We start from the raw sequence: 115,343 nt of genomic DNA on the forward strand, positions 1-115,343 counted from the left end.
AGGCCAGGCTCTGGCAGAATGATGGGCGGCGTAGCCGCGAACTGCTGTTGACACCGGTTAGAGTCGGGCGCGCCCGACTCGCGCAAAACAGTGGGCGGCCAAGCCGATGCCGATGGTCACCAAAATGATCTCGAGCTAGAGCGCGCAGCGGCGCACTGACCACAACATTGCGGGCAACTCCGGATGCCGATGCAGCGTTCACAGGGCCAATTTCGTCCCGGGCTGACGCTCGCGGGTGAAACAACCGAGTTCGATCGGGCCGAACTAGTCGTGCGGGAAGAGCAGGGGAAGTTGCAGGGTCAGCCAGGGGCTGAACGCCCAGGGGGTGGTGCGCACCGCCATCACAAGGTCGTCGCGAGGCACCCACCGCCATTCCATGACCTCGTCGGCACGGGGCTCAACCGTCGAGTACGTGACTGCCGTGAAAACCGGGCATATTTCGTTTTCCACGATTCCCGACGCGTCGACTGCACGGTACCGAAAATCGGGCAAGACCAGGGTGAGTTCGGTCAGCCCGATGCCGAGTTCATGGCTCGCCCGGCGCAGGGCAGCATCCGCCAGGGTTTCACCGGGTGCCGGGTGACCGCAGAAGGAGTTTGTCCACACGCCGGGCCAGGCCTTTTTTATCAGCGCCCGTCTGGTGACCAAAATGCGCCCGTGCTCATCGAAGACATGGCAGGAAAAAGCAAGGTGCAGGGGAGTATCGAGGTCATGCACGAGCGCTTTGTCGGCCGTACCGATGGGCGTTCCGTCCTCGGCGACCAACACCACGGTCTCGACCTCTAGAGTGTCGCGGTCGTCGGTCAAGCTATCCTTCGCCACGTCGGTCCATCCTCTGAAAGTCTCCTAGTCCAAATCTACGCCAGCGGCGCGCTCACATTTTTGTTCGATCGTTCTATCGACCCACTTCGACACCTTCATTCTCTACCTTGCGTGGAGCGAATCCGGCATCCGCCGGGCAAGCCGAAAGCAAAGACAGACCCTTCGCGGGGCCGACAGCCAAGTTGAGGGTCATGCCCCGAACGGCTGTTTCCGGTATCAACGTCAAGCTGTTTTGAGTCACTTGGTTTGATTTCTGGCGATTTTCTCGGGCAAATTGATCCCGATGACGCGAGCTCGCGCGGGTGTTTTCGGTTGTGTGCGGAATCATTCCGGGTTCTTCTGGTGGTGGGCGTGTGGGGTGAGCTCACGCTTGAGGTCGGCCTTTCGCCACGCGGTCTCGAACATGTCCACCGCTAGATGGTCGCTCTCGCTCGACCCGGAAGCCGACGATCTTGCGAGACCAGATGTCGAAGATCGAGTGGGCCTTGAATGCTTCCCTCGCCACGGAGTGCGCAGATCGGTAATGTCCCACGATTTATGCCGACGTCGGCACACCACGACCGCACGTGCATGGGTCCCGTCGCGATCAGCACCGGCTTCACTCGGGGCGTCTTGTACCCGCGACGTGTGGGCACGAAGGCAACGGTTAAACCTTTCCAGAACGACAAAACCCCCACGCCGAAGCGTGAGGGTTTTGTCGTGTGGTGTGTCGGTTAGACGAACAGGTTGGCGCGCTCAAGGTCTTCGGCGAAGTCCACCTCGACGGCGTAGAAATCGGAGATGTTCACCGGCTCCACCAGCATGCGGTTCTGCTCGATGGCCAGCTCGATGCCGCGTTCGAAGTAATCCTGGTCGGCCACCTTGCTTAGCTGGCGGATGAGGGTGGCCTTGTCGGCGCTCGACACGTAGTTGATGCCGACGGCTTCGCCGAGGCCGCCCTTGACGGTCTTGGAGAGTTCCTTGATGTAGCCTTCGGCACTCGTGGTGTACTTGACCTCTTCATCGGACACTTTGTCGGTGTTGACGGTGACGAAAGACTGGTCGCGGGCCATCATGGCGGCAGCGCGGTCGAGGATGGCCGGGTCGAAGACCACATCGCCGTTCATCCAGAGCACGCCGCCGGACTTTGAAGCCTGCAGCGCTCGCAGCAGACTCTTTGAGGTGTTGGTCTGGTCGTACTCCTCGTTGTAGACGAAAGATGCCTGCGGGAACGCTTCGATGATGTGCTCGAGCTTGTATCCAACGACGATCGTGACCTGGGCAGCGTTGCCGAAGGCATGGTCGATGTTGTCGAACTGCTGCTGCATGATCGTGCGGCCGTCGCTCAGTTCGGTGAGGGGCTTAGGCAATGAGCGCCCGAGACGGCTGCCCATGCCGGCCGCCAGAATAACCACCTGCGTCTTTATTCCGTGCGTCTTCTCCGACTGCGTCGTCACGATTATCTCCTCAAGAATGGTTGGGGTGACGCCGCAAAACCCGCTCTCGTTGCGAAGAGTTTGCTTAGGATTCACCCACATGTTCACGTAAAGACACACCGTTATGTCAGTCTCACCCTAACCTGTCGTCTCAGGATGAGGAAAGAATTGGCTCAGCACGTGTCCATTTCGTGATCCGGCACGGAGCCTACTCACAGGTAGAAACGGCCGCTGCCATCCTTGCCGCGCCCTCATGTCGGTGCTCCTTGGTAGATTGGCGGAGTGACTTTTGTGCCGCCCCACCCTGAACGAGACGACGAGCCTGTCGTGGACCATTCCGCCGACTCGACGGAACCGCTCGCCGCGGAGTCGACAGGCAGCAAGTCGACAGGCAGCAAGGCGGCGGCCAGCAAGCCGGCAGAGCCGGCAGTGCGTAAGCCAGCAGTGCGTAAGCCAGCAGTGCGTAAGCCAGCAGTGCGTAAGCCAGCAGTGCGTAAGCCAGCGGCGGTCAAGTCGGCTGACACTCCGGCAGTTGCGGACGAAGGCGCAGGTAAGCCAACTGTGGTAGAGCCGGCAGTGCGTAAGCCAGCAGTGCGCAAGCCAGCAGTGCGTAAGCCAGCGGCAGTCGAGTCGGCTGACACTCCGGCAGCTGCGGACGAGGGCGTAGGAAAGCCAGCCGTGCGTAAACCAGCTGTGCGTAAGCCAGCCACGGGTATACCAGCAGTGAGTAAACCAGCAGTGCGTAAACCAGGAGTGCGTAAGCCAGCAGTGCGCACGTCGACGACGCCGAGAAAGCTGACGGCGCCAAAATTACCGGACGTTGCCAGGTCGACCCGGGCGACTGAACAGACACTCGCCGAGAACGCAACCGACGAAACCACGCGCCCGTACGCGACCCGCGATGCGCTCGTCGCGATCGAAACGGAACAGCCACTGGGAACGCCCGTCGCGCCGCTGCCAGAACCGAGCATGGATACACGTCCCGAGGAAATGCAGGGAACTGCCACACCCCGCATCTCAGAGCCCGCCGCGAAGGCCGTCATTTCTCCGGCGGTGAAGTCGGCAAAGAAGCCCGCTGTCGTTGAAGCTCCAATAGTCATTGCAGCCCGGGGACTCGTGAAGCGATTCGGTCACAATGTTGCGGTCTCCGATCTCGACCTGACCGTACGAGCCGGTTCGTTCTATGGCATTGTCGGGCCGAACGGGGCCGGCAAGACCACGACCCTGTCGATGATCACCGGCCTGTTGCGGCCGAGCGCCGGGAACGTCACGGTGCACGGTATCGACGTCTGGGCTCGGCCGAACGAGGCCAAGCGTGTGATGGGCGTTCTGCCCGACCGGCTTCGGCTCTTCGACCGCCTCACCGGCGCACAACTCCTGTACTACGCTGGCACCCTGCGCGGCCTCGACAACGACACCGTGCGCAGCAGGTCGGCGGACCTCGCTGTGGCTTTCGGCCTCGAGGATGCCCTCAACCGTCTCGTTGCGGACTACTCCGCTGGCATGACGAAGAAGATCGCCCTGGCCTGTGCAATGATTCATTCCCCGCGGGTGCTCGTGCTCGATGAGCCGTTCGAGTCCGTCGACCCGGTTTCGGCGGTCAACGTGACCGAGATTTTGCAGAAGTATGTGGCCGCCGGTGGCACTGTCGTGCTGTCCAGCCACGGTATGGACCTGATTCAGCGCGTCTGCGATCATGTTGCCATCATCGTGCAGGGCCGGGTCCTGGCAGCGGGAACCATTGACGAGGTCCGTGGCCCGAAGTCGCTGGAAGATCGGTTCGTCGAGCTCGCCGGTGGGCGCAAGGTGGCGGAGGGCATGGAATGGTTGCACAATTTTTCGGACTGAAACTCCGGTTGCTCGCCAACCTGTTTCGTCGTAGCCCGTGGCAGGTTGTCGGCCTGGTCGTAGGACTGCTCTATGGTCTGAGCGTCTCCATCACACTTCTCGTTGCACTGATCACCCTGCGGTTCGTCGGTGACCCCACACTGATACGCGATTCGCTCACTGTGGCCGGATCGGCCGTAGCGTTGGGCTTTCTGATCATCCCGATCGTGGTCGGCATCGATGACAGCATGGACCCCCGTAAGTTTGCCTTCCTCGGAATTCCGAACCGTTCGTTGTCGCTTGGTCTGGCCGGTTCGGCGCTCATCGGCGTACCGGCGGTCACCCTGACGATCGTGCTTCTCGGCACCGTGGTCACGTGGTCGCGTGGCATCGGGCAGACTCTGCTCGCTCTCATCTCCGCCGCGCTGATCCTGGCGACCTGCATTCTGCTTTCGCGAGTGAGCGCATCCCTCGCGGCTTTTCTCCTGTCGACCAGACGCTCCCGCGAGTTCACCGGGCTGATCGGTGTCGTTGTGCTGGTGTTGATTTCTCCACTCGTTGTGGTGCTGTTCAGCACGGACTGGGACCGACATGGCCGCACCCTGCTGGCCACTCTCGCCACGATTCTGGGCTGGACGCCGTTCGGGGCAGCGTGGGCCGTTCCCGGCGACGCCTCCACCGGTGCCTGGGGTGAGGCCATCCTCAAACTGCTTATAGCCGTGGGATCCACCTACGCGCTCTGGTTGATCTGGCAGTTCGTCGTGGCTCGCATGCTGGTATCGCCCGGCCGTGAAGCAGCGGCGAAACAGTATTCCGGCCTGGGGTGGTTCGACCGGCTGCCGCACAGTTCCGTTGGCGCTATCGCTGCGCGTACCTTCACTTACTGGGCGCGCGACTCACGGTATTGGGTGTCGCTGATCATGATTCCGATTGTGCCCATCGTCGCCATCCTGCCATTGAGTGTCGTCGGCGTGCCGCTGCATTACCTCGCGCTCGTGCCGGTACCCCTCATGTGCATTTTTCTCGGGTGGACCATGCACAATGACGTTGCCTACGACAGCACCGCAATCTGGCTGCACGTGGCTTCGGGAACGCACGGCCTGGCCGACCGTATCGGCCGGATCCTTCCCGCGCTCGTCATGGGTATACCGCTCATCGGCATTGGCTCGGTCATCAGCATTTCGTTCTACGGTGACTGGTCAGTGCTGTTGTCGATGCTGGGCGTGAGCACGTGCATCCTTTTGGCCGGTTTGGGCTTCTCGAGCTACACCTCCACTCGTTTTCCCTACCCGGTCACCAAACCCGGTGACAGCCCGTTCGCCCAGCCGCAGGCTACAGAGACCGCCGCGGGACTGGTGCAGTCACTCACCTTCACGGGCTCAATCATCGTGGCGCTACCCGCGCTCATCTTCGCCTATCTCGGAATCGTTGAGGATCCGGCCTGGCATCTGCTCGCGCTTGGCACCGGCGTCGGCCTCGGACTCGTGGCTGTGGTCGTGGGAATCTGGGCCGGTTCGCGTGCCTTCGACCGGCGCGGTCCTGAGATGCTGGCTTCTGCTCAACGGGCCTGACCCGTCGCGGGCAGAGTGTTTAGACTGAGGCTATGACTGAATTTCGTGTGAGCATTGCAGAACCCGGCCAGCCCGGCGGCGGAACGTCCACGCTTGATCGTGAGCTCGAGGAACTTCTGAACCAGGAGCAGATCGAGCCCGGCGATCACGAACGTTTTTCGCACTATGTTCCCAAAGACAAGATTCTCGAGTCGGCCATTTCGGGCAAACCGGTCAAGGCCCTGTGCGGCAAGAAGTGGCTGCCGGGACGCGACCCGGAAAAATTTCCGGTGTGCCCAACGTGCAAGGCCATCTACGAGAAGATGAAGGCCAAGTAGCGCCTATTTCGCCCGGGCTTATCGATACGAGGTCGGAATAACGGGCTCGCCGCGCCCTAAACGAAAAGCCTCGATTGGTAGTTCCTGCATGACGGATGCGTTGTGCGCGCGGGCGCGCAGCGTTCCAGCCGGTCCCACGTATCGTTCGTCGACGGTGCCGTCGCTGATCAGCGGGACCAGAAGTGCGCGTTCGAGGCCGCTGCGGGAATCGAAACTGCCGCCGGGTCCGTCACCGAGCAGAATGATCTCTTCCTGAGCGGTACCGGCGGCATCCACTCGACGAAGCGCTCTCTTGCGACCACCGATAGACAGCTTAGCGGTCGACGTTTTGGCGACGGACATCCAGTCGTTGCCGTGGCCCTTATGCGCGACGAGCTTGTAGACCAGGCCGGCGGCCGGCTCTCCCGAACCGGTGACCACCGAGGTGCCGATGCCGAAAGCGTCGACCGGGCTGGCCGACAGAGCCGCGATGGCGAACTCGTCGAGGTCGCTCGTGACGGTGATTTTCGTGTTGACGGCGCCGAGAGAATCGAGTTGCGCTCGGGCCGCCGCGACGACAATGGGGAGATCGCCGGAGTCGATGCGAATCGAGCCGAGCTCGGGCCCGGCGATCTTGACCGCCAGGGCGATGCCGGCCGGCACATCGTAAGTGTCCACGAGAAGCGTTGTGGCGGTACCGAAGGCATCCACTTGCGCCTGGAACGCTTCTTCCTCGCTGTCGTGCAGCAAAATGAACGAGTGGGCCGCTGTTCCCATGGTGGGCAGGCCCCATTGGCGGCCGGCTTCGAGGTTGCTCGTCGATGCAAAGCCGGCGATATATGCAGCGCGGGCGGCAGCGACCGCCGAGTGCTCGTTGGTGCGGCGTGATCCCATCTCGGCGATCGGGCGGCCGAGGCTCACTGAGACCATGCGGGCGGCGGCGCTGGCGACCGAGATGTCGTAGTTGAGCACGCTGAGGATGAGGGTCTCCAGAATGACACCCTCGGCGAAGGTGCTCTCGACCAGCAGCAGGGGGGATCCGGGAAAGTACGCTTCGCCCTCCTGGTAACCCCAGACGTTGCCGGTGAAGGAATAGTCGGCCAGGTAGTCGAGGGTGGGAGTGCGCACGACGGCGTTGTCGGCAAGCCAGGTCAGTTCCTCAGTGGTGAAGCGGAATTGTCGAATCAGTTCGAGCAGACGGCCGGTACCGGCGACGATTCCGTAGCGCCGGCCGGTGGGCAGCCGTCGGGCGAACGCTTCGAACATGCACTCACGGTCGGCGGTCCCGCTCTGGATAGCGGCGTCGACCATCGTGAGCTCGTACCGATCGGTGCGTAAAGCCGGGGTGCGGGCGGCTGGGCCGCCGTGCGCTGGCACGGGGTACGTGGGGGACAGGGTCACCAGGCACAGCTTATCCGCTTGTCGGGCTAGGCTTGGTCTCCGTGACGGATGCACCGATTGGTATTTTTGATTCCGGAGTCGGCGGCCTGACCGTCGCCCGGGCGATCAAGGACCAGTTACCCAACGAGTCCATTCTCTACATCGGCGATACGGCCCACTCGCCGTACGGGCCCAAGAAAATAGCGGACGTACGGGGGTTCGCCCTGGACGTGCTCGATGATCTCGTGGCGCAAGACGTGAAACTGCTTGTGATCGCGTGTAACACGGCGTCGGCGGCGATGCTGCGCGACGCCCGTGAACGCTACAGCGTGCCCGTGATCGAGGTCATTCAGCCGGCCGTGCGCCGCGCCGTCGCAACCACGCGCAACCAGCGAGTGGGAGTCATCGGTACCCTCGGGACTGTCAACTCGCGTGCCTACAACGACGCCTTCGCCGCCGCACCCCAGATCACGCTGTTCAGCAAAGCCTGCCCGCGGTTCGTGGAGTTCGTCGAAGCCGGCGTCACGACCGGCGCCGAGGTGCTCGCCGTCGCCGAGGAGTACCTTGCGCCGCTGCGCGCTGCAGGCGTCGACACCCTCGTGCTCGGCTGCACCCACTATCCCTTTTTGCGCGGTGCCATCTCGTATGTGATGGGAGAGAACGTCACCCTGGTCTCGAGTGATACCGAAACAGCCAATGACGTCTACCGGGTGCTGGTGAGTCAGGGCCTGGAACGCGCACGCACGAGCCCGCCCAGCTACCGTTACGAGGCGACCGGCGACAGCGCCGAGGATTTCCTGGCCTTGGCCCATCGTCTGATCGGACCGGAGGTCAGCCGCGTCGACCTGATCGAGACCGGCACACTCAACCTTGCCGAACTGGCAGCATCCAGTCGAAGCGGACCCCCTAATTCCCCCTCCACCCGAATCACTAGGAGCACACCGTGACCGAGACCCTGCGCGCCGATGGGCGCACCAACGACGAACTTCGCCCGATCACGATCGAGCGCGGCTGGAGCGACCAGGCCGAAGGCTCGGCCCTGATCTCATACGGCCGCACCAGGGTACTCTGCACGGCGTCGTTCACTAACGGCGTTCCGCGTTGGATGAGCGGCAAGGGTAAGGGCTGGGTCACCGCCGAATATTCGATGCTGCCGCGCTCGACCAACAGCCGCATGGACCGTGAATCGGTCAAGGGCAAGATCGGCGGTCGCACCCACGAGATCAGCCGCTTGATCGGTCGCAGCCTGCGCGCGGTGGTCGATATGAAGGCGCTTGGCGAGAACACACTCGTGCTCGACTGCGACGTGCTGCAGGCCGACGGAGGAACCCGCACCGCGGCCATCACCGGCGCGTACGTCGCCCTCGCCGATGCGCTCGAGTGGGGGCGCACCAAGAAGTTCATCTCGCAGAAGGCGCAGCCACTCATCGACAGCGTCTCGGCCGTGTCTGTCGGCATTATCGGCGGAGTGCCCATGCTCGACCTCGCCTATACCGAAGACGTGCGCGCTGACACCGACATGAACGTCGTCGTGACCGGGCGCGGCAAGTTCGTCGAGGTGCAGGGCACCGCCGAAGCTGCACCGTTCGACCGCAGCGAGCTCGACGTTCTGCTCGACCTCGCCGTGAAAGGCGCTATCACCTTGACCGAATTTCAGACCAGCGCACTGGAGCGTTGAGCGGTGCAGATCGTTCTCGCAACGCACAACGCCCACAAGGTCGAGGAGTTGCGGCGCATCCTGGCCGCGCAGCTGCCTGGCATCGAGGTGCTCGCCTATGACGGCCCCGAACCGGTCGAAGACGGTGTCACTTTTACCGAGAATGCACTGATCAAAGCGCGCGCCGCTGCCGCGCACACCGGGCTCCCGGCAATCGCAGACGACTCGGGAATCTGCGTCGACATTCTTGGCGGGGCACCGGGAATCTTCTCGGCGCGTTGGTCGGGACCGGCCAAGGATGCCGGTGAGAACCTGCGTCTGCTGCTTTGGCAGCTCAGCGACGTTCCCGAGGAGCACCGCGACGCCCACTTCACGTGTGTGGCCGCTCTCGCCCTGCCCGACGGCACCGAGCGGGCCGTGACCGGCGAATGGCCGGGGCAGCTTCTGTTCCAACCGGCTGGCGTCAACGGTTTTGGATATGACCCGATATTTCTGCCCGAAGGCTATGCCATTTCGGCGGCCGAGCTTTCGGCCCATGTAAAAAACCAGGTCAGCCATCGGGCGATCGCGTTCGAGGGTCTCGTTCCGGTGCTGCGCGAGGTGCTCGGTGCCCCATGACGCCGCGTCAGATCGAGCAGCACCCGGATGCTGAGAACGGCATTCATTCCCAACTAGCCTGCGGGCTGGCGAGCGGGTGTGCGCGGCTCTAACGTTGAGCCATGGGCCACGATCACGCGCACGGCACCGACTCGAACCGGAGGCGACTGACCCTCGTCATTGGCATTGTGTCTGTCGTGCTGCTGCTCGAAGTGATCGGTGCCTGGCTGACCGGATCGCTCGCTCTCCTGGCCGACGCGGGGCACATGCTGTCCGACCTGCTTGGGCTCATCGTTGCCCTGACGGCCACCGTCATGGCGTCACGCCCGGCGACGGACCGGGCCACGTTCGGTTTTCAGCGCACCGAGGTGTTCGGCGCGCTGATCAACGGGTTGATCCTGCTTGGCGTGGCCGGCGTCGTTTCGGTCGCCGCGATCGCTCGCCTGATAACCCCGGGCGAAAGCGCTGTGCTGCCAGCTCCCATGCTCATCGTGGCCATCATCGGTCTGGCAGCGAACATCGCCGGAATACTGCTGCTTCGTCCGGCCGCTGCCGGGTCGATCAACATGCGCGGCGCCTACCTCGAGGTGCTCGGCGACGCCCTGGGATCTGTTGCCGTGATCGTGGCCGCCATCAGTATTCTGATAACCGGTTTTACCCAAGCGGATGCCGTCGCCTCGCTCGTCATTGCCGCCTTGATCGTTCCGCGCGCTTTCGTGCTGTTACGTGACGTCGTGCGTGTGTTCAGCCAGTCCACGCCGGCCGACACCGATATTTCCGAGATTCGGCGCCATCTGCTCGGCACGGATGGCGTGGTCGACGTGCACGATGTGCACGTCTGGGCCATTACCAGCGGCGCGCACGTGTTCACCGCGCATATCGTCGTGGAGGCGACCGTGCTCGCACACGGCACCGACGCTTTGCTCGATGAGCTGTCGGGATGCCTCAGCAAGCATTTCGACGTCGCTCATTCAACCTTTCAGCTGGAACCGACCGAGCACGCCGAGCATGAAGGCCACCAGCACCGCTGAACGAATCAGATGGTGACGGCCTCAGCTCTCGTGGCGGCCGGCGTGGTTGGTCTTGAACGTTTGGGGGTCGAGCAGGTGACTGCCCGTGGCTGTGGTGGGCTGGCCGCGCAGTCGGCGGGCTTTTACGATTGACTGCACGTAGTGGAACACCGTGGGAATGAGGGTGATGACCACCGCGCTGAGCAAGATCAGGTCGATGTACGTCGTGACGAATTCGGCCACCGGCGGAATATAGCCGAGAAAGTACCCGCCGAAGGTCAGGCCGGCCCCCCAGAGCAGCGCGCCGATCAGGTTGTACAGCGTGTACTTGCGGTAGTCCATATGGCCGACGCCCGCCGCGACCGGTGCGAAGGTACGCACGATCGGCACGAACCGGGCGACGATGACGGCGACACCGCCGAATCGCACGAAGAACGCATTTGTGCGGTCGACGTTCTTAATGCTGAATAGGCCGGACTCCTTGCGTTCAAAGACGCGCGGACCGAACTTATGTCCGATGAGGTAGCCGATTTCACCGCCCAGGAACGCGGCAAATCCAATGGCCAGGGCGACCCACCAGATGTCAATCCGGATGACGCCGGCGGCGGGGAACGCGAGCAGGCCGGTGATGATCAGCAGGGTATCGCCCGGAAGGAGAAACCCGACCAGCAGCCCGGTCTCGGCAAAGACGATCGCGCAGACGACGAGCAAAGCCCAGGGACCGGCCGACTCAATGATGTGCGTCGGGTCGAGCCAGGGAATCAGTGCGGTGTGAATCACGCGGGGAACTCCAGTCGGCGGAGGGCAGACGTTCGGGTAGCGACGGCGGGTGCCGAGACACAGGGTATCGCCCAATAGTGAGAGAACGCCGGGCCGCCGACCCCTGAAACAGGGGGCTCGTCAACCAGTCGTGGGGCTGGTCGAGGTCGCGGGCTGTGGCATCCGCGCAGGATACCCGTGCTGAACGCATCTGGAAAAAGCGCCGTTACGGTGAAAATCAAGCCCTCACCTGACCCGAAAGAAGTCAACGGTACCCCCGTGGGGGAGCGTGTTATTCGATGTGCTGTCGAGGGCTGAAGAATGAACCATGTGCGGGAGAGGGGACTTGAACCCCCACGCTCGAAAGCACAGGATCCTAAATCCTGCGTGTCTGCCAATTCCACCACTCCCGCTGGTGCCTTCCCAGTGTAGTTGTCCAGCTGCGCGACTGGGTCTAGTTGGCTATGTCCTTTCCTGTGATGACGTTACGGCCGAGCAGTGCCGGCGCATAGGACTCCATTTGCGCGCGGAGCGCCGCGACGAGCGCCGCGACGGCCGGCAGCCGCAATGACTCGGTGCGCAAAACCATCCAGTACGGCAGTCGTTCTTGAAAATCTTCTGGAAGAAGGCGCACCAGGTCTGCATGCTGATCGGCCATGAAGCAGGGCAGAAATCCGATTCCAGCGCCGGCCCGGGTTCCCTCGACATGCACGAACACGTTGGTGGAGCTGAGCGACTCCCGCATCTGCGGCACGAGCCGCCGGGGGGCATCGAGATCGTCGACCTGAAGCATGGAATCCACGAAATACACGAGGGGATGCTCGGTCAGCTCGGCAATGGTGGTCGGTGTGCCGTGGGCCTTGAGGTAGCGCCGTGAGGCGTACATTCCGAGGCTGTAATAACCAAGCAGAATCGACTCCGCCCGGTGCACCTGCGGCTCACCCACGACGACTTCGATGTCCAGTCCCGAACGGTGCTGCAGGGCCCGCCGGGTGACGGTGACGATTTCGACGCGCAAGAGCGGATGCCTGCGCTGCAGTACGGCCACGGCCGGGGCAGCGATGTAGGCGCTGAAGCCGTCCGTCGCCGACATGCGCACCACCCCGGAGATCTGTTGGGCTTCGGCGTCGGAACCACGCAGCAGGCTGACCGCAGATTCCACCCCCTCAGCCGCGGTGCGGGCGCGTTCTCCGAGCTCGGTCAACTCCCAGCCGCCCACGGCGCGGGCCAGGAGACGGCCGTCGAGGGCCTTTTCGAGGGCGGTGATACGCCGGGACACCGTGGTGTGGTTCAGGCCCAGGCTCTCAGCCGCGGTGGTGAATCGGCCGGTGCGTGCGACCGCGAGAAAGATGAGGAGATCAGTGGGAGTGGGAGTGGGAGTGGGAGTGGGAGTGGGAGTGGGAGCGGTGCCAGCCGGCGGAAAGGTCATACGCAATTATGCATAGGCTCCCGGCTACCGGCAGATCTCGGCGCGCAGCACCGCGGCGAGGGCGGCCCATCGGGGTCGGAAGGCGTAGAGGCAGCCCAGACGAAACCGAGCCGCAGCTTCGTATGCGTTCACGCGTTCGGGGGCGACGTGAAGCTCGTCGGCGACCGAATCGATCAAGTCCGCGGCGTGCGTGCGACGTGCGGAGCTGAGAAGCCCCTGGCGCTCGCGAAGCGCCAGGTGCGCGCGCAAATTGCCGAGGTCGAGAGCGGGCTCCGCATTCGCCGCGGTGTCGAAGTCGATCAGACCGCTACCGTGCGAGGAATCCCACAGAATCTGCTTGTCGTGCAGGTCTCGATGGGCTGGGCGCACTGCGTCGGCTGTTCCAGCGACCAGCCCGGCGGCAACTCGATCTGCGACCTGCACGAGGCGAGACGACGCGGCTGACGGGTTGAAACTGGTCAGTTTCGCCGCCCACGACCGTACGATGGCCGCTTCGGCGAACGCATCGTGCACGGGAAGTGACGGATCTGCTGGCGCGGAGCCGATCGAATCGACCCACGCGCTGCGCCAGGCAAACCAGGCGCGAATCCACTCGAGGCCAGCGGCCGGATCCGCTCCGAGATCATGCAGTGAGCGCCCGGGAACAGTGGTGCAGGTGACGACATCTCTCGTCACCGCCACGATGCGCGGCCGTAGGAAAGCGGATGCCAGCCCCTCGACGTTTTGCATTGCCGCCACTGCGGCGACCGCGCGACCCGGCCGAAAGACCTTCGCGTAATTCGAGCCATCTGCAGAACGCACGACGGCGCGACGGCCGGGACGGTGCACCACAATCCAACCCGATCGGGCGGTAGCGGCGAGGTCGGGGAGCTGGTCGTCGTGCCCGAAGCGGCCGAGGACGGCGCCGCTTGACGGTGTCCAACGGCCACCGCGTACCTGACCGTCGTGTCCGGCCCGCGCCTCGAAGGTCGCTCCGCTACGACGATCAGGCCAGGCACGTTCAATCTGCCAAGTGGTTCCGTCGTCGTCGGCGCTGGGGGGCAGCGAAAGCATCATGATTCCAGCACCTGTTCGGCGGCGGTGAGAATGCGTTCGACGTCACCGACCCAGTCTGGGGCCCGGTACCGGAACGGATCGATGGCGCGGCTGAGCAGCGAGTGAGCCAGCCAGTCGTTGATCGCATCCGGGCGCAGTTCGCCGCCCGCCCCGACATAGCCGTCAAACAGGGCCACGGCGAGGTCCGGGCTCCTGAGGATGATGGCGGCCGCGGCGAACGAACCGAGGTCGCGTTCCGGATCCGACCAGCCGACCCGATCGAAATCGATCAGGCGGATCTCGCCGGGTCTGACGAGCACCTGATCGGGCGAGAAGTCGCCGTGGGTGAGAACTGGATCGCTGGGCCGGTCCGATGCGGCACGGCGATCGTTGATGGCCTGGGCCAGTCGGTGCGCGCGTTGGGCGAATTCGGGCAGGACGACCGCAATGGCTCCCGCCGCACGCGCGGATTCGGATTCGGCCAACGTCGGGTCGGCGTTGCGGGCACCGATCGCAAACTGGCCGCGTGCCAGGCGGAGGGAATGCAGCGCTGCCAGCGCCTGCCCGGCCGCGCCCGCCGCATCCGTGCTTTGGACGGCGGCGAGGTCACCGGTACCCCACCACTGACCGGCGACGACATCACGCAGGCCTCCGGGGTGCCATAACCGAACGACCGGGATCCCCTCGGAAGTCAGGTGATCGAGAAATTCGACCTGACGGAATTGTTGGTCGACACTTGCGCGGTGGGTGCGCGGCGTGACTTTGACGACGAGATCGGTCGCCCCCAACGTGCGCAGGAGCAACCGCCGGTGCGGGTTGTGTCGGAGCAGGGTCGATGTTTCGGTCAGTTGAGGGCATGCCTGGTCGAGCCGGGCGAGAGTGCCGGTGAGCCTGCGGTCAGCTGATGCCGTGCCGTGCACGGTTCCCCGGATGCCCTCCACTCGCGCGGCAGTGGCGTTGCCGCGTCGCGCGTTCAGCAGACTCTTACTCACCTTGCTGTCGTCGACATAGCTGGCGAGCCAGCCGTGGTCACCCCACCGGTCGTGCGGTTCGGCGAAACGGTCGCTGGAGTAGGTGATCACCACGCTTGATGCCGGCTTGTAGCGGATGCGGGTGACGTGTGCTGGGCGGTTGAGTGCAGTGGACAGCTCCTCGTCGTCGTTGAAAACCAGTCGGAGCGCCGCCACGCGGGGATCCCGAGAGATCAGATCCTGCTCAGCGGCGTGAGACCTCGCCGTGACGCGGCCGTTCGGCGGCGGGCTGGTGCCGGCCGCGATCGTCATGACCGGATCCGAACGGTCGTCTCCTGCTCGGCCAGCCAGTTTGACAGCCGACTGCCGGGTGACTTGAGAAGTTCTGCCGGGGACCCATCTTCAACGATCCGACCGTCTTCAAGCCACAGCACCCGGTCCGCGCGATGCACGGCGTGGGAAGCGTGGGTGATCGTAATGACCGTTCGACCCCGAGTAAGGGTTTCCATCGAGGCTTCGACGACGCTGCGACCGCTGGGGTCGAGACCGGTCGTTGCCTCGTCGAGGATGACGATGGGGGCATCGCGCAGGACTGCACGAGCGATGGCGATGCGTTGGCGTTGGCCGCCTGACAAGGTGTTGCCCCGACCGCCGAGTATCGTCTCAAAGCCACTCGGCAGGGCGGTAATGAATTCTTCGGCATTCGCAATCCGGGCCGCATCCTCGACGTCGGCGTCGGTCGCATCCAGGCGACCGTAGCGGATGTTCTCCCGCACGGTCGTGGCGAACAGCACGGAGTCCTGCAGCAGGATCGACACCTGCCCGCGTAGGCTGCGCAGCGTCACGTCCCGTACGTCGGTGCCGTCAATGCGCACGCTGCCGGAAGACGGGTCGACCATGCGCAGGATCAGACCGACCAGGGTGGATTTGCCCGAGCCGGACGGACCGAGCAGGCACACGTTCTGCCCTGCCGGAATCTCGAGCGACAGCCCGGCGAACAACGGCCGGCCGTAGCCGTCCGGGGCGTGCACATCATGGAACGTCAACCGCCCCATGCTGCGGTCGAGTGGCCGAGCGGTCGGCGAATCGAATACCTCGATGGGTTCGTCGAGGAGTTCGGCGATGCGTTCGCCCGAGGCGGTGGCCCGCGCGATGCGCCCGGTGTACTTGGCCAGGTCGCGCAGCGGTTTCATGGCGATCTTGAGATACATCATGAACATGACCAGTTCGCCGAGAGTCATCTGCCCGTCGATGACGCGCCATCCGCCTCCGGCGAGCACGAGCGCGGTCGCGACTCCGACGATGATGTCGGTTCGGCGTTCGAGCCCGGCAGCCAGACGGCGACTTTTGATCCCCTCGCGCAGCGCGGTCTCATTGCCGCTGCGGAAGGCTCCGGAGACGGTGTGCTCTAGACCGTATGCCTGCACCACCCGGATAGCATCGAGCGTTTCGGCCGCGGTATTAGCGAGTGATCCTTCGCCCTTCCTGGTGGTGCGGGAAGCGGAGGTGATGGCACGTGAACTGCGTCGCGACGACAACAGGTACGCTACGGCCGCGCCCACAACGACGAGGGCGAGGAGCGGATCCAACACAAGCATGACGATCGCGAGGACGAAGAATGTCAGCACGTTGCCGAAAAGCGGAAGCCCGGCCGTGACGGCGACTTCCTGCAACCGGCCGATGTCTCCGACCAGGCGTTGCACCGTATCACCGGACCTGGCGGCGGCGTGGTAGCGCAGGGAGAGTACCTGAACGTGGGTGAACACCCGCGTCCGCAGGTCGGTCGCAACACGAGACCCGACGAGGGCGAACGCCACCGTGCTCAGATAGCTGCACGCGGCGCGCCCTGCCGTCAGTGCGACCAGAAGTGCTCCGCAGGCGAGCAGCAGCCCAATGGTCGCCTGCGGCGTATTTGAGCCGGGCGGAAGGGTGGCGCCGAGACTGGCCGTGACCGAATCGATCACGAATTTCACCGGCCACGGTTCGAGAACGCACAGCGCGACCTCGAGCAGCAGCGCGATGAGGCCGCCGGTGACCAGTTTCCAGTGCCGTCCGATATGGGGGCGGACGATGTGCAGGCTTTGGCGCAGGGCACTGGGCTCGCGTGAGCGCGTCATCGTCGGCCGCCGATCAGCAGCGCGGGTTGCGGCGCGAACGAGTCGGCGGCCCCGGCCTTCAGCTGCGCCTGGTCGGCCGCGCTGAGCTGGTCGAGGATCCGGCCCACTACAGTCCGCCAGTCATGCCGCTCGACGGCGAGTGCGCGTGCGGCGCGGCCTAGTCGCACTCGCAGGGCACGATCTTCGTTCACCCGGCCGAGTGCATCCGCGAGGGCTACCTCATCGCCGGGCGGTACGAGCAGCCCGGTGCAGTCGTCGACGATGACGGTGGGAATCTGGCCCACCGCCGAAGCGACCACGGGGAGTCCCGCGGAGAGGTACTCGTAGAGTTTGAGGGGGGAGAAGTACTGATCCTGGCCGGCCGGATACGGTGCGGCGGCCACGTCGAAGCCGGCCAGCAGCTCGGGCACCCGTTCCGGCGCCACGGCCCCGGTGAACTCCACGTCGAGTGGGTAATTCGAAGCCAACTGGCGCAGCGCCGCCCGTTCTGGCCCATCGCCCACGATGCGCAGGCGCCAGGGCGGTTCGGCGGCGAGCCGACCGGAATTCGCGCGTGCGGCAGATTCAGCCCGGGCGGTGGCGCGGATCAGTACATCGACGCCGTGCCACGGTTTCAAGGTGCCGATGAAGCCGACGGTGAACCCGGTCGTCACCGACGAGTGCGCGGGGGGCACGATACGCCGGGTGTTCACGCCATTCGCAACGACCGTGATACGACGAGGTGATGTCGTGAAGGGCCGGACCCAGGCGGCGACAGGCTCGGAGACGCACACGACCACGGTTGCGGCCGTCACCACCCGCGTGGTGTCGGCACGGGCGCCGGCCTCGTCGACGAGGGTACGATGCGTGCGCTGTTCATCGATGAGCGGGGCGTTGACCTCGAGGATCACGGGAGACCCCGTGGCGCGGGCGATGACGGCCGAGGCTGTGCTGAACAAGGAGTAGCGCTCGTAGACGAGGTCGCATCCGTCTTCGATCGCGGCGTCGGCAAGGCTCTGTGCGGCGCTGGCGATGGCGCGTTCCCGTTCGGCTGGTGACTCGGTGGCCGCTACCGTACGCTCGACGACGGGGAGGTCGTGCAGGTCAGCCGGTACGTCGCTGCCACGCCGGGTGCAGTACACGGTCACGGGCATATCGCGTTCCCGGAAGGCGCGCACCACTTCCTGCACGTGCACCGAGGAGCCCTTCGTGCCGAAGACGGGAACACCGGGGTCGACACACAGATAGGCGACGCGCATCAGGCCACCGCCATCGGTTCGAGTGACGCCGGTTGATTCGCCGGGTGGCTCGCATCGGAGTCGGTGTGGGCACACAACTCGCCCAGTACTCGGGCCTGACGGGCAGAATCGAACGATTCCTCGACCACCCGGCGGGCGTTTCGGGCGAGCCGACCGAGGTTCGCGGCGGGATCAGCGGCTCCGCGCATGGCAGCCACCAGGTCGTCAAGGCTGCCGGAGCGGCACAGGATTCCGGTCTCTCCCGCGCGGACGATCTCGGGGATACCCGTCACATCCGTTGAAATGCAGGGAACGCCGAGGGCCATCGCCTCGAGGATGGAGGTGGGGAGCCCGTCGGCGTTGCCATCGCTACCGACGATGCAGGGCGCTACGAACAGGTCAGCGGCGGCCAGCCGCAGGGCCACCTCGGTCTGCGACACCGGGCCGAGCAGCCGCACGGTACCGAACAGTCCGAGACGATGGATCTGTTCGCTCAAAGCCCCGGTCAGTTCGCCCCCGCCCACGATGTCCACGGTCAGCGCGACACCGCTATGGTGCAGTGCGTGCGCCGCATCGACCAGCAGGCTGAAGCCCTTTTTCTCGACCAGGCGACCAACAGCGACCACCGCGAGGGGCCCACTGGGTGGTCGGTGCTCGGTGAATGGAAAACGGGCGAGTTCCAGTCCGTTGTAGACCCGGTGCAGTCTCAAGGTCTCGGCCGGGAACCGGCGACGCAGATAATCGAAGTTGTACTCGCTCACCGTTACGGCATGATGGGCCCCGGCCAGTTTCACAGCCAGGTCCGCCGGGTCCACTGACTCGTGGAAGAGGTCTTTGGCGTGAGCCGTGAATGAGTACGGCACCCCCGTGAGCAGCGACGCCAGGCGGGCCACCGTTGTGGCGACCGAAGCGAAGTGGGCGTGCAGATGGGTGATGCCGTATTCCCTGACGGCGCGGGCCAGGCTGACCGCCTGCACCGCGTCGTCGACATCGGCCAGCAGCAGCTCGTCGAGACAGGCGGACATTGCCGATCCGACGCCGGTCTTGGCCGTGGACTGGAATTCCGCCCAGAGCAGCGAGGTTTTCCACGGCCGGTCGATGTAGACGACCGGCGCGGCCACGCGGGCCAGTTCCGCATGAAAGCGAGAATCGACCGGCGGCCGCAGGGAGAAGATGACCAGATTTTCACCGGCGGCTTCGCGGGCGAGGATTTCGGACACGACGAACGTCTCCGAGAGCCGGGGATACATTTTGAGCACGTAGCCGATTCGAGGGGATCCGGAATGGTCAGACAGCATGTTGCACCTCCGCGGGTTCGCGAACCCGCTGTTTGGAATTGAGTAGTGCCGCCGCGAGTACGGCGACTGTCTCCAGGCCGTCGAGGTTCACTGTGCTGCGCGGAACGACCCGGCCGACGTTCGCTGCGAACCAGGCCGATAGGAAGGCCGGAGTCGCGGTGTCTGCCGTCACGGTCTCGACGAGTCCGCGGCGGGCCAGTGCTGCGGCGCGAATCGACTGCTCCTGCCGTCGGGCCTCGCGCGGTACGACCAGGGTGGGCGCAGCGGTCGTCATCGCTTCGCTGATCGAGTTGTACCCGCCCATGCACACGACGGCAGCTGCCCGGCGGAGCAAGGCGAGGGCATCTGGAACCGAGCGCAGGATGCTCGTGCCCTCGCGTGCCACGGACATGATCTCGGCATGATGGGCGTCGGGCATCTGAGGGCCCGTCACGACCAAATGTCGGTACCCGGGTGGCGCGATCGCACGGGCCGCAGCCGAGGCGAGACGATGACCGTCGGAACCGCCGCCAACGGTGGTGAGTATGAAGGGTTCGCTGTCGCTCGTTGCGTGCCCGATCGGCCGTCCGTTGGCGAGGTAGCCGGTATGCACCGCGAGGTTGAGTAGCGAGGACGGGATTTCCCCAGTCTCGAATGCATTGTGCACGCGCGGGTCGCCGTACACCCAGAGCGCGTCGAACAACCGCCGGATGGCGGTGGCGCCGCCGATAGCCCGCCACTCGGCGAGGGCCACAGAGGGACGGTCGAGCACCTCACGAAGACCAAGCACGATGGCGCACTCGGGCCGGGTTGCGCGCAGGCTCACCAGGGCACTTTCGAGTTCTCGGCGAGCGCCGAGTGCGTGCCGATCAACGATCAACAGGTCAGGGGCGAACTCGCGCAGGGCGACGCGCAGAATGCCTGCGCGAATCGACGTCATCGTGTCGATTCCCAGTGTGAGATGACGCGGGCGGTAGCCGTCGACACCGGTGGTGATGCCGGGCAGCACCAACCAGTCCCAACCGGCGGGAGTGGGGAAGGACGTTGCGGCACTCTGTCCGGTGACCAGAAGTCCGCTCACCGGTTCGTGGATGATGGACGGAAGGTACAACGACAGTGCGTGCGCGATGGCGAGGTTCCGCCGTACGTGTCCCAGTCCGATCGAATCGTGCGAGTACAAAACAATCCTGGTGACCATGGCGTTCCTCCCGGGTGTCGACCCTCGTGGTCGTGAGATCAGAGTCCGGCCTGCGCGTGAGGTACGGATGAGTAAACAGTGAGTGAATTCTTAGGAAACGCATATGAACTGGCCGTGCAGCGCCTGAGCAAATTCGGGACGGGCACCCCGCCGAGCCATGATCTGCGATTATGCACATCGGCTCTGTCTTTTTGGTTCTTGTCACCCGCCCGTTGTGCGTGAATACTCAAACACGTCGTACTTTTGTGAAGGCGACCGATTCCTTACCGCACGCCGCTGCGGCCAAGTACGTGTCATCGACGACACAAAGGAGACAGACAATGAGTGTCAATCAACGCGTGGGGGCTGCCGGTTCCGGTCGGGCCGCTCGCCCAGCTGGCAGCGAAACCGAAAAATCCGGCCTCAAGAAGATCGTCGCCGCCTCTATGGTCGGAACGGTCGTGGAGTGGTACGAGTTCTTTTTATACGCCACCGCCGCGAGCCTGGTCTTTGGTACGGTCTTCTTTCCGAACGCCGGCAGCGAACTCGACGGCATCATCGCCGCCTTCCTCACCTATGCCGTGGGATTCATCGCCCGGCCGCTCGGTGGCATCGTGTTCGGCCAGATCGGCGACAAACTCGGGCGCAAGCACACCCTGCAGGTGACGATCATCATGGTGGGTGCCGCCACCTTCCTCATGGGTTGTCTGCCCGGCTTCGACACCATCGGCTACTGGGCACCCGCCCTGCTCGTGGCCCTCCGCTTCATTCAGGGGTTCGCTGTCGGTGGCGAATGGGGCGGCGCCGTTCTGCTCGTCGCCGAGCACAGCCCGAACCAGTCCCGTGGCTTCTGGTCGAGCTGGCCGCAGGCCGCCGTACCGATGGGCAACCTGCTCGCCACTGTGGTGTTGCTCACCATGACGTGGCTCCTTTCGCCCGAGCAGTTCCTCAGCTGGGGCTGGCGTGTGGCCTTCTGGCTCTCCGCGATCATCGTCGTGATCGGCTACTACATTCGCACCCACGTCAGTGAAGCTCCGATCTTTCTCGAGGCCCGCGCGCAGGTCGAAGCCGAGAAGGCCGTCAACTACGGTGTGCTCGAGGTCGTACGCAAGTACCCCAAGGGAATCCTCGGAGCCATGGGCCTGCGGTTCGCCGAAAACATCTTGTACTACATCATCGTGAGCTTCACGATCGTCTACCTGAAGACCGTGCACGAATACGACACCGGCCAGTTGCTGATCGCCCTGCTCATCGCGCACGTCGTACACTTCATCGTCATTCCCCAGGTTGGTCGTCTCTCCGACCGAGTGGGCCGCAAGCCCGTCTATCTGGCCGGCGCCGTGCTCGGTGCTTCCTGGGCGTTCTTCGCTTTCCCCCTGTTCGACACCCTCAACCCGGTGCTGATCATTCTGGCCGTCACTGTCGGGCTCTGCTTCCACGCCCTCATGTATGCGGGCCAGCCCGCCATCATGAGCGAAATGTTCCCGACCCGGATGCGCTACTCCGGGGTGTCCCTCGGTTACCAGGTCACCTCGATTCTGGCCGGCTCGATGGCGCCGATCATTGCCTCCGCGCTTTTGCAGCAATACAACAGCTGGGTTCCGGTCGCGATCTACATCATGATCGCCTGCGCCATCACGGTGGTCGCCGTGGTCACGCTCAAGGAAACCGCGGGAGCGTCGTTGCGCGAGGTCGACGCTGTCGACGCCCGCAAACACGGGCTCGAGCCGGTCACCATCGGCAACTGACCCGGCCCGAGCAATTGGGTTGGCAAACGACTGGGTCAGGAAGTAACTGGGTCAGGAAGTAACTGGGTCAGGAAGTAACTGGGTCAGGGAGGCGACGCACCGGTGGTGCCTCACCTCCCGAAGACCTGCCCATGCCGTGATCGTGCAGTGATCGCGCAACCAAAGGAACATCATGACTGATCTCACCGACGCTGACATCGACGCCGATGCCGACCGCGTCAGCGCCGCTCCCGATCGCACCAGTGCGCAGCCCCTCGCCGGGCGTCGCGCTCTCGTCACGGGTGGTGCGAGCGGCATCGGCGCCGCCGTCGTTCGGGCGCTCGCTGCCCGCGGCGCGCACGTCGTCGTCGCCGACATCGACACCGCCGGTGCCACCGCCCTGGCCGAGGAGGTCGGCGGGTCAATCTGGATCGTCAACCTCATGGATACCGCAGCCCTCACCGATGCTGCGCTCGCGTCCGCGCTCGCGGGGGTCGACATCCTGGTCAACAATGCTGGCATTCAACGCATCAACCCGATCCAGGACTTCAAGCCGGCCGACTTCCATAACATCCTCACCCTCATGCTGGAGGCGCCGTTCCTGCTGATACGAGCTGTGCTGCCTCAGATGTATGCGGCGAACTTCGGGCGCATCATCAATGTGTCGTCGGTGCACGGTATTCGCGCTTCGCCGTACAAGAGCGCCTATGTGGCGGCCAAGCACGGGCTCGAAGGCCTGTCCAAGGTGACCGCGCTCGAGGGCGGAGCGCACGGAGTCACGAGCAATTGCGTTGCTCCCGGCTATGTGCGCACGCCGCTGGTCGAGAAACAGATCACCGATCAGGCACTCGTGCACGGCATTCCGGCGTCCGAGGTGCTCAGCACGATCATGCTCACCGAGAGCGCGATCAAGCGGCTGGTGGAACCGGCCGAGGTCGGCTCGCTCGTGGCCTGGCTCGCCTCCGATGACGCCGCCATGGTCACCGGGGCGAGCTACACGATGGACGGCGGCTGGTCGGCCCGCTAAAGCGGGGTCGATCATTTTTTTGCTGTTCAGAGGAGAAAAAAACAAGCCCTGTGGAGAATCTGCACGAAGAAGTGCAAAAGAGGCCATCATGCGGGGATGACCGAAGCCGTTCGTATCATCACAGACCAGGTGCGCCAGCGAGTGCGCCGCGAGGGCGTTGACCTCGCGGCCAACAACGCGTTGGTGGAGCAGTACGTGCGCGATGAACTGCGCCGCTACAGCGAGCGGGCGCTCGGCGGGCTCGCACCGATGATCGCCGATGAGCACCAAGCCACTCGCGAGGTCGTGGCCGCGCTCACCGGGTTCGGTGTGCTGCAGCCGTTTCTCGACGATCCGGAGATCGAGGAAATCTGGATCAACGGCCCGGCCCGAGTGTTCGTAGCCCGAGACGGCGTACCCGAACTGACCTCACTGTTGCTCGGCGAGCAAGACGTGCGTGACCTGGTCGAGCGGATGCTGCAGGCGTCCGGTCGCCGCGTCGACCTCTCGTCGCCGTTCGTCGATGCCTCGCTGCCCGACGGTTCACGGCTGCACGTGGTGATTCCAGACATTACGCGCAAGCACTGGGCGGTGAACATTCGCAAGTTCACCCGCCGCATCCGCGATCTCAACCAGTTGGTCGGCCTCGGCGCGCTCACCCAGCAGGCAGCCGATTTTCTTCGGATCTGCGTGCTGGGCGGGCAGAATATTCTGGTCTCCGGCGCCACCCAGACCGGCAAAACCACAATGCTCAACGCCCTGCTCTCCTCGACCCGGCCGGGCGAACGCATCGTGACCGTGGAGGAGACCTTTGAACTCGACCTGTCGGCCCGTGATGTCGTCGCGATGCAGTGCCGGCAACCGAGTCTGGAGGGAACCGGGGAGATCACCCTGCGCCGGCTGATCAAGGAGTCGCTGCGGATGCGGCCCGACCGGCTCGTGGTGGGCGAGGTACGCGAGGCGGAAAGTCTCGACCTGCTCATCGCCCTGAACAGCGGGCTGCCCGGAATGTGCTCGATTCACGCCAACAGCGCCAGGGACGCGCTGGCGAAACTCTCAACCCTGCCGCTGCTGGCCGGCCGTAACATCGACTCCTCGTTCGTGCTGCCCACCGTTGCGGGCTGCATCGACATCGTGGTGCACTGCGAGATCGATCGCCACGGCCGCAGGCGGGTCACCGAGATCATCGCCCCGAGCGGCCAGTTAGCCGGCGCAACCATCGAGGCGAGCCCTCTCTTCCTTTCTCTGCATGGCCACCTGGAGCCGACCGGTTCGCATCCCACCAAGCTCGCCAAATTTCGCGCAGCGGGCGTCGACCCGGCGCAGGTATTGCGGCAGGGGGCCGCATGATTCTCGTACTGGGGTGCCTGCTCGGGAGCGGTCTCGTATTGGTTTTCGCACCGTTACTGTGGCCGGCTGGGTCCACGCCCCAGCGGGCCCAAGTGGGCGAGCGGATGCGGGTGCGCCTGGTTCAAAGCGGGCTGCGGTCCGTTCCGGTGCCGGTATTCCTGACGCTGTCGGTGATCGTGGGTGTGGCATCCGCTGCCCTGGTGCACGGAATCTTCGGGGTGCTCGCGCTCAGTGCTGTCGCCGGTCTGGCCGGGCTGCTGCTGCCCTGGTCGATCGTGTCGTGGCGGGCGGCGGCCAGGCGCCGGGCCAATCGCACGGTGTGGCCTGACGTCGTCGACCATCTGGTGTCGGCACTCCGTTCCGGGCTGGCGTTGCCAGACAGCGTGAGCAGCCTCGCTCAGGCCGGTCCGGTTGCGACCCGCATCGCCTTCGTCCAATTCGAGCGTGAATATCGCGCCACCGGCAATTTCAGCTACTGCGTTGACGAGCTCAAACGTTCCCTCGCCGACCCGGTTGCCGACCGCATTCTCGAGACGCTGCGGATGGCTCGCGAAGTCGGTGGCAGCGACCTCACGGTCGTACTGCGCAGCCTCTCCGCGTGGCTGCGCCAGGATGCCGCGGTGCGGCTCGAGGTGGAAGCCCGCCAGTCGTGGGTCGTGAACGCCGCCCGACTGGGCGTTGCGGCACCGTGGATCATTCTTATTCTGCTCGCCTCCCGGCCCGAAGCGGCCATTGCCTACAATTCACCCGCGGGAATCGTCGTGATCGCGAGCGGCCTCGCCCTATCGGTCATCGCGTATCGAGTGATGATCGCTCTCGGTCGACTTCCGGAGGAACGCCGATGGTTCTCGTAGTCAGCGGGTGCCGATGAGCGCCGTACTCGGCTGGGCCGTGTTGTGCGGAACGGGCCTCGGTGTGGGGTTGTGGTCGCTCGTGAGCTTGACGCCGCGGCTGACCAGGCCCCGCCTGATCGACCGTGTGGTGCCCTACATTCTTGATATTTCTCCGGAAGCGCGCCGCATCGTCGCCCGGCGAACAGTGAACCCGATTCCCGTGCTGGGAAGCCTGTTCGCACCGCTGTTCGGCGCGCTGTCACGGGGGTTGTCGAGTCTTCTCGGCGGCAGCGAGACCGTTGCGCGCCGACTGCACCAATCCGGGTCGGTGAAGACGGTCGAGGAGTTTCGTTCCGTGCAACTCGTCTGGGCCTTGCTGACGTTCGCCGTCGCAACCGTGATCACCATCGTTGTGCTGCCCGAGCTGCTATTGGCCGCCCGTCTTTCGCTGCCGTTCGTGGCAGCAATCGGCGGAGTCGTGTTGCGGGACTGGCTGCTCCACCGGGCCGCCACCGCACGACTGGCTCGTATGCGCAGCGAACTGCCGACCATTCTTGAATTTCTCACCCTGTCGCTCTCGGCTGGCGAAGGCATTCTGGATTCGATTCGACGGGTGTCGCTCACGAGCACTGGGGAGCTGTCTCGCGAATTCGCGGGCGTGGTCGCCGATGTTCATACCGGGATCCCCATCGGTTCGGCATTACAGTCGCTCTCGCGCAGCATCCAGCTGCCGGAGGTGACCCGGTTTGTCGACCAGGTCACCGGCGCGCTGGACCGTGGGTCACCGCTGGCCGAGGTGTTGCGGGCGCAGGCGCAGGATTCCCGCGACCAGACCAAGCGCACGCTGCTCGAGCTGGCAGGCAAGAAAGAAGTTGCGATGCTCGTGCCGCTGGTTTTTCTGATTCTTCCGATGACCGTTCTGTTCGCTGTTTTTCCCGGACTCGTCGTGCTGCAGACCGGGTTCTGACGCTCCACTGCACCATCCATCCCATGAGAAAAGAGAATGCCATGACCCGAATCATGCTCCGCTTCAACAGCCTGCTCCGCGATGAAACAGGAGACGTGCCCGGCTGGGTGCTGATCACCCTGATGACGGCCGGTCTGGTTTTGATCATTTGGGGGCTGGCCGGGCCCGCCCTTAGCGGTGTGTTCCAGCAGGCCATGGATCGCGTGAGCAGTTTCTGACCGGTCGACATGCCCAAATTCGGTGAGCGGATACGACGCCTCGCCTCGCTGCGCCGCACCACGTTGCGAGATGAGGCGGGTTCCGCCGTGGCCGAATTCGTCATGGTGGTGTCATTGCTGACCTTTCTGACGCTCATGGTCATGCAGCTGGCCCTCGCGCTGCACATTCGCAACACAGTGCTCGACGCCGCGGCTGAAGGCGCCCGCTACGCCGCGCTCGCCGACAGCAGTTTGCCTGCGGGCGCCCAACGCACCCGCGATCTGATCACGACAGCTATTGGAGCGACCTATGCCACCGATGTCGTGGTGCAGTACAAAGTGAGTGCCGGATATCCCACTGTCGAAGTTCGGGTGGTCGCACCGCTGCCCCTCATGGGACTGCTCGGTGTCCCGCATGGATTGGAAGTGGTTGCTCATGCTGCGGTCGAATCGTTGCGGTAGGGGGTCGGAGGCGGGTTCGGCTTCGCTCGAATTCATCACGGCGGGCATGATCCTGCTGGTGCCCCTGGTCTATCTGGTGCTTGCGCTGTCCGCCTTGCAGGGGGGTGCGCTCGCCGTCGAGGGAGCAGCCCGGCAGGCGGCCCGGGTCTATGTGCAGGCCCCCGACGAGGTCACCGCGACCGAACGGGCCCGCCGAGCCGTTGCCTTCGCGCTCGAGGATCACGGGCTCGACCCGGGCGACGCCGAAGTGCAGATCGAGTGCGCTGGCGGAACAAGCCGCTGTTTGACCAGCCAAGGGCTCGTGACGGTCACCGTGCGAATCGGCATTGCGCTGCCGTTGGTGCCCGACATGCTCGCACTGAACCAGAGCGCGAGTGTGCCGATGACCGCGGCGTCGACGCAGATGGTGTCCCGATTTGGCGGCCTCGGATGACCAGGCACCGGTCGCCCGCGTCGAACGAAGATGGTTCGACCTTGTTGCTCACTATTTTCTATGGCTTTCTGGCCCTGAGCCTCGTGCTCGTGGCCCTGTCGGCGACGTCGCTTTACCTCGAACGCAAGCGGCTGCTCAGCCTCGCTGACGGTGCAGCGCTGGCCGGGTCTGAGGCGTTCACCCTCGACACGGTGCAGGTGGGTGTGGTCGGGCCGCGGCCGCAGCTGAGGTCGGACGACGTGTCGGCTGCAGTCGGTGAGTATCTGCGCCTCGTTCCGCACGACTCATTCGAGGCGCTCACCGTGATGAGCGCGGCATCCGCTGATGGGCAGAGCGCGTCGGTGACGCTGCGCTCCTGGTGGCGTCCACCCGTGCTGACCCTCGTGGTGCCAGACGGGGTGCCACTCATGGTGACGGTGGTGTCCCGGGCGGTGTTTCATTAACGGGGGCGCACAAAGTGGCACTGGTAATTTCAGGATAGAAGCGTACGCTGCACAGATTCGTTGTCGACGTGGCAGCCTCCTATCTTGTTGGGGGCTTCAGGGTGTGTACCGCAGTCGACACCGTGCCAGCCCCGGTCCCCGGTTGGTAGTGCCGGCGATTTTGAGTCGTCGTTCAACCGGGTTGGTCGCCGCCGGTTGACGTGGCCCAACCCGGCGGCTGTGAAACACCGAGATCGGCTGTGAAATCATGGATGCATTACTGGACGAACACGTCGTGGACGAGCTCGACTTCGATGCACTCCTCCCCTGCGAGGGCGTGCACCACGATCGCGGACTCAGTGGTCACGAACCGGCCGAATCGGGGGGCTACATGGTGATTTCACCGTGCTGTGGCCCCAAGGTGATCCAGTGTGCGTCGCGGGTCGACGCCATGCGCGTATCCGGCGTGCTTTATTGCGGGTCGTGCCGACACGAGCACCTCACCAGCGAATACCAGTTCATTCCGTTGCAGGTATAGCCGGCGGCTCGCGCCCTCATTTTCAGAGCGGATGCCGCGAGCGGTACTGTCGGTAGGTGCCCTGAAGGCGCCGACAGGAGCAGCGTGCGTACCAGGCGGGACAAACTGAGCGGTGCGGGAGCTCAGCTCGCCACCGAGGTCAGTATCAACTTTGGCTCAGCACTGGCCGGACTCCTCATTCCCGTCGTCGGTTCGCCCATCGTGGTCGCGGCCCGCCAGATCGTCATGGTCGTCGTGGTACTGCCGCTCGCCCGGCCCAAGTTGAAAAACCTGACCTGGGCCCGAATCTGGCCGGCGCTGGCCCTCGGCGTCGTGCTCGCCGTCATGAACCTCACCTTCTACCAGGCCGTGAGTATTCTCGGACTCGGCATCGCAGCGACGATTGAATTCCTGGGCCCCTTCGCCTTGGCTTTGATCACGAGCCGGCGCATCCTGGACTTCGTGTGCGCTGCGGCCGCAGCCGGGGGAGTCTTCCTGCTGACCTGGTCGGATGGCACTCTCGACCTGCTTGGAATTGCGCTGGCGCTCACCGCAGCGGCCTCGTGGTTCTTCTACATCCTGCTCACCCGCCGGGTGGCGACCGAATTCGCGGGACTGGAAGGCATCTCAGTTGCGAGCATGGTCAGCCTGGTGATCGTGGTACCGATCGCACTGTTCACCCTCGATCTGTCGGCCTTCACCTGGGGCGTCGTCGGACTGCTCCTGCTCGTGGGCGTGGTCTCCTCGGCCTTTCCGTATACGCTCGACACCTACATTTTGCGGCGGATCAGCCCGCGCCTGTACGCGATCATCACAAGCTTCGGGCCGGTGATCGCTGCAGGTTTTGGCGCGCTCGTGCTGGGCGAGACCTTCACACTGCTGCAGCAGATCGCCATCGTCGTCGTCTGCGTGGCGGCCGGCGCGGCAATTGCGACCCAGCGCGATCGGCCAATGTACGACCTGGAGCTGACGGCGACCGCCATTCCCTAGGGCTGATAAATCTGCGGGGCCAGACCGTGGCATCCACTCATCGAACGGCGCTACTCGACGCGCAGGCCGAGGTACGCGGCCAACAGCGGTGCCAGCAGGCTCAGTTGAGCATCGTCGATCGTCGCTCCGCGCAGTCCCTCAAGGCCGTGCACGGCCGAGAAATCACTCGAGCGCAGGTCGACATCTTTGAGCTGCGCGCCACCGACCTCGAGGGTGCCGATGCGACAGTTCTGCAGCTCGAGTCGCTGCCCGGTGGCGCTGCCCGGTGGCGCTGCCCGGTGGCGCTGCCCGGTGGCGCTGCACGGTGGCGCTGCACGGTGGCGCTGCCGAGGTCGAGTTCCTCGATGATGCAGTTACTGAGGAGCACGTCGGTCAGGGTGGCGTTACTCAGGTCCACGAAATCGAGCTTTGAGCCGTCGATGTGCACGGGTCAGCACGATGACGGGCATGCCGCGCAGGGTTGTGCCCTCGGTACCGCCGGACTTCTCATACAGGTCGACCTGATCGCGCACCCACTGGGCGGTGCTTGGCTCGTATTCTCCGATGAGTGGCATGCGTGGGCCAACGCCCGAGCTTCCCAGACATTCCAAGGAGAATCGGCGCATAACTCCTGCAATTTGAGACCCGCCAGAAGCGGATGCCCGCAAACTCGCGGCAAAATTTTCGGCCGCGAAGAAATTGCAGGAGTTATGCGCGGGGGAAGAGGGGGAAGAGGGGGAAGAGGGGGAAGAGGGGGAAGAGGGGGAAGAGGGGGAAGAGGGGGAAGAGGGGGAAGAGGGGGAAGACGGGAAAGACGGGAAGAGGGGAGAGACGGGAGCGTACCCGGGATGACTAGAGCAGGCTGCGGGGGCGGTGGGGAGCGAAGCGGGGAATGTAGCGGCTGAGCAGTACGGCGCCGAACAGACCGAAGACCCCGACGATGCCGCTCGCGATCGACAGCGAAGCGAGCGCGGTGATGCCGGCCAGGGCGAGTGGCGCGGCGGCGCTGCCAAAGTCGGCGGTGAATCGCCAGGCTCCGAGAAACGGCGCCGGATACCGCTGCGGCGCGAGGTCAGCACCGAGCGTCATGAGCAGGCCGCTGCCGATGCCGTTGGCCAGGGAGAGAAACAGCGCGATGCCGATGAACCAGCCGACGTTGCTCGGCAGATCGTGCGTGAACGCGAGCGCGACATGGCCGACGCCGAGGCCTATCATCGAGGGTACCGCGCTCCAGATGCGACCGAAGCGATCCATGATCTGGCCGCTGGCGTAGAACAAGACGAAGTCAATGCCGCCGGCGATACCGATGATGAGCGCCGTGTCGGGCGCACTGATGCCGATGCTGACCGCCCAGAGGGGCAGCATGACGGTTCGGCTGGCGCGCATAGCGCCCACGAGGGCGGCGCCGGTGCCGAGCCGCACGAGCACGCCCCGGTGGGTTCGGATGGTCTGAAAGAGGCCCCGTGCGGCGAGTGCTGCGGCATCCGTTTCGGCGGCCCCGGGCGGTGTGACGTCGGCCGGTGTCGCCGAGGCTGGCCCTTCCGGTACAGCCTGTTCCGGTGCAGCGCGCTCCGATGCAGCGCGCTCCGGAACTGCCTGTTCCGGCACAGGGGGTTCTGGTGCAGCGCGGTCCGGCACCGCGCGGTCCGGTGCAGCGCGCTCCGGAACTGCCTGCTCCGGCACCGCGCGTTCCGACGCGTCGAGGTTACGGGTGGGGTCCGGCAGAATCACCAGCATCGCGACGGCGAGCACGCAGCAGACGATGAAGACCCAGAACGCGGCCTGGGTGCTGCCGGTGAGGTGGATCAGCGCGGCAGACAGGAACGGCCCCACGAACCAGCCGGCCCGAAACACGCCGCCGAGCGTCGACAGCGCACGGGCCCGGTAGACGAGGGGCACATAACTGGTCATGAAAGCGTGCCGGGCCAGGGCGAACACGGCCGTCGCGATGCCGATCAAAAAGATTCCCAGGCCGAGTACGAGCGGGTTGGGTGCTGTGAGGCAGATGATCACCGCGCCGATCGTGATGACGGAAGCCCAGATCATCGAGTTGCGCTCGCCGATGCGGGAGACGACCCAGCCGCTGGGAATGTCGCCGACCAGCTCGCCGAGCATGACCATGGCGGCGATCACCCCGGCGATGGCGAGCGTGGCGCCCAGGTCACTGGCGACCAGCGGAATGAGCGGAATGATCGCGCCCTCACCCACCGAGAACAGCAGGGTGGGTAGGAACGCCGTCAGGGCGATGGATCGCAGGTTGAGGGCCCGTTGCGCTTTACTCATCAGAACCGATGCTACGCCAGCCCGGTAGGCTGAGCGGAACATGATTGACTTGGATTTCTCAGTACAAATCGCCGCGCTGCGGACCACGTTTGGCGACATCCGTTCGGTGATCGACATTGATCGACTGCGCGCGGACATCGACGACCTCAGCGGTGAGGCCGGAATGCCCGATTTATGGGACGACACCGAGCACGCGCAGAAGGTGACGAGCGACCTCAGCCACCGGCAGGCGCAGCTGGCGCGCATCGAGAGCATCACGACGCGACTCGATGATCTCGAGACTCTCGTGGAGATGGCCAACGACGGCCAGGGCGACCAGGAACTGGCCGATGAAGCCACCGTCGAACTCGCCAGCCTGCAGAAACTGCTCGGTGAGCTCGAGGTGCAGACCCTGCTCAACGGCGAATTCGATGAACGTAACGCCGTCATCACCATTCGCGCCGGTGCTGGAGGAGTGGACGCCGCCGACTTCGCCGAGATGCTGCTGCGCATGTACCTGCGCTACGCCGAACAGCACGACTTTCGCACCACCGTGCTCGACATCAGCTACGCCGAAGAGGCCGGCATCAAGAGTGCCACCTTCGAGGTCGACGCCGCCTACGCCTTTGGCACGCTCAGCGTCGAGGCCGGCACCCACCGCCTGGTGCGCATGAGCCCGTTCAACTCGGCCGGCAAACGCCAGACCTCCTTCGCCGCGGTCGAGGTCGTGCCGCTGATCGAACAGACCGAGTCGATCGACGTGCCCGACGGCGACATCCGCGTCGACGTCTTTCGTTCCAGTGGCCCCGGCGGCCAGTCCGTCAACACCACCGACTCCGCCGTGCGCATCACCCACCTGCCCACTGGCACGGTGGTGAGCTGCCAGAACGAGAAAAGCCAGATTCAGAACCGTGCGGCCGCCATGCGCGTCTTGCAGTCGCGACTGTTGGTGCTCGAGCGCGAGAAAGAAGCGGCCACCAAGAAAGAACTGGCCGGCAACATCACGGCAAGCTGGGGTGACCAGATGCGCAGCTACGTGCTCGCGCCCTATCAAATGGTCAAGGACCTGCGCACCGAGTATGAGGTGAACAACCCGAGCAACGTCTTCGACGGTGACCTGGACGGATTCATTTCGGCCGGCATCCGCTGGCGCAAGAAGGCTCCTGAAGACTAAACGGATGCTGAGGCTTCGGCTTCGACGGGTATGTCGCTGTTGGGAAAACGCCCGCGGATGCCTAGGCTCTAAGAGCTATGATCCGTTTTGATCACATAACCAAGAAGTACCCCGGCACCACTCGGCCGGCACTGAACTCGATCGACGTCGAGATTTTGCGAGGCGAATTCGTCTTTCTGGTCGGCGCCTCCGGATCGGGCAAATCGAGCTGCCTGCGGCTCGTGCTCAAGGAGGAAAAGCCGACCAGCGGCAGCATCCACGTGCTCGGCCAGGACTTGCGGTCGATCTCGAACCGCAAGGTGCCTTACTTTCGCCGCAATATGGGTGTGGTTTTTCAGGACTTTCGTTTGCTGCCGAACAAGACCGTCTTCGACAACGTCGCCTTCAGCCTGCAGGTCATCGGCAAGAGCCGCGGTTTCATCCAGGAAGCCGTGCCGGACACCCTCAAGATGGTCGGCCTGGCCGAAAAATCCCAGCGCCTCCCGCACGAACTCTCCGGTGGTGAGCAGCAGCGGGTGGCCATTGCCCGCGCCATCGTGAACAAACCACAGATTCTGCTGGCCGATGAGCCCACCGGAAACCTCGACCCCACCACGAGCGCCGAGATCATGTCGTTGCTCGCGAGCATCAATGCCAGTGGCACCACCGTCATCATGGCCACCCACGAAGCCGGCATCGTCGACCAGATGCAGCGCCGGGTGATCGAGCTCGTGCACGGTGAGATCGTGCGTGACGAGCGCCAGGGCGGCTACGCCACCGCGTCCATTCCCACCATCGGGCCGGCGCCGACAACGGATACCCCCGCCAGCGAGCCGGTGCCCGTCGCCTACGCCCGGCCCGCCGCTGCGCCGGAACCATCGTTGACGCACCCTTCTGCGCCTGTTCCCGAAACCTCCGTATCGTTGCACCAAGCTGCGGCGGCGGCTGTTGCCGCAGCGTCGGCCGCGACGCCAGCGCCGATCGCTGCAGCTCCCGTTGCCGCCCGCGCTACCGACGATCCTGCTGTCGATGACCCCGCTATCGATGCCCCCGCTGTCGAGGGCGTCCTCACTACACCGGTGCCGCCGATGACACGCCCGGTGCTGCCGGCCGCCCAAAACGATGACCCGGAGCAACTCACTCTCGCCGAGAAACTCGGGCTGCGGGCGCCGGGGGAGAAACCCGATCAAACGGGCGAACAGAACGTGGGGCCGACCCGATGAGGCTCGGTCTGGTGCTGTCCGAGGCCGCGAATGGTCTTCGGCGCAATGCGTCCATGGTCGTCTCCGTCGTGCTCGTGACCTTCATCTCGCTCACCTTCGTCGGCGCGGCCATTCTCATGCAGATGCAGATCGGCCAGATGAAGAACTTCTGGTACGACAAGGCGCAGGTCGGCATCTACATGTGCTCCGATATCTCCCCGGGCGAAACCTGCACCGGCGGCGACGCGTCACCCGAGCAGATCGCCGCCGTCGAAGCCCAGCTGACCTCACCGACCCTGACGTCGTTCATCGACAACTATTACTTCGAGACGCACGAGCAGGCCTTCGAGAACTTCAAGAAGCAGTTCGCCGGCAACCCGGTCGCCGACTATGTCACGGCCGACCAGCTCAACCAGACGTTCTGGGTGAACCTGAAAGACCCGTCCCAGTCCGCGGTGCTGGTGGAGAGCCTGTCGGGGGTCGCCGGCGTTGAGAATGTCGCTGACCAGCGCAAATACCTCGACCAGATCTTCTCCGTGCTCAATGTGGCGAGCTACACGGCCATCGGCATCGCCGGGTTGATGCTGATTGCGGCGGCGCTTCTGATCGCCACCACCATCCGTTTGTCGGCGTTCTCCCGGCGACGGGAACTGGGCATCATGCGATTGGTGGGCGCGAGCAACCGGTTCATCCAGACGCCGTTCATCCTGGAAGGCGTCTTCGCGGCGCTGCTCGGCTCGCTGCTGGCCGGCGGCGCGATCGTTGCGCTCGTGTACTTCTTCGTGCAGGGCTACCTCGGCGCGAGGCTCACCGGATTCGCCCTGATCGGCATGGACGATGCCCTCGTTGTGGTGCCCATTTTGCTCGTGGTCGGTGCGGTGCTCGCCGCGTTCTCGGCCAACTTCGCCATCACTCGCTACCTCAAGGTCTAACCCATAAGCGGATGCCGGGCACGGCAGGGTTCCGCTAGACTGGTGGGCTGTCTGCCGAACGGCCGACGGCATCCGCTTGAAGAAAAGAATCGAGGTGAACACATGCCCAGGGAACGTGGAGAGAAGGTCGTGGCGACCAACCGCAAGGCCCGACATGACTACCTCATCAGTGACACCTACGAGGCCGGGATGGTCTTGAGCGGCACCGAGGTCAAGTCGCTCCGCGCCGGTCGGGCGACACTGGTCGACGGCTATGCCTTCATCGAGGGCGGCGAGGCCTGGCTTGATGCGGTGCATATTCCGGAATACTCCGGTGGATCGTGGACCAACCACCCCCCGCGTCGCAAGCGCAAACTCCTGCTGCATAAGAAGGAGATCGTGAAGATCAGCCACAAGACCAAAGAGGGCGGCTACACGCTCATTCCGCTGCGCATCTATTTTGCGGACGGTCGGGCGAAGGTCGAAATCGCGGTAGCCAAGGGCAAGAAAGAGTACGACAAGCGCCAGACCTTGCGGGAACGCACCGACAAGCGCGAATCGGATCGCGCGATGTCGGCGCAGCGCCACCTCGGCGATTAGCCAGCTTCTGTAGTAGTATGGGAGGCTGCACCGAAGCGTGCAGTTTGGTAATTCAACAGCGTGTGACACGAACCCATCGCCGGCCACGGTGTTGATTAAGACACCGGGCGCGATGCGTATGGGGATGATCGGTTTCGACATTGTTTGCGCAATTGTGAGAAGCGGGTCGAGGATGCAGGGTTATCTCGTAAACGATCTCTGCAAAAACAATAAGTGCCAAATCAAACCGCACTGACTTCGCTCTCGCTGCCTAAGCGAAAGCACTAAAGAAGTCCGCCAGACCGGGAATGCTCTCTACCCGGATCCTGACGCCATTTAGAGAGCTTGCTTCTACATTGAGCCACGGGGCGTAGAGGGACTTAAACGAAGGCTGGGCCTGTCGGAGTAGATGCCAGTGGCAAATTCCGGGGCCGAGAAAGCGATTTCACTGGATACACCCGTAGAAGGCATATGACCACAGCAATGGACCGGGGTTCAATTCCCCGCATCTCCACCATCGGTTCTGTCACACGTTGTTGAGTTTTTTCTCACAACTGGCCGCCCGACTGGGCGGCCAGTTGTGGTTAACCGGATGCGGCTGTCAGCGCAGGCGCAGGCCGATCGCGGTGCGGATGGCGTCGCGCTGGCCGCCGGAGTGCACGATGTCGTCTCCGTGAACTGTGAGCTGGCTGGCATGACAGCGCAGGGCCGCCACGACAGTGTCGCGCGAGGCGTCGAGGTCGAGCCATTCGGCATCCGCTGCGGGAGTATCGAGAATCTCGGCGTAGGGGACCGCGAGTCTGCGGCTGGCGGCGAGGGTGGCGTCGTGGACGCGCACGTGGTCGGGATGACCGTAGCCGCCGGTTGCGTCGTAGCTGATGACGAGGTCTGGTCGCAGGTGCTGCAGTACCGCGACGAGATCCTCGGTGACCTCGGCGAGCGGGGCGCGAGCGAGGGCATCCGTTTCAGAATCAGGTGCCGGTCCGGCCAGGCCCGGGCGAATCCACTGCATCCCGGAGTCGCGGTAGCGGCGAGGGGGGAGCCCGGGCGCACGCGCCGGTGCTTCGCCGAGCCAGAAGCTCTGGTCGACGCCGAGCGTGACGGCGGCGCGCGCAAGTTCGCGCTCGCGCTCCTGGGCCAGGGCTATGGTTCCGGCGAGCGGGGAAAGCGGTCCAGTGACGACCTCTCCGCGCTCACCGCGCGTTGCAGTGACCAGGCTGACTCGGATGTTGCGGCTCGTGAGATAAGCGATGAGGCCGCCGGTGCTGATGGTCTCGTCGTCGGGGTGCGCGTGCACGAACAGCACTGAGGTGACGGAGTGGAGAATGTTCATGCCTCGATCAATTTCTGGCTGGGGGAGTCCGATAGATCGGCAGGCGGGTCGGGGTCGACAAGGTCGTCGTGGTGGATGGAATCGACGAGAGTATGCAGCGGCTTTCCGCTGCCGCCCCACTGCAGCGAGATGATCTCGGCGGCGATCGAGACCGCGGTCTCTTCGGGAGTGCGCGAGCCGAGGTCGAGGCCGATCGGGCTGCGCAGCCGGGCCAGCTCGGCATCGGTCACCCCTACCGCGCGCAGGCGCTCCAGGCGGTCAGCGTGGGTACGCCGCGACCCCATCGCGCCGATGTAGGCCACTGGTGGGCCGTGCAGGGCCGCTTCGAGCAAGGGAACGTCGAATTTGGGGTCGTGGGTCAGGACGCAGATCACCGTGCGGGGATCGATGAATCCGCCGGCGATCTGTTCGCGCAGGTAGCGGTCGGGCCAGCTCACCACGACCTCGTCGACGCCGGGAAACCGGGCGGCCGTCGCGAAGACGCCGCGAGCATCGCAGACCGTGACTCGGTAGCCGAGAAAAGTGCCGAGCCGGGCGAGGGCGGTGGCGAAGTCGATCGCCCCGAAGACCAGCAGGCGCGGCCGGGGCGCGTAGCTTGCGAAGAACACCCGCAGGCCCTCGCCCCGCCGTTCGCCGTCTGGGCCGTAGGTGAGAGTGGTGTTGCGACCGGCAGCGAGCAGACCCTGGGTGTCGTCACCGACGGCGTGGTTGGCGCGGTCAGAGCCCAGGTCGCCCGCAAATCCGTGCGGCCGCACCACGAGGTGTCGGCCGATCCAGCCGGCATCCGGATGCTCGATCACGGTGGCCACGCCTACCGGGCGCCCGGCAGCCATGTCGTCGTGCACGCCATCGAGCAGGGCGAAGGTGGCGCGGGAGACGGGTTCGATGAAGACGTCGAGGATGCCGCCGCACGTGAGCCCCACGGCGAAGGCGTCGTCGTCGCTGATGCCATAGCGCACGAGCACCGGCACGCCGTCCTTGGCTACCTGGGTGGCCAGTTCATAGACGGCTCCCTCGACGCAGCCGCCCGAGACCGATCCGGCCACGGTGCCGTCGGCGCTGACCAGCATGGAGGCGCCGGGCGGGCGCGGCGCGGACTGGAAGGTTCGAACGACCGTGGCGAGGCCAGCGGTGGCACCGCTCTGCCAGCCGGTGAGGAGGGTATCCAAAACCTCGCGCATATCGGTGTTCCTTCTATTAGCGTGGCGCTCGTGGCCACACGCGCACCGACCAATTCGGTATGCGATGAACGATACCGTGGCCAGCAGGCCGAAAGTTTCAGGTGCCGTCGCAAGTCATCTCGCATGCTGCCTGAGCCAGTCATGCACCATGATGGTTTCGGGAGAGGAAAGGCATGGCTGCGAAGTGGCTGCGGAGGTGGGTGCCGGGGATCGACACGGCGCTTGGCTACCGGCGTTCCTGGCTACTGCCCGACCTGCGTGCTGGCGTCGTTCTGACCGCTCTGCTCATACCGGTCGGCATCGGCTACGCCGAGGTAGCGGGGCTACCTCCGGCATCGGGCCTGTACGCCACGATCATTCCCCTGGCCGCTTATGCCGTCTTCGGGCCGTCGCGCATTCTCGTGCTCGGCCCCGACTCGGCACTGGCGCCGATCATCGCAGCCGCGATCGTGCCTCTGGCTCTCGGCGATGATGCTCGCGCAGTCGGCCTCGCCGGGCTTTTGGCCATCATGGTCGGAGTGATTCTCGCACTTGGTGGAATTCTGCGCCTCGGTTTCGTGACCGACCTGCTCTCCAAACCCATCCGCGTTGGCTACCTCAACGCTCTCGCCCTGCTGGTCATCGTGTCGCAGCTGCCCACCCTTTTCGGCTTCTCCATCGAAGCGGACTCGGCGCTGCGCGACGCGATCGGGATCTTCGCCGGAATCACCGGCGGGCAGGTGAACCTGACTGCGACGCTCTTCGGCCTCGGTTCGCTGGCCGTCATTGTCGTCCTGTCGTGGCGCAGAACCCGGATTCCGGGTGTGCTCGCGGCTGTCGTACTCGCGACAGCAGTGACCGCGGTCTTCGGGCTGAGGGATGCCCTGCCTGTCGTCGGTGCGCTTCCCCAGGGGCTCCCCGCACCCGCGCTCGGCGGGTTGCAGTGGGCGGATGCGGCGGCTTTAGTGGCTCCGGCACTGGGTATCGCGCTCATCGCCTTCGCCGACACCGCCGTGCTTTCGCGATCGTTTGCTGCCCGCCGCGGAGAGAATGTCAACGGTAGCCAGGAAATGAGGGCGATCGGCGCATCGAACATCGCGAGCGGACTGCTCGGTGGATTTCCCGTCTCAGCGTCGTCCTCGCGCACCCCCGTCGCCGAGAAGGCGGGGGCTCGCTCCCAGCTCACCGGAGTCGTTGGTGCTGCCCTCGTTCTGGCCTTCATGCTATTCGCGCCCGGTCTCACGGATTTTCTGCCCTCGGCGGCGATCGCTGCGGTCGTCATGGTCGCCGCGGCCGGGCTCGTTGATGTGAAAGGGTTCATCGCGCTCGTGCGCATGAACAAGGTCGACGCGACGCTCTCACTCGCGGCCTTTCTCGGGGTGCTGGTGGTCGGCGTTATCGAGGGTATCGTCGTGGCAATCGTTCTCTCGCTCGGCGCATTCGTCAGCCAGGCCTGGCGGCCCTACCGGGCCGAGCTCGGTCGGATCCGCGGTCTGCGCGGCTACCACGACCTGTCGCGGCATCCGGAGGGCGAACGGCTGCCCGGCCTCGTCATCGTTCGCTTCGATGCGCCACTCTTCTTCGCCAACGGGGGGATCTTCGACGACTTTGTGCGGGCCACGGTCGCGGCTGCCGGCAGCGGGATACACACGGTCATCCTCGCGGCGGAGCCCATCACCGATATCGACACGACCGCTGTGGAGGAACTGCTCGAACTCGACAATTTTCTGGCTTCTCGCGGCATCACGCTGGTCTTTGCCGAGATGAAAGGCCCGGTGAAAGACCACCTGCGTGATTACGGATTGAGCGGGCGGTTTCCTCCGGAGCGGTTCGCGGTCACTGTCGGAGAGGCGGTCGATGCGGCTACCGGAACACTGCGCGGCGATCTCGACAGCACCCAGTGGGACACGGACGTCTGACGAGGACGTCCCGACCGCCTTAGCCACCAAAGCAGTGTCGCCCCCGGTGCATCACGCAGCGTCGCCCGGCGCGGCCCCCAGCTGTACGCGGCGCTCTGGAACTGAACGGTCAGGGGCGGTTTGTCCAGGCCTTCCAGAAGAGGGCCTCGGCATCGGCTGCTTTCTGCTGTTCCTGGGCGTGCAGGCGGCCATAACTGAAGGTGTTCTCGCCGCGAAGGTAGGCGTCGACCCCGCCGCGGCGCAGCAGGCGCTCACGGGCGATGACGCTGTCGTGCTGGTCGCCGAGCATGGTCTGCAGTTTCTGGGCGAATCCGCTCACCCGCGCGGCACGCTTCGGGTTGAGCGGATGCGCCGTCTCGGCCGCGTAGCGCAGCCTCTTGGCGCGCTTGCGCACCTCGTGCAGGGCGAGGTCACGTTCTGGCCCCGGCACGGTCTCGGCTGCGCGGTGCACGGCGCGGCGCAGCCTCTTCCACTCCTTCGCGACCAGGGCGGGCGCGACCACGCGGGCATCCTGGTCGGCCGTAGCCGTGAACGGCGGCGTGGCGACGAGGGCATCGAGGGCGTCGAGCAACCGAAAGTAGCGGTGGGTGTTGAGGGCGGTGACGAGCGTGTGCCCGGCGGTATCGGCATCCGTTTCAGAGCGCGTCTCGAGGCGCGCCCGAATCGGGCCGAGGAGCAGAACCGGGGGCTCGCGGTCGAGTAGGCCGGTGAGGCGGCGTTGCAACACCTCTTCGTCGCGGGATCCGCCGAGCACGGCAGCGAGCCAGCCGAGTTCGGAGCGGAGGTGTTGCACGACGGTCGGGTCGACGAGGGATCGATAGGTGGCCAGCACTGAACGCAGCCGGCGCACGGCGACGCGCATCGCGTGCACAGAGCCGGTCGCGTGCTGGCGAACCTGCGGGTCCTGCGCGCGAATGACGTCGATCTGCTCGCCCAGGCTGGCCACTAAGACGTTCCCGGCCGGTCCGGTGGGCGTCGGGCGCCGCTCATCCTGGGGCGGTTCCGCCGGCAATCGGTCGCCGAGGGTACGCGCTAGTTTCGACGCGTGCCGTGACACGAGGATGCCGGCGGCCGCGAGCACAGCCTGCCCCGCGTCGAGCATGTCTTCCGGCCCGTCGACAAGTTCGATCTCCCATTCGCGCCACGCCGCGCTGGCCGGTTGGTCGATCAGTCGATCGGCGCGCACCCGATCGTCGCACAGCACGGCGAGGGTTTCGCCGCCCGCACCGATCAGGGCATGCACGTCGCGGGTGGTGCGAAGGCGTGCAACGGGAACGAGCGGTGCGTCCCGCACGTAGACCCGCACGAGTTGCGCGAGCGACTCGGGTACGGCGTCCGCTTCGCCCTGCCCGTCCCCGCCGAGGGGCGCGTGAATCTCGCGGCGACGGCCAGCGGCCTCTGGCAGTTTCAGGTGCCATCCGGCGTCGTCGCCGCCGGTACGCCGGCGCAGCGTGATGTGCGCGGCGCTGAGGACTAGATCGATCGTGTCGAAATAGACGGCCTCGAGATCGAAGGTCACCGGTTGCGCGATGGCCTGCACGCCGGGCAGGTCGTTCAGCCGCGGCAACGGGGTCAGCTCGTCGACGTCGAATTTGCGTTCTATCTCGATACCACCGTTAGCGTCCACGCCTCACCCTAGCGCGGGAGTGCCGGGTCTGGCCGAATCGTGCTGCGCCCGGCAGGCCGGGTCAGGCCGAATCGTGCTGCGCCCGGCAAGCCGGGTGAGGCCGGATCAGGCGTTGGCAAGCCACAGGTCAGGGCCGAAGATCTCGTAGTGGATGCGTTCGGCCGGCACGCCGGACTGCAGCGCCTGCGCGCGCAGGCTGCGCATGAACGGGAGCGGACCGCAGAGGTAGACCGAGGCATCCTCCGGGATCGTCACGTTCTCCAGTGACATGAAGCCCTCGTGGTGGCCCGCGCTCGGGATCTCCAGCCAGAGCTCGAGTTCGGCCGCCTCCAGTAGGGCGACGTCTTCGTTCATCTGGTCGCGCAGCGCCCAGCGTTCGAGGTTGCTCTCGGCGTGGAGTACGAGCACCTCACGCTTTGAGCCCGTGTCCACCAGGGAACGCAGGATGGAAGCGCTGGGCGTGCAGCCGATGCCAGCTGAGGCCAGGATCAGCGGGCCGGTGCCCGTATCGAGGGTGATATCGCCACACGGCACAGAGAGGATGAGCGTGTCGCCGACCTGCACGTCGCGGTGCAGCACGGGGGAGACCTCGCCGTCGGCGTCGAGCTTGGTGGTGAAGACTCGCGTTGTGGCCGTGCCGGCCGAGAGGGAGTACTGGCGCACTTGGCGGATGCCGTCAGGCATGGTGGCGGTGACACTGACGTACTGGCCGGGCAGGGCGGGCGTCACGGGGGTATCGTCAGCCGGTTCGAGGGTGAACGTGACGGCGTCCGTTCCAGCCGCTTGCTTCTTCACGACGGTCCAGGGGGCGAGTGGCTTGTCGCTGGCAAGTCCGGCGTAGAGCCCCTTCTCCATCTTGATCAGCGCGTGGGCCATCAGCCAGTAGACCTCGGTCCAGGCGGCGGCGATTTCGGCCGTGATGACGTCGCTGAGTTCGTCGGCGATGCCCTCGAACAGGTACTTGTAGACGATGTCATACTGCTCGGGCTGAATATCGAGGGAGACGTGCTTGTGGGCGATGCGGGAGAGCATGGCCTCCGGAGTGATGTCGGGGTTTTGCACCATGTGGGTTGCGAAGACAGCGATGCTGCCGGCAAGGGCCTGCTGCTGCGTGCCGTTCTTCTGGTTCGAGCGGCTGAACAACCCGTCGAACAATTCGGGGTGAGCGGTGAGCATGCGCTTGTAGAAGTTTCTCGCGATCTGGGGCATCCGCTCGCCGACCAGCGGCAGGGTGGCTTCGATGAGGGGGAGGGACTGGGCCGAAAGCATGAATACTCCTTCTATATGACCGACTCCCGTTTGTGGGCGTCTCCTACAAAAGTAGCATTTGATATGCCAATTAAACGGATGGTTTCTACAAGTCGTAGAAAGAAGGGACTTTAGTCCTACCGCAGCAATCCGAGTTCGACCAAAACCGGCCCGGCAGGTTTTCCGTGCGGGAGGCTGGCGATGACGAGGTCATCCAGCTCGCGGTAGAAGGCATCCCGAGCCCGGCGGAGGGCGGCGCGCAGGCCGCATCCGCTCAATAAGGGGCAGGGTCCGTCGGGCGAGTCGCAGGCGGCGAGGTCGGTGCGCGTGTCGAGCTGCCGCAGGAGTGCCCCCACGGTGACCTCGCGGCCGAGTGGGCTGATGCGCACGCCGCCGCTCCGCCCTCGAATGGCCTCGACCAGGCCGAGCTCGCGCAGGCGCAACAGCGCCTTGGCCACGTGGTTATAGGGGGTGTCGACCTCGGCGGCGACCACTCGCGAGGTGAAGGTCACAGTCTCCGGCGCCGCGCAGAGCAGCATGACGACGCGCAGGCACACGTCCGAAAAAGCGTTGATCCTCATGCCTTAACTGTAGATGCGCCCGTCCCTTTCGCCGAGATGAGAGAGAATGGGGCAAGTGAACACTGAGTCGGAGACACTGTTTGAGGTAATCCGCTTCGTGGACCTGGCCGGTGTGCTCGCCAACGCCATTCTCGGCGGGGTCGCCGCGCGCACGGCCCGCCTCGACATCGTCGGTTTCGTGGTGCTGGCGATCATGAGCGGGCTCGGCGGCGGCATGATCCGCGACACCCTGCTGCAGCAGGGCAGCCCGGCGGCACTGCTCGACCCGGCCTATCTGATCTTTGCCATCCTCGGCGGGGTCATCGCCTTCTTCGTCACGTTCAACGGCCGGTGGACCCGACGGGTGCTGTTGCTGCTTGACGCGCTCGCCGTGGGGTGCTGGGCGGCGGTGGGTGTGCAGAAAGCGCTTGATGCCGGTCTCGGCTGGCTTCCGGCTATCCTGCTCGGTATGATCACCGCGGTCGGCGGCGGTATGGTGCGCGACATCATGCTGCTCAAGGTGCCGACGATCTTCGGCGGCAATACGCTCTATGCCACGAGTGCCCTGCTGGCGAGCGTCGAGATGGTGATTCTGAGCAAGCTCGGGTTCGTGGCGGTTGGTACCGGCGTGGCCATTCTCAGCGGCGCCGCGCTGTCGCTGCTGGCCAAACGCTACGGCTGGATTCTGCCGACCGGCTACGCGCTGCGTATTCCGGGGCCGATTCTGCTTTTGAACCCCCGCGTCTGGCGCCAGCGTCGGCTCGACGCGCGCACAGCCCGCAACGGCATCTTCCCCGACGATCCGGGTGCGTCGGCCTGACCGTCACGGTGTCTGTGAGGGTGCCCGCTCCGGGTTCAGCACCGCGAGCGTCGCCGCGTGCAGCAGTGCATTGGTGGCCAGGGCGCTGCCGTGCCAGGGGCCGGGCTGGCCATCGACCGAGGTGAACGTGCCGCCGGCCTCCTGCACGATCGGCGCGAGCGCGGCCATATCGTAGGGCTGCAGGTCGAATTCCCCGGCCACGTCGAGGTGGCCCTCGGCGAGCAGCATGTACGACCACATGTCGCCGTAGGCGCGGGTGCGCCAGACTTGGCGGGACAGCGTGACGAGCTCGTCAAGGTGCCCGGCTTGATCCCACTGCTGCAGGCTGCCGTAGCTGATGGATGCCTCGGCGAGGGTCTCGATGCCGGAGACGCGCAGGCGGGTGGGTGCGGCATCCGCCTGCGTCGTGTCGATAGACCAGGCGCCGCTGCCCACTGCCGCCCACCAGCGTTTGCCGAGTGCAGGGGCGCTGACCACGCCGAGCACGGGAACGCCGTCGATGGCGAGGGCGATGAGGGTGGCCCAGATCGGGATACCACGGAGGAACCCGGCGGTGCCGTCGATGGGGTCGATGATCCACTGGCGCGTGGTGGACCCGGCGGTACCGAACTCTTCGCCGAGGATGCCGTCGTCGGGGCGGTGTTCGGCGAGCAGGTCGCGGATGGCGCGTTCGACCGCCTGGTCGGCATCCGTTACCGGTGTGCGGTCGGGTTTGGTCGTCACGACCAGGTCGAGCGCGGTGAAGCGGGCGCTGGAGATGGCGTCGGCGGCTTCGGCGAGGTCCAGCCCGAGCTGGAGGTCGTCGGAGAGGGCGTAGATTCGCGGTTCGGTCACCCTCCCAAGGATAGTAATTTCGTGAGCGGATGCCGGTCACCGCCCCTGTGCGACCTCGATTGGCATCGAGGCCTCTTGGAGTGTTAGGGTTACACGTTGCCGCGGGTCATTCCGCTGCCTCACACGCACCTCTAGCTCAATTGGCAGAGCAACTGACTCTTAATCAGTGGGTTCCCGGTTCAAGTCCGGGGGGGTGCACACGTTTCACGTAACGCCCGGTCAGATGTCAAATCTGACCGGGCGTTTTCTTCAACCCAGCTTGTTCGCCAGCGCTTCACCAGCGGTTTCGTTTACACGTTCGGCGTGCCGGGGTTGTAGTAGCCGACAGCGACCAGAACCCCGATGCTCGACTATTCGCGCGCTGCGCGCTGCACCGACGCGTCATGTTCGGTGTGTGCCGCATGGAGAAGTTCCATCAGTCCAGCCTTGTCTTTGGCCAACTTCTGATACTTCGGCCGGAGTGCGCGCAGGGATTCTTCCTCCTGAACCAGGGCCGAGTACACGCGGATGCGCTCGGTGTGGTCCTCGGTGTAGTCGAGGTCCAAATAGTTGATTGCGTGGCGTCGGGCGTTGGCGATAATGGTCTGCGCCCGGCCGGCCGGGCTGAGCAGCGACGCGAGCACCGTGACCACGAGCACACCGATGATGACGGTCAATGAGAGAGCTGTACTGATTTCGAACACCGGTACCGGTTCACCGCCGTTGATGAAGGGCAGGTTGTTCTCGTGCAGGGCATGGAGGATGAGCTTCACGCCAATAAAGGCGAGGATTGACGCAAGACCGAAGGAGAGGTAGATCAGTCGGTCCAGCAGCCCATCGAGCAGGAAGTACAGCTGTCGAAGGCCGAGAAGTGAGAACGCGGTCGCCGTGAACACGATGTAGACGTTCTGAGTCAGGCCGAAGATGGCGGGGATCGAATCGAGAGCGAACAATAGGTCGGTACCAGCGATCGCGACCATGACGAGGAGCATCGGGGTCAGCGCTCGTTTGCCCTCATACACGGTGAAGAGCTTGTCTCCGTCGTAGTCCGGACTGGTGTGAAAGATTTTGCGAGCGATTCGCACCATGAAGTTTTCAGACGATCGGGACTCTGAACTCTCCGGTTTGAGCATGTTGCCCGCGGTCATCAACAGGATGATGCCAAAGAAATAGAACACCCAGGCGAATGAATTGATCAGCGCTGCGCCCAGGAAGATGAATCCGGTACGGGCGATAAGCGAAAAAGTGATGCCGAACAGCAACACCTTTTGTTGGTCTTCGCGCGGGACTCGAAAACTCGTCATGATGATGAGAAAGACAAAGAGATTGTCGACCGACAGCGCTTTTTCGGTGATGTAGCCAGCGAAATACTCCGCACCCGGCGTGGCACCGCCCACGATGAGAACGCCCAGCCCGAAGATGATGGCAATCCCCACGTAAAGCGAGGACCAGATCGCAGCTTCCTTCAGAGTCGGAGCATGCGCCTTCCGTACGTGAAAGACGTAGTCGAAAGCAAGGAGCGCGACGATAGCCGCGATGGTCAAGATCCAAGCGAGGGGCGAAACATCCATTTTTGCTGCTTTCAGTCAATAACGGGCCGCATTCGGACGTTCAGGGAAGACGTTCTCTTCTCTAACGGTGGTAGAGAGACTACGTGAGCCGGTCGCTCAGGGCGACAGTTCGGGGAGGTCGTGTCGGGATTCATGCCGGGCATCATCGACCGTTTCTTGAAGGGGCCGTCTAACGGGCGATTCGCTTCCTGATTGTTCATAAGCGAAAGGACGGAGCCCGGCATCAGTTTCTCGAATGCTCGCAGACCAGAAAATTCACGTCGCTAGACTGGCTCACGTTCACCCCTACTCAACCGCATCGACGCGGAAAGGTCTTCTATGCCCCGCACGGATTCGATCAACAGCATCTCGGGCGAGAGCACGAGAGTAGAGCCGGGTGTCGGCGCGGTCGCACCCCCTGATGGCGACGGCGAAGTGCTGCTGCAGCGCGATGGATCGCTCGCCCGCATCATCCTGAACCGGCCACAGGCGCTCAACGCGCTGACGCACGGCATGATCCGCGCTATCGCCAAAGCCCTCACGGAGTGGGCCGACGATCCCGCTGTGCACACCGTTTTGCTTACCGGAAGCGGAGATCGTGCTCTCTGCGCCGGCGGCGACATCGTCTCGATCTACCGTGACGCCCGCACCGCTTTCGGCGGTGACCCCCACGAGAACGATCGATTCTGGGCAGATGAGTACACGCTCAACGCGCAGATCAAGCGGTACCCCAAACCATTCGTCGCCCTGATGGACCGCATCGTGCTCGGCGGGGGAGTCGGGCTCTCCGGTCACGCCTCCTACCGCGTCGTGACCGAACGCACCCGACTCGGTATGCCCGAGACCACCATCGGCTTCGTGCCCGACGTCGGCGGAAGCTACCTCTACTCGCGCATACCCGGTGAGCTCGGCACTCACCTCGCCCTCACCGCCGCGACCATGACCGGCGCCGATGCGATCACGCTTGGCCTCGCCGACAGCTTCGTCGACTCGGCTCGGCTCGATTGTCTAGTCGACGCCCTCAAACGGATGTCCGCTGCCGACGCCATCGCCGAGCACGCCGCGACGGTCGTGCCCCCCGGGCCGCTCCTGGGCGAGAGGCCTTGGATCGACGAGTGCTACGCCGGTGACGACCTGCCCGTGATTATCGACCGGCTGCAGAAATCATCCGTGGCGGCTGCCCGCGCAGCAGCCACCGCGATTCTGGCCAAGTCGCCGACCGCCGTCACGGTCACTCTGGAGTCGCTCCGCCGCGCGCGGAACCTCGGCACCCTTGAAGAGGTGCTCGAACAGGAATACCGGGTGTCCCTGCGCATGGTGGCCGGGCACGACGTGATCGAGGGCATTCGTGCGCAGGTCATCGACAAGGACCGCACTCCCCGGTGGCAGCCGAGCACCCTGGACGCTGTCAGTGACACTGACGTGCACGCCCACTTTGCGCCGCTAGGCGACCGCGAGCTGCGCTTGCCGCGCCCGCGCGACTTCGAACCGACACCGACCACCGAATGAAAGGCCACCACGTGAGCGATAGCACCCCAACCACTGCACAATCGGATACCTACGACAACATTCTGCTCGAGCGCCACGGCCGCGTCGGCGTCATCACCCTGAACCGTCCGAAGGCGCTCAACGCCCTGGACTTCGCCACCATGCAGGACGTCGTCGGTGCCGCCACCCGGCTCGATGCCGACCCCGAGATCGGTGCGATCATCATCACCGGTTCGGAACGCGCCTTCGCAGCCGGCGCCGACATCAAGGAGATGTCGACGATGACCTATATGGATATGTATCTCGCGGACTGGTTTGCCGGCTGGGACCGACTCGCGGCCGTGCGCACGCCGGTTATCGCCGCCGTCTCCGGCCACGCCCTCGGCGGCGGCTGCGAACTGGCCCTGATCTGCGACTTCATCATCGCCTCCGACACGGCCACCTTCGGCCAGCCCGAGATCAAGCTCGGCGTCATCCCGGGCATGGGCGGGTCCCAGCGTCTCACCCGCGCAGTCGGCAAGGCCAAGGCGATGGAGATGATCCTCACCGGCCGCACCATCGGCGCGGTCGAAGCCGAACGGGCCGGCCTCGTCGCCCGCATCGTGCCGGTTGCCGACCTCATGACCGACGCACTCGCCACCGCCACCGACATCGCCGCGAAATCGGCGCCGATCGCCATGCTCGCCAAGGAGGTCGTCAACGCGGCATACGAGTCGCTGCTCAGCAACGGCGTCCACTTGGAACGTCGCCTGTTTCACTCGGTGTTCGCCACCGATGACCAGAGCGAGGGCATGGCCGCCTTCGTCGAGAAGCGGCCTGCGGTCTTCACGAACCGCTGAACGCCCGCTAACGACCCGGCTTCCAGCTGTACTCGTTCTCGGGCCGTCCCGGCGTGCCGTAACGGGGAGCGCGCAGCACCAGGCCGGAGTCAGCGAGATACTCCAGGTAGCGCCGTGCCGTCACGCGCGAGAGTCCGAGCGGCTCCATCAGCTCACTCGCCGACACGGGCCTGGCCTGCGCCTGCAGGTACCTGACCACCGGGTTCAGGGTCGATTCTGCCAGCCCCTTGGGCCGGGGAATGTCGGTCGGCGCGCGCAGGCTCGCAAAGGCGTGATCGACTGCCGACTGCGTCACGACGGATGCCTGCCCGTGCAGTTCCGCACGAAAGTCCCGGTAACTCGACAATTTCGTAGCGAAGGTCGAATAGGTGAACGGCTTGATCAGATACTGCACGACTCCGGCCGCGATGGCTCCGCGCACGTTGTCAAGGTCGCGCACCGCGGTGATGGCGATAATGTCTGTGGCGAGGCCGGCTGAACGGATGCGCCGACTCACGTCGAGCCCATGGCCGTCGGGCAGGTTCATGTCCATCAGCACAAGGTCGATCGGCGTTCCGGCCGAGGAAGCCGCTGCGACGCGACGAAACGCGTCCTGCCCGGTGCTTGCCGTGCCGGCCAGCTCGAAGCCGGCCAGTCGCCCCACATAGACGGCATGAGCCTCGGCGGCGAGCGGCTCGTCTTCGACGACGAGCACGCGAATGACCGGGAGCGCGGCCTCAGCCATGATGGATCTCCACCCGGGTCAGGTCCGAATGCGTTTCGGCCGGAATCGTCACGGTGAAGACGGCGCCCTCGCGCCGCCCGATGGTGAGCGTGCCGCCGAGGCGGGTCACCGCCTGCCGCACTAAAGCCAGGCCGAGACCACGGCCGCCGCTCGATCGGCTCGGCAGCGTGATGCCTGTTTCGTGACCGCCCGCAGCCGGCAGGTCCGCTTGCGTGAGGCCGGAATTTTTGGTGCTGAAACCGAGTCGAAGCACATCGTCGATAATGTCGGGACTCACGCCATCGCCGCTGTCGGCGACCTCGATCACGACGGCCTGCTCGGTAGATGACACCGTGACAGAGACACGACGAGGGTCCGGGCCGGCGGCCGCCGCGTCGAGGGCATTGTCGACCAGATTGCCGAGCACGGTCACCAGGTCCTGAATCGACAGCCCGGACCGGGTGAGGGTGCCGGATGCCGTGACGGTCAGGGCGATTCCCAACTCATTGGCCTGCGCCGATTTGCCCATGATCAGGGCGCTGATCACCGGTTCGTCCACCGAACCGACCATCTCATCGGCGAGCTGCTGGCTCAACTCGAGATCTTTCGTGGCGAATTCGAGAGCCTGATCGGTACGGCCGAGCTCCATCAGGGAGACGATCGTATGCAATCGATTGGAATGCTCGTGGGTCTGCGCCCGCAGCGCGTCCGAGAGTGTGCGCATTGACTGCAACTCGCTGCCGAGGTTTTGCAGGTCGGTGTGATCACGAATCGTCGCCACGAATCCCATCGGGGTTGCCCGGGGCCCAGTCGCCGAGGTTGATGAGGCTATGGCGGGTTCCTGGCTGACCACGAGCACCCGCGTGCCGGTGACATGAATCTCATCGAGCGCGGTGCGGCCGCTCCGCAGCAACTCGCCGAGGCTCGGCGGCAGACTCAATTCGGTGAGGGTGGGCGGCCGCTCGTCGCTGCCCGCAGCCGGCCGCGGCGGAATGCCGAGCAGGCGCGCGGCCTGATCGTTGTACAGAACGAGATCGCCGCGCAGGTCGACCAGCACAAGCCCCTCACGCACCGAGTGCAGTACCGAATCGTAATAGACGAAGAGTTGCGCGAGACGCTCCGGTCCCCAGCCCAGGGTCACCCGGCGCAGATAGCGCCCGATCAGCCAGGTCACCACCGAACCCGAGGCGAGCAGCCCGAGAGCCAGACCGAGCACAGAGGGCAACCGGGCGTTCACGGCGATCGTGATGTTGCTCGTCGTGGTGCCCACCGCGACGAGCGAGCGCACGGTGCCGTCGGCATCCGTTACCGGCACCACGGCACGAACGGATGGCCCGAGCGTTCCCGTACTGATTTCGGTGAAGGAGGTTCCGGACAGAGCCGGCTCGATGGCGCCGATGTATTTCTTGCCGATCTCGGTGTCGGTGGGGTGCGTCCAGCGGGTGCGGTTTGGAGCCATGATCGTGATGAAATCGAGCCCCGCGTCGGCGCTCAGCTCGAGCGCGTATGGCTGAAGCGATTCGCTCGGATCGGCCGACTCGCTGGCCGCGAGCACGAGCGGACTGTCGGCGATGGCGGTGGCGACCGCGAGCATCCGGTTGCCCGTCTCGATATAGCCGCGGTCACGCGCGTCGACGAAGAAGGCCGTTCCGACGAAGACCGTGAGCACAACGATGAACAGTGCGTGCGCGAAAAAGAGCCGCCGGGCGATGCTCCATTCCTTACGCACTGCCTGCCTCTTTCGTGAGCTCGTGAACAATATGACCGTAACCGTGCGCGAGTGCGCTGTATCGGCCAGTGTGGAACGAATTGCACCGACCGGAGCCCGTGCTGGGCCAGGTTAAGCCTAGACATAGGAGTCTGACATGGCATCGACGCCATCAACCCGAACCAAACTTAACAAATCCGGTAAGCCTAAGAAGAGAATCGACTCATCCCACTACCTCTACATGGCCGTCATCATCGCGGTTATTCTGGGTATCGTCGTCGGCTTGGTCTGGGGCGGACCGGAGGGTTTCGCGGTCTCGCTCAAGCCGCTCGGAGATCTGTTCATCGCCCTGATCAAGATGATGATCGCTCCGATCATCTTCTGCACGATCATTCTCGGCATCGGCTCGATCGCCAAGGCTGCCACCGTCGGCAAGATCGGTGGCCTGGCCCTCGGCTACTTTCTGATCATGTCCACCTTTGCACTCGGAATCGGCCTGGTCGTTGGCAACATGATTCACCCGGGCGAGGGCATCGACTTGACGGATGCCACCTACGAGGCGACCGAATCGGCCGACACCAAGTCGTTCCTGCTCGGGATCGTGCCCGCCACCCTGTTCTCGTCGCTGACCAGCGGCAACATTCTGCAGACGCTGCTCGTGGCACTTATCGCCGGCTTCGCGCTGCAGCGCATGGGCCCGGCCGGTAAACCGATTCTCGAGGGAATCGCACACGTGCAGGCCCTGGTCTTCCGCATTCTGATCATGGTCATGTGGCTTGCCCCGATCGGTGCGTTCGGTGCGATCGCCGCGGTCGTCGGTGCCACCGGTATCCAGGCCGTGATCAGCTTGTTCACGCTCATGGTCGCTTTCTACATCACCTGCATCATCTTCATCGTGGTCATCCTGGGCGGCCTGCTCAAACTGGTCACGGGTGTGAACCTGTTCAAGCTCATGCGCTACCTCGGCCGGGAATACCTGCTGATCGTGTCGACCTCGTCGTCCGAAGCCGCGCTGCCGCGACTGATCGCCAAGATGGAACACCTTGGCGTCTCCAAGCCCGTCGTCGGTGTCACCGTGCCCACCGGTTACTCGTTCAACCTCGACGGCACCGCGATCTACCTCACCATGGCGTCGCTGTTCATCGCCAACGCACTCGGCCAGCCCCTCGCCCTCGGCGAGCAGATCGGGCTGCTCGCCTTCATGATCATCGCGAGCAAGGGCGCCGCCGGAGTCTCCGGCGCCGGCCTCGCCACCCTCGCCGCTGGCCTGCAGGCCCACGCCCCGCAACTCGTCGGCGGTGTCGGCTTCATCGTTGGCATCGACCGCTTCATGTCTGAAGCTCGCGCGCTGACCAACTTCACCGGCAATGCCGTGGCAACGGTCATGATCGGTTCCTGGACCAAGGAACTCGACCGGGTGCAGCTTGACCGAGTGCTCGACAAGCTCGAACCGTTCGACGAGCGCACCATGCTCACGCACGGTCACGTGAGCGCGGCGGAGAGCCAGCGCACCACCGAGCAGGCCGCGCAGTCCAAGGTTTTGGAACGCGCTTAAGCATAAATCGCGAGTGTTCGACTCGCGCTAGGGGTGTCGTCCGGAGAAGTCCTCCCGGGCGACACCTCTCTTTTATGCAATCTTTCGGCCCACCGAAAAGTCGGTCTGTTAGGCTCATGCACGGTCTTACAACCCTTCACCAGGACGCGCACGCGTAGCCACCATTTGAGATGGAACGGTCGCATGCGTATGGTGAGGCGCCGACGGACGTGATCCCATGATCGCTCCAGCCCACGCTGATTTTCGCGTCCGGGCCGCTCAGTGCCTACCCGTCCGACACGAAAGCACAGCGCTGCGTAGACCGTGAGATCGGCTACGGGGGCGTGCACCGGAGAACGCGTGACCGACAGTATTCCTCGTCCAGAATCCATAGCCGTCAAAGCAGATCGCCTTTACAAAGCCTTCGGGCGCCGCCCGCACGAAATCGTCAAGAAGCTCAAAGCCGGAAAGAGCCGCGCAGAAATCTCGTCTCTCGGCGTGGCCGCCGTCATCGACGCCTCCTTCGAGGTTAGAACAGGCGAAATCTTCGTCGTCATGGGCCTGTCCGGGTCGGGTAAGTCGACCCTCATTCGCATGCTCAACGGCCTGTGGGAGACCACCTCTGGCGCCGTCACCGTCGGTGGCACCGACATCACGCGCGTGTCCGCCAAGGAACTGCGCGACGTGCGCCGCAAGAACATCTCCATGGTGTTCCAACATTTCGCCCTGCTGCCGCACCGTACCGTCATCGACAACGTCGCCTACGGCCTTGAAATCCAGGGTATGGGTCGCACGGAACGCCTCGCCAAGGCCCAAACGATCATCGACCTGGTCGGCCTCGCCGGCTGGGCCGACAACCTGCCCTCCGAGTTGTCCGGTGGAATGCAGCAGCGGGTGGGCCTCGGTCGTGCCCTTGCGGCAGACACCGACGTGCTGCTCATGGACGAGGCCTTCTCGGCCCTCGACCCGCTCATTCGCCGCGAAATGCAGGAGCAGCTCATCGAGCTGCAGGCCGCCCTCGGCAAGACGATCATTTTCATCACCCACGACCTGAACGAGGCCATGTTTCTCGGCGATCGTATCGCCGTCATGCGCGATGGTCGCATCGTGCAGATCGGCACGCCCGAGGAGATCCTCACCGACCCGGCCAACGACTACGTCGCCCAGTTCGTGCAGGATGTCGACCGAGCGCGAGTTCTCACCGCCGCGAGCGTGATGGAACCGGTGCGTGCCGTCGTCACCAAGACGGCCGGCCCCCGGGCGGCGCTGCGTACGATGCGTGACCTGCAGACATCCGTCACCTTCGTGCTCAACCGGGACCGCAGCTTCGCCGGAATCGTGCGCGACCGCGACGTCCTCAAAATGGTCAAGGCCGGGGAAGCCGACCTGCGAACAATCATTCGCGACGATGCAACCACCGTTGCGCCCGACACTGCTCTGGTCGATCTCGTCGAGCCTTCCGTCGGCAGCGACCTGCCCATTGCGGTCATCGACTCGAAGAATCGCCTGCTCGGCGTCATTCCGCGCGTGACCCTGCTCGCGGCAATTGGCAACGTCACCACGAGCACCGGCGAACTGCCGGTGATCCACCCACCGGCGACTATTCCGGTCAATGTTATTACCGATATTTTGCGCGACACCGCGCTGGACGGAGCCGAAGCGTGAACGACTTCCGTATTCCCCTTGGCGCCGTGATCGAATCCTTTATCGACTGGATCACGGTTACTTTCGGGTTTGTTTTTGATTTCATTCGCCTGATTGTTGACGGTGCCTTCGAAGGCGTCGTGTTCGTGCTCGTCGCGCCGCCATTTTATGTGATCATCGCGATTGCGGCGGCCATCGGCTTTGCCGTTCGCGGCTGGAAGTTTGCCGTGGGAACCGTGATCGGCCTCGGGCTCATTCTCGGCGTCAATCAGTGGGAGAACGCGATGGCCACCCTCGCGCTCGTTCTCGTGGCCAGCATCATCGCCATCGGGCTGAGTGTTCCGCTCGGTGTTCTCGCCGCCAAGTCTTCTGTCGCCTCGAGTGCCATCCGGCCGATGCTGGACTTTCTGCAGACTATGCCGGCGTTCGTCTACCTGGTTCCGGCCCTCATCCTGTTTCGGGTCGGCGAGGTTCCCGGCATCGTGGCTACGATCATCTTTGCCATGGCGCCCGGTGTGCGGCTTACCGAACTCGGAATCCGCGGCGTCGACAAAGAGGTAGTCGAGGCCGGCCAGGCCTTCGGCGCGAGCCCGTGGCGTATCCTCAGGCAGATTCAGTTGCCGTTGGCAACGCCGACGATCATGGCCGGCATCAACCAGGTCATCATGCTGGCGCTCTCTATGGTCGTCATAGCCGGCATGGTCGGCGCCGGTGCTCTCGGTGGTGAGATTGTGGCCGCCCTGTCGCGCCTCGACGTCGCCCTCGGTTTTGAAGCCGGTTTCGCCGTGGTCATCCTGGCGATCTTCCTGGACCGTGTCACCGCCGCGCTCGGCAATGGCAGCACCCCGCTCGGACGCATGCTCGCTGCCCGCAAGGCCAGTCGCGCGGCTGCGAACTCTGCAGCACAGCCGGCAAAAGTACCAGCATCGGCTCTCGTCTGACCTGGTCATTCCGAGCCCCTCCTCCCAACGGATGCCCGGCATTCGTTCCATGTGTGCCGGCTCCACGTGAGCTGGCGCACGCACCACGAGTCAATCCCCAGTCACCCGCAGCGGGTGGCACGAAAGGAAGACGCATGAAAATTCGTTCAACACCCCTTATTGCCCTTGGAGCGGTTTCGCTCCTCGCCCTAGCGGGCTGTGCCGCCGAAACCGAGGTCGACACGGTCGGCAACGGCAACGACGACCAGAAGAACGTCACCCTCGCCGTGTTCAACGGCTGGGATGAAGGCGTCGCGGTCTCCGAGCTGTGGAAAGCCATTCTCGACGAGAAGGGTTACAACGTCGAACTCGAGTACGCCGGCGTCGCTCCCGTCTACGAGGGCCTCTCCACTGGTGACTACGACCTCACCATGGATATCTGGCTGCCCGACACGCACGGCGAGTACCTGGAGACCTATGGCGACGAGATCACTGACCTGGGCGCCTGGAACAACGAATCCAAGCTCACCATCGCGGTGAACGCGGACGCCCCGATCGACTCGCTCGCCGAGCTGGCCGAGAACGCTGACCTGTTCGGCAACCAGATCGTGGGCATCGAAGCCGGCGCCGGCCTGACCGCCGCGACCGAAGACCGCGTTATTCCCAGCTACGGCCTTGAGGGCATGGAATTCACCACGTCGTCGACGGCGGCCATGCTGACCGAACTCAAGGCAGCAACGGATGCCGGCGAGAACGTCGTCGTGACCCTCTGGGAGCCGCACTGGGCTTACGGTTCGTTCCCGATCAAGAACCTCGAAGACCCCGAGGGCACCCTCGAGTCCGTCGAGAGCCTGCACTCCTTCGGCAGCGCCGACTTCTCGGAGAAGTTCCCCCAAGCCAGCGGCTGGATCGAAGGCTTCGAGATGGACCTCGAAACTCTGTACACCCTCGAAGAAGCCATGTTCGTCGACTACGAGGGCTCGGACTATGCCCCGATCGTCGCCCAGTGGATCGAAGACAACCAGGAGTACGTGGACGGCCTCACCAGCTAGTCACGGGTTCTATACGCAGAACGGCCCGCGTCCTGGGACGCGGGCCGTTCTGCGTATTGTCGTGGAGTAGAACTGTCGATAGGTACATGATTTTGATGTAACGTCGCCGTGGTCAGCCATCAGGTTTTCATGGAGTTCACCGGAGCGACTATCGGTACAGCGGAGGTGGTGTCAGCCACGCCGGGTGCGGAATCCCCAACGTTTGTCGCCTAAGCGGAGTCGCGCCAGACAATAGGTGTCTCGAGAAGGATGCCGTCGGCCGGTTGCTCTTCACCGCGCAGCTGGCCGAGCACGCACTCGGCTGCTCGCTCGCCCAGGCCGAAGGCTGGCTGGTGCACGGTCGAAAGGTGTGGCTGGGTGCGCAGCGCCCAGGAACTGTCGTCAAATCCGACGATGCCGACGTCACCGGGCACGCTGCGCCCGGCCTGGCGGAGCGCTTCGAGGGCTCCGGCAGCCACGGCGTCAGAAGCCGCGAACACCCCGTCAATCAGTGGGTCGCGTTCGAGCAGTGCGCGCATGCCCTGCACCCCATCGGTAAAGGTGTAAAGCGGTACGCGGGCAACGAGAGCCGGGTCGAAACGGTCGCCCAGGGCATCCGTAAAGCCGGCCAGGCGGTCCGCGCCGGAATCGCGATCGAGTGCGGCGGCAACCATGCCGATGTGCTGGCGTCCGGTCTGCATGAGGCGTTCGGTGATCGCGCGCGCCGATGCCCGGTTGTCGATTCCGACGAACGGCAGAGGGCTCTGCTCTGGCGGATGTCCCACGAAAGCGGCCGGAAGGCGCAGCTTCTCGATGACTCGGGTGATGGGGTCTTCTTGGCGGGCGGATACGATGATGACCCCGTCGACGAAACCACCGCTGAGGTAGCGGGCGACGCGGTCGGTGTCGCGCTGGGAGTCGATGACGAGGCTGACCATCTGGTAGTCCGAGCGGGAGAGCACGGTGTTGGCCCCGAGCAGGATGCCGCCGATGTTGGGGTCATCCAGAAATAGCGAGTGTGGCTCGTGCACGATGAAGCCGACCGCTTCCGAGCGCTGCATGACCAGGCTGCGCGCGGCGTTGTTCGGTACATAGCCGACCTTCTCGATGGCGGCTTCGATGGCGGTCCGGGATGAAGCCGAGACGTAGGGCTCGTTGTTCACGACCCGGCTGACCGTGCCGCGGGACACGCCGGCCTCCACAGCGACATCGTGGATCGTCGCGCGTTTGCGTCGAGATGGGATTGTCACCATCTGATAACCATAACGCTCCCGAACGAACGCCGCGCTTGACAGGACCGGCGGAAGATACTTAGTCTGTGTACGTTCACAGAGCAGTCAACAGTGTGTCGCCAATACGGCTTGCACGCCACAGTCAGGGAGCGCATGAACTCGCGAGTAGCCACTTCGAACGAGACGGCCACGGTCACCCCGTTCGTGCACGAGGGCATCGCCTACGGCTGCGACTACAATCCCGAGCAGTGGGGTCCCGAGACGTGGACCGACGACGTGCGCCTGATGCGCGAGGCCGGCGTTGACCTCGTCGCCATCAACATCTTTGGCTGGTCCCACCTCGAACCGCGGGCGGGCGAATACGACTTTGCCACCCTCGACACGATCCTCGACCTCTTGCACGCCAATGGCATCCGGGTCAATCTCGGCACCGGCACCTCTTCGCCGCCGCCGTGGCTGACCACGCTCCACCCCGAGATGCTCCCGGTCACCGCAGACGGCACCACCCGCTTCCCGGGCGGCCGCCAGGCCTGGTGTCCGAGTTCGGCCGTGTTTCGTGAGCACGCGCTTGCCCTGGTGGAGAAGGTCGCCGAGCGGTACGGCCACCACCCGGCCGTCGCCCTCTGGCACGTGTCCAACGAACTGGGCTGCCACAACGCGCTGTGCTACTGCGATGACACCGCGGCTGCGTTTCGCCGTTGGCTGCAGGCGCGCTACGGCACGATTGACGCTCTCAACGCCGCCTGGGGTACGTCGTTCTGGAGCCAGCGCTACGGCCAGTGGGCCGAGATCCTTACCCCGCGGCTCACGCTGTCCAGCAGGAACCCCGGCCAGGTGCTCGACTTCCACCGGTTCAGCTCGGCCGAATTGCTCGACTACTACCGCCTTGAGGCCGAGGTGCTGCGCCGCCACTCGAACGTGGCTGTGACCACCAATTTCATGGTCACCGCGCACATCCGCAACCTCGACTACTGGTCTTGGGCCGGCGATATGGACATCATCGCCAATGACCACTACCTCGACCATCGCCTCGCCGATCCAGCCCTCGAACTCGCTTTCGCCGCTGACCTCACCCGTGGGCTCGCCCAGGGGGAGCCCTGGCTGCTCATGGAACAGGCCACCGGCGCCGTCAACTGGCAGCCGCATAACCTGGCCAAGGTGCCCGGCGAGATGACTCGCAATTCCCTCGCCCACGTCGCCCGCGGCGCGGACGGCATCTGCTTCTTCCAGTGGCGCGCCTCCCTGCAGGGGTCGGAGAAGTTCCACTCCGCCCTGGTACCCCACGCCGGTACCGACACCGTGCTCTGGCGCGAGGTCGTAGCCCTGGGGGCGACCCTTGATCGTCTCGCCGAGGTCGCCGGCAGCCGGGTCGTCGCGGATGCCGCGATCATCTTCAGCTGGGAAGCCTGGTGGGCCGGCGACGGAGAATCCCGTCCCTCCCACGCGGTGCGCTATCTCGACCAGGTGCACGCCGCCTACACGGCCCTGCACCAACTCGGCGTCACGGTCGACATCGTCTCGCCAGACGCCGACCTCTCCGCGTACCGCCTCGTCGTCGCCCCGTGCCTCTACCTGGTCTCTGACGCGCAGGCCCAAAACCTGGGTTCCTATGTCGCCGCCGGCGGCCACGCCCTGATCACTTTTTTCAGCGGCATCGTCGACGAAGACGACCGGGTGCGCACCGGAGGCTACCCCGGCGCGTTCCGCGAGATCCTCGGCATCACGGTGGAAGAATTTGCCCCGCTGCTGCCCGGCCACGTTCTGACCCTCGACTCCGGCGCGTGCGCGAGCCTCTGGAGCGAACGCCTGCGGGTCGACACCGCCGAGGTGATGGCGCGCTATGTTGACGGGCCGCTGCCCGGCATCCCTGCCATCACCCGCAACGGGCACGGAGGCGGCACCGCCTGGTACGTTGCGACCGCGCTGGAGGCCGGTGCCCTGAGGGACCTCGTGCGCACGATTGCCGAGGAGGCACGCGTCACCGCGGTTGGCCCGGAGAGCGCGGGAACCATCGAGGTCGTTCGCCGAGTGAACTCCACCGGCAGCTACCTGTTCATCATCAATCACGGTCACGGCGACGTTGAGCTTCCGGCCTCCGGCCACGAACTCGTCACCGACGCACCCGTCGGTCGAATCGTGCACGTGCCGGCCGGAGCCGTCCGCGTGATCAGAGAGGACCCCGCATCATGAGCGCACCTGTCGTTCCTTTGACGGATACCCCGGGCAGCGCCGCCCGAAAGCCCCGTGCCACTCAGCCCGCCAAGGCCGCCGGAGCGAAGCCCCGCGTGCAGCACAAAGGAGCGATCCTCGCGTTCGTGCTCCCGTTCGGCGCGCTGTTCGCCTTGTTCTACCTGGTGCCGATCGGTTATGCGATCTACCAGTCACTGCTCGTGATCGAGCGTGAGGGCACCTTCGGCCAAGCCACCCAGGTCTTCGGCGGACTTACCCAGTACATCCTGGTCTTCCAGAACGGGCCGTTCTGGGCGTCGATTGGCCGGGTGCTCGCCTTCGGCGCCGTGCAGGTGCCGATCATGCTCGGACTCGCGCTGCTGTTCGCCCTGCTGCTGGACTCGCCGCTCGTGCGCGGCAAGAAGTTCTTTCGGCTGGCTTTCTTTGTTCCCTACGCGGTGCCCGGCGTCATCGCCGCGATCATGTGGGGCTACCTCTACTCACCCAACCTGTCACCGTTCAGTGCCGTCACCGAGAACATCAACTTTCTCTCGGCGGACCTCGTGCTCTGGGCCATCGCCAACGTCGTCACCTGGGTATTCGTGGGCTACAACATGCTCATCATCTACTCGGCACTGCTGGCAATCCCGGCTGAACTCTACGAAGCCGCCCGCCTCGACGGCGCCGGCCAGCTCCGCATCGCCTGGTCGGTGAAGATCCCGCTGATCATGCCGGCCATCATCCTGACCGCGATCTTCTCGATCATCGGCACCCTGCAACTGCTGGCCGAACCCCAGGTATTCCGCAGCTTCAGCTCGGCCGTCACCAGCACGTTCACCCCGAACCTGACGGTCTACTCCACCTCATCTATCCCAAACTTCAACCTGGCCGCGGCGTTCTCCGTAGTGCTGGCCCTTGCGACGTTCATCCTGTCGTTCACATTCCTGAAGTTCACCCAACGGAAGGAAGCCAAGTGAGCACCCTGAGCACCACCACTGACGGCAAGCCGGCACGCGGCATCCGTTCCCTGGAGGGTAAAACGCCGCGCGCGCAGCGCGAGAGCCCGTTCGCCCGGGTCAGCGCCATGGTCGTCATGGGCGTGTTCACGCTCTACTTTCTGGTTCCGATCTGGTGGCTGCTGGTCGCGGCCTCGAAGAACCGCTCCCAGTTCAACAGCACGAACCCGCTCTGGTTCGCCGACTTCTCCCTGTTCGAGAACATGGCAAACCTGGTGGCCTACCGTGACGGCGTCTACCTCAAGTGGATGCTCAACAGCGCGCTATACGCCGGTGGCGGCGCCCTCGTGGGTACGCTCATCGCCGGTATGTGCGGGTACGCCCTGGCCAAGTACAATTTTCCGGGCCGTGAACTGATCTTCAACGTCGTGCTCGGCGGGGTTCTCGTGCCCGCGACGGCGCTGGCGTTGCCGCTGTTCCTGATCTTCAGCCAGATCAGCCTGACGAACACGTTCTGGTCGGTGTTCCTGCCCAGCCTGGTCAGCCCGTTCGGGGTCTACCTCGCCCGCATCTACGCTTCGGCCAGCGTGCCCGACGAACTGATCGAGGCCGCCCGCCTCGACGGCGCCGGCGAATTGCGTACCTTTTTCACCGTCTCGGTGCGGATGATGGTGCCCGCCCTGGTCACGGTCTTCCTCTTCCAGTTCGTCGCCATCTGGAACAACTTCTTCCTGCCGCTGATCATGCTGCGCGACGAAACCCTGTTCCCGGTCACGCTCGGCCTCTACGCCTGGAACTCGCAGGTCAACCAGATCCCCGTGCTGCGCGACTACGTGCTGATCGGCGCGCTGCTGTCGATCATCCCGCTGATCATCATCTTCCTGCTGCTCCAGCGCTTTTGGCGCAGCGGCCTCAGCGCCGGTTCCGTGAAATAACCACCCCAGCCACACCACCCCGGCCGGATATTCCAGTCGGCTCATTCCCTCCACCAAGAGAAAAGAAGGACAATGCGTATCACGAAGAGAGCAGTCACCGTCGCTTTGCTCACCGCAGCCACGGTCGTGCTGGCCGGCTGCGCGTCAGGCTCGACCACACAGGACGGCGGCGACGCCGCACCCTGTGCACCCTCGGACGGCAAGGTCGACCTGACTTTTACGACCTGGATACCGGGGATCGAGGAAGTCGTCAAGATCTGGAACGATGAAAACCCCGACATTCAGGTGAAGGTGCAGACCGGCCCGAACGGAAACGGTGGCACCTACCAGAACTTTTTCAACCAGCTCAAGGCCGGCAACGCGCCCGACCTCGGCCAGATCGAATACGACGCCCTCCCCAACTTCCGCGTGCAGGACGGCCTGACCAACCTCGCTTCCTGCGCGGGTGTCCTCGCTGCCCAGGACGACTTCGTGGACTGGACCTGGGGTCAAGTCAACTTCGGCGAAGCGGACGCCGTCTATGCGGTCCCGCAGGATGCCGGCCCCATGGCGATGTTCTACCGCGCCGATCTCTTCGCGGCCAACAACATTGCGATCCCCACCACGTGGGAAGAGTTCGCCGTTGCAGCGGAGGCCGTGCGCGCCACCGGCGGGTACATCACCAACTTCTCGCAGAGCGACATCAACCAGTTTGCCGGATTCGTCTGGCAGGCCGGCGGAACCTGGTTCGAGAACGACGGTGACAACTGGACCATCGACCTGACCAGCCCGGAGTCGGTCAAGGTTGCCGACTACTGGCAGGACCTGATCGACCGCGATCTCGTTTCGACCAACCCGCCGTGGACCGATGAGTGGAATAACGCCTACAACACCGGATCCAACTGGACCTGGAACTCGGCGGCCTGGGGTGCGAACTCCATCGCCAGCGGTGCTCCAGACACCGCCGGCAACTGGTCCGTAGCACTCTCCCCGCAATGGGCCGATGGCGAGAGCGCCGCTGGTAACTGGGGTGGCTCGTCCACCGCGGTGTTCAAAGGCTCCGAGCACCCCTACGAGGCTGCACAGTTCGCGCTCTGGCTGAACACCTCTGATGAGGCGCTCACGATGCTGAACAAATCGGCCAACCTATACCCGGCCGCCAAGAGTGGCCTGGAACTGCCGGTTTTGAAGGAAGGTGTCGAATTCTATGGCGGCCAGGCCATCTACGATGTGTTCGCCGAGGCGTCCGCCCAGGTATCGCCCGACTTCATCTGGGGCCCGACCATGACGCAGGTCTATAACGACACCTCCGACGGTTTCAAGGGTGCAGTCACCGGCAACGGCACGCTGGTGAGTGCTCTCACGAGCGCCCAGCAGAGCACGATCGACGCCCTCCAGGCACAGTCGATCCCGGTCAACAAGTAGCATCAGCTCCACTGTGTCGATTCCCTACCTCCGTGCCGCGGGCACCAGCCTGGTGCTGGATGCCCGCGGCACGGGCGTGCCCGTCATCGTGCACTGGGGTGCCGACCTGGGCGATTTGACCGACGCCATGCTGACCACGTTGGCCGACGCATCCGTGCCGTCGATCGCGCCAAGCTCGATTGACGTACCCCTGCGGCTCACCCTGTTGCCCACCCTCGCGCAGGGGTGGAGCGGGCGACCGGGAATCAGCGGTTTCCGGCCCGGCCGGGGCGGCTCGGCCATTGATCTACGCCTGGTAGGCGTTCGGTCGGGCGAGCGCCCCACGGGGCGCTTCGCATTGCCAGGAACCCAGACCCTGACGCTCCTGCTGGCGGATGCCGCGGCCCAGATTTCCGTGCGCACCGACCTTGAAATCTCGGTTCAGGGGGTGCTTCGGCTGCGTCACACCGTGACCAACACGAGTACCACCGCCGGCGACGCAGCCTTCGAACTGGGTTCGCTCGACGTCATACTGCCGGTACCCGGTCGGGCCGGGGAACTGCTTGACTTCACCGGGCTATGGACTCACGAGCGTCGGCCGCAGCGCAGCACGCTCGGCCACGGCGTGTGGAGCCGCGAGTCTCGACACGGCCGCCCCGGGCATGACGACTCTTATCTCATGGTGGCCGGTACGCCCGGATTCGGTTTTCGTTCGGGTGAAGTGTGGTGCACTCACCTTGCCTGGAGCGGTGACAAGCGCGCCTGGGCTGAGAACAGCCCCCTCGGCTTTTCGGTGCTCGGAAGCGGTGAATTGCTGGCTCCCGGCGAGCTGGGTGTGGCCGCCGGTGCAAGCTACAGCACCCCGTGGACCGTGGCCGTGTACTCGGATGCCGGGCTCGACGGGCTGTCGGCGCGCCTGCATCCGTGGATCCGCTCGTGGTCGACCATTCGGACGCCGCGCCCGGTCGTGCTGAACACTTGGGAGGCCGTGTATTTTGAGCATGACCTGCCTACCCTGGCGCGCCTTGCAGATGCCGGGGCGCAGACCGGCGTGGAACGTTTCGTCCTCGATGACGGCTGGTTCACGGGCCGTAGGGATGATCGCCGTGCCCTCGGCGACTGGTTCGTCGACCCCGTGACGTGGCCCAGTGGCCTGCATCCGCTGATCGAACACGTGCACGCGGCCGGCCTGGATTTCGGCCTCTGGGTCGAACCAGAGATGGTGAGTCTCGACTCGGAGGTTGCCCGTGCGCACCCGGAGTGGGTGCTCGGCGGCGTCCCGGAACCCTCGGCCACCGAAACACCGGCGCTGACCTGGCGGTTCCAGCGTGTGCTCGATCTGAGCCACCCGGAAGCTTTTGCCTGGGTATTCGCCCGCCTCACCGCTTTGCTCACGGAGTACCCGATCGCGTACCTGAAGTGGGACCACAATCGCGACCTGCTGGCTGGCTCCGCCCACCGGCAGACGGCGGCGCTATACAGTCTGATCGATGCGGTGCGCGCGACACACCCGGGCATCGAGATCGAGTCCTGTGCGTCGGGGGGAGCCCGGATCGACCTGGGAATCCTCGAGCGCGTCGATCGGGTCTGGACCAGCGATACCAACGACCCACTCGAGCGACAGCAGATCCAACGATATACGGGCGTGCTCGTGCCGCCGGAATACCTCGGCGGGCATCTCGGCGCGGCCACGGCGCACACCACCGGACGCACCTCTGAGCTCAGTTTTCGGCTGGCGACCGCCCTGTTCGGTGCGGCCGGCATTGAGTGGAATCTCGTTAGTGCGAGCGCCGAGGAGCTCGGGCAGATTACCGAGTGGATCACGCACTACAAACGGCTGCGCCCTCTGCTGCACTCCGGTGTTGTCGTGCGGGCCGACCCGAGCGACCCCGCTCTTGTGCTGCACGGCGTCGTCTCACGCGACCAGGATTCGGCCCTCTTCGCCCAGGTGGCCCTCGCAGCCCCGCGTGACGCCGTTCCGGAGCGGATGCGATTTCCCGGCCTCGCGCCCGAGCGGCGCTATCGAGTGACGCCCCTGCTACTCGGCGGCTCTCCGCGCACAATCCAGGACACACCGCCAGCGTGGCATGCCGCGTTGGGAGGCCTGACTGCAGCTTCCACCACCGTCGCCGATGCTGCCAGTGGCGGTGGCGCGGTGACGCTGACCGGGGCGGTGCTCGCTCTCGTGGGGCTACCCGCGCCGCTGCTTGCCCCGGAGCAGGCCGCCCTCTTCGCGGTCGACGCGGTCGACTGAGCGATTGTCACCCCTGGGAGCTACGCGGCTTCGAGCTCGCGTACCTGCCGCAGCCAACCGTCGAACAGGTCGCTGTCGAAGTCGTCGACGCTTTTCAGCTTGAACTCGCTCATCTCCGCCGACCCGCTCGCGTTGAGCTTGCCCGAGTCATCGGTGATGGCCTGGCCGCGCCAGAACAACACGGTCACAAAGGTCGGGTAGGCCTTGAATCCGGCGACCGGCACGTCGTCGTCGAGCCAGACCGGATGCCCGTGCCACAGTTCCGTTGCGGTTTCCGGTAGTCCCAGATCGAACGTGGCCCGCAGCAGGTCAACAACGCTGGCGAGCGGCTCGGCGGGAACGGCAACGTACTCGTCAATATTCGACGGCTTGGTCGTTGGCTTGATCGTGATAGTGGGGGCGGGTGTGGATGCCAGGTGGATAGCCTCTTTCGATGGGATAGATCACGCCCGACACGTTGCCGGGCAGTTGGTTCCGTATCTCCACACTCTCACGTCAACTCCCGGCGCGGCTGGGTAGACACTCAGGAACGGCTCGTCAGTAGACGAAAAAACGCCGCCCACCAACCGAAAGGTCGATGGGCGGCGCGCCGGGCGTCCGCGTTAGGCGGCGGGAGTCGCTGCAGTGCCCACAATGTCGACGACGAACACGAGGGTATCTGTTCCGCTGATACCAGCCTGATCGTTGCCCGCTTCGCCATAGCCTTCGGCCGGTGGCAAGACCGCCAACACCTGGGATCCGACGGTCTGGCCGACGAGCGCGGCGCCGAAGCCTGGAACGACCCGGTTGGTGGCGAAGGTTGCCGGTCCGACCGTGGTCCACGAGGAGTCGAAGGTTTTGCCGCCGGCCCAGATCACACCGGTGTATTCGACCGATACGGTGTCGCCATCGGCGACCACGGCTCCGTCACCCAGCTTCAAGGGTGCGATCTTCAGTTCGGTTGGCGCATCCGCGTCGGGGATGGTGATGGTTGGGGCTCCATCCTTGGCGAGTGTGACGGTGGGAAGACCGTCGACGGCGGGCTGGTCGACACCGTCGGCACGGTCGGCGAGGTTGGTAACCGAGATGACGTCGATGACGAAGACAACCGAGTCACCGGCTGCGATTCCGATCTCGGATGCGCCCGTGGTGCCGAAGGCGTCTTCGGTCGTACTGACCGTCACGATGCGGTCGCCTTCAACGGCACAGTTGACGGCCCGCACGAGTCCCGGCAGGAAGGTATCACCGACGGTGATGGTTTCACTGGACCCGTCGGTCGGGTACTTCGTTTCCTGCACGACGGCGCCGGTGGTTCCGTTGTACACCGAGAGTGAGGCAGCTACCAAGGAACCGCCGCCAGCCTCGGTGGTGCCGGTTCCCTTGATCGCCACCGTGCGCTGGGTGGACGAGGGGTCAAGCGGCTCGGCGAAGTCCACGGTGGGAACGCCGCCGAAGTCGCCGGTCACATCGACGGCGTCCGAGATCTTGCCCGGGGAGGTGCATTCGGCAAAGGCAGCATCGGCCGCGGGAGCGGCATCCGTTGGCTGGGGCGTATCGCTGCTTCCGCAAGCGGTCAGCGCGAGCGTCAGGCCAACGATGGCGAGCAGGGCGGGAATCTTCGACACGGGGCCTCTTTCGAGAACGTGGCTGCAGACAGGCAGGCACGGATCGGGTGAATGTCTGGGTGGCGCGAACGCCCAAAATCCTACTCTGCCACGCTTCGCTTCAGAACGGGCTGAGTGGAGGCCTCGGCGTGGCGACCGAACAGGCGAGAGTCAGTCGTCGAGACCGCGGGCGATCAGGGCCTCACCCAGGGCATCCGCTGCGTAGAGCGAGCGCACCACCACCGGAACGGCGATCGACAGGAGCGATCCCCGCGTACCGCGGGCCGTGCGGGCCTCGAGCACCTCGCGCACGATGTCGCTCACCAACGGAATGCAGCGAATGGTGAGCGCGACGAGCAACCCCACCCGGTCGGCGTCGATGAACCGGCGGAACGGTCGCAGCAGGGCCTGGAACGCTTCGAGCACGGCGGTGACCGTCGTGGTCATCGTGAACAGGGCGGCGAGGGCCACTGCCACGAGCAGACGGCCAGCCATCAGAGCGGCGACCATCCAGCCGGAGAGCAATCCCTGGATGGGGACCGCGACCAGCAGGATCAGCAGAATCGGGGCGATCTGGGCTATGGCCGCTCGCACCGGAACCTGCGCCATCACAAACAAAAGCACGACGCCGGCCGCCGCGCCGCCGACGACCCACGGATTGGGCGAGATTCCGATCAGAACGACGCAGAGCGAGAGCAGAAACAGCTTGAGCAGGGTGGGCGCCCGGTGAATGAGCGAGGTGCCGGGGCTGTACAGGCCGATCATGTGCCGCTGCTCACTGCAGCAGGGCGCGGTACGCCGCCAGGGACTGCTCGGGCGCGCCGTCAGCGACGACCGTGCCGTCCTCGATCACGATCACGCGGTCGAATTCTTCGACCAGGTGGAGGTGGTGGGTGACGACGATGACCTGCTGGGGAAGCGTGTGCAGTAGCTCTCCGATGCGCCGGGCATTTCGGGCATCGAGCAGGGTCGTCGGTTCGTCGGCAACGATCGTGGCTGGACGTGCCACCAAAACGGCGGCGAGGGCGAGCAGTTGCTTCTGCCCGCCGGAGAGGCGGTGCGCCGGTTGCTCGGCGTGCTCGCTCAAACCGAACTGTTCCAGGGTGGCCGCCGTGCGCTCGGCGATCTCGGCGGGGGAGAGACCGCGTCGACGCAGGGTGAACGCCACGTCTTCCTGCACGGTGGGCATCACGATCTGGTTGTCGGGATTCGTGAAAATGAACCCCACCTTGCGGCGTACGTCGCGAGCATGGCGGGCCACGTCGAGCCCGTCCACCGTCACGGTGCCGCTCGTTGGAGTGACGAGTCCATTGATCATGCGCACGAGCGTGGATTTACCCGAGCCGTTCGCGCCGACGATACCGATGCGGTGCTCGGTCAGGCTGAGATTCACGTTGCGCAGCACCCTGCGCTCACCGAATGACTGCCCGACCTGGTCGAAGCGTATGGTGCTCACGCTACCGGCCGGCGACCCTTCGCGATGAGGCCAGGGTAGGCCTTGTGCACCTGGCGGGCGACCAGCACGGTCACGATGACCTTGATCAGGTCTCCGGGTATGAACGCGAGGTTCAGGCCGATCGTGGTCACGAGTGGCAGGCCGAGGTTGAGGGCCATGACGGGAATACCAACCATGTAGACGGCGACGATGCCGCCGAGAATCGTGGCGCCGAGAGCGGGCCAAAACGGGTATTTCGGCAGCAGGCGGGCGGTGAGGTATCCGGTGACGAAGGCACCGAGCAGCCAGCCGTACAGGTAGCCAGCGGCCGGACTGACTGTGAAGACGCCGATGCCGCCGCGAGCGCCGGCGAGCAGGGGGAGACCCACCGCCGTCAGAACGAGAAACAACAGCACGGCGAGGGTTCCCTTGCGCGGGCCGAGAATAGCGCCGGCAAGCATCACGCCGAGGGTCTGCATGGTGATCGGCACCGGCCCGATGTTGAGGGGTCCCGGCAGGCCGAGCGCCGCGATGAGGGCGGCGAAGATAGCGATCTGGGCAAGATCACGGGCGGGCATGATGCGCTTTGTCGGGGCGCTCGAACGTGCGGTGTCGGTCATGGTTTTAAATCTAGAATTCGGCGTCCACCCGCCGCTGAAGAATATCTACAACAAAACACCGCGAACTGTAGAGGTCGTGATCGGGATCACGAGCCAGCAGCCTCAATCGCATCCGCTGCCCGCACCAGTGCCAGGTGTGAGAGCGCTTGCGGGGTGTTGCCCATCTGGTGCCCGCTGGTCACGTCGTACTCCTCGGAGAGCAGTCCGACATCGTTCACGAAGCCGAGCAGTCGATTCATGAGCGCATTGGCGTCTTCACGTCGTCCCGACTTGGCGTATTGCTCGACCAGCCAGAAGGAACAGGCCAGAAACGGATGCTCACCCGGCGGCAATCCGTCCACCGCGGCGTGGGTGCGGTAGCGCATCAGCAGCCCATCTCGCATGAGGTCTGCCTCGATCGCAGCCACCGTGCCGAGCATGCGTGGATCGGTGGGCGCACAAAAGCCGACCTGCGGGAGTACGAGGAGCGAGGCATCCACTTCGGTGCTGCCGCAGTACTGCACATAGCTATTTCGATTCGCGTCAAAAGCGCGAGTCTCGATGTCGGTGCGCACCTCGTCGCGCAGGGTCCTCCAACGGTCGAGCGGACCGTCGAGGCCGTACTCTTCGATGCCGCGCACGGCGCGGTCGAAGGCGGCCCAGACCATCACCCGCGAGTGGGTGAATTCGCGCGCTTGGCCGCGTACTTCCCAGATGCCCTGGTCGGCGCGGCGCCAGTTCTTCTCGAGAAAGCTCATGAGGGCGCGCTGCAGCGGCCAGGAGAACTCGTTCTCGCGCACGCCCGCAGCGCGGGCTGCATGCAGGGCCACCATGACCTCGCCGATCACGTCGGATTGGAACTGGCCGACCGCGCCGTTACCCGCGCGCGCGGGGGAGGAGCCCTGGTAGCCGGGCAGGGCGGTCAGTTCGTGTTCGGGCAGGTAGCGCTCGCCGGAGAGCCCGTACATGATCTGCACGTCGCCCGGGTCGCCGGCAATGGCGCGAAGCAGCCAGGCCCGCCAGCCGTCGGCCTCCACCTCGTAGCCGTGGCTGAGTAAAACCTCGAGCGTGAGCGAGGCGTCGCGGAGCCAGACATAGCGATAGTCCCAGTTGCGGGTGCCCCCGATCTGCTCGGGCAGAGAGGTAGTCGCGGCTGCCACAATGCCGCCGGTTCGCTCATGCGTCAGCGCCCGCAGCACGAGCAGGGAACGAACCACCTGGGCGCGTAAGGGGCCCTCGTGGCTGCAACTCGACGCCCATTTCTGCCACCAGGCGCAGGTCGCGGCATGGACGGCATCGATGTCGATGGCGGGTGGAGTATCGCGGTGCGAGGGATACCAGGTCAGATGGGCGTCGACCGTGTCGCCAGCGGTGACGGCGAAATGGGACACGTGGCGGTGGTCGGAGGCGCGCAGGGCAGGGCCGCGCACCACGATCGCGTCGGGCCCGGCGATCGCCACGAGGCCGTGCACCGACTCGCCCTTGAGCTGGCGCACCCACGGGATCGTCGTGGCATAGCCAAAGCGGATGCGGAAATCCTGGGTCATGTGCACCGTGCCGCTGATACCGCGCACCCGGCGCACCAGATCGGCCCGGCCATTGCCGTGCGGCATGAAGTCGAGTACCTCGACCTGGCCTGTTTTCGTGGTCCACACGGTCGACAGCACGAAGGTGTCACCCTGATAGCTGCGGGCTGCGGTGGCGTCCTCGTCGGCCGGTGCCAGCAGCCATCGGCCGTGGTTCTCGTCGCCGAGAAGGGCTCCGAACATCGAAGCGGAATCGTAGCGTGGCAGGCAGAGCCAGTCGATGCTGCCGTCCCGACCTACAAGGGCCGCCGAATGGCAATCGCTGATGAGCGCGTAGTCCTCGATATTGAGTGCCATCAGGCCATCCTGTCAGCAACAGGGTGAGAATTCGCCGACGATCGGGCATCATCGATTGTTGCTGATGCGGTTAGACGACGAGGCGGGCCGATGCGAGCGTTGCGGAGGCCTTGTCAATCCAGGCAGCGGAGGCCGCAGCCAGGTCGTCGTCGTTCGGTTCAACCGACGTGGCTTCAGCGAGCAGGGCGTCCACCGAGGCAGTGTCGGCGAAGGCAGTGCTGACCGAGGCCGCGCTGGCCAGGGCAGCGTTGGTTGGTGCAGCGTTGATTGGTGCAGCGCCCCGTGCCGGGGCCTGGCTCGCGGCTGGTTCGCTCCAGGTCGTGATTGGCGCGGGAGACCAGGTCAGGGCGGTCGGCTCACCGCTGCTTTCGCCGCGCAGGACGGCTTGTTGGGTGGTGATCGCGTCGGTCAGCTCGGTCGCGATCGCCCTGGCTTTCAACCCGTGAAAAATGACCTCGGTGTCGTCCGCGCTGCGGGCCACCAGCGTCCAGGCGCCGTGCTCACCGACCAACGCCGTGAGCTTGTCGTGCAGCAGTTCGAAAATCTGTTCGTCGCGCAGCACCGGGGTGGAGGCGACGCTCAGCGCCGCACTTGCGGCCAAACGTCGGCGTCGACGACCAAACATGACAAGCCCCTTTCTGGTGCGCGTGTGCAGCTGAAATGAGCCACTCTACATTTTCGGTGAAAAGTCGTCGACTTACCGGGGGACACGCCGCCGAACACGCCGATTGGGAGCTGAATTCAGCTCTCGACCTGACGTTTATTCGCGTCTTCGATGACCGTGCCGATGGCGACGGCGGCGCTCAGGCCCCAACCGAGCCACAGCATCACGAGACGCCAGTCCCGCGGGCCGTGCCGCGTGGCCTGGACGGTGTTCCAACCACCGGCGATAACGCCGATCATTGCACTGCTGAACAAGAATTTTCGCATGTGTTCCTCCGGCATCAGGTTACCCGGGAATAGGCGTGGTCCGACTGGTAACCTTGGGGCTGCAACAGAGGTGTGCACCTCGGGTGTGCCCGGAACGGATGATCCATTACAACTTCAGCCGAGCCCACACGGTCCCTGGTCGACCCGCCCCCCGTAGCGCCCGAGCCTGCCCCCGCTGGCACGTACACGTTCGTCGTCGTCTCCAACCGGCTACCGGTAGATTACGAAGAGGCCGAGGATGGCGCCATCACCTGGCGCACGTCGCCCGGAGGGCTGGTCACCGCGCTTGAACCGCTGATGCGTTCCTCGCATGGAGCCTGGGTCGGCTGGCCGGGTGTCGCCGCCCGCGATTTCGAACCGTTCGAAAATGACGGGATCTCGCTCGTGCCGGTGCGGCTCGATGAAGCCGACATCGAAGATTACTATGAGGGCTTTTCCAACGACACGCTCTGGCCGCTGTACCACGACGTTATCGCTCCGCCGAGCTTTCACCGCGAAACGTGGGAAGCGTACATCACCGTCAACCGCCGATTCGCAGCGGCGGCTGCTGCAGTTGCTGCCCCGGGTGCAACGGTCTGGGTACACGACTACCAGCTGCAGCTTGTGCCGCGCATGCTGCGCGAAGCCCGCCCCGACCTCGTCATCGGTTTCTTCAATCACATTCCCTTTCCGCCATATGGAATCTATGCGCAGTTGCCCTGGCGCAAACAGATTCTGCACGGGCTGCTCGGCGCTGACGTGATCGGCTTCCAGCGCAGTGCTGACGCCGGTAACTTCTCCCAAGCGGTACGTCGTCTTTACGGCTACCCCACCCGCGGCGTCGTCATCGACGTGCCGACCAGTGAGACCGGCCAGAATGGGGACTCCCGCCGCGTCATCGCCAAACACTTTCCCATCTCGATCGACTCGGCCGGCTACGAAGAACTCGCCCGGCGCCCCGACATTCAAGCCAGGGCTCGCCAAATTCGCGAAGATCTCGGCAACCCCAAAACACTGATGCTCGGCGTCGACCGGCTCGATTACACCAAGGGCATCGGCCACCGCATCAAGGCCTTTGGTGAGCTGCTCGCCGACGGCCGGTTGAGCGTTGAAGACGTCACCCTGGTGCAGGTTGCCAGCCCATCACGCGAACGCGTCAGTACCTATATGGCCCTGCGCGACGAGATCGAGCTCGCTGTTGGCCGGCTCAACGGCGATTTCTCCACTATCAGTCACATCGCTATCAGCTACCACCACCACAGTTATCCGCGCGAAGAGATGGTCGCGATGTACCTCGCCGCCGATGTCATGCTCGTCACCGCCTTGCGCGATGGCATGAACCTGGTCGCCAAAGAGTATGTGGCCGCGCGTTTCGACGTTGACGGAGTGCTTGTGTTGAGCGAGTTCGCCGGCGCCGCCGATGAACTCAAACAGGCTATTCTCATCAATCCGCACGACATTGACGGTACCAAGGATGCCATCGTGCGGGCGATCGAGATGCCCAAACGGGAGCGTACGCGCCGCATGCGGTCGTTGCGACGCAAAGTCGCCGAGAACGATGTCGCCGTCTGGTCGGCTTCCTTCTTGAGAGCGCTCACCGGCGGCGCCGCCGTGCCCGCCGGAATCCCCGACGACCTCGACCTGGCACTGCAGAGCATTGCCGGCGCCGAGAACCTGCTCATCGCCCTCGACTTCGACGGCACCCTGGCGCCCCACGTCGACCATCCCGAAGACGCCCGTGCCATCGCCGGCAACCGGGAAGCCGTGCAGGCCCTGCTCGACCTGCCGGGGGTGCGAGTCGCCCTCGTCTCCGGACGAGCCCTGGTGAGCCTGCAACACGTTGCCCAGCCGCAGAGTTCGGTGCTGCTCACTGGCTCGCACGGCATCGAGGTGCAGCTGGACACCCCCGAGATCGAGCTCAACCTGCTTTCCACCGAGCTCGAGCAACTCGATACCCTCGCCCGGGTGCTCGAGAGTATCTCTGGCGGGATCGCTGGCACCACAATCGAGCGCAAGCCCGCTGGCATGGCCCTGCACACTCGCCTCGCAACCGACGAAGACGGCGAGAGAGCCGAACGTCAAGCCCGCGAGCAACTGGGCGATCAGCTGCCCGGGCTGACCGTTCGAGAAGGTAAGAACGTGCTCGAATTCTCGGTGCGGTCGAGCACCAAGGGCGACGCACTGAAGAAGCTGCGCGACTACACCGGCGCCGACCGTGTGTTCTACGCCGGTGATGACGTGACCGACGAGGATGCCTTCGGCGCTTTGCGTGACGACGACCTTGGGCTCAAAATCGGGCAGGGTGCCACCCTCGCGAATTACCGGGTGCGCAGCCCGCACGAGGTTACCCAAGTGCTGGTGCGTATCGCGGAGCTTCGGGCTGCCCAGGCGGGTTAACCCGGCTCGGCAAGGTTCTAGACTCGGAAGTATGTCTGAGATCGATGTGAAACCCCGTAGCCGCGACGTCACCGATGGGATCGAGGCCACCACATCTCGTGGAATGCTCCGTGCAGTCGGGATGGGCGATGCGGACTGGGACAAGCCCCAGATCGGTATTGCGAGCTCGTGGAACGAGATCACACCGTGCAACCTCTCGCTCGACCGCCTGGCGCAGGCGGCGAAGGAGGGCGTGCACTCCGGCGGCGGCTACCCGCTGCAGTTCGGTACCATCTCGGTCTCCGACGGCATATCGATGGGTCACGAAGGCATGCACTTCTCCCTCGTCTCCCGGGAAGTCATCGCTGACTCGGTCGAGGTCGTCATGCAGGCCGAACGTCTCGATGGCAGCGTACTGCTCGCCGGCTGCGACAAATCGCTGCCCGGCATGCTCATGGCCGCCGCTCGACTCGACCTCGCAAGCGTGTTCCTCTACGCCGGATCGATTGCGCCGGGCTGGGTCAAACTCTCCGACGGCACCGAAAAAGACATCACCATCATCGACTCGTTCGAAGCCGTCGGCGCGGTGAAAGCGGGACGCATGAGCGAAGCGGATGCCAAGCGCATCGAGTGCGCGTTTGCTCCCGGCGAGGGTGCCTGCGGCGGCATGTACACCGCGAACACCATGGCCAGCGTCGCAGAAGCCCTCGGGATGAGCCTGCCCGGCTCGGCGAGCCCGGCATCCGCTGACCGTCGTCGCGACTATTTCGCCCGCCGCTCGGGCGAAGCCGTCGTCAACATGCTGCGCCTCGGCATCACCGCTCGCGATATTCTCACCCGCAAGGCGTTTGAGAACGCCATCGCCGTGGCCATGGCTTTCGGTGGCTCGACCAACGTCGTACTGCACCTGCTCGCCATCGCCCGTGAGGCCGAGGTCGAGCTCACCCTCGACGACTTCAACCGCATCGGCGACCAGGTTCCGCACATTGGCGACCTCAAGCCCTTCGGCAAGTACGTCATGAACGATGTCGACCGTCAGGGCGGCGTTCCCGTCGTCATGCGCGCGCTGCTCGAGGCCGGCCTCATTCACGGCGACGCGCTCACCGTGACCGGCAAGACCGTGGCCGAGAACCTCGCCGAGATCGACCCGCCCGACCTCGACGGGGAGGTGCTGCGAACGCTCGACAACCCCATTCACAAGAGCGGTGGCATCACCATCCTCAAGGGCACCTTTGCGCCGGAGGGTGCCGTGGTCAAGACCGCTGGATTCGATGCCGCCGTCTTCGAGGGACCGGCACGGGTCTTCGAGCGGGAGCGCGCGGCGATGGATGCCCTGACCGAAGGCAAGATCTACAAGGGTGACGTTGTCATCATCCGCTATGAAGGCCCGAAGGGCGGGCCGGGAATGCGCGAGATGCTCTCGATTACCGCCGCCATCAAGGGCGCAGGGCTCGGCTCCGATGTACTACTATTAACGGACGGTCGATTCTCAGGCGGCACAACCGGACTGTGCATCGGCCACATAGCACCCGAAGCGGTGGACGCAGGTCCAATCGCCTTCGTGCGCGATGGGGATCTGATACGGGTCGATATCGCAGCTCGCACGCTTGACCTACTGGTCGCACCTGCTGAGTTGGCCGCCCGCCGAGAAGGCTGGGCGCCGCTTCCCCCGCGTTATACCCGTGGCGTCCTCGCCAAATACGCCAAGCTCGTGCACTCAGCCGCCGAAGGCGCCATCACTGGGTGATCTCGCGCACGGGTAAGCCCAAACCCATCGATTCGAAGTAGGGACTCAACGACCATGACCACGGAAACCACTCCCGTGCCTTCAGCTCCGGCGTCTGCCGAGCCGGAAATGCTCACCGGCTCGGGTGCAATCATTCGCACGCTCGAGCTACTCGGCGTCACCGACGTCTTCGGCATTCCCGGCGGCGCCGTCATTCCGCTGTACGACGAGCTTATGACGCAAACCAAGATTCGCCACATTCTGGTACGCCACGAACAGGGCGCCGGCCACGCGGCCGAGGGCTACGCCTCTGCCACCGGTCGCGTCGGCGTCGCAATTGCCACCAGCGGCCCGGGTGCCACCAACCTCGTCACCGCCATAGCGGACGCCTACATGGACTCGGTTCCGTTGCTCGCGATCACCGGCCAGGTATTCTCCACTTCGATGGGAACGGACGCCTTCCAGGAAGCCGACATTATCGGTATCACCATGCCGATCACGAAGCATTCCTTTCTCGCTCGCCGCGCCGAAGAGATTCCGGCTGCGATCGCGTCGGCGTACCACATCGCTTCTACCGGCCGTCCAGGCCCGGTGCTCGTGGACATCACCAAGGACGCGCAGCAGAACCTGGCGCCGTTCATCTGGCCGCCCAAGCTCGACCTGCCCGGCTACCGGCCGATCGTCAAGGCCCATGGCAAGCAGGTGCAGGCCGCGGCCCAGCTGCTGCTGGCCGCGAAGAAGCCCGTGCTGTATGTGGGCGGCGGTGTTATTCGCGCCCACGCATCCGCTGAACTGCTTGCCCTGGCCGAGGCGACCGGTGCGCCCGTCGTGACCACGCTCATGGCCCGCGGAGCCTTTCCCGACTCGCACCCCCAGCACCTCGGTATGCCGGGCATGCACGGCACGGTTTCGGCCGTTCTCGCGCTGCAGGAGAGCGACCTCATCATTTCGTTCGGGGCCCGCTTCGACGACCGGGTGACCGGGAAAATCAGCGAATTCGCCCCTAGTGCGAAGATCGTGCACGTTGACGTCGACCCCGCTGAGATTTCCAAGATTCGCTTTGCCGATGTACCCATCGTCGGTGACGCCAAAGACGTCATTGCCGACCTGATCATCGCCTGGACGGAAGTCGCCCAGGCTGGCGGGTCCGACATAGCCGAGTGGTGGACCTACCTGCACGGACTGAAGGAGGAGTTTCCGCTCGGTTTCACCGAGCCGACCGATGGGCTGCTCGCTCCGCAGTATGTGATCCAGCGCATCGGTGAACTCACCGGACCCGAAGCGGTCTACGCGGCCGGCGTCGGCCAGCACCAGATGTGGGCGGCGCAGTTCATCAAGTACGAACGCCCCAACTCGTGGCTCAACTCCGGCGGCGCCGGCACCATGGGCTACTCCGTTCCGGCTGCCATGGGCGCCAAGGTCGCCGAACCCGACCGGGTCGTCTGGTCGATCGATGGCGACGGCTGCTTCCAGATGACCAATCAGGAACTCGCCACCTGCACGATCAACAAGATCCCGATCAAGGTCGCGATCATCAACAACTCCTCGCTCGGCATGGTGCGCCAGTGGCAGTCGCTGTTCTACGACGGACGCCACTCTTTCACAGACCTCAACACCGGTCACGGTACCGCCATGGTTCCCGACTTCGTCAAGATGGCGGACGCCTATGGCGCGCTCGGAATTCGGGTGACCAGCAAGGACCAGGTGGATGACGCCATCAAACTGGCCCTCGCCACCAACGACCGCCCGGTCGTGATCGACTTCATCGTGAGCCCCGGCGCCATGGTCTGGCCGATGGTTCCGCAGGGAGTCAGCAACAGTTTCGTTCAATACGCCAAAGACCACGCACCAACCTGGGGAGACGAATAACCGTGACGAGCCACGTTCTGAGTCTGCTCGTCGAGGACAAGCCCGGCCTGCTCACGCGCGTCGCCGGCCTGTTCGCGCGTCGCGGGTTCAACATTGAGAGCCTCGCCGTGGGCCACAGCGAGATCCCCGGCTTGTCGCGCATCACAATCCTGGTCGATGTCGACGACGTCCCGCTCGAGCAGGTGACCAAACAGCTCAACAAGCTCATCAACGTCATCAAGATCGTCGAGCTCGACGTGTCGCAGTCGGTGCAGCGCGAACACCTGCTGATCAAGGTCAAGGTCGACAGCACGACCCGATCGCAGGTGCTCGAAGCGGTCAACCTGTTCCGTGCCCGCGTCGTCGACGTGGCCACCGACGCCGTCGTGATCGAGGTCACCGGCGACAACGGCAAGACCCAGGCGCTGCTGCGGGTGCTCGAACCGTTCGGCATTCGGGAACTGGCCCAGTCGGGTCTGCTGGCCATCGGCCGCGGATCGAAGTCGATCACCGAGCGCGTCTTCAGAAACTAACGTTTTCAGTTTTCCAACCATCAATTCACGAGGAGAGAAACATATTGTCTGAGATTTTCTACGACAAAGACGCCGACCTGACGATCATCCAGGGCAAGAAGGTGGCCGTCATCGGCTACGGCTCGCAGGGTCACGCCCATGCGCAGAACCTGCGCGACTCCGGAGTTGAGGTCAAGATCGGCCTGAAAGCCGGCTCCAAGAGCACGGCCAAGGCCGAAGAAGCCGGCTTCACCGTACTGACCACAGCGGATGCCGCGGCCTGGGCCGACGTCATCGTCATTCTCGCTCCCGACCAGGTGCAGCGTCACCTGTACAAGGACGACGTGCTGCCGAACCTCGCCGTCGGCAAGGTCCTCGTCTTTGGACACGGCTTCAACATCCGTTTCGGCTATATCACCGCTCCGGACGGCGTCGATGTCGTCATGGTCGCTCCCAAGGGACCCGGCCACACCGTGCGCCGCGAATTCGAAGCCGGCCGTGGCGTTCCCGTGATCGTCGCCGTTGAGAAGGACGCCTCGGGTAACGCGTGGCCGATCACCCTCAGCTACGCCAAGGCGATCGGTGGCCTGCGCGCCGCCGGCATCAAGACCACCTTCACCGAAGAGACCGAAACCGACCTGTTCGGTGAGCAGGCCGTGCTCTGCGGTGGTACCTCTCAGCTCATCCAGTACGGCTTCGAGGTTCTCACCGAGGCCGGCTACCAGCCGCAGGTTGCCTACTTCGAGGTGCTGCACGAGCTCAAGCTCATCGTCGACCTCATGTGGGAGGGCGGCATCGCGAAGCAGCGTTGGAGCGTCTCCGACACCGCGGAATACGGCGACTACGTCTCGGGTCCGCGCGTCATCGACCCGAGCGTCAAGGAGAACATGAAAGCCGTTCTGGCCGACATCCAGAGCGGCGCGTTCGCCGAGCGCTTCATCGCCGATCAGGACAACGGCGGAGTCGAGTTCCTCGCCCTGCGCAAGAAGGGCGAAGAGCACCCGATCGAAGCAACCGGCCGCAGCCTGCGCAAGCTCTTCGCGTGGAACGCGTCGACCGACGACGACTACGTCGACGGCGAAGCCGCCCGCTAGATCCCCGCTCGCCCCACCCACCCCGCCCTTCTCCTCCGCGAAACTGCAATTGCGGGGCTGCAGAACGCGGTTCAAACCTGACAACTGCCGTTTCGCGGGGGGTGGGGGAGGGGCGTGACCGGAAGGGGGACCGTGGGCCTTCGACGCGTGAGCGCGTCCGCGGGGATGCTCGGCGTGCTCGGCTATGTCGCCGTCGACGTCGTGCTGCAGCTGCTGCCGCCGCACTACAGCCCGATCAGCGAGGCCGAAAGCAACCTCGCCGTCGGTCCCTTCGGCTGGGTCATGAGCGTCAACTTCCTTGGCCGGGCTGCCACCACACTGTGTGCGCTGGTCGCGATCGGGCAGCTGGGCACGGTATCTGCGCTGCACCGAATCGGCCTGCTCCTGCTCGGGGTCGCCGGGCTCTGCTCGGGGGTGCTCGCGTTCTTTCCGACCGATATCCCCGCGGCGGGAGCCGGGCTCGTTGCCGAAACTGCCGCGGGACTCGTGCACCTGGTCTTCGCAACCCTCGGCTTTCTGACGGCCTTCGCCGCGATCGTGCTCCTGACCCGTAGCTTGCACCGAAACGCGCTACTACCGGAAAGCCACCGGGCAGCCCTGATTTTCACCGCCATCGCCATGGCGGGGTTGCTGTTCCTGCTGCTCACCGTGACCGTGGCCCCCGGCCTGCTGGGCCTTGCCGAGCGGATATGCCTGCTCGGCATCCTCGGCTGGGTCTTCTTCGTCTGTGCCGGCATGCTCCGGCTGAACGCGCGCGTCCTTGCCCCGAGCCCGCCGTGAACAGTGCGTGAACATCCCGCTCTCGGTTGTGGCGTCAGCTCGCCCGCGCCGCAAGCTGGAGGGATGACATCCCTTTCTCGACGTGAATTGTTCTCCGCCGGCGTCTTCGTGGTCGCCGGTGCCGCCGCCGCGACCGTCGGCGGCGAACCTGCCCAGGCAGCCGCCCCCAAGGGCGCCCTCCCGGGCACGACCTTCGCACACGGCGTGGCCTCGGGAGACCCGCTGCCCGACGGCATCCTGCTCTGGACCCGGGTCACCCCCGTGAAAACCGCCGTGCCCGGCTCCGGCCTCGGCGCAGACGTCTCCGTGACCTGGGAGCTCGCCGAAGACTCCGGCTTTCGGCGGGTGGCCGCGAAGGGCACCGTCGTCACCGGGGCCGCCCGCGACCACACGGTCAAGGTCGCCCCCAGCGGGCTGCGCGCGGGCACGGCCTATTGGTACCGCTTCAGTTCCGGCGGCGTCACCTCGCCTGTCGGGCGTACGAAAACGGCCCCGGCGGCCGGAGAGGCCCTCGACCGGCTGCGCCTCGGGGTGGTGTCCTGCGCGAACCTGCAGGCCGGCTACTTCACCGCCTATCGCCACCTCGCCGACCGCGGTGATCTCGACGTCGTGCTTCACCTCGGTGACTACCTCTACGAATACGGTGTCGGCGAGTACCAGGCCCGCGATGTGGTCGTGCGTCCGCACGACCCAACCACGGAAATGACCACCCTCGAGCACTACCGCCGCCGGCACGCCCAATATAAGACCGATGTCGACCTGCAGGCCCTGCACGCGGTCGTGCCCTTTATCGTCACCTGGGATGACCATGAATCCGCCAACGATGCCTGGTCCGGCGGCGCCGAGAACCACACGGAGGGTTCCGAGGGCACGTGGAACGTGCGCAAGGCCGCCTCCAAGCAGGCGTACGCCGAGTGGATGCCGGTGCGGTACGACGCGGGCGGTCAGCTGTACCGCCGCTTCAGCTTCGGCGACCTCGCGAGCGTGTCGATGCTCGACCTGCGCAGCTATCGCAGCCAGCAGGCGTCCACCATCGTCAGCCCGGAGATCTCCAGCCCCGAGCGCACCCTCACCGGCGCCGCGCAAATGAACTGGCTGCTCGACGGCTTGACGCAGGCCAGCACCCAGTGGAAACTCATCGGCAACCCGGTGATGATCGCCCCGGTACGGTTCCCCTCCACCCTCTCCACCGCCGAGATCGGGGGAGTGCAGACCCTGCTCGGGTCCACGACGATCGACGGCGTGCCCTACAACGTCGACCAGTGGGACGGCTACACCGCCGATCGCAGCCGCGTGATCAGTCATCTGCGCGACAATGCGATCACGGATGCCGTCTTCCTCACCGGCGACATTCACTCCGGTTGGGCCTGCGACGTGCCCGCCGACCCGCTCACCTACCCAAGCACCGGGACATCCGTTGCCGCGGAACTCGTCTGCACCTCGGTCACGAGCGACAACCTCGACGACATTCTCGGGGTGCCGCCACGCAGCGGTTCGATCGCCGTCGAAGACGCCTTCAAGGCGGCGAACCCGCACGTGAAATACCTCGACTTCGACTCACACGGCTTCTCGGTGCTCGAGGTGACTCCCGCGGCGGTGCGGATGGACTGGTACGTGCTCTCCGACCGCACCAGCCCCACGTCCACGAGTTCACGGTCGGTGTCCTACCAAGTCGCCGCCGGCACCCATAAGGTCACGGCCCTCGCATGAACGGCCCCGCCTCGATCGCCGCAGACCGCCGCCAGTTCCTGAAGATCGCCGTCGGCGCCAGCGCCACCGTCGTGCTCTCGACCGCTCCCGGAACCGCGTGGGCCAAGCCCCCGAGCATCGCGGTGCCGCCCGCCGCCCGCACCCGCGTCTACGTGCTCGTGGTCGACGGATGCCGTCCAGACGAGATCACCGCGCAGCTCACCCCCCGGCTGCACGCCCTGCGCAGCCAGGGCGTCAACTTTCCGACGGCCCGGTCGCTTCCGGTCATGGAAACCATCCCCAACCACGTGATGATGATGACCGGCGTGCGGCCCGACCGCTCCGGCGTTCCCGCGAATTCGATCTACGACCGGGCCGAAGCCGTGGTCCGCGACCTCGACCGACCGAGCGACCTGCGCTTTCCGACCCTGCTCGAGCGGCTGCAGGAGAAAAATCTGACCACCGGCTCGGTGCTGAGCAAGGAGTACCTGTTCGGAATCTTCGGTGAGCGGGCGACCTACCGGTGGGAGCCGGCGCCGCTGGTACCCCTCACTAACCACGCGCCGGACCGGTTCACCATGGACGCGCTCATCGCCATGGTCACGATATCCGACCCTGACCTGATCTTCGCCAATTTCGGTGACATTGACCGGGTTGGGCACTCCGACGAGACCGGTACCTCGATCAAAGCTGCTCGCACGGCAGCGCTCGCCTCGAGCGACTTCCAGATCGGCCGTTTCGTCGACCACCTCGTCTCGGCCGGACTCTGGGAGAACAGCGTGCTCGTGGTGCTGGCCGACCACTCGATGGACTGGTCGATCCCCTCCAACGTCATCTCGGTGGACCTGATCCTCCGTGACCACCCGGCGCTGCGCGAGCAGATCGTCATCGGCCAAAACGGCGGCGCCGACCTGCTCTACTGGGTGGGCAGCGTCGCCGGTCGCACCGCCGGACTCGCCGAGATACGCGCGCTTGTGACCGCCCATGAGGGCGTGCTCTCGGTGTCCGAACCGACCGCACTCCGCCTCGGCGCCGAGGCCGGCGACCTCGTCGCCTTCTGCCGGGCCGGCTGGCGCTTCTCCGACCCGACGATCGCGTCCAATCCGATTCCCGGCAACCACGGGCATCCGACGACCGAACCGATTCCCTTCTTCATTTCCGGCGGCAGCCCGCGCGTTCGCCGGGAAATCACCCTGTCGGACCCCGCCCGAACCGTGGACGTCGCGCCCACGATCGGCGCCCTGTTGGGCCTGCCGGCGCCAGCCGGCGGCTACGACGGCACGGCGAGAAGCGCGGCGTTCACCGCGTAGCCCGCGACCGGCCCGATGCCCTCACCTTGATCATCTCCTTCTTCGTGCCCTGACCCGTCAGCGCCCAAATGGAAAATCGTCGGCCCGGTCTCGCCGTCATTGCCGTCCCCAACGTTCCCGCCATAGTCGCGGCCTCGTACCGATTATTCCCGAGGGCGGAGTACTACACCCTCGCTCTAACCGGCATCGTCGGCGGCAACCGGATACTCTATAAAAATGAACCCGAGACGTGACGACGACGCACTGAACTGGGCCGGTGACGACGACCCAACGCTGCAAGACGGGAGCACCGATCGGGCGAGGCCGGCGTCTGGTGGTGTGCCCGAAGGGTGGAGCATCCCTCGGGTTTCAGCGGACTCCGAGGTCGCTACCGACACTACGACGCAGGCTGATAACCCTGAACCGAGCGGTGCCCAGACACCCGACAACACCCAGCCTTCCGCCTCAGCACCGAGCTCTGTTGCCCTGATCGGCATGGGCATCCTGGCCGGCATGTACCTGTTGTACACGATCGGCTGGTTCATCGGTGTCGCGCGGATCGAAAAATCCATCACCGACCCGGTCACCGAATTCATGTTCTCGCTCGGCGCCTGGCTGGCGGTAGCCGCGCCACTCGCGTGGTTCGGTGCGACCTACTGGCTCACCATGAGCCGACCGCGTGCCCGACTGATCTGGCTGCTGATCGGCGTCGTCGTGCTCGCCCCCTTGCCCTTCATTATCGGTTCGGGAGCGGGCTCATGAGCGTTGCAGATGGCAATGTCTCGGACGACACCACCGCCACCCGTCGACGTCCACCACCACGGTGGGCGTTGCTGAGCATTGCACTATTCTTCGGATTGTTCTATGCCTACGACGTGTGGGAAGCCGTCGGCAACCTGGTCGGGCTGAACCTTCAGGCGCAGTCACTCGCGACCCAGCTGAGCGGCTTCGGCTGGGCCGTGCTCATCTTCGCGGTGCTGCTGCCGGTGTTGGTCTACGCCCTGGCCTACTGGCTGGGACGCAACCGGGCTTTCGGAGTGCAGGCCCTGACCCTTCTCGTGGGGTTGTGTGCGGTGGCCGCCGTGTCGCTTGACATTGCCGCTGTGTTCAGCCTGGGTCGATTGATCGTCTAGCTAGAGCACCGCGACGATGATGAGGGCCATCAATATGAGCTGCGCGATGAGCCGGGGAACCAAGGGGATCGCCACCCGCCCAAACCGCTTCGGGTGCCGCGCAGCATAGGCATTGGCCGGAAATACCGCCGCCAGAAACACCGCGAGCGCGACGGCTGCGACCACCATGGTCGGTGGATAAAGCAATCCCAGCCCGCCAGCAATCTCGCACACCCCGGTGAACAACACCAGGTTCACCGGGTTGGCCCGACCGCTCCGCCGCAGCCGCGGCGGAATTATCGCCGCCATCGTGCGCTGCACCGCCGGCTGAAAATGAGTGATCCCGGCGCCAATGAAAACCAGAGCCAGAAGCACGCGCAGAACCAGTTGGAGACCGTCTATTACGTCGCTGCTCATTCGTCTATTGTGCAGCCGGTAGGGTTGGAATCCGAGTAGCGCCCCTTGTCGCGCCACCGACAAATGCAATCTAAGGATCCGATTTTAGTGTCGAAGCCCGTCGTCCTGATCGCCGAAGAACTTTCCCCCGCCACCGTCGATGCCCTCGGGCCCGACTTTGACATTCACCACGTCGACGGCACGGATCGCTCCGCCCTGTTCGCTGAGCTCGCCACGGCGCAGGCCGTCTTGGTGCGGTCCGCCACCAAAATGGATGCCGAAGCCATCAAGGCCGCGCCGCTGTTGAAGGTCATCGCCCGTGCAGGCGTCGGCCTCGACAACGTCGACATCAAGGCCGCTACCGCGGCCGGAGTCATGGTCGTCAACGCCCCCACTTCCAACATCATCTCGGCCGCCGAGCTGACCGTTGGGCACATCCTGAGCCTGGCCCGTCACATTCCGGCCGCCTCCGGCGCCCTCGCCGACGGGCAGTGGAAGCGCTCCAAGTACACCGGTGTCGAGCTCTACGAAAAGACCATCGGCATCATCGGCCTCGGCCGGATCGGCGCGCTCATCACGGCCCGCCTGCAGGCGTTCGGCACCAACGTCATCGCATACGACCCGTACATCACGTCGGCGCGCGCACAGCAGCTCGGCGTGACCCCGGTCACCCTCGACGAGCTGCTCGCGCAGTCCGACTTCGTCACTATTCACATGCCGAAGACCCCCGAGACCACCGGCATGATCGGTGCAGCCCAGCTCAAGCTGATGAAGCCGACCGCGTTCGTCGTGAACGTCGCCCGCGGCGGACTCATTGACGAAGAGGCGCTGCACGAGGCCCTCCTCGCCGGCACCATCGCCGGCGCCGGCCTCGACGTGTTCGTCAGCGAACCGCCCACCGGCTCTCCGTTGCTCGGACTCGACAACATCATCACCACCCCGCACCTCGGCGCCTCGACCGACGAAGCCCAGGAGAAGGCAGGCGTCTCCGTTGCCAAGTCCGTACGCCTCGCGCTTTCCGGCGAGCTCGTGCCCGACGCGGTCAACGTAGCCGGCGGCGTCATCGATCCCTACGTGCGCCCCGGCATCCCGCTGGTCGAAAAGCTCGGCCAGGTATTCTCCGGCCTGGCCGCGCACAGCCCGCTCACCAGCGTGGACATCGAGGTGCGTGGTGAACTCGTCGAATACGACGTCAGCGTACTCAAACTCGCCGCACTCAAGGGCATCTTCACCAACGTGGTCAGCGAAACCGTGTCCTACGTCAACGCGCCGCTGTTGGCCGAGCAGCGCGGTGTCACCGTGCGCCTGCTCACCGACGCCGAATCGCCCGAGTACCGCAACGTCATCACCCTGCGCGGCGCCCTCGCCGACGGTTCGCAGGTCTCCGTTTCTGGCACCCTCACCGGCACCAAGCAGATCGAGAAGATCGTCGAAATCAACGGCTACGACGTTGAGGTTCCGTTCGCCAAGAACCTTATTGTGATGCTCTACGCCGACCGCCCCGGAATCGTCGCCGTTTACGGCCGCGAATTCGGCGAGGCCAACATCAACATCGCGGGCATGCAGATCGCCCGCCACGTGGCCGGCGGCAAGGCGCTGAGCGTACTGACCGTCGACTCCGAGGTTCCGGCCGGGCTGCTCACCGCGGTGCGAACGGCGATCGACGCCGAGATCATGGTGGAGATCGACCTCACCGAATAGCGCCCTTCGCCCGTGAATGGGGGCGGTAGAACGGATACGAGTGGGCGCCTGCCCGGTGGGCGCCCACTTTCTGTTCCGAGGTTCGGCTCGGAGGTATCCGGCCTGGATGACTACTTGGAGCGCGGCAGGAGCCGGCCGATCAGGGTGATCAGCCGCGTCATGGATTCGTCGGTGTGGCTCGGTGGTGTGAGTTCGTACGCGGCAAGCGACGAGTTGACGTAGAGTCCGTCGCTGATCAGCATGATCGCCTGGGCTGTATCCGGGTCATGTACGGCGTCTTCAATGACCGAGAGCCAGCGTCGACGAATCTCGCTGAGCACCTGCATGGCCCGGGGATCCCGGCCTTGGGCGAGGCGGGAACCGGCGATGTAAGCGCGGTCAAGCGGACTGCCGGTGTGCACCGAGGTGCGAATAAGGTAGTCGACGGGTCCGGCCGGGGCGGTGCGGATGTTATCGGCGTCCTCGCGCGCGAGCGCGTCGAGGCGGGCCAACAGGCCGTCGACGAGGGCGTCCTTCGAGGCGAAGTGATAGAGCAAGCCACCCTTGGACACCGCGGCTGCCGCCGCCACAGAGTCGAGTGTGGCGGACCGTTCGCCGCCCTCGACCAGTAGCTCCTCAAAGGCGTCGAGCAGTCGATCCCGCGTGGGAGCGGACGGCGCGGGGGCATTTTTCGACATAGGGGCCATGGTAACGAACACGCAGACTGTGGGTTGGACACAAGTAACGGACTAGACAACTATACCGTCTAGCCGGTACAGTCAAAGGTGATGTTCCGCCGATAACGTTCGAAAAAAGTACCCAGAAAGTGAACGAGATCGTGTCTGCCCCCGCTGGTCCCACCAATCCCACCGTGCTGCCCACCGAGGCCTGCGTCGCCGAGACTCGTGCTGCTGGGGGCAGTGCTGTTGAGGGTAGCGTTGTTGAAGCCAGCGGTGTTAAGGGCAGCGCTGTTAAAGCCAGCGGTGTTGAGGGCAGCGCGTCCCGAACCCGTGACGCCGATGACACCGCTCTTACAGCCAGCGCCGGGGCCCCCGGGGGAGCGGCATCCGCTCTGCCCGTGCGGCACGACCGTCGCCGCTGGTGGGCGCTGGCCGTGTTGATGTTGCCGGTGCTGCTCGTGTCGATCGACAACACCGTGCTTAATTTTGCGTTGCCGGCGATCTCTACGGCCACGCTGCCGACCGGTGTGCAGCTGCTCTGGATGGTGGATATCTACCCGCTCGTGCTCGCCGGGCTGCTCGTGGCCATGGGGAGCCTGGGCGACCGCATCGGGCGGCGTCGCTTGCTGCTCATCGGCTCCGCCGGGTTTGGCGTGGTCTCGGTGTTCGCGGCGTTCGCCCCGAGCATCGAAGGCCTGATCATTGCCCGGGCAGCGCTCGGATTCTTCGGCGCGATGCTCATGCCCTCAACCCTGTCCCTGCTGCGAAGCACCTTTGTGGACCGTGACCAACGCCGCCTCGCCATCGCCATCTGGGCTACGGGCTTCGCGGCCGGCAGCGCGCTCGGTCCGGTCATCGGTGGCATCCTGCTCGAGCACTTCGCCTGGGGCTCAGTGTTCTTGATCGCCGTTCCCGTGCTGCTGCCGCTGTTCGTGCTAGCACCGATCCTGGTGACCGAATCGCGCGACCCGCACCCCGGGCGCATCGATTTTCTCAGCATCACCCTGTCGCTTGGCACCATGCTGCCGATCGTTTATGGCATCAAAACCATCGCCGAGCACGGGGCGACCTGGTTCACGTTCGCTCCGATTGCGCTCGGACTATTGCTCGGCGTGTGGTTCGTGCGTCGCCAGTTGCGCCTGCCGAACCCTATGCTCGACATGGGCCTGTTTCGGCGCGGCGCGTTCAGCGGCGCCGTCGGCGTCAACCTGCTTAGCGTCACAGCGCTCGTCGGCTGTCTGTTCTTCATCTCGCAGCACCTGCAACTCGTGCTCGGACTCTCACCGCTCTCGGCCGGCCTTGTGCTGGTGCCCGGCCTGGCCGCGATGATCGTGGCTGGACTGCTGATCGTGCCGATCGCCCGCCGGGTACGCCCGTCGCGAGTGGTGCCGGTGGCACTGCTGGTGTCGGTCGCCGGGTTCGCGTCGATCGCGTTGCGTGGCGGGCAGATTGATGCTTTCTCCATCGGCGTGGCTTTCGTGCTGCTCGGCATCGGAATCGGAGCGGCCGAGACCGTGTCGAACGAGCTGATCGTGGCCACGGCGCCAGCCGATAAGGCGGGGGCGGCCTCCGCCGTGTCCGAAACCGCCTACGAGCTGGGAGCTGTGCTCGGCACAGCTGTGCTCGGCACCATTCTGACCGTGTCGTATCGCGCGGCAGTGCTGCTGCCCGAAGGCCTGAGTGCGGCTGAACGGGTTGCCGCCGGCGAAACGCTTGGTGGAGCCGTGGCCGTCGCCGGGCAGCTACCCGCCGGGGTGGCGCAGCAGCTGCTCAATTCAGCTCGGCACGCTTTCGACAGCGGTGTCGGCCTCACCGCCTGGATCGGTGTTGCGCTCGTGCTCGGTGCGGCCGGCGTCGCGCTTGTCGCGCTGCGCAGGGCGCGCTAGCTACAGGTCGTCGATCGAGTTCTCGCGGCGTGTGACCTGCTCGCCATTCGCCGGGTCGGCGATGGTTCGGGTGGTGCTCACGCTGTTGCGGCGACGCGTCATCAGCACGATGCCGAGGATCGTCACGAGCACGCCGGCCGCGAGCAAAATGTAGCCGACAAGCTGCAGGTCGATTCCGGTGACGGTCACGTCGAGGGCCCACACCAGTATGGCGCCGACGACCAGCAGAAAAATTCCTAGTCCGATACTCATGATTACCCACTTTCAATTGGTAGTGCGCTTCGCTCCAGCCTAGGCACTTCGGCGAGAAAGGTAAGGTTTGACTAGAAGCAATTCAGGTGAACGTTGACCGGTTCGGAGCCGCATGTCTCGTACTATCAAACTCGCTGTCATTCCTGGAGACGGGATTGGGCCGGAAGTTGTCGCCGAGGCCGTCAAGGTGCTCGGCGCTGTCACCGCCCGCGACGACGTCACGATTGACACGAGCATGTTCCACCTGGGCGCAGCGCGGTTCCTCGAAACCGGTGATGTGCTCACCGACGCCGACCTCGCGTCCATCCAGGAGCACGACGCCATTCTTCTCGGCGCGGTCGGCGGCGTTCCCGGTGACCCGCGCCTGAAAAACGCCAATATCGAGCGCGGACTGCTGCTCGGCCTGCGCTTTGCCCTCGACCACTATGTCAACCTGCGGCCCTGCACGATCTACCCCGGCGTCACAAGCCCGCTCGCCGCCCCCGGCGTGGTCGACTTCGTTGTTGTGCGCGAGGGCACGGAGGGCCCCTATGTCGGCAACGGCGGCGCGATCCGCCGCGGCACAGCCCAGGAGGTCGCCAACGAGGTCTCCGTGAACACCGCCTACGGGGTTGAACGCGTTGTGCGGTACGCCTTCGAAGTGGCCCAGAGCCGCGAGCGTAAACGCCTCACCCTCGTGCACAAGACCAACGTGCTCGTCTTCGCCGGCAGCTTATGGCAGCGCATCGTGAACGAGGTGGCCGTCGAGTACCCCCGCGTTGCGGTCGATTATCTGCACGTCGACGCGGCGACGATTTTCTTCGTCACGAATCCGAGTAGATTTGATGTACTCGTCACCGACAACCTCTTTGGCGACATACTCACCGACCTGGCAGCGGCAATCAGCGGCGGCATCGGCCTGGCGGCCTCCGGCAATATCAACCCGACGGGCCATTTTCCCAGCATGTTCGAGCCGGTCCACGGCTCGGCTCCCGATATCGCCGGCCAACAACTCGCCGACCCGACCGCAGCCATCCTGTCGGTAGCGCTTCTGCTCGACCACCTCGGTCTACCGGATGCCGCGGCTCGCGTGAACGTAGCGGTGGCCGACGACCTACGGCGGCGCAGCACCCTGGAGCGACGCAGCACCGCTGAGGTGGGAGATGCCATCGTGACCCTTTTGACAGACAAGGTACTTAAATGAGCAAGACCACAATCCTTCCCATGAGTTTCGCCCTCACGCCGTCGACGAACGCGCGCGCCGAGGCCGAACGCGAAGAGATACTTGCCGATCCGGGCTTCGGCAAACACTTCACCGACCACATGGTCACCATCGATTGGTCGATCGAGGCCGGTTGGCACGACGCCCGCGTCACACCCTACGGTCCGTTGCTGCTCGATCCTGCCTCGTCGGTGCTGCACTACGGCCAGGAGATCTTCGAGGGCCTCAAGGCCTACCGGCACGCCGACAACTCGATCTGGACCTTCCGGCCCGAGAAGAACGCCGAGCGGCTGCAACGCTCGGCGCAGCGCCTCGCGCTGCCCGAACTCTCGACCCCGGACTTCATCGAGTCGGTCAGGCAGATGATCGCGATTGACGGCGACTGGGTGCCGTCCGCGCCCGAGACCAGCCTGTACCTGCGCCCGTTCATGATCGCTAACGAGAGCTTTCTCGGGGTGCGCGCCGCCCACAAAGTGAGTTTCTACGTGATCGCGAGCCCGGCCGGTGCCTACTTCGCCGACGGCGTGGCCCCGGTGAAAATCTGGCTGTCGACCGATTATTCCCGCGCCGGTCGCGGTGGTACCGGCGCAGCGAAGTGCGGCGGTAACTATGCCGCGTCGCTGCTGCCCCAGATGGAGGCGTACGAGAATGGTTGCGCCCAGGTGCTCTTTCTCGACGGGGAGACCGGAACGAACGTCGATGAACTCGGCGGCATGAACGTGTTCTTCGTGCACGGCACGGACACGATTATCACGCCTCGCCTGACCGGGTCCATTCTCGAGGGCGTCACCCGCGACAGCATCATGCAGCTGGCCCGCGACCGCGGTATGACCGTGGAAGAGCGCGAGGTGACGCTGGCGGAGTGGCGCGACGGCGTCGCATCCGGTGCCATCACCGAGGTTTTCGCCTGTGGAACCGCCGCCGTCGTCACCCCGATCGGCCAGCTCAAAGCCAAGGACTTCACCATCGGTGAAGCGGATGCCCCGGCCGGCGAGGTCACCCTGTCGCTGCGCCAGGAACTCACCGACATTCAGTATGGGCGCGTGCCTGACCGTCACGGTTGGCTCACCCGCCTCGACTAAACTGAACCTTTTGAGCGGAAACGAGACACGTGAAGATCGCACGCTACAGCTACCAGGGCGCCATCGCGTTCGGTATCGTTGACGACGACGAACTGGTCGTGCTCACGAGCGACCCGATGTTCGCCGGCTTCGACACGACCGGCGATCGGGTGGCCCTGGCCGACGTGAAGCTGCTCGCGCCGGTGATTCCACGCTCGAAGATCGTCGCGGTGGTGTCTTCTGAGGCATTCGTGCTGCGGCCGAACACCGCTGTCGTCGGCCCCGGCGACGCCATCGTGCTGCCCTCCGCCTCCGATCGGGTCGAGGTCGACGGCCAGCTCGCCATCATCATCGGCAAGATCGCCAAGAACGTCTCAGTGGCGCATGCCCCCGGCCGCGTTTTCGGCTACACCGTAGCGACGGTCGTCACCGCGGCCGACCTTACAGAGGTGTCGGCCACCCGCGCCGGGGCTTTCGACACGTTCCTCCCGCTCGGACCGATCATTGAGACGGAGTTCGACGAGGCAGCCACGCCGCTGCGCGGATTGATCAACGATGAGGAGTTTCAGGCGGTCGACCTCGGCGACGACGATCGGACCACCGAGGAGACCGTATCTGCGCTCGTGGCATTCGCCTCGAGCGTGTTCACGCTGCTGCCCGGCGACGTGATTCTGGCCGGACCGCTCGACACGCCGGCAGCCGTCGTCGACGGCGACACGGTCACGGTGTCGATCGCTGGCATCGGAGCACTCGTGAACCCCGTGGTGCGCCCGGCCTGACGTTCTGCTCCGGTGCAACGGTTGACCTGCGCGCCGTCGCCGACGAGAACTGGGTGGCCGGCTGCCCGCGCTCGTCGCCATTGCATCGCCCTGGTTCACCCTCTGAGCGCAGGCCCGGTTGAGAAACTGGGCCGATTTTTCGGGCCCGGGCTCGACGTGAGGCAGCAGGGCTCGCGCAACTAGAATCATGAGTAATGTCTGACACCACTGCACACCCGTTTTCTACCGCCACCGGAACCGACGTTCGCGTGCGGTTCTGCCCCTCGCCAACCGGAACGCCCCACGTGGGCCTGGTTCGCACCGCCATGTTCAACTGGGCCTACGCGCGGCACACCGGCGGAAAAATGATCTTCCGTATCGAAGACACCGACGCTGCCCGCGACAGTGAAGAGAGCTTTCTGCAGCTCGTCGAGGCCATGCGCTGGCTCAAGTTGGACTGGGACGAAGGCGTCGACGTCGGTGGGCCCCAGGCGCCGTATCGTCAAAGCGAGCGCTACGACATCTACCGTGGAGTCATCGAGCAGCTCAAAACCAGCGGTCACATCTACGAGAGCTTCGTCACCGGCGAAGAGATCGAGGCGCGTAACCGCGACCTCGGCCGCGACCCGAAAATGGGCTATGACAACTTCGAGCGTGACTTGACCTCGGAGCAGAAGGCCGCCTATCGTGCCGAGGGCCGGTCCCCGGCGCTGCGCCTGCGCGTGCCAGACACCGAGCTCTCCTTCGACGACCTCGTGCGCGGCGAGATCACGTTCCCGGCCGGCTCGTTCAGTGACTTTGTCGTGGTGCGCCCCAACGGGCATCCGCTCTACCCCTTCGTGAACCCGGTCGATGACGCGCTCATGGGCGTCACCCATGTGCTGCGCGGCGAAGACCTGCTCTCGTCGACGCCCCGTCAGATCGCGCTGTACCACGCGCTCATCGACATTGGCGTGACCACCTTCGTGCCCCGTTTCGGTCACCTGCCCTACGTCATGGGAGACAAGAACAAGAAGCTCTCCAAACGCGACGCTGAAGCGAACCTGTTTCTGCACCGCGACCGCGGGTTCATTCCCGAAGGACTGCTCAACTACCTCGCGCTGCTCGGCTGGTCACTCACCCACGACCGCGATGTGTTCTCGATCGACGAGTTCACGGCCGCGTTCGACGTCGTGAACGTCAACCCCAACCCGGCCCGCTTCGACTTGAAGAAAGCTGAGTCGATCAACGGCGACCACATTCGCCAGCTTGAGGCGTCAGACTTCGCCGCCCGGCTAGTGCCCTACCTGGTGACTGCCGGAGTGCTCGAGGAGACCCCGACCGAGGCAGATCTGGCCCTGCTTGCCCAAGGAGCGCCCCTCATTCAGGAGCGCATCGCACTCCTCGGCGAAGCGCCAGCCATGCTGGGATTTCTGTTTGTTTCCGGCGCCGATCTGATTCTCGAAGCGGATGCCCTCGCCTCGCTCCCGCAGAACGCCGCCGACATTCTCGGCGCGTCTCGCACGGCCCTCGAAAGTATTCCTTCAGCGGAATGGAGCACCGAGCGAGTGCATGAGCTGCTCGCCGAAACTCTTATCGAGGGGCTGGGCCTCAAGCCGCGCGTGGCCTTCGGACCGCTGCGCGTCGCGCTGTCGGGCCGTAAGATCTCGCCGCCGCTCTTTGAGTCGATGGAAATCCTCGGTCAGGCGGAAACCCTCGGACGCCTGGATCGGGCCCTCACGGTGACGACGACGGCCTGATGCGGGGCTGGTGAGGCTTCGACTCGCCGGGGAACACCCCGGTTTGGCCTCTCCAGCCCGAGTGGGCTAGGCTACTACTCGGCCCGGTCTTCGGATTAGGCATTGGGGTATGGTGTAATTGGCAACACGGATGATTCTGGTTCATTTGTTCTTGGTTCGAGTCCAGGTACCCCAGCCAGATGGTTCTTACTCAAACCATGGTCAAAAGAACCAGTACAAGATTTTTCGATAACTGAACTCCCCGCCTGGCCGCGGGGAGTTTTTGTTTTGATCGGGACACGCTGCGTGTCCGCGATCGTCGTCATTGTGTGAAATTCTCGAATGGCTGTGTTGACCTCGTTGCGGTCGCTCTCGACGCGGATGTGATCGTCCTCGACGTAGACGATGAGGCGGTTGAAGAATGCGGCCAGCAGATCCCGGCGCACTGTGTCGGGTGCGCCGCGGTACAACTCGCCGGGGTCGCGGAGTAGTTCGAGGTAGGCGAATGCTTTCTCGGCCCCATACTTCAGACGTTCAGTCGTGAGCTCGAGCTTCTCCTTGACGACTTCCTTTTGGAGGGTGGTCTGCTCGATCTTGGCGCGGAGTTTCGGCACGGCAATGGCGCCGCTGGCGGCGAGGTCGATCAGGCGCTCTTCCTGCGCTTCGAGTTTGGCCAGCTGGTTGCGTAGTTGTGCCTTGACGTCCCGGTCGGCGGCGAGAAGGTCGTGGACTGCCTCGTTGATGAGTGCGGTCATGTCGTCGATTGCCTCGGCGTTGAACCGTTCGGCGGCCACGGTCTGCACGATGTGTGCTTCGACTTGCTCGACTCGGATCGCTGGTGTCGAGCAGAGTCGGCGCTGTTTGGCCGTGCAGATGAAGTACTCGTACATGCCGCCGTTTCCGGTGTTCTGGCTGTACAGCAAGCGACTGCGCCGACCAGCCTGAAGGCATTCACCGCAGTACAAGACACCTTTTAAGTAGTGGAAGTGGACGATGTCGCGGTCGCCCTGTCGGTTCCGCTGGTCAAGGATCTCCTGCACCTTCAGGAACGTCTCCTTCGAGATCAATGCCTCGTGCCGCCCGACGTAGAGCTTCCCCTTGTAGCGGTTCACCCCGGTGTAGTACGGGTCGCGCAGGACACCGGCCAGTCGGCTGTTGCTGACTGGCCGTTCCGACCGCGCCGGCGATGCCCGAGTGGTGAGTCCCTGCTCCTCCATCAGACCGCAGAGCTGGCTGATGGAATACTGCCCTGTGGCGTACTGCTCGAAAGCCCACGCAACGAGCTGGCCGCGTTCCGGGTCGACGTCGATGGTGTTGACAAGGCGTCCGCTGAAATCCTTGCGAACGTTGAGGTAGCCGAGCTTGGCCCGGCCGACGGAGCCGCCCTGCTCGACCTTGTGCGCCATCTTGACTTTGACGTCCTCGCCGTTCATTCGGACTTGGACTTCGTTCATGATGTCGGTGATAGCTTCCATTGCGTCCGCCATGTACCCGTCGCCAAATTCCTCCTTGGCGGACATCAGCCGCACACCTTTCTCGAGGAGTTCGCGCTTCGTGATCGCCGCATCGGTGAAGTTACGGAAGACGCGCGAGCGCATGTAGATCACGACGTACTTCACCTCGGGGTGTTCGTCGAGGTAGCGCAGCATCTTCTTGAACTCGGCGCGTTTCGCGATGGTCTGCGCGGACTGACCCGGCTCGACGAACTCGCGCACCACTGTTGCCTGGAGTGTGTGAGCTTTACGAAGTGCCTCGACGCGCTGGGTGGCGATGCTGTTGCCGTCTTCGTCAAGGTCGGCGGCGGTGTGGAGCTGGCGTGGTGTCGAAACACGTAGGTAGATGACCGCCTGCGCGACGGCCGTTTCCGCGTCTCCCTCTTCCGGGTTTTGTGGCGTCTCGAACAGACGTTCAAGGCCGTCGAGCGAGTTGCTGTTCTGCCACGTAGCAACTGCGGGGTTTGCTGGGTTCATATTCGGGGTCCCTCCGTTTAGGTCCTCCGAATTAACCCTCTCTTTGCCCTGGAAGTCCAGTCCATGGGCGGGGTTTCGGCCGCCCTCGGGCGAAGGTGCCGGGGGTCGGACGCTGTTGTAGAAATCGCCTCGGTTGTCATGGTCTGTCATGGCGTCCTCCGTGCTGTCGTGCGCGTGTGAGTGTGCGGTGTTGCATTACCCCGCCGCGCCGCCAGGGCCGCCACGTGCGGCTGGTTCGGGGGATTCGGCCGGCTGCCCCGTTTCTGCGACCGAATGGGCGCTGCCCGGCGAGCAGGGGCGGACAGAGGGCTCTGTGGCGGGGGGAGGCGAAGTCAGGAACCCTAGACGTACGGCGTACTGGGCATCGTATTCGGCTTGGGCGAGCCGAAGGAGTGCCCGCGCCAGTTTGCGGTGGTCTACCACGTCTCGTCGGTCAGGGTCGATGCGTACCCGACGCCGAGCTCGCGGTCGTCCGAGCTGACCTGGAGCACGACCGTCCGACGCGGGAGTCCTACTTGATGAAGGCATGGAACACCCCCCTCCACTGCACGAGGTCATAAACGTCACGGAGCCGCTGAACTAACGGATCAAGGTTCCATTGCAGGGCTCTGTGCTCGACGCCCTGTTCGATGACCCACTCGGCGAGGTCGCTCTCCCACTCTTCGAGTGGGCTGAGTGCACGGAGGGCAGCTTCTGTGTTGCGGTATGTTCCGGCGAATGCTTCATGGAAGCTCTCCATGATGTTGCCACTCATCGCGTTCACGTCCGGCAGCGATAGAAATGCTTGGAGCCCCGGATCCTCGTCGAGGGACAACTCCTTGAGTGTCTCTGCGAGGTCGGTGATATCGGCTTCGCCGTAGCTGGCGGGCAGATGCACGGTGAACTGCTCCCCACCGACGGTGACCTCGGTGCGGACAAGGAGACGGGCGAGCTTGGGTGAGAGGTGTTCGTTCATGAACTGACGCCCGCTGCCCGTGTTTTCTCGTTGCACCAGGTAGGTACCGAACCAGTCGATCCAGGTGCGAACTTGACCTGGGGTGGTCGGGTCGTTGTAGACCTCGAGGTACTCCTCGTTGAGGGTCGCGTTGCTTCCCGAGCCGGTGCGGGCGAACTCGTCGAGGGCTCGACCGTTATCGCCGAGCGCGTTAGCTATCGCCCGAGCAATGGCGCGAGCCGTGTGTTCGGTGACGTCGCTACTACGTGCGCGGGCATCATCGATCCCACCTTCGATAGTTTGAAGAAGCGCGTCGCCGTTCTCCGGCCTGTCGGTTTCGAGGTTCGGTTTGTCGGCGTCCGGCAGCTCAGCTTTGTGCTTGCCGAATGGGTTTGATTCAGGTGACAGATCAGTCATGACGATCGCCTCCCGCTGTCGTCATGAAGTCGGTGAAGGCCTTACGCCATGTCTGTGGAAGGTCTGACGCCATGTCTGTGGAAGGTCTGACGATGGGACTGCTCCCAACTCCGCGAGTGCCGCATTCTTGCGGACGACGCCAGTTGCGGCGAAGGTGCAAAGCGCAGTGCCATACCCGCCGTGCACGGTAGCGGCGATGATCCGCGCCGTCGCAGGATCGATCAGCTTGACGCCGGATTCGGCGAGGGCGGCGTTGATATGTTGTCGTGCTCGGATGGATTGGTCTGGCGCTGTTCGCGCCGCTGTGGTGGTGCTTGGTTGGTAGTTCATGGGTGATTCGTCCTTTCGGTTACTGGTTGTTCGTCACTCGATCCGTCTCTGGGCGTCAGCATGGCGACGGCATTCTGGGTGCTGGTGACTCGGAAGAGCGTGGCGGTCAGGGCCGGGTCGCCGCGGATGCTGGTACGGAGTTTGGCCGCTCGTTGTTCGCTGGGCACGACCCAGACGATGGCCGGGAAGACGCCCTGCCGGTGCTGCTCGTTGCCGGTCTGGAAATAGCGCAGGTAGACGGCGCACTTGCGCAGGATCGCCGGCATGTGCTCGGTTCCCCGGTCAACTTCGACAAAGGCATGTTCCTCGACCACCGCGTTGGCTGTGACCACATACAGGTCCGGTTTCAGCCAGAGCGGCCCGCCGTGGCTGGCGGTGAATCCTCGCCAGCACTCGGGTTCGGCGTCGAGCTCGAGTAAATCGAAGCGTCTGTCGCGTGCCGCCTCGCGGAGCCGCACGGCAAGGTCGGCGACCTCAAGGGTGTGATCGGTGAACGGCGCACCGGGTTCTACGAAGCGCCGTCTGGCTCCATCGCCTCGCAGTGCACGAAGGAGCCGTTCGCCGGTGGCCGAGAGTTGCCAGACGTTGCCCGATGAGCCGTGCTTGATGCCGCCGATGCGACGTTTTAGCCGGACAAGGAAGCCGCGTTCTTCCAGACGCCCGAGTACTCGGACCGTGCCGCGGGTCGCTGCCGAGATGGTCGCGTGCCCGACGCCGAAATGCAGTCGTTGAATCTGGCGTGTGCTCAGCAGTCGGAACTGCTCAATGTCCTGCAGCAATGCCAGATCTCTCACGGTGAGCAGTTGAAGGTACATCTCGATCTTGTAGGGAGTCCAGGAGCTAATCATGACGACCTCCAGACCAGTTGAGGTTGGCCTCCGCACGGGTGGGAAAGTGATCCCTGGAAACAGGGAGAGTCCCATCCCAATTCGACCCTTGAGCCGCACGGTTTCGCCCCTGCCTGGCGGTGTTCATCGTCGTGAGCGGAACAGCGACAGGACAGGCGACCGGACACGTGGCAACAGTGGTCAGGCAGGCGTTTCGGGCAATGACGGCTCTCATGATCGCCTCGCCTTGCGACTCGCGACGGGAGCGGGCTCGCTGAGTGCGTCGCCCAATTCGGGCGTGTCAACGGTGTCGGGTCTTTCCACTTGGCCCCACTGGTCGCGGCTCTTTTGGCGAACAATGTCTCCGTCGTGCAGGGCGGCTGTCGGGGCGAGGGTGCGGGCCGAGAACCAGCCTGCTGGTGCGCCGTCGTCCACAACGTTCGCGTACACGTCGTAGGGTTTCAGCGCCATGAAGTCCTCGGCCACCAACCTGGTCGCCATCCTCGCGAGGTCGCGGGCATCGTCCGGCCCAAGGCCGAACACGACCTTGTTCCGCGCATTCGTATCAAAGGCTGCGCGCATCTGCGCAGGTAATTGGTCACGGAACTGGTGCGCCAGATTCCAGCTCACCCCATACGAACGCGAGGTGGCCAACGCATCGGCGATAGAAGTCGGCAGGTGCAGGAACTGTTGCACCTCGTCGATGTAGATCGCGGCGGGGCGATCCAGCGGACGGGCCTCTGCTGCCCGTTCTAAAGTGGCCATCCATAGCTCGGCCACAACGAGGCTCCCGAGAAGCTGCGCCGCGCCCGGTCCGAGCAGCGAGTCGTTCAGGGGGACTAACACGGCTTTGCCGCCCAAGAAGATATCGCGCAATCTGAACCGTGGACGAGGCTGTCCAAGTACTGCGGCCAAATTCTTGCGCAGCACGAACTTGCGCAGCTTGTTCATCGGCGCAGCAATGATCTGCGCTCTCGCTCCCGGCGAGAGCTCTTCAAAGACCGCCCAAAATGAGGCCAGCGTTTGATCGCCGGATATGGCCCCGATCACCTCGCGGCGGAATGGGGAGTCGGTCAGTAACCGTGGTAGATCCAGCAGTGTGTAGGGGGCGCCGCGTACTTCACCTGCTATGGCAAGCGACAGGAGCCCCGCGTGCATCAGGTCTTCGGTGCGTGGCCCCCATCCATCTTCGAAGACGGCTTTGAAAGCGCTGAGAATGCCATCGACGACAACGTCCTTGTTGCGACCGTCAGTGTCGAGTGGATTGAAGCCGACAGGGTTCACATCCGCCGCGTCGATAATCACGACTCGTTCGGCCAAATCAACGGGTACCCGCTCGGAGATGAAGTCAACGAGCTGGCGCTTTGGGTCGACCAACACAAGTGGCCGTCCCGCAGCGATGTCCTGCGCAATGAGCGAGGCGAACACCATCGACTTGCCAGACCCGGTCGGTCCGGTAACGACGAGGTGCTGCATTCGCCCGGGCGTTCGGATACCCACGAGACGTGAGTCGCCCGGGGCGTTCGCGGTAGCGAAGACGTTCTCCGTAGTCGAGAGAGACGCCGGTACTGGTACGAGTCGTGGGTGGTGGGCGGGGAGCCCGGGAAGTTCTTGATCTCCGATAGGCCACGCAATCAGGGGAAGAAGTTCTGCAACGGATAAACGTATCGGCCAGCGTGACGGGATGACTGCTGCATTGAGCCTCTGGATGTCTTCGCGCCCAAGCTGCAATCGGACACCCGGGCTTTGCGCGGTCGCCATCGCGCCGACAAGCTCAACAACGAGGCGTTTGCGCCTCTCGGGTGTTGACGCGCTTGCGCCGATCCGGATGCCCACGTCGAGGTTTGCTTGCTCGGCCGTCGTCTTCATTCGGGAGCGCATCTCGGCAGGTGCGAGTTGTGTGCCGTGGCTCAGCGACTTCCAGAGCGACGCGCTTGGGTCGGTGATTTTCGTCGGCAGAGCGCGTGGTGCGTGGCCGAGCCCGATGATCACTTGGACAACAACTGTTTCGCCTGGGCGGCGAGCGCCGAACGCGGAGTAGATCGCGCGGATGGTCGTCTCGGCACCGTCGACGCGGAGAGGCAGGCCAGGCGGATGGGTGCTGATGTGACCGCCGGCCTCGATGGGAGCTCGATCGCTTGGCCGCGTCGCCATGCTGCGGATGCCGGGCACAAGGTCCCTGAGAAGACGTACGAGGTGCTCGGCGGCGGAGGGATGAACGCCGAGGAGATAGGAGATTCCGTCATCGGTCGCGCGTGTTTCGAGGATGAGCGGAATCGGTGCATCCGGCTGGGCAAGCCTTGCGAGCAGTTCGGCAACGCTGTCGGCGTTCAACGGCGACGGCAGATGCAGCCGCAGGAACGTCGGTGTGATCTTCGCATTACGAGGAGGCGTCATGGTCTACCTCCTTTACGTCCCGAGCGACGACTTGGTGCTCTTCGCGTGCCTCGATCTCCAGCTGTGCTTGTTCAAACGAGTGCTGGATCAGCGCGTCATTGAGGAGGTGCTGATCGGGGCTTTCGCGTAGCTCGCTGAAGACCCACACTCTGCGGTCTTCGCGTTTTCTGTATCGATGATTAGTTCGACTCATGGTGTTCGGCCTCCTTTCGGATTTGCTCCTGGCGATGTTCTTTTCGCTCGGTCGGGAGCGGTCGTACTGGCACCCCTTGGCGGGGAAGGCTGGTTATGAACTGATTGGAACGAAATGTCAAGCGTTGTTGTCGATTCCGCAACGACTTATCAGAGGTGAATATGCTCATGCTTCTCACCACCGGTTCCGTCTGGCTCGCAGGACCTGGACCAGTGCCCAGATCGCGGTCACGAGCACGGCGATCAGGGCGATCCAGCCCCAGAATTGAGCTAAGAATTGCAGTGCTACCCAGAGCGCGATAATGCCTCCGAGCAGCAACAGGCAGAGGTCGAAGAAGCGTTGTGCGAGGTTCTTCGGGGTGGGTCCTTTGTCGGGCATGGGTCATCGCTCCTGTTCTCCGGTGTGGGTGAAGTCGCTGGGTACGGGGTAGCCCGGGATCGTGATGTCTGACTCGATCTCGTTGCCCCAGACACTCCAGTCACCGTGGCTGTTTGGCCGTTCGCGGGCGAACAGCTCCAGGTACGGGCCGTCGAGGACACGCTCGATGAGCGGGATCATCTCTTGAGGTTTCCGGCTGTGCTGCTGCCGTGGAAAGTGCAACGTCGAGCGTTGACCGTGGAACTTGAAGGGTGCCTTGCCTCGTACGCCGTGCAACAGCAGTTCGTGCGAGCCCCTAAAAAACTGGCCAAGTCCCATGTAGTACTTATCCCAGGCGGCATTCGTTTTGTACTCGAAGCCCCAGGCCTTCATGACCTCAAGGCCGGCCGGAAGGGCGGCGTTGGTGACCCAGAGCAGCAGTGTCGCGTTGTCGTCCGCGAGGTCGACGACAGGCATATTTTTGATGCGTTCGAGGGTCATCAGGTCGTAATGCTTGGCCGCCCCGCGGGCACCTTTCTGCTGAATGTCCCATGGCGGGTCCGCGTAACAGACCGCAAATTTTTTGCTGGGCTTGGTCGGCTCATGGCCGGTGTCGTTGGTGTTCATTGGTTTGTTCCTCCTTTCAATTCCGGGCTCATGTGGACGCGATGCGCGTGCTGCCGGGGTGGACGTATGGTTATGGGCTCTCGACGCTTTTCGCGCAATGTTCCGATCGCTCCGGCTGCGAAGCGACGCGACAGGTGATCGGAATACCGGCCAACAGAGGTGACGGCGTCGTGGCCGTCATGGTCGGTGGCGGCGATTCTTGATGTTGTGGAATTGGCAACGGCGTTCACTCTGTTGCCTCCCTTGTGGTGGCATCGTTGACGGTCGTCTCGATGAAGCGGCGTCCACGACGACCGACCGTTAGCTCGCCGAACAGCGCACGAGCGACCGCACCAGGAGGGTCGTCGTGACCGATCCGGAGGCCGACAATGTCGTCGCTGTCGACTGGCGGCGGAGGGTCAGCGTTCAGCCCTATGGCGAGCACGGTTCCCGCGAAGCTGTTCGAGGATGTTATCGATGTCGAACAGTTGCCAGTCCGTCAGCACGACAAGTCTGACCTCATGCTTCGGGAAGTTCGCCGCGATCTGCTCCGCCCGGATGAGACTGGGACCGAGGATGCTTGAACCAGCCGCGAAACGCGGTATTTGTAAGCCCCGGGCGAGGTGTCGTTGGAACGTGGGGCTGCGCAGCTTGCCCGGGTTCACATCCCCGCTCGGAGTGTCGAAGTGCAGCACTCCGGCCAGGCATTTCCCGCAGGAACACCATTTCTGGAGTGCTTCGAATGCGAGCTGTGCCTCCTCGTATCGGTTGCCCACCGAGTCGCCTCCGCCGGGCACCGATACCGATCCGGAGTCGTCGAAGATCGGCAGCACCAGCCGGGGCTGGCGTGGGCAGAACCCGGGCCAGCCCAGCTTTATCGTCTCCTTCTTCTTCGGCTTCCCTGTTCGAGGCATCTCGCCCACGAGAGCACTTGGTTGCAGATTTGGTGTGAGGTTCATACTCCGCTCCCGTCCGCGCGAGCCCGACGACCGACCACTGGCTCGGGTGCGTGAGCGGGGCTGTGGCCTGCAACACCCGGGTTTCGGCGTAGCACGCGGTGTTTCAGCCCTTCATAGGTGAGGAGCGCCGCTTGGCCGCGCACCTCGTACTCGCGGCGGATCGACTCGTCCTCGGCGATCTTCTCCAGCGCCGTTTTCAACGGTGCGCTGGCAGCGAGGTTCGTCTGGCGTTTGATCGTGCGTTCGTAGTCCTTCTCGGCGGTATCGATTGCGTCCGCGATCTCGTCGGTGACGATGTAGCTGGAGATGAAGCTGGCCGCCGCGATGCCCGCAGCTAGCGCCCCATAAACGAGGCCGGAGAGTGGCCCGTCGATGGTTGAGCGCAGTGCGAGGATCCCGGTCGAGATCAGCACACCCACGGTTGCGCCGGTGTAGACGAGCGCCTTGACGATGTGTGTGCCGTCATCTGTCCCGTCGAACAGGTGGGCGAAGGGCTCCTGCTGTTTAGTCAGGTTGGCGCGCTCGGTCTTCCGCTTGCCTGCCATGCGCAGGTCTTTGATCTCACCTCCGACCAGCCCTGCGGTGACGACCGCGACACCGGCAGCCAGCGCCTGGATGAGCGCGAGCTCGGGAATCTCGCCGTAGTAGATCTGCGCGCCCGCCTGCCCTGCGACATCGCCGAGCAGCAGCAGCCCTGTGCGCACCATGAACCATGCCTTCTGACCTTTCTTGCGGCGCACGAACGGACTCAGCGCTGCGAGCGTGCGTTCCAGACGGCGCTGGGCACGTTTGACCAGTCGGCGATGCCGGCGGCTGAGGTACTCTGCCGTCTCGACCTGCACTTTCAGCCCCGAGTGGGTGATCAGCGCTGGGCGGGATTGCAGGATTCCCTCTGCCTTCCACAGTGGTTCCTGCTCCCGCCCGAAGGTATCAAGCTCATTCTCAACATGAAGCGGCGGCCCGGTGATGCCATCGATGCGGTGGGCTTCGTCGACCTGCTGGAGGCTGAGGTTGCTGTACTCCTCGACGCGGTCGGCAGTCGGGTCGTCAGAGCCGCTGCCGTTTTTGATGCGTGCCATGACGTCACCGCCCCGCCGTGTAGTCGGTCACGGAGACGCAAGCCTTCGCACCGGTCTTCACGCACAGCGCGTTGTAGAACGCCACCAACCCCTCCACCAGCGCGGACGGTGCCGCGTCACCGTCGATACGACCAAGACCCGCCACGGTGATCGACGAACCAGGCAAGGCTGGAACGCTGACCGTAGTGGCCAGATCCGTTGCTTGCTCGGGGGAGAGCACCTGCGATGTGAGGTCGGTGCCGATGTTGTTCAGACCGTCCGTCAGTACGTATAGGTGCAGCTGGTATCCGTCACCAAGCTGAGTGGCGTACTCGCCGGCCAGTCGGTAGACAGAGGTGATATCTGAGCCGCCGCCAGGGAGAGTAGCGATGGCGTCGCCGTACTTGGCGGTGATCTCGGCTATGACCTTCTCGACGAGCGCGTTCACCCGGCGCAGGCGTGCATTGTCGGTGGCTCCGGGCAGGGCCAGGTCGCCGTCATAGATGGTGACCGTCGCGCCGCTGGAGGCGGAGAAAGCGCGAACCCGAAGGTGGCCACTGCAGATCGCCGTGCGGCGCACCACGTCCGCGATGGTCGCCAACCGCTCGGTTGTGATGGTGTCGCTAGAGCTCGAGCCGCTGCCGTCGATCTCAATGTCGGCAGCGACCTGCTTGTCAGCCATACACGCGGCGAGAATTGTCTGGTCAGGGGAAGTGGTCGCGTTTAAGGATGAGCATGCGCTGAGCGTGAGCGCTGCGCTGATAGCGCAGACAGCCACGCCGACGCGCAGTACGGTAAAGGTGGTCAATGGGTTCTCTCTTTCGTTCTTTCACAGGGACAGGGAGGGGGATTGGTTCGACCAGGGAGCGATGCAATTGACGTTGCATCGCTCCCGCTTGCGACATATGAAGTTGTTGACTCCAGTCTGATTCGCGTCGCAGTCTGTGTCACTGACACGAAACTGACACCACCGGAAGGAGCCGACCTGTGAAGAACGACCCGACCAGACTCAGGCTCCGTGACGAACTGCGTCAGCTTCGACGTGGAAACGGCAATCTGTCCGCCGACCGCATCGCCGTCTCCGAGGAACTCGTCAACGTCATCGGCATGGGCAGTGCCGAGCAGGCATACGCGACGTTCATCGACATGCTCAAGCGTTATGCCATCGAACCCGAGGGCGACATCCGGGCGTACTTGGAGACCTGTGGTGTCGGCCTTGACGGCGACACCCTGAACGAACGGCTTGATGCCTACGCGGCAGTCCACTTCGTCGACCCGCGCACGGCGCTCCGGCGCAGCGACCGTGGTGCCGACAAGTTGGCCACGATCTTCCGCGATGAGATCCTGTTCAACCGTCCATGGGGAAACATCGTCCTGTACCAGTTCGGTGACTTGGTGAACGTTAGTATTGCGCTGCATATCGACCCACACGCCGAGTACAAGCCACCGGTCGTGTGGATCAATGACGCAGAGCTAGAAGGTCTCGCGTTCGAGTTCAAGGACACCGGTGCTCCGACCGGATACCGCCGTGCGCTCGAGCACATCGACGGGCACGAACTTCGACGCGACAAGCAATGGCTCTTCAAGATCGACGTCAACTGGCGCATGCCCGTTTGGCCGCAATGGGTACTCGGTGCACAACTGGCCGACAACCGCCTCGTAGTAAAGCTCCAAACACAGCGCAACTTCATGACCGAAGCCACCATCAGCTGGGGCGGCGCGGTTGAGGCGACGATGCCCGCGGTAGGCGAATCGTTCAGAAGCTTTACGACGAATGGAGGTGGCGACCAGTGAGGGACGATCCTCTGCGGCTCGATCTCCTTGAAGATCTGCGGCTCATCAGGCTTGGCACCGGCGAGTTCTCGATCGAGCGCTTGACGTTCGCCGCATCCTTGACCGACTTCCTCGGGCGCGGCAGCGTCGAGCAAGCCTTCACGTCGCTGCTGGACTACCTAGTTCAACACGGCAGCCACCGCGAAGGAGACGTTCGCGCCTACTTCGAGACCTGCGGGGTTGGTATGTCTCTGGACAATCTCGACCTGCGGCTCAAGGAGTATGCCACCGAGCATCGGGTCGATCAGCGCACCGCACTGCGGCGGAGCGATCGCGGAGCCGTTCGCCTGAGCTACATCATTCGCGACTCGTACCTCTACGAGCGACCGATGGGAAACCTCGTCGCCTTCCAGCACGGAGCGATGATCAACGTGAACGTGTCGATCGAGGTGATCGAGCAGTCGCAGTACCGGCGGCCGCAGGCGTACATCAATGACGTGCTCCAGGATGGTTTGGAGTTCGCCCTTCATGAATCCGAGACCCACCCCATGCTCCTCGAGGGCAAACAGTCATTCTGGGATATCCCACTCAATATCGACGCCAGTGAAGACGATCCGCTCGCGACCATTCACATCGCGTGGGTCATGCCGGTGTGGCCAACATGGTCGCTCGGAGCAACCTTTCTTGACAGTCGCCTTTACGCCAAGCTCAGCGTCAGCCGCAACAACTTCGTCGAGATGGACATCCACTGGGCCAATGAAGCAAGCGCGAGTTCACGCGATCGGCCGCTCCTCGATCGGGGCGATTCAACGCCGTAGCCGGTACGAGATAGCGACCACTTGACTCCATCCCGCTCATGCTCCATAATCACCACCAGAAACGAGGACACTTTTTATTACGCACCATTCCCTGATCAAGCCACAACGAGGCTTCACCATCGTCGAGCTCCTCATCGTGATCGTGGTCATCGGCATTCTCGCCGCCATCACCATCGTTGCTTTCAACGGCGTCCAGAACAAAGCCAAGGTCAGTGCGGCCCAATCGGCCGCCACTCAAGCGGCGAAGAAAGTCACCGTCTACGCCGTCTCGAACAGCGATCAGCTGCCAGCTACCTTGACCGCCGCTGGTGTGGCCGACTCCGCAGGCACAACCTACCAGTACACCCCTAATACGACTGTCACACCGCAGAACTTTTGCCTCACCGCCACTAATGGCGGTGTTGCCGTACACGCTGCAGCAGGTGGGCCAGTAACAACTGGCCCGTGCTCTGGGCACTCAGGAACGAGCCCGACAACTCTCGCCGACGGCAGTAGCTGTCCGGCAGGCTACCTCGTCGTTCCCGGCAGTTCGATCTTCGGCACCGACGCCTTCTGCGTCATGAAGTACGAAGCCAAGAATGTCGGCGGTGTTGCGACATCCCAGGCCAGTGGTACTCCCTGGGTCAGCATCTCGCAAACAAACGCTATGACAACTTCATCTGCAGCCTGTGACGGGTGCCACCTGATCTCCGAAGCCGAATGGCTGACCATTGCCCACAACGCCCTCAGCGTCCCCAGTAACTGGAGCGGTGGAGCAGTCGGTAATGGCTATATCTACTCTGGGCATAATGACAATAGTCCTGCCAATTCACTTGCCGCAGGGAGCGACAGTGATGGCTACTCCGGTACCGGCAACACCACCCCCAGTAACCAACGCCGCGGACTGACCTTGACCAACGGTGAAGTTATCTGGGACCTGGCAGGCAACGTCTGGGAGTGGACCTCCGGCCAAACCAGCGGTGACCAGCCTGGTGCCAGCGGCTACGGCTGGCGACAGTGGAATATCATTGCCGGAACAGGCAGTCTTTCGCCGAATCCACACCCAAGTTACGGAACGCCGGCCGCCACCAACTGGACAACTTCCCACGGTATTGGTCAGAGCTATAGCAGCTCGACCGAGACAGGCCTGCGTGGTTTCCGTCGCGGTGGCGATTGGAACAATGGCGGCAACGCCGGGGCGCTGACGTTGGGTTTGGACTACTCGCCGAGCTACACGAACAGCACCGTCGGGTTCCGAGTGGCCAGGTGATACGGACCTTATCTCTTCAATCTTGGACTCTTAGCTCTTAGGGCGGACCAGGAGCGAAGCAACGCGATTTGTGGTGCACTCGAGCGCCGGAACACCCACCTCTCTTGATGGTTCGCCCGTGAAAAGTTAGAGCCCCTATATCTATACGACATAGGGGCTTTTGGGGGTTACGCGGCGACGATTCGCACGTCGCACACTTGTCTCCAGCGTTCAAGAAGATTGAGTGCGTAGGTCGTGGTCTCGAAGTAGTTGTCGAACTCGCGCTGGTTCGAATACCAGTTCTTGGGCTTGTCAGCGGTTCGCACTTCGATCTTGTAGCTCGGAGTTTCCAAGAGCAGCTCAATGAAGTCGGCTGGAAGGCTGGTTGTTGAACCAGCGCCACCTCGTGATCCAATGAGAGCCACGTCACCGACAAGGATGTCGTGGCCGCGCACACGGGGGCTGTGAAGCCACCAGAGGCACGTCGCTCGACGATTGATCGGGAGTTTCTGCACCTTGCCCTCTTCGTTGGCGAAGATGGTAATTCTTGGATTCTCGATGTACACCGGCTCGATGTATCCACCAACTGCCGCTTGGTAGCTGGCGAGATCGCTGAACTCGATCGGGAAGATTTTAGGCCCAGTTTCGTGCGGGATGACAATGCCTGTGACCATGGTGATCACGTTCCTTTCGTAGGGGTTGACTCCAGCCGGACGGCTGGAGATTCATCCCCGCGAACGAAGTGGCGAGTCAGGGTTGTGGCGAGAGCCCTGGTGGCGAAGCTGTGAAAGCCTCCAGCCGACCAGGGTCTCGTCTTTTCGCTCAGCTACCTGGAATCTTGTCCTTGGCGGCGTCGCGAGTCGGGGGAGTCGCCTTCTTGGCGGGCTCCTTAGCGAAGATTGCCTCGATCGCGTTGCGCTTGGTTTGCGCGTCGCGCTCGATATCCGCCCGAACCGTCTCGGCGCGTGCCAGAACTTTCGGATCGGCCTTGCTGCGCTCGATCCAGTCCTCCAGGGCGAGACGAATTTCTTCAGTGACGCTGCGGTCGTTGAGCTGGGCGATGACGTCCAACTGCGCTCGCAGGTCATCGGTGATGCGAACCGCGAGGGTTCGCATCTGACTCGTGCCTCCCGCGTACTGCGGGAGTCTGGATGTCTCACTCATGTGAGCCACCTCCTCATTCTTGATGCGGCCGACGAACCGGGTGGTTCCTCTGCAAGCCGCACAGCAATGAGGAGCGGACTTCAAATTATGCTCCGATGCCCGCAGAGTTCAATCTTCCGATCGGGAACTTGCGTTGTAGAAATTGCAACCGATGTCCGTCAGCATTCTCGCGATCCGCGCTCACCGGGGTTTAACGAATATGCCGTTCGTGTTATAAATAGAGCAGATTAAAGCGATCGGTTCGAGTCAATCTCCCGATACGCGGATCGCCCGAAGTGTCAGATCACACGCGGTGTCAGTCCTCGCCGATACTCTGGGAACAAGCTTTGGGGAAAATTAACGCACGCCCGAGGGTGTGGAGGAGACGACGCGCAGCATGACCTATCTAGCGATGATCGAAACAGAGGCGACAAGTGCGCCCATCAGCGTGGAGCAGTGGTGATGGCTCCTACGACTAGGGAAGCTCAGCGCGCACAGTTGCACAAGACGATCTGGCGGATCGCGAACGACCTGCGCGGCAGCGTCGATGGGTGGGACTTCAAGAGCTACGTGCTTGGCATGCTCTTCTATCGGTTCATCTCGGAGAACCTCAGTGCGTACATCAACGCGGGCGAGCACGATGCTGGCTCCCACTTGGACTACTCAACGCTCAACGATGCGGACGCCGAGCCCGCACGTGCTGAGGTCGTTCGGGAGAAGGGCTTCTTCATCCTCCCGAGTGAGCTGTTTACAAATGTTCGCAAGCGCGCCGCACTGGACGAGAACCTCAATGAGACGCTGGAGCATGTCTTCAAGAACATCGAGGGTTCTGCGGTTGGTGCGGACAGCGAAGGCGATATCAAGGGTCTATTCGACGACCTCGAAGTCAACAGTACGAAGCTCGGGAGCACCGTCGCCAAGCGCAACGAGAAGCTCGTCAAGCTGCTCGACGCGATCGGTGAATTGCCCCTGGGTAACTTCGAGGACAACTCGATCGATCTGTTCGGCGACGCCTATGAATACTTGATGCAGATGTATGCTTCGAGCGCTGGCAAGTCAGGTGGCGAGTACTACACGCCGCAGGAAGTCTCAGAGCTCCTCGCGCGTATTACGGTGGTTGGCAAGACCTCGGTGAACAAGGTCTACGACCCGGCAGTCGGCTCTGGGTCGTTGCTGTTGAAGTTTGCGAAGGTGCTTGGCAAAGAAAACGTGCGTCAAGGTTTCTACGGTCAGGAAATCAACCTGACCACGTACAACCTTGCACGGATCAACATGTTCCTGCACGACGTGAATTATGCCGACTTCAATCTTGCCTACGGCGACACTCTGATCGATCCCGCACACTGGGACGATGAACCGTTCGAGGCGATTGTCTCCAACCCGCCCGACTCAATCAAGTGGGACGGCGACGCCAACCCACTACTGATTAACGACCCTCGGTTCGCGCCAGCCGGTGTACTCGCACCGAAGTCGAAGGCCGACCTTGCCTTCACGATGCACATCCTCTCGTGGCTTGCCGTCAACGGCACCGCCGCAATCGTCGAGTTCCCCGGCGTTCTCTACCGCAGCGGTGCGGAGCAGAAGATCCGCAAGTACCTCGTCGACAACAACTACGTCGATGCCGTTATCCAGCTCCCACCGGATTTGTTCTTCGGGACAACGATCGCAACCTGCATCATCGTTCTAAAGAAGTCCAAGAACGACAACGCAGTTCTCTTTATCGACGCCTCCGCCGAATTCAAGCGTGGTGGGAACAAGAACAAGCTCACCGATAAGCATCAGAAGAGAATTCTCGACGCCTTCACTATCCGCGGGAACACCGATCACTTCGCGCGGCTCATGCCGAACGAAGACATCGCAGCAAATGACTACAACATCGCTGTGTCCTCCTACGTTGAGGAGGAAGACACTCGGGAAGTCATCGACATTGCTGGGCTGAACGCTGAAATCGCCAGTATCGTGGACCGGCAGGCCGATCTTCGTATCTCTATTGACGCAATCGTCGCCGACTTGGAAGGCGTGTCGTGAGTCGGATCGATGATCTGATTGGAGAATATTGCCCTAACGGAGTGGAGGTCAAGTCGCTCAGCGACGTGGCCGAGACTGTATCGGGACTGTCCGGAAAGGCAAAGGCGGACTTCTCGGATGGGAACGCTCGTTTCGTTTCGTACAAGAACGCATTCGCCAACCTCGCCGTAGATCTTGAGGCACCCGACTTTGTGAAGGTCGGCCTAAACGAGAAACAGAATCGCCTTCAGAAGGGCGATGTTGTGGTCACTGGATCATCGGAAAACTTCGACGAGGTGGGCATGTCCTCTGTCGTAGTCAGGGAGCCAGACGAGGTGCTGTACCTCAATAGCTTTTGTTTTGCGCTCCGCTTTCACGACTCTGCCCTCTTCTTACCCGACTTCAGCAAATACCTATTTCGCAGCGAATCAGTGCGATCCCAGATTCGACGCGCGGCGAGTGGCGTGACGAGAATCAACGTCTCTAAACCTCGGTTCATGAGAATACGAATTCCCGTGCCGCCTCGCGAGGTTCAGTGCGAAATCGTGAGAATATTGGATCAGTTCACTCAGCTGGAGGCGGAGTTGGAGGCGGAGTTGGAGGCTCGGCGCCGCCAATATGCGTCTTACCGTGACTCCTTGGTAACAACCGTTGATGGGCCGCGCGTCCCCATGGGCGAGCTAGGGACTTTCATGCGAGGTCGTCGGTTCACGAAGAGCGACGTCGTGGAGTCCGGCATCCCGAGCATCCATTACGGGGAGATCTACACCGACTATGGCGTGTCGGCATCGAGTGCCAATCGCGAGGTGAACTCGGACTTGGTCGAGCAGTTGCGGTTCGCGCAGCCTCGCGATGTGATATTTGCGGGTGTAGGCGAAACTGTCCTGGATGTCGGCAAGGCCGTTGCTTGGCTCGGAGATGGGCCTGTCGCGGTGCACGATGATACTTTCTCGTTCACTTCAGGTCTCGATCCGAAGTACGTTGCATACGCAGTCCAGACCGACGACTTCCATGCGCAGAAGTCGAACCATGTCGCGCGTGGCAAGGTCAAGCGCCTTTCGTCGGCGGGCCTATCGAAGATCAGAATTCCGGTTCCGAGCGCTGAGGAGCAAGCGCGAATCGTATCGATCCTCGACAACTTCGATTCCCTCGTGAACGACCTGAGCATTGGTCTTCCTGCCGAGCTCAACGCTCGCCGGAAACAGTACGAGTACTACCGCGACAAACTCCTCACTTTCAAGGAGATGGCCGCATGACCACCTTGCCCATTGAGCGCGCTGATCAGCGTTGGGCCGAGATCTCGGACGACGGTCTCTATCGTTATTTGCTCGGTCGGCGTTGGGACGAGAATCTACCGGAGTGCGTGTTCATCATGCTGAACCCGTCAACGGCCGACTCGACGAAGGATGACCCGACGATCCGTCGATGCATCAATTTCGCCAGGAGCCTCGGTTGCGGGTCATTGCTGGTTGGCAATCTCTACGCCTTCCGCGCAACGGACCCACGCGAGCTTTTCAAGGCCGCCGAACCAACTGGCGGACGGAAGAACGATGAGGTGCTTACCGAGCTTCTCGGTCGCGGAGATGTCGTCATTGCAGGCTGGGGTGCGCACGGTAAGTCTGAGCGTGTCGCTGAGGTATTGCGGCTTCCGGGGGCAGAACGGATTGCCGCGCTTGCTTTAACGAAGGCTGGTGCGCCACGCCATCCGCTCTACGTCCCTGGGTCGGCCACTCCTGCGACCTGGAGGATGACGGCATGAGTGACGCAACTCTTCGCAAGTACGAACCGATCGCGGTCTCCGCCGAAAGCACGGTCGTCGCGGAATACGTCCCGGATGCACACCAGGCTGCGGCATACCAGTCGGAGGCCGATCTCGAGCGCGAGATGATTCGTCTGCTTCAGTCGCAGGCGTACGAGTACCTCCCGATCACGAGCGAGTCACAGTTGGTCGCCAACCTGCGCACCCAGCTCGAGGCGCTCAACTCGATCACGTTCTCGGACGGGGAATGGGCCCGGTTCTTCACCGAGCGAATCTCCGGAGCCAATGACGGCATCGTCGAGAAAACCGTGCGCATCCAAGAGGATCACGTTCAGCTCCTGAAGCGCGACGATGGCTCGTCAAAGAACATCCAGCTGATCGACAAGCAGAACATTCACAACAACAGGCTGCAGGTTATCAACCAGTACGAGATCGACCGTGAAGAGGGCGGCGCGAAGCAGGCAAACCGTTACGACGTGACCGTGCTCGTGAACGGGCTGCCGATGGTGCACATCGAGCTGAAGCGTCGCGGTGTGGATATCCGCGAGGCGTTCAACCAGATCGACCGTTATCAGCGCGACAGCTTCTGGGCCGGCTCGGGCCTCTTCGAGTACGTCCAGCTCTTTGTGATCTCGAACGGGACGCTCACGAAGTATTACTCAAACACCACGCGCCGCCAGCATCTGAGCGAGGCGGCTGGAGCGAAGCGGGTACGCAAGACCTCGAACTCTTTCGAGTTCACTTCGTGGTGGGCGGATGCGCAGAACCAGCCGATCCAAGATCTGACGGCCTTCGCCAAGACGTTCTTTGCCACGCACGCACTGCTGAACATTTTGACGAAGTACTGTGTGCTCACCGCTGACCGTACCCTTCTTGTGATGCGGCCGTACCAAATCGTGGCGACCGAGCGCATCATGCAGCGCATTGAGATCTCGTCCAACTACAGGCAGCTTGGCACTCTTACCGCGGGAGGCTACATCTGGCACACCACCGGGTCGGGTAAGACGCTGACCAGCTTTAAGACGGCGCAGCTTGCGTCGAAGCTGCCGAGCGTCGACAAAGTGCTGTTCGTCGTTGACCGCAAGGACCTCGACTACCAGACGATGCGCGAGTACGACCGCTTCGAGAAGGGTGCGGCGAATTCGAACGCCTCGACCGCGGTGCTGAAGAAGCAACTCGAAGACCCGAACGCGCACATCATCATCACGACTATCCAAAAGCTTTCGACCTTCATCAACGCACCGGCGAACAAGGGACACGCCATTTTTGACGGGCACGTTGTCATCATCTTTGATGAGTGCCACCGCTCGCAGTTCGGCGACATGCACGGCGCGATCACGAAGGCGTTCAAGCGGTATAACCTGTTCGGCTTTACTGGCACACCGATCTTCTCGGTCAACGCTGGGTCGGGTGGCAATCCGCGGCTGAGAACGACTGATCAGGCCTTCGGCGAGAAGCTTCACACCTACACGATCAAGGACGCGATCAGCGACAAGAACGTCCTGCCGTTCCGCATCGACTACGTCAACACCATCAAGCTTCCAGAGGGCATCGCCGACAAGCAGGTCTCCGCCATCGATACGGAGCGGGCGCTGTTGGCGCCGGAGCGGTTGCGTCAAGTCGTGGCATACATCCTGGAGCACTTCGATCAGAAGACCAGACGCAACAACGGATATCAGCATTCGGTCATCACGAACATCGCGGATGTCGCCGGCGGAAAGAACCGGGTTGACGAGCTCAAGGCGGCCCGCCGGATCAGTGGCTTCAACGCCATCTTCGCGACAGCCTCGATCGATGCGGCAAAGCGTTACTACAACCAGTTCGCGATCCAACAGCAAGACCTTCCATCGGACCGTCGTCTGAAGATCGGCCTTATCTACTCCTACGCCGCCAATGAGGCCGAGGGCGAGGGTCATCTGGACGAAGAGGGTTTCGAAACGTCGGCCTTGGACGCTTCGTCGCGTGATTTCCTTGAAGACGCGATCCAGGACTATAACGATCTGTTCGGTACCAGCTACGACACGTCTGAGGATAAGTTCCAGAACTACTACAAAGACCTCTCGCTGCGGCTGAAGAACCGCGAGATTGATCTGGTCATCGTGGTCAACATGTTCCTCACCGGTTTCGACGCGACAACACTCAACACGCTTTGGGTCGATAAGAACTTGCGCTCACACGGTCTGATCCAAGCTTTCTCGCGCACCAACCGGATCCTGAACTCGGTCAAGACCTATGGCAATATCGTCACCTTCCGCGATCTTGAGGAGAAGACCAACGACGCCATCGCTCTCTTCGGCAACAAGGACGCCCGCGGGATCGTGCTGCTCAAGCCTTATGCCGAGTACTACGGCGAATACTCGGAGAAGGTTGCCGAACTGCTCGACACCTACCCGCTGGGTCATATGGTCGAGGGCGAATCCGCGCAAAAGGCATTCATCGCCCTCTTCGGTGCGATCCTGCGGCTACAGAACATCCTCGTTTCGTTTGACGACTTCACCGGCGACGAGATCCTCACCGAGCGGCAGGGACAGGACTACCGCAGCGTGTACCTCGACCTCTACGCCGATTATCGCAAGGACAAGGACTCAGAGAAGGAGTCGATCAACGACGACGTCGTCTTCGAGATCGAACTCATCAAGCAGGTCGAGATCAACGTCGACTACATCCTCATGCTCGTGCAGAAATATCGCAATGAGCGTGGTGACGGCGATGACACCGAAGTGCGCG

At 64.0% G+C, this 115,343-nt stretch carries 105 protein-coding genes, 3 tRNA genes, 1 other RNA gene and 1 pseudogene (2 of these 110 running past the window's edge); 64 read left to right on the forward strand and 46 right to left on the reverse strand.

Going from position 1 to position 115,343, the window contains the following annotated elements; translation table 11 throughout:
• Positions 1-22, forward strand: partial view of an MFS transporter gene (locus E3T27_RS05700; RefSeq protein WP_241992142.1) — the end only. The gene continues 1,322 nt to the left of window position 1, outside the view; 22 of the gene's 1,344 nt are visible here — the last part of the coding sequence; its start codon lies off the left edge, out of view; the stop codon is at positions 20-22.
• 242 nt (positions 23-264) lie between these two features.
• On the opposite strand, the gene idi is transcribed toward E3T27_RS05700, so the two are convergent.
• Together idi and E3T27_RS05710 are read right to left on the reverse strand one after the other, a co-directional pair.
• On the reverse strand, positions 265-822 hold the full coding sequence (gene idi / locus E3T27_RS05705; RefSeq protein ID WP_241992143.1) for an isopentenyl-diphosphate Delta-isomerase: 558 nt from the start codon (positions 820-822) through the stop codon (positions 265-267).
• Between the two features lie 713 nt (positions 823-1,535).
• Entirely contained in the window at positions 1,536-2,228 is a 693-nt protein-coding gene (locus tag E3T27_RS05710; RefSeq protein WP_134571969.1) for a phosphocholine cytidylyltransferase family protein, read from the reverse strand.
• Positions 2,229-2,990: 762 nt separating this feature from the next.
• Here E3T27_RS05710 and E3T27_RS05715 point away from each other — a divergent pair.
• The 3 genes from E3T27_RS05715 to E3T27_RS05725 are packed head-to-tail and all read left to right on the forward strand — an operon-like array spanning position 2,991 to position 5,952.
• Positions 2,991-4,085 carry an ABC transporter ATP-binding protein gene (locus E3T27_RS05715; RefSeq protein WP_241992144.1) on the forward strand — a complete coding sequence of 365 codons (1,095 nt, stop codon included), beginning with the start codon at positions 2,991-2,993 and terminating at the stop codon, positions 4,083-4,085.
• Positions 4,061-5,635 (forward strand): hypothetical protein, encoded by a 1,575-nt coding sequence (locus E3T27_RS05720; RefSeq protein ID WP_134571876.1) that lies wholly within the window; start codon positions 4,061-4,063, stop codon positions 5,633-5,635. The genes E3T27_RS05715 and E3T27_RS05720 overlap by 25 nt, the downstream gene beginning before the upstream one ends.
• 32 nt (positions 5,636-5,667) lie before the next feature.
• Positions 5,668-5,952, forward strand: coding sequence for a DUF3039 domain-containing protein (locus E3T27_RS05725; RefSeq protein WP_104128156.1), 285 nt, complete (start codon positions 5,668-5,670; stop codon positions 5,950-5,952).
• An 18-nt stretch (positions 5,953-5,970) separates the two neighbouring features.
• On the opposite strand, the gene E3T27_RS05730 is transcribed toward E3T27_RS05725, so the two are convergent.
• Positions 5,971-7,332, reverse strand: a complete 1,362-nt coding sequence (locus E3T27_RS05730) for a nicotinate phosphoribosyltransferase (protein ID WP_277612391.1) — start codon at positions 7,330-7,332, stop codon at positions 5,971-5,973.
• A gap of 41 nt (positions 7,333-7,373) precedes the next feature.
• Between E3T27_RS05730 and murI the strand changes: the two genes are divergently transcribed.
• The 4 genes from murI to E3T27_RS05750 all read left to right on the forward strand — a co-directional run bounded on the left by murI (position 7,374) and on the right by E3T27_RS05750 (position 10,596).
• Positions 7,374-8,258 carry a glutamate racemase gene (murI, locus tag E3T27_RS05735; protein ID WP_104201041.1) on the forward strand — a complete coding sequence of 295 codons (885 nt, stop codon included), beginning with the start codon at positions 7,374-7,376 and terminating at the stop codon, positions 8,256-8,258.
• A complete protein-coding gene (gene rph / locus E3T27_RS05740; RefSeq protein ID WP_104197579.1) occupies positions 8,255-8,989 on the forward strand; it encodes a ribonuclease PH in 735 nt (244 codons plus the stop codon). Before murI ends, rph begins: the two co-directional genes overlap by 4 nt.
• A gap of 3 nt (positions 8,990-8,992) precedes the next feature.
• Positions 8,993-9,586, forward strand: coding sequence for an RdgB/HAM1 family non-canonical purine NTP pyrophosphatase (gene rdgB, locus E3T27_RS05745; RefSeq protein WP_104197580.1), 594 nt, complete (start codon positions 8,993-8,995; stop codon positions 9,584-9,586).
• Between the two features lie 101 nt (positions 9,587-9,687).
• The gene (locus E3T27_RS05750; RefSeq protein ID WP_134571877.1) at positions 9,688-10,596 is read left to right on the forward strand and encodes a cation diffusion facilitator family transporter; all 909 of its coding nucleotides are present in this window, start codon (positions 9,688-9,690) and stop codon (positions 10,594-10,596) included.
• A 21-nt stretch (positions 10,597-10,617) separates the two neighbouring features.
• On the opposite strand, the gene E3T27_RS05755 is transcribed toward E3T27_RS05750, so the two are convergent.
• From E3T27_RS05755 to E3T27_RS05795, 9 genes are all read right to left on the reverse strand, one after another.
• A complete protein-coding gene (locus E3T27_RS05755; RefSeq protein ID WP_174722186.1) occupies positions 10,618-11,352 on the reverse strand; it encodes a DedA family protein in 735 nt (244 codons plus the stop codon).
• A gap of 313 nt (positions 11,353-11,665) precedes the next feature.
• Positions 11,666-11,747: transfer RNA gene (locus E3T27_RS05760), tRNA-Leu, on the reverse strand.
• A 41-nt stretch (positions 11,748-11,788) separates the two neighbouring features.
• A complete protein-coding gene (locus E3T27_RS05765) occupies positions 11,789-12,763 on the reverse strand; it encodes a LysR family transcriptional regulator (RefSeq protein ID WP_134571879.1) in 975 nt (324 codons plus the stop codon).
• A gap of 24 nt (positions 12,764-12,787) precedes the next feature.
• The gene (locus E3T27_RS05770; RefSeq protein ID WP_134571880.1) at positions 12,788-13,819 is read right to left on the reverse strand and encodes a phosphotransferase; all 1,032 of its coding nucleotides are present in this window, start codon (positions 13,817-13,819) and stop codon (positions 12,788-12,790) included.
• The gene (locus E3T27_RS05775) at positions 13,816-15,081 is read right to left on the reverse strand and encodes an aminoglycoside phosphotransferase family protein (RefSeq protein ID WP_134571881.1); all 1,266 of its coding nucleotides are present in this window, start codon (positions 15,079-15,081) and stop codon (positions 13,816-13,818) included. Before E3T27_RS05775 ends, E3T27_RS05770 begins: the two co-directional genes overlap by 4 nt.
• Positions 15,078-16,886, reverse strand: coding sequence for an ABC transporter ATP-binding protein (locus E3T27_RS05780; RefSeq protein WP_134571882.1), 1,809 nt, complete (start codon positions 16,884-16,886; stop codon positions 15,078-15,080). Before E3T27_RS05780 ends, E3T27_RS05775 begins: the two co-directional genes overlap by 4 nt.
• Positions 16,883-18,124 carry a glycosyltransferase family 4 protein gene (locus tag E3T27_RS05785; RefSeq protein WP_134571883.1) on the reverse strand — a complete coding sequence of 414 codons (1,242 nt, stop codon included), beginning with the start codon at positions 18,122-18,124 and terminating at the stop codon, positions 16,883-16,885. The genes E3T27_RS05780 and E3T27_RS05785 overlap by 4 nt, the downstream gene beginning before the upstream one ends.
• The gene (locus E3T27_RS05790) at positions 18,124-19,401 is read right to left on the reverse strand and encodes a glycosyltransferase family 4 protein (protein ID WP_134571884.1); all 1,278 of its coding nucleotides are present in this window, start codon (positions 19,399-19,401) and stop codon (positions 18,124-18,126) included. Before E3T27_RS05790 ends, E3T27_RS05785 begins: the two co-directional genes overlap by 1 nt.
• Entirely contained in the window at positions 19,391-20,578 is a 1,188-nt protein-coding gene (locus E3T27_RS05795; RefSeq protein WP_104197589.1) for a glycosyltransferase family protein, read from the reverse strand. The genes E3T27_RS05790 and E3T27_RS05795 overlap by 11 nt, the downstream gene beginning before the upstream one ends.
• A 320-nt stretch (positions 20,579-20,898) precedes the next feature.
• On the opposite strand from E3T27_RS05795, the gene E3T27_RS05800 reads away from it, so the two are divergent.
• From E3T27_RS05800 to E3T27_RS05845, 11 genes are all read left to right on the forward strand, one after another.
• Complete coding sequence (locus E3T27_RS05800) at positions 20,899-22,305, forward strand: MFS transporter (protein ID WP_134571885.1); 1,407 nt, start codon at positions 20,899-20,901, stop codon at positions 22,303-22,305.
• Between the two features lie 172 nt (positions 22,306-22,477).
• On the forward strand, positions 22,478-23,311 hold the full coding sequence (locus tag E3T27_RS05805) for a 3-hydroxybutyrate dehydrogenase (protein WP_134571886.1): 834 nt from the start codon (positions 22,478-22,480) through the stop codon (positions 23,309-23,311).
• A gap of 96 nt (positions 23,312-23,407) precedes the next feature.
• Positions 23,408-24,640 carry a TadA family conjugal transfer-associated ATPase gene (locus E3T27_RS05810; RefSeq protein WP_134571887.1) on the forward strand — a complete coding sequence of 411 codons (1,233 nt, stop codon included), beginning with the start codon at positions 23,408-23,410 and terminating at the stop codon, positions 24,638-24,640.
• Positions 24,637-25,494 carry a type II secretion system F family protein gene (locus tag E3T27_RS05815; protein ID WP_134571888.1) on the forward strand — a complete coding sequence of 286 codons (858 nt, stop codon included), beginning with the start codon at positions 24,637-24,639 and terminating at the stop codon, positions 25,492-25,494. The genes E3T27_RS05810 and E3T27_RS05815 overlap by 4 nt, the downstream gene beginning before the upstream one ends.
• Positions 25,495-25,507: 13 nt before the next feature.
• Positions 25,508-26,440: a type II secretion system F family protein gene (locus tag E3T27_RS05820; RefSeq protein ID WP_134571889.1), complete on the forward strand. Its 933-nt coding sequence runs from the start codon at positions 25,508-25,510 to the stop codon at positions 26,438-26,440.
• 41 nt (positions 26,441-26,481) lie between these two features.
• Entirely contained in the window at positions 26,482-26,658 is a 177-nt protein-coding gene (locus E3T27_RS16485; RefSeq protein ID WP_166786111.1) for a hypothetical protein, read from the forward strand.
• Positions 26,659-26,667: 9 nt separating this feature from the next.
• Positions 26,668-27,099, forward strand: a complete 432-nt coding sequence (locus E3T27_RS05825) for a TadE/TadG family type IV pilus assembly protein (protein ID WP_166786112.1) — start codon at positions 26,668-26,670, stop codon at positions 27,097-27,099.
• On the forward strand, positions 27,074-27,532 hold the full coding sequence (locus tag E3T27_RS05830; RefSeq protein WP_134571972.1) for a hypothetical protein: 459 nt from the start codon (positions 27,074-27,076) through the stop codon (positions 27,530-27,532). Before E3T27_RS05825 ends, E3T27_RS05830 begins: the two co-directional genes overlap by 26 nt.
• Positions 27,529-27,975, forward strand: coding sequence for a pilus assembly protein TadG-related protein (locus E3T27_RS05835; protein ID WP_134571890.1), 447 nt, complete (start codon positions 27,529-27,531; stop codon positions 27,973-27,975). The genes E3T27_RS05830 and E3T27_RS05835 overlap by 4 nt, the downstream gene beginning before the upstream one ends.
• Before the next feature lie 247 nt (positions 27,976-28,222).
• Positions 28,223-28,492: a hypothetical protein gene (locus E3T27_RS05840; protein ID WP_104197597.1), complete on the forward strand. Its 270-nt coding sequence runs from the start codon at positions 28,223-28,225 to the stop codon at positions 28,490-28,492.
• Between the two features lie 84 nt (positions 28,493-28,576).
• On the forward strand, positions 28,577-29,461 hold the full coding sequence (locus E3T27_RS05845) for an EamA family transporter (protein WP_104197598.1): 885 nt from the start codon (positions 28,577-28,579) through the stop codon (positions 29,459-29,461).
• Between the two features lie 383 nt (positions 29,462-29,844).
• On the opposite strand, the gene E3T27_RS05850 is transcribed toward E3T27_RS05845, so the two are convergent.
• Positions 29,845-30,015: a nitroreductase/quinone reductase family protein gene (locus E3T27_RS05850; RefSeq protein ID WP_198416492.1), complete on the reverse strand. Its 171-nt coding sequence runs from the start codon at positions 30,013-30,015 to the stop codon at positions 29,845-29,847.
• Between the two features lie 277 nt (positions 30,016-30,292).
• A complete protein-coding gene (locus E3T27_RS05860; RefSeq protein WP_134571891.1) occupies positions 30,293-31,723 on the reverse strand; it encodes an MFS transporter in 1,431 nt (476 codons plus the stop codon).
• Between the two features lie 40 nt (positions 31,724-31,763).
• Between E3T27_RS05860 and prfB the strand changes: the two genes are divergently transcribed.
• From prfB to ssrA, 5 genes are all read left to right on the forward strand, one after another.
• Complete coding sequence (gene prfB, locus E3T27_RS05865) at positions 31,764-32,876, forward strand: peptide chain release factor 2 (protein WP_104197601.1); 1,113 nt, start codon at positions 31,764-31,766, stop codon at positions 32,874-32,876.
• A gap of 77 nt (positions 32,877-32,953) precedes the next feature.
• Positions 32,954-34,078 (forward strand): cell division ATP-binding protein FtsE, encoded by a 1,125-nt coding sequence (ftsE, locus tag E3T27_RS05870; protein ID WP_134571892.1) that lies wholly within the window; start codon positions 32,954-32,956, stop codon positions 34,076-34,078.
• Positions 34,075-34,989 (forward strand): permease-like cell division protein FtsX, encoded by a 915-nt coding sequence (gene ftsX, locus E3T27_RS05875; protein WP_104197603.1) that lies wholly within the window; start codon positions 34,075-34,077, stop codon positions 34,987-34,989. Before ftsE ends, ftsX begins: the two co-directional genes overlap by 4 nt.
• Before the next feature lie 102 nt (positions 34,990-35,091).
• Complete coding sequence (smpB, locus tag E3T27_RS05880) at positions 35,092-35,568, forward strand: SsrA-binding protein SmpB (protein WP_092108491.1); 477 nt, start codon at positions 35,092-35,094, stop codon at positions 35,566-35,568.
• 120 nt (positions 35,569-35,688) lie between these two features.
• Positions 35,689-36,064, forward strand: a transfer-messenger RNA (tmRNA) gene (ssrA, locus tag E3T27_RS05885).
• A gap of 84 nt (positions 36,065-36,148) precedes the next feature.
• On the opposite strand, the gene E3T27_RS05890 is transcribed toward ssrA, so the two are convergent.
• Complete coding sequence (locus tag E3T27_RS05890; RefSeq protein ID WP_134571893.1) at positions 36,149-36,880, reverse strand: PIG-L deacetylase family protein; 732 nt, start codon at positions 36,878-36,880, stop codon at positions 36,149-36,151.
• A complete protein-coding gene (locus tag E3T27_RS05895) occupies positions 36,877-38,061 on the reverse strand; it encodes an XdhC family protein (protein WP_134571894.1) in 1,185 nt (394 codons plus the stop codon). The genes E3T27_RS05890 and E3T27_RS05895 overlap by 4 nt, the downstream gene beginning before the upstream one ends.
• A 173-nt stretch (positions 38,062-38,234) precedes the next feature.
• On the opposite strand from E3T27_RS05895, the gene E3T27_RS05900 reads away from it, so the two are divergent.
• On the forward strand, positions 38,235-39,959 hold the full coding sequence (locus E3T27_RS05900) for a SulP family inorganic anion transporter (RefSeq protein ID WP_104197606.1): 1,725 nt from the start codon (positions 38,235-38,237) through the stop codon (positions 39,957-39,959).
• 109 nt (positions 39,960-40,068) lie between these two features.
• On the opposite strand, the gene E3T27_RS05905 is transcribed toward E3T27_RS05900, so the two are convergent.
• The 3 genes from E3T27_RS05905 to E3T27_RS05915 form a co-directional block, all read right to left on the reverse strand.
• On the reverse strand, positions 40,069-41,586 hold the full coding sequence (locus E3T27_RS05905) for a CYTH and CHAD domain-containing protein (RefSeq protein WP_134571895.1): 1,518 nt from the start codon (positions 41,584-41,586) through the stop codon (positions 40,069-40,071).
• Positions 41,587-41,691: 105 nt separating this feature from the next.
• Positions 41,692-42,855 carry a globin domain-containing protein gene (locus tag E3T27_RS05910; RefSeq protein WP_134571896.1) on the reverse strand — a complete coding sequence of 388 codons (1,164 nt, stop codon included), beginning with the start codon at positions 42,853-42,855 and terminating at the stop codon, positions 41,692-41,694.
• A gap of 116 nt (positions 42,856-42,971) precedes the next feature.
• Positions 42,972-43,415 carry an RrF2 family transcriptional regulator gene (locus E3T27_RS05915; protein ID WP_104197609.1) on the reverse strand — a complete coding sequence of 148 codons (444 nt, stop codon included), beginning with the start codon at positions 43,413-43,415 and terminating at the stop codon, positions 42,972-42,974.
• Between the two features lie 55 nt (positions 43,416-43,470).
• Between E3T27_RS05915 and E3T27_RS05920 the strand changes: the two genes are divergently transcribed.
• Positions 43,471-44,214: a trimeric intracellular cation channel family protein gene (locus E3T27_RS05920; protein WP_104197610.1), complete on the forward strand. Its 744-nt coding sequence runs from the start codon at positions 43,471-43,473 to the stop codon at positions 44,212-44,214.
• 3 nt (positions 44,215-44,217) lie between these two features.
• Here E3T27_RS05920 and E3T27_RS05925 read toward each other — a convergent pair whose 3' ends face one another.
• The gene (locus E3T27_RS05925; protein ID WP_134571897.1) at positions 44,218-45,048 is read right to left on the reverse strand and encodes an inositol monophosphatase family protein; all 831 of its coding nucleotides are present in this window, start codon (positions 45,046-45,048) and stop codon (positions 44,218-44,220) included.
• A 125-nt stretch (positions 45,049-45,173) separates the two neighbouring features.
• On the opposite strand from E3T27_RS05925, the gene E3T27_RS05930 reads away from it, so the two are divergent.
• Positions 45,174-45,246 (forward strand) — tRNA-Lys (locus tag E3T27_RS05930).
• Between the two features lie 152 nt (positions 45,247-45,398).
• Here E3T27_RS05930 and E3T27_RS05935 read toward each other — a convergent pair.
• The gene (locus E3T27_RS05935) at positions 45,399-46,598 is read right to left on the reverse strand and encodes a TerC family protein (protein WP_104197612.1); all 1,200 of its coding nucleotides are present in this window, start codon (positions 46,596-46,598) and stop codon (positions 45,399-45,401) included.
• Positions 46,599-46,916: 318 nt separating this feature from the next.
• Here E3T27_RS05935 and E3T27_RS05940 point away from each other — a divergent pair, with 318 nt between their 5' ends.
• Together E3T27_RS05940 and E3T27_RS05945 are read left to right on the forward strand one after the other, a co-directional pair.
• The gene (locus E3T27_RS05940; RefSeq protein WP_134571898.1) at positions 46,917-48,086 is read left to right on the forward strand and encodes an enoyl-CoA hydratase/isomerase family protein; all 1,170 of its coding nucleotides are present in this window, start codon (positions 46,917-46,919) and stop codon (positions 48,084-48,086) included.
• Positions 48,083-48,904 (forward strand): enoyl-CoA hydratase, encoded by an 822-nt coding sequence (locus tag E3T27_RS05945; RefSeq protein ID WP_134571899.1) that lies wholly within the window; start codon positions 48,083-48,085, stop codon positions 48,902-48,904. The genes E3T27_RS05940 and E3T27_RS05945 overlap by 4 nt, the downstream gene beginning before the upstream one ends.
• A gap of 7 nt (positions 48,905-48,911) precedes the next feature.
• Here E3T27_RS05945 and E3T27_RS05950 read toward each other — a convergent pair whose 3' ends face one another.
• Together E3T27_RS05950 and E3T27_RS05955 are read right to left on the reverse strand one after the other, a co-directional pair.
• Complete coding sequence (locus E3T27_RS05950; protein ID WP_134571900.1) at positions 48,912-49,628, reverse strand: response regulator; 717 nt, start codon at positions 49,626-49,628, stop codon at positions 48,912-48,914.
• A complete protein-coding gene (locus tag E3T27_RS05955; RefSeq protein WP_134571901.1) occupies positions 49,621-51,336 on the reverse strand; it encodes a sensor histidine kinase in 1,716 nt (571 codons plus the stop codon). Before E3T27_RS05955 ends, E3T27_RS05950 begins: the two co-directional genes overlap by 8 nt.
• Positions 51,337-51,472: 136 nt before the next feature.
• On the opposite strand from E3T27_RS05955, the gene E3T27_RS05960 reads away from it, so the two are divergent.
• The 4 genes from E3T27_RS05960 (at position 51,473) to E3T27_RS05975 (ending at position 56,465) form a co-directional block, all read left to right on the forward strand.
• On the forward strand, positions 51,473-52,870 hold the full coding sequence (locus E3T27_RS05960; protein ID WP_104197617.1) for a cation:dicarboxylate symporter family transporter: 1,398 nt from the start codon (positions 51,473-51,475) through the stop codon (positions 52,868-52,870).
• 339 nt (positions 52,871-53,209) lie between these two features.
• Positions 53,210-54,514, forward strand: coding sequence for a quaternary amine ABC transporter ATP-binding protein (locus tag E3T27_RS05965; protein WP_194087730.1), 1,305 nt, complete (start codon positions 53,210-53,212; stop codon positions 54,512-54,514).
• Entirely contained in the window at positions 54,511-55,434 is a 924-nt protein-coding gene (locus tag E3T27_RS05970) for an ABC transporter permease (RefSeq protein ID WP_134571902.1), read from the forward strand. Before E3T27_RS05965 ends, E3T27_RS05970 begins: the two co-directional genes overlap by 4 nt.
• A gap of 134 nt (positions 55,435-55,568) precedes the next feature.
• Positions 55,569-56,465 carry a glycine betaine ABC transporter substrate-binding protein gene (locus tag E3T27_RS05975; protein WP_134571903.1) on the forward strand — a complete coding sequence of 299 codons (897 nt, stop codon included), beginning with the start codon at positions 55,569-55,571 and terminating at the stop codon, positions 56,463-56,465.
• A gap of 209 nt (positions 56,466-56,674) precedes the next feature.
• Here E3T27_RS05975 and E3T27_RS05980 read toward each other — a convergent pair whose 3' ends face one another.
• Positions 56,675-57,697 carry a LacI family DNA-binding transcriptional regulator gene (locus tag E3T27_RS05980; RefSeq protein WP_134571904.1) on the reverse strand — a complete coding sequence of 341 codons (1,023 nt, stop codon included), beginning with the start codon at positions 57,695-57,697 and terminating at the stop codon, positions 56,675-56,677.
• Positions 57,698-57,829: 132 nt separating this feature from the next.
• Here E3T27_RS05980 and E3T27_RS05985 point away from each other — a divergent pair, with 132 nt between their 5' ends.
• From E3T27_RS05985 to E3T27_RS06005, 5 genes are all read left to right on the forward strand, one after another.
• Positions 57,830-59,866, forward strand: coding sequence for a beta-galactosidase (locus E3T27_RS05985; protein WP_134571905.1), 2,037 nt, complete (start codon positions 57,830-57,832; stop codon positions 59,864-59,866).
• Positions 59,863-60,822 (forward strand): carbohydrate ABC transporter permease, encoded by a 960-nt coding sequence (locus E3T27_RS05990; RefSeq protein ID WP_134571906.1) that lies wholly within the window; start codon positions 59,863-59,865, stop codon positions 60,820-60,822. Before E3T27_RS05985 ends, E3T27_RS05990 begins: the two co-directional genes overlap by 4 nt.
• Positions 60,819-61,736, forward strand: a complete 918-nt coding sequence (locus E3T27_RS05995; RefSeq protein ID WP_369831160.1) for a carbohydrate ABC transporter permease — start codon at positions 60,819-60,821, stop codon at positions 61,734-61,736. Before E3T27_RS05990 ends, E3T27_RS05995 begins: the two co-directional genes overlap by 4 nt.
• A gap of 72 nt (positions 61,737-61,808) precedes the next feature.
• On the forward strand, positions 61,809-63,140 hold the full coding sequence (locus E3T27_RS06000) for a sugar ABC transporter substrate-binding protein (protein WP_134571907.1): 1,332 nt from the start codon (positions 61,809-61,811) through the stop codon (positions 63,138-63,140).
• Between the two features lie 13 nt (positions 63,141-63,153).
• Positions 63,154-65,373: an alpha-galactosidase gene (locus tag E3T27_RS06005; protein WP_134571908.1), complete on the forward strand. Its 2,220-nt coding sequence runs from the start codon at positions 63,154-63,156 to the stop codon at positions 65,371-65,373.
• Between the two features lie 20 nt (positions 65,374-65,393).
• Here E3T27_RS06005 and E3T27_RS16930 read toward each other — a convergent pair whose 3' ends face one another.
• The 8 genes from E3T27_RS16930 to E3T27_RS06045 form a co-directional block, all read right to left on the reverse strand.
• Positions 65,394-65,813: a DUF1801 domain-containing protein gene (locus E3T27_RS16930; protein ID WP_104197625.1), complete on the reverse strand. Its 420-nt coding sequence runs from the start codon at positions 65,811-65,813 to the stop codon at positions 65,394-65,396.
• A gap of 162 nt (positions 65,814-65,975) precedes the next feature.
• Positions 65,976-66,977 (reverse strand): FKBP-type peptidyl-prolyl cis-trans isomerase, encoded by a 1,002-nt coding sequence (locus tag E3T27_RS06015; RefSeq protein WP_134571909.1) that lies wholly within the window; start codon positions 66,975-66,977, stop codon positions 65,976-65,978.
• A gap of 150 nt (positions 66,978-67,127) precedes the next feature.
• Positions 67,128-67,721: an energy-coupling factor transporter transmembrane component T family protein gene (locus E3T27_RS06020; protein WP_134571910.1), complete on the reverse strand. Its 594-nt coding sequence runs from the start codon at positions 67,719-67,721 to the stop codon at positions 67,128-67,130.
• Between the two features lie 10 nt (positions 67,722-67,731).
• Complete coding sequence (locus E3T27_RS06025; RefSeq protein ID WP_134571911.1) at positions 67,732-68,412, reverse strand: energy-coupling factor ABC transporter ATP-binding protein; 681 nt, start codon at positions 68,410-68,412, stop codon at positions 67,732-67,734.
• A complete protein-coding gene (locus tag E3T27_RS06030) occupies positions 68,409-69,011 on the reverse strand; it encodes a biotin transporter BioY (protein WP_134571912.1) in 603 nt (200 codons plus the stop codon). Before E3T27_RS06030 ends, E3T27_RS06025 begins: the two co-directional genes overlap by 4 nt.
• Before the next feature lie 86 nt (positions 69,012-69,097).
• A complete protein-coding gene (locus E3T27_RS06035) occupies positions 69,098-70,873 on the reverse strand; it encodes a glycoside hydrolase family 15 protein (protein WP_134571913.1) in 1,776 nt (591 codons plus the stop codon).
• A gap of 70 nt (positions 70,874-70,943) precedes the next feature.
• The gene (locus E3T27_RS06040) at positions 70,944-71,498 is read right to left on the reverse strand and encodes a hypothetical protein (protein WP_104197631.1); all 555 of its coding nucleotides are present in this window, start codon (positions 71,496-71,498) and stop codon (positions 70,944-70,946) included.
• Positions 71,499-71,614: 116 nt separating this feature from the next.
• Positions 71,615-71,803, reverse strand: coding sequence for a hypothetical protein (locus E3T27_RS06045; protein WP_104128266.1), 189 nt, complete (start codon positions 71,801-71,803; stop codon positions 71,615-71,617).
• 135 nt (positions 71,804-71,938) lie between these two features.
• Here E3T27_RS06045 and E3T27_RS06050 point away from each other — a divergent pair, with 135 nt between their 5' ends.
• From E3T27_RS06050 to E3T27_RS06095, 10 genes are all read left to right on the forward strand, one after another.
• A complete protein-coding gene (locus tag E3T27_RS06050) occupies positions 71,939-74,179 on the forward strand; it encodes a bifunctional alpha,alpha-trehalose-phosphate synthase (UDP-forming)/trehalose-phosphatase (RefSeq protein WP_241992151.1) in 2,241 nt (746 codons plus the stop codon).
• Between the two features lie 31 nt (positions 74,180-74,210).
• Positions 74,211-75,905: a dihydroxy-acid dehydratase gene (ilvD, locus tag E3T27_RS06055; RefSeq protein ID WP_104197633.1), complete on the forward strand. Its 1,695-nt coding sequence runs from the start codon at positions 74,211-74,213 to the stop codon at positions 75,903-75,905.
• Between the two features lie 54 nt (positions 75,906-75,959).
• Entirely contained in the window at positions 75,960-77,753 is a 1,794-nt protein-coding gene (locus E3T27_RS06060) for an acetolactate synthase large subunit (protein ID WP_134571915.1), read from the forward strand.
• Positions 77,754-77,755: 2 nt separating this feature from the next.
• Positions 77,756-78,265 carry an acetolactate synthase small subunit gene (ilvN, locus tag E3T27_RS06065; RefSeq protein WP_174722183.1) on the forward strand — a complete coding sequence of 170 codons (510 nt, stop codon included), beginning with the start codon at positions 77,756-77,758 and terminating at the stop codon, positions 78,263-78,265.
• Between the two features lie 44 nt (positions 78,266-78,309).
• Positions 78,310-79,338, forward strand: coding sequence for a ketol-acid reductoisomerase (gene ilvC / locus E3T27_RS06070; protein ID WP_134571916.1), 1,029 nt, complete (start codon positions 78,310-78,312; stop codon positions 79,336-79,338).
• A 132-nt stretch (positions 79,339-79,470) separates the two neighbouring features.
• The gene (locus E3T27_RS06075; protein WP_166786114.1) at positions 79,471-80,118 is read left to right on the forward strand and encodes a DUF998 domain-containing protein; all 648 of its coding nucleotides are present in this window, start codon (positions 79,471-79,473) and stop codon (positions 80,116-80,118) included.
• Positions 80,119-80,181: 63 nt separating this feature from the next.
• Positions 80,182-81,828, forward strand: a complete 1,647-nt coding sequence (locus E3T27_RS06080; protein ID WP_104197638.1) for an alkaline phosphatase D family protein — start codon at positions 80,182-80,184, stop codon at positions 81,826-81,828.
• Complete coding sequence (locus tag E3T27_RS06085; protein WP_134571918.1) at positions 81,825-83,117, forward strand: alkaline phosphatase family protein; 1,293 nt, start codon at positions 81,825-81,827, stop codon at positions 83,115-83,117. Before E3T27_RS06080 ends, E3T27_RS06085 begins: the two co-directional genes overlap by 4 nt.
• 216 nt (positions 83,118-83,333) lie before the next feature.
• Complete coding sequence (locus E3T27_RS06090) at positions 83,334-83,858, forward strand: hypothetical protein (RefSeq protein WP_134571919.1); 525 nt, start codon at positions 83,334-83,336, stop codon at positions 83,856-83,858.
• Complete coding sequence (locus tag E3T27_RS06095) at positions 83,855-84,229, forward strand: bacitracin resistance protein (RefSeq protein ID WP_134571920.1); 375 nt, start codon at positions 83,855-83,857, stop codon at positions 84,227-84,229. The genes E3T27_RS06090 and E3T27_RS06095 overlap by 4 nt, the downstream gene beginning before the upstream one ends.
• Here the strand turns inward: E3T27_RS06095 and E3T27_RS06100 are convergent, their stop codons facing one another.
• Positions 84,230-84,625, reverse strand: coding sequence for a DoxX family membrane protein (locus tag E3T27_RS06100; protein WP_134571921.1), 396 nt, complete (start codon positions 84,623-84,625; stop codon positions 84,230-84,232).
• Between the two features lie 87 nt (positions 84,626-84,712).
• Between E3T27_RS06100 and serA the strand changes: the two genes are divergently transcribed.
• Positions 84,713-86,305 carry a phosphoglycerate dehydrogenase gene (gene serA, locus E3T27_RS06105; protein ID WP_104200968.1) on the forward strand — a complete coding sequence of 531 codons (1,593 nt, stop codon included), beginning with the start codon at positions 84,713-84,715 and terminating at the stop codon, positions 86,303-86,305.
• A gap of 110 nt (positions 86,306-86,415) precedes the next feature.
• Here serA and E3T27_RS17160 read toward each other — a convergent pair whose 3' ends face one another.
• Positions 86,416-86,982, reverse strand: coding sequence for a TetR/AcrR family transcriptional regulator (locus tag E3T27_RS17160; protein ID WP_134571922.1), 567 nt, complete (start codon positions 86,980-86,982; stop codon positions 86,416-86,418).
• Positions 86,983-87,362: 380 nt separating this feature from the next.
• On the opposite strand from E3T27_RS17160, the gene E3T27_RS06115 reads away from it, so the two are divergent.
• Entirely contained in the window at positions 87,363-88,850 is a 1,488-nt protein-coding gene (locus tag E3T27_RS06115; RefSeq protein ID WP_241992153.1) for an MFS transporter, read from the forward strand.
• On the opposite strand, the gene E3T27_RS06120 is transcribed toward E3T27_RS06115, so the two are convergent.
• Complete coding sequence (locus tag E3T27_RS06120) at positions 88,851-89,102, reverse strand: DUF6458 family protein (protein ID WP_104128277.1); 252 nt, start codon at positions 89,100-89,102, stop codon at positions 88,851-88,853.
• Positions 89,103-89,214: 112 nt separating this feature from the next.
• On the opposite strand from E3T27_RS06120, the gene E3T27_RS06125 reads away from it, so the two are divergent.
• The 6 genes from E3T27_RS06125 (at position 89,215) to E3T27_RS16500 (ending at position 94,331) form a co-directional block, all read left to right on the forward strand.
• Positions 89,215-90,285 (forward strand): 3-isopropylmalate dehydrogenase, encoded by a 1,071-nt coding sequence (locus tag E3T27_RS06125; RefSeq protein WP_134571923.1) that lies wholly within the window; start codon positions 89,215-89,217, stop codon positions 90,283-90,285.
• Positions 90,282-91,385: a branched-chain amino acid aminotransferase gene (locus E3T27_RS06130; RefSeq protein ID WP_166786116.1), complete on the forward strand. Its 1,104-nt coding sequence runs from the start codon at positions 90,282-90,284 to the stop codon at positions 91,383-91,385. The genes E3T27_RS06125 and E3T27_RS06130 overlap by 4 nt, the downstream gene beginning before the upstream one ends.
• A 29-nt stretch (positions 91,386-91,414) precedes the next feature.
• A complete protein-coding gene (locus E3T27_RS06135) occupies positions 91,415-92,143 on the forward strand; it encodes a fumarylacetoacetate hydrolase family protein (protein WP_134571924.1) in 729 nt (242 codons plus the stop codon).
• A gap of 194 nt (positions 92,144-92,337) precedes the next feature.
• Positions 92,338-93,861, forward strand: a complete 1,524-nt coding sequence (gene gltX, locus E3T27_RS06140; protein ID WP_134571925.1) for a glutamate--tRNA ligase — start codon at positions 92,338-92,340, stop codon at positions 93,859-93,861.
• Between the two features lie 103 nt (positions 93,862-93,964).
• Positions 93,965-94,039, forward strand: a tRNA-Gln gene (locus E3T27_RS06145).
• A 130-nt stretch (positions 94,040-94,169) separates the two neighbouring features.
• A complete protein-coding gene (locus tag E3T27_RS16500; RefSeq protein ID WP_166786117.1) occupies positions 94,170-94,331 on the forward strand; it encodes a hypothetical protein in 162 nt (53 codons plus the stop codon).
• Between the two features lie 360 nt (positions 94,332-94,691).
• Here E3T27_RS16500 and E3T27_RS17310 read toward each other — a convergent pair.
• The 4 genes and pseudogenes from E3T27_RS17310 to E3T27_RS06170 all read right to left on the reverse strand — a co-directional run.
• Positions 94,692-95,960, reverse strand: a pseudogene (locus tag E3T27_RS17310) (recombinase family protein); the annotation flags it as partial.
• A gap of 361 nt (positions 95,961-96,321) precedes the next feature.
• The gene (locus E3T27_RS06160; RefSeq protein ID WP_134571926.1) at positions 96,322-97,161 is read right to left on the reverse strand and encodes a hypothetical protein; all 840 of its coding nucleotides are present in this window, start codon (positions 97,159-97,161) and stop codon (positions 96,322-96,324) included.
• Between the two features lie 326 nt (positions 97,162-97,487).
• Entirely contained in the window at positions 97,488-98,339 is an 852-nt protein-coding gene (locus E3T27_RS06165) for a replication-relaxation family protein (protein WP_166786118.1), read from the reverse strand.
• A gap of 210 nt (positions 98,340-98,549) precedes the next feature.
• The gene (locus tag E3T27_RS06170) at positions 98,550-100,715 is read right to left on the reverse strand and encodes a type IV secretory system conjugative DNA transfer family protein (protein ID WP_134571928.1); all 2,166 of its coding nucleotides are present in this window, start codon (positions 100,713-100,715) and stop codon (positions 98,550-98,552) included.
• Between E3T27_RS06170 and E3T27_RS17165 the strand changes: the two genes are divergently transcribed.
• Positions 100,714-100,845 (forward strand): hypothetical protein, encoded by a 132-nt coding sequence (locus E3T27_RS17165; protein ID WP_277612392.1) that lies wholly within the window; start codon positions 100,714-100,716, stop codon positions 100,843-100,845. The genes E3T27_RS06170 and E3T27_RS17165 overlap by 2 nt on opposite strands.
• A gap of 237 nt (positions 100,846-101,082) precedes the next feature.
• On the opposite strand, the gene E3T27_RS06175 is transcribed toward E3T27_RS17165, so the two are convergent.
• From E3T27_RS06175 to E3T27_RS06195, 5 genes are all read right to left on the reverse strand, one after another.
• The gene (locus E3T27_RS06175; protein ID WP_134571929.1) at positions 101,083-101,286 is read right to left on the reverse strand and encodes a hypothetical protein; all 204 of its coding nucleotides are present in this window, start codon (positions 101,284-101,286) and stop codon (positions 101,083-101,085) included.
• A gap of 3 nt (positions 101,287-101,289) precedes the next feature.
• Positions 101,290-101,892, reverse strand: a complete 603-nt coding sequence (locus E3T27_RS06180) for an MT-A70 family methyltransferase (RefSeq protein ID WP_134571930.1) — start codon at positions 101,890-101,892, stop codon at positions 101,290-101,292.
• Positions 101,893-102,290: 398 nt separating this feature from the next.
• A complete protein-coding gene (locus E3T27_RS06185; RefSeq protein WP_134571931.1) occupies positions 102,291-102,830 on the reverse strand; it encodes a hypothetical protein in 540 nt (179 codons plus the stop codon).
• The gene (locus E3T27_RS06190; protein ID WP_134571932.1) at positions 102,827-103,909 is read right to left on the reverse strand and encodes a hypothetical protein; all 1,083 of its coding nucleotides are present in this window, start codon (positions 103,907-103,909) and stop codon (positions 102,827-102,829) included. The genes E3T27_RS06185 and E3T27_RS06190 overlap by 4 nt, the downstream gene beginning before the upstream one ends.
• Before the next feature lie 4 nt (positions 103,910-103,913).
• Entirely contained in the window at positions 103,914-104,696 is a 783-nt protein-coding gene (locus E3T27_RS06195) for a hypothetical protein (protein WP_134571933.1), read from the reverse strand.
• 179 nt (positions 104,697-104,875) lie between these two features.
• On the opposite strand from E3T27_RS06195, the gene E3T27_RS06200 reads away from it, so the two are divergent.
• The 3 genes from E3T27_RS06200 (at position 104,876) to E3T27_RS06210 (ending at position 107,728) form a co-directional block, all read left to right on the forward strand.
• Positions 104,876-105,682: a hypothetical protein gene (locus tag E3T27_RS06200; RefSeq protein WP_134571934.1), complete on the forward strand. Its 807-nt coding sequence runs from the start codon at positions 104,876-104,878 to the stop codon at positions 105,680-105,682.
• A complete protein-coding gene (locus E3T27_RS06205; protein WP_134571935.1) occupies positions 105,679-106,479 on the forward strand; it encodes a hypothetical protein in 801 nt (266 codons plus the stop codon). Before E3T27_RS06200 ends, E3T27_RS06205 begins: the two co-directional genes overlap by 4 nt.
• A gap of 94 nt (positions 106,480-106,573) precedes the next feature.
• Positions 106,574-107,728, forward strand: a complete 1,155-nt coding sequence (locus E3T27_RS06210) for a prepilin-type N-terminal cleavage/methylation domain-containing protein (RefSeq protein WP_277612393.1) — start codon at positions 106,574-106,576, stop codon at positions 107,726-107,728.
• A 167-nt stretch (positions 107,729-107,895) separates the two neighbouring features.
• On the opposite strand, the gene E3T27_RS06215 is transcribed toward E3T27_RS06210, so the two are convergent.
• Together E3T27_RS06215 and E3T27_RS06220 are read right to left on the reverse strand one after the other, a co-directional pair.
• The gene (locus tag E3T27_RS06215; protein ID WP_134571937.1) at positions 107,896-108,381 is read right to left on the reverse strand and encodes a DUF3846 domain-containing protein; all 486 of its coding nucleotides are present in this window, start codon (positions 108,379-108,381) and stop codon (positions 107,896-107,898) included.
• Positions 108,382-108,529: 148 nt separating this feature from the next.
• Positions 108,530-108,871, reverse strand: coding sequence for a ribbon-helix-helix domain-containing protein (locus E3T27_RS06220; RefSeq protein ID WP_134571938.1), 342 nt, complete (start codon positions 108,869-108,871; stop codon positions 108,530-108,532).
• A gap of 441 nt (positions 108,872-109,312) precedes the next feature.
• Between E3T27_RS06220 and E3T27_RS06225 the strand changes: the two genes are divergently transcribed.
• The 4 genes in view from E3T27_RS06225 to E3T27_RS06240 are tightly spaced (each overlapping or abutting the next) and all read left to right on the forward strand, a layout consistent with a single transcriptional unit that may run on beyond the window.
• Complete coding sequence (locus tag E3T27_RS06225; RefSeq protein WP_134571939.1) at positions 109,313-110,878, forward strand: type I restriction-modification system subunit M; 1,566 nt, start codon at positions 109,313-109,315, stop codon at positions 110,876-110,878.
• Positions 110,875-112,113, forward strand: coding sequence for a restriction endonuclease subunit S (locus tag E3T27_RS06230; protein WP_134571940.1), 1,239 nt, complete (start codon positions 110,875-110,877; stop codon positions 112,111-112,113). Before E3T27_RS06225 ends, E3T27_RS06230 begins: the two co-directional genes overlap by 4 nt.
• The gene (locus E3T27_RS06235) at positions 112,110-112,616 is read left to right on the forward strand and encodes a DUF1643 domain-containing protein (RefSeq protein WP_134571941.1); all 507 of its coding nucleotides are present in this window, start codon (positions 112,110-112,112) and stop codon (positions 112,614-112,616) included. Before E3T27_RS06230 ends, E3T27_RS06235 begins: the two co-directional genes overlap by 4 nt.
• On the forward strand, positions 112,613-115,343 hold the 5' portion of the coding sequence (locus E3T27_RS06240) for a type I restriction endonuclease subunit R (protein WP_134571942.1). 380 nt of this gene lie beyond the right edge of the window; 2,731 of the gene's 3,111 nt are visible here — the first part of the coding sequence; the start codon lies at positions 112,613-112,615; its stop codon lies beyond the right edge, outside the window. Before E3T27_RS06235 ends, E3T27_RS06240 begins: the two co-directional genes overlap by 4 nt.

The sequence above is a fragment of the Cryobacterium lyxosi genome (genome assembly GCF_004403345.1).
Classification (GTDB): Bacteria; Actinomycetota; Actinomycetes; order Actinomycetales; family Microbacteriaceae; genus Cryobacterium; species Cryobacterium lyxosi.

Excerpts from the sequence above, each read along its gene's own strand:
- E3T27_RS05720 (WP_134571876.1), top strand. The coding sequence starts at position 4,061 with ATGGTTGCACAATTTTTCGGACTGAAACTCCGGTTGCTCGCCAACCTG.
- E3T27_RS05725 (WP_104128156.1), top strand. The coding sequence starts at position 5,668 with ATGACTGAATTTCGTGTGAGCATTGCAGAACCCGGCCAGCCCGGCGGC.
- E3T27_RS05750 (WP_134571877.1), top strand. The coding sequence starts at position 9,688 with ATGGGCCACGATCACGCGCACGGCACCGACTCGAACCGGAGGCGACTG.
- E3T27_RS05765 (WP_134571879.1), bottom strand. The coding sequence starts at position 12,763 with ATGACCTTTCCGCCGGCTGGCACCGCTCCCACTCCCACTCCCACTCCC.
- E3T27_RS05770 (WP_134571880.1), bottom strand. The coding sequence starts at position 13,819 with ATGATGCTTTCGCTGCCCCCCAGCGCCGACGACGACGGAACCACTTGG.
- E3T27_RS05775 (WP_134571881.1), bottom strand. The coding sequence starts at position 15,081 with ATGACGATCGCGGCCGGCACCAGCCCGCCGCCGAACGGCCGCGTCACG.
- E3T27_RS05780 (WP_134571882.1), bottom strand. The coding sequence starts at position 16,886 with ATGACGCGCTCACGCGAGCCCAGTGCCCTGCGCCAAAGCCTGCACATC.
- E3T27_RS05785 (WP_134571883.1), bottom strand. The coding sequence starts at position 18,124 with ATGCGCGTCGCCTATCTGTGTGTCGACCCCGGTGTTCCCGTCTTCGGC.
- E3T27_RS05790 (WP_134571884.1), bottom strand. The coding sequence starts at position 19,401 with ATGCTGTCTGACCATTCCGGATCCCCTCGAATCGGCTACGTGCTCAAA.
- E3T27_RS05795 (WP_104197589.1), bottom strand. The coding sequence starts at position 20,578 with ATGGTCACCAGGATTGTTTTGTACTCGCACGATTCGATCGGACTGGGA.
- E3T27_RS05800 (WP_134571885.1), top strand. The coding sequence starts at position 20,899 with ATGAGTGTCAATCAACGCGTGGGGGCTGCCGGTTCCGGTCGGGCCGCT.
- E3T27_RS05805 (WP_134571886.1), top strand. The coding sequence starts at position 22,478 with ATGACTGATCTCACCGACGCTGACATCGACGCCGATGCCGACCGCGTC.
- E3T27_RS05810 (WP_134571887.1), top strand. The coding sequence starts at position 23,408 with ATGACCGAAGCCGTTCGTATCATCACAGACCAGGTGCGCCAGCGAGTG.
- E3T27_RS05815 (WP_134571888.1), top strand. The coding sequence starts at position 24,637 with ATGATTCTCGTACTGGGGTGCCTGCTCGGGAGCGGTCTCGTATTGGTT.
- E3T27_RS05820 (WP_134571889.1), top strand. The coding sequence starts at position 25,508 with ATGAGCGCCGTACTCGGCTGGGCCGTGTTGTGCGGAACGGGCCTCGGT.
- E3T27_RS16485 (WP_166786111.1), top strand. The coding sequence starts at position 26,482 with ATGACCCGAATCATGCTCCGCTTCAACAGCCTGCTCCGCGATGAAACA.
- E3T27_RS05825 (WP_166786112.1), top strand. The coding sequence starts at position 26,668 with ATGCCCAAATTCGGTGAGCGGATACGACGCCTCGCCTCGCTGCGCCGC.
- E3T27_RS05830 (WP_134571972.1), top strand. The coding sequence starts at position 27,074 with ATGCTGCGGTCGAATCGTTGCGGTAGGGGGTCGGAGGCGGGTTCGGCT.
- E3T27_RS05835 (WP_134571890.1), top strand. The coding sequence starts at position 27,529 with ATGACCAGGCACCGGTCGCCCGCGTCGAACGAAGATGGTTCGACCTTG.
- E3T27_RS05840 (WP_104197597.1), top strand. The coding sequence starts at position 28,223 with ATGGATGCATTACTGGACGAACACGTCGTGGACGAGCTCGACTTCGAT.
- E3T27_RS05850 (WP_198416492.1), bottom strand. The coding sequence starts at position 30,015 with ATGCCACTCATCGGAGAATACGAGCCAAGCACCGCCCAGTGGGTGCGC.
- E3T27_RS05860 (WP_134571891.1), bottom strand. The coding sequence starts at position 31,723 with ATGAGTAAAGCGCAACGGGCCCTCAACCTGCGATCCATCGCCCTGACG.
- prfB (WP_104197601.1), top strand. The coding sequence starts at position 31,764 with ATGATTGACTTGGATTTCTCAGTACAAATCGCCGCGCTGCGGACCACG.
- ftsE (WP_134571892.1), top strand. The coding sequence starts at position 32,954 with ATGATCCGTTTTGATCACATAACCAAGAAGTACCCCGGCACCACTCGG.
- ftsX (WP_104197603.1), top strand. The coding sequence starts at position 34,075 with ATGAGGCTCGGTCTGGTGCTGTCCGAGGCCGCGAATGGTCTTCGGCGC.
- smpB (WP_092108491.1), top strand. The coding sequence starts at position 35,092 with ATGCCCAGGGAACGTGGAGAGAAGGTCGTGGCGACCAACCGCAAGGCC.
- E3T27_RS05890 (WP_134571893.1), bottom strand. The coding sequence starts at position 36,880 with ATGAACATTCTCCACTCCGTCACCTCAGTGCTGTTCGTGCACGCGCAC.
- E3T27_RS05895 (WP_134571894.1), bottom strand. The coding sequence starts at position 38,061 with ATGCGCGAGGTTTTGGATACCCTCCTCACCGGCTGGCAGAGCGGTGCC.
- E3T27_RS05900 (WP_104197606.1), top strand. The coding sequence starts at position 38,235 with ATGGCTGCGAAGTGGCTGCGGAGGTGGGTGCCGGGGATCGACACGGCG.
- E3T27_RS05910 (WP_134571896.1), bottom strand. The coding sequence starts at position 42,855 with ATGCTTTCGGCCCAGTCCCTCCCCCTCATCGAAGCCACCCTGCCGCTG.
- E3T27_RS05915 (WP_104197609.1), bottom strand. The coding sequence starts at position 43,415 with ATGAGGATCAACGCTTTTTCGGACGTGTGCCTGCGCGTCGTCATGCTG.
- E3T27_RS05935 (WP_104197612.1), bottom strand. The coding sequence starts at position 46,598 with ATGGATGTTTCGCCCCTCGCTTGGATCTTGACCATCGCGGCTATCGTC.
- E3T27_RS05940 (WP_134571898.1), top strand. The coding sequence starts at position 46,917 with ATGCCCCGCACGGATTCGATCAACAGCATCTCGGGCGAGAGCACGAGA.
- E3T27_RS05945 (WP_134571899.1), top strand. The coding sequence starts at position 48,083 with ATGAAAGGCCACCACGTGAGCGATAGCACCCCAACCACTGCACAATCG.
- E3T27_RS05950 (WP_134571900.1), bottom strand. The coding sequence starts at position 49,628 with ATGGCTGAGGCCGCGCTCCCGGTCATTCGCGTGCTCGTCGTCGAAGAC.
- E3T27_RS05960 (WP_104197617.1), top strand. The coding sequence starts at position 51,473 with ATGGCATCGACGCCATCAACCCGAACCAAACTTAACAAATCCGGTAAG.
- E3T27_RS05975 (WP_134571903.1), top strand. The coding sequence starts at position 55,569 with ATGAAAATTCGTTCAACACCCCTTATTGCCCTTGGAGCGGTTTCGCTC.
- E3T27_RS05980 (WP_134571904.1), bottom strand. The coding sequence starts at position 57,697 with ATGGTGACAATCCCATCTCGACGCAAACGCGCGACGATCCACGATGTC.
- E3T27_RS05985 (WP_134571905.1), top strand. The coding sequence starts at position 57,830 with ATGAACTCGCGAGTAGCCACTTCGAACGAGACGGCCACGGTCACCCCG.
- E3T27_RS05990 (WP_134571906.1), top strand. The coding sequence starts at position 59,863 with ATGAGCGCACCTGTCGTTCCTTTGACGGATACCCCGGGCAGCGCCGCC.
- E3T27_RS06000 (WP_134571907.1), top strand. The coding sequence starts at position 61,809 with ATGCGTATCACGAAGAGAGCAGTCACCGTCGCTTTGCTCACCGCAGCC.
- E3T27_RS06020 (WP_134571910.1), bottom strand. The coding sequence starts at position 67,721 with ATGATCGGCCTGTACAGCCCCGGCACCTCGCTCATTCACCGGGCGCCC.
- E3T27_RS06030 (WP_134571912.1), bottom strand. The coding sequence starts at position 69,011 with ATGACCGACACCGCACGTTCGAGCGCCCCGACAAAGCGCATCATGCCC.
- E3T27_RS06035 (WP_134571913.1), bottom strand. The coding sequence starts at position 70,873 with ATGGCACTCAATATCGAGGACTACGCGCTCATCAGCGATTGCCATTCG.
- E3T27_RS06040 (WP_104197631.1), bottom strand. The coding sequence starts at position 71,498 with ATGTTTGGTCGTCGACGCCGACGTTTGGCCGCAAGTGCGGCGCTGAGC.
- E3T27_RS06045 (WP_104128266.1), bottom strand. The coding sequence starts at position 71,803 with ATGCGAAAATTCTTGTTCAGCAGTGCAATGATCGGCGTTATCGCCGGT.
- ilvD (WP_104197633.1), top strand. The coding sequence starts at position 74,211 with ATGTCTGAGATCGATGTGAAACCCCGTAGCCGCGACGTCACCGATGGG.
- E3T27_RS06060 (WP_134571915.1), top strand. The coding sequence starts at position 75,960 with ATGACCACGGAAACCACTCCCGTGCCTTCAGCTCCGGCGTCTGCCGAG.
- E3T27_RS06080 (WP_104197638.1), top strand. The coding sequence starts at position 80,182 with ATGACATCCCTTTCTCGACGTGAATTGTTCTCCGCCGGCGTCTTCGTG.
- E3T27_RS06085 (WP_134571918.1), top strand. The coding sequence starts at position 81,825 with ATGAACGGCCCCGCCTCGATCGCCGCAGACCGCCGCCAGTTCCTGAAG.
- E3T27_RS06090 (WP_134571919.1), top strand. The coding sequence starts at position 83,334 with ATGAACCCGAGACGTGACGACGACGCACTGAACTGGGCCGGTGACGAC.
- E3T27_RS06095 (WP_134571920.1), top strand. The coding sequence starts at position 83,855 with ATGAGCGTTGCAGATGGCAATGTCTCGGACGACACCACCGCCACCCGT.
- E3T27_RS06100 (WP_134571921.1), bottom strand. The coding sequence starts at position 84,625 with ATGAGCAGCGACGTAATAGACGGTCTCCAACTGGTTCTGCGCGTGCTT.
- E3T27_RS17160 (WP_134571922.1), bottom strand. The coding sequence starts at position 86,982 with ATGTCGAAAAATGCCCCCGCGCCGTCCGCTCCCACGCGGGATCGACTG.
- E3T27_RS06120 (WP_104128277.1), bottom strand. The coding sequence starts at position 89,102 with ATGAGTATCGGACTAGGAATTTTTCTGCTGGTCGTCGGCGCCATACTG.
- E3T27_RS06125 (WP_134571923.1), top strand. The coding sequence starts at position 89,215 with ATGTCTCGTACTATCAAACTCGCTGTCATTCCTGGAGACGGGATTGGG.
- E3T27_RS06130 (WP_166786116.1), top strand. The coding sequence starts at position 90,282 with ATGAGCAAGACCACAATCCTTCCCATGAGTTTCGCCCTCACGCCGTCG.
- gltX (WP_134571925.1), top strand. The coding sequence starts at position 92,338 with ATGTCTGACACCACTGCACACCCGTTTTCTACCGCCACCGGAACCGAC.
- E3T27_RS06160 (WP_134571926.1), bottom strand. The coding sequence starts at position 97,161 with ATGACTGATCTGTCACCTGAATCAAACCCATTCGGCAAGCACAAAGCT.
- E3T27_RS06165 (WP_166786118.1), bottom strand. The coding sequence starts at position 98,339 with ATGATTAGCTCCTGGACTCCCTACAAGATCGAGATGTACCTTCAACTG.
- E3T27_RS17165 (WP_277612392.1), top strand. The coding sequence starts at position 100,714 with ATGGTCTACCTCCTTTACGTCCCGAGCGACGACTTGGTGCTCTTCGCG.
- E3T27_RS06170 (WP_134571928.1), bottom strand. The coding sequence starts at position 100,715 with ATGACGCCTCCTCGTAATGCGAAGATCACACCGACGTTCCTGCGGCTG.
- E3T27_RS06175 (WP_134571929.1), bottom strand. The coding sequence starts at position 101,286 with ATGCCCGACAAAGGACCCACCCCGAAGAACCTCGCACAACGCTTCTTC.
- E3T27_RS06180 (WP_134571930.1), bottom strand. The coding sequence starts at position 101,892 with ATGAACACCAACGACACCGGCCATGAGCCGACCAAGCCCAGCAAAAAA.
- E3T27_RS06185 (WP_134571931.1), bottom strand. The coding sequence starts at position 102,830 with ATGAACCTCACACCAAATCTGCAACCAAGTGCTCTCGTGGGCGAGATG.
- E3T27_RS06190 (WP_134571932.1), bottom strand. The coding sequence starts at position 103,909 with ATGGCACGCATCAAAAACGGCAGCGGCTCTGACGACCCGACTGCCGAC.
- E3T27_RS06215 (WP_134571937.1), bottom strand. The coding sequence starts at position 108,381 with ATGGTCACAGGCATTGTCATCCCGCACGAAACTGGGCCTAAAATCTTC.
- E3T27_RS06220 (WP_134571938.1), bottom strand. The coding sequence starts at position 108,871 with ATGAGTGAGACATCCAGACTCCCGCAGTACGCGGGAGGCACGAGTCAG.
- E3T27_RS06225 (WP_134571939.1), top strand. The coding sequence starts at position 109,313 with ATGGCTCCTACGACTAGGGAAGCTCAGCGCGCACAGTTGCACAAGACG.
- E3T27_RS06235 (WP_134571941.1), top strand. The coding sequence starts at position 112,110 with ATGACCACCTTGCCCATTGAGCGCGCTGATCAGCGTTGGGCCGAGATC.